Origin of the sequence: Candidatus Profftia sp. (ex Adelges kitamiensis) (assembly GCF_020342455.1) — a bacterium.
GTDB lineage: Bacteria > Pseudomonadota > Gammaproteobacteria > Enterobacterales > Enterobacteriaceae > Profftia.
This window is the reverse complement of sequence record NZ_CP080506.1, coordinates 57,672-173,014: the sequence shown is the minus strand read 5'-3', so window position 1 is coordinate 173,014 and position 115,343 is coordinate 57,672. Positions and strand designations below refer to the sequence as shown.

Annotated in this window: 43 protein-coding genes, 1 tRNA gene, 1 other RNA gene and 4 pseudogenes (1 of these 49 only partly in view); 27 read left to right on the top strand and 22 right to left on the bottom strand. The window is 22.4% G+C overall.

Annotation, left to right across the window (positions count from 1 at the left end; translation table 11 throughout):
• From trkH to rpsT, 4 genes are all read right to left on the bottom strand, one after another.
• On the bottom strand, nucleotides 1-1,277 hold the 5' portion of the coding sequence (gene trkH, locus K0T98_RS00370; protein WP_225639445.1) for a Trk system potassium transporter TrkH. It extends 175 nt beyond the left edge of the window; the window shows 1,277 of its 1,452 coding nt (coding positions 1-1,277); the start codon lies at nucleotides 1,275-1,277; its stop codon lies beyond the left edge, outside the window.
• 995 nt (nucleotides 1,278-2,272) lie between these two features.
• Nucleotides 2,273-2,602, bottom strand: a complete 330-nt coding sequence (locus tag K0T98_RS00365; protein WP_225639444.1) for a TusE/DsrC/DsvC family sulfur relay protein — start codon at nucleotides 2,600-2,602, stop codon at nucleotides 2,273-2,275.
• A 2,063-nt stretch (nucleotides 2,603-4,665) separates the two neighbouring features.
• Nucleotides 4,666-5,886, bottom strand: a complete 1,221-nt coding sequence (gene fabB / locus K0T98_RS00360) for a beta-ketoacyl-ACP synthase I (protein ID WP_225639443.1) — start codon at nucleotides 5,884-5,886, stop codon at nucleotides 4,666-4,668.
• An 831-nt stretch (nucleotides 5,887-6,717) separates the two neighbouring features.
• Nucleotides 6,718-6,978 (bottom strand): 30S ribosomal protein S20, encoded by a 261-nt coding sequence (rpsT, locus tag K0T98_RS00355; RefSeq protein WP_225639442.1) that lies wholly within the window; start codon nucleotides 6,976-6,978, stop codon nucleotides 6,718-6,720.
• A gap of 2,052 nt (nucleotides 6,979-9,030) precedes the next feature.
• On the opposite strand from rpsT, the gene tgt reads away from it, so the two are divergent.
• The 4 genes from tgt to secF all read left to right on the top strand — a co-directional run bounded on the left by tgt (nucleotide 9,031) and on the right by secF (nucleotide 14,299).
• Nucleotides 9,031-10,149, top strand: coding sequence for a tRNA guanosine(34) transglycosylase Tgt (tgt, locus tag K0T98_RS00350; protein WP_225639441.1), 1,119 nt, complete (start codon nucleotides 9,031-9,033; stop codon nucleotides 10,147-10,149).
• 172 nt (nucleotides 10,150-10,321) lie between these two features.
• Entirely contained in the window at nucleotides 10,322-10,654 is a 333-nt protein-coding gene (gene yajC / locus K0T98_RS00345; protein WP_225639440.1) for a preprotein translocase subunit YajC, read from the top strand.
• Between the two features lie 824 nt (nucleotides 10,655-11,478).
• Nucleotides 11,479-13,332, top strand: coding sequence for a protein translocase subunit SecD (gene secD / locus K0T98_RS00340; RefSeq protein WP_225639439.1), 1,854 nt, complete (start codon nucleotides 11,479-11,481; stop codon nucleotides 13,330-13,332).
• Nucleotides 13,298-14,299 carry a protein translocase subunit SecF gene (secF, locus tag K0T98_RS00335; protein WP_445082778.1) on the top strand — a complete coding sequence of 334 codons (1,002 nt, stop codon included), beginning with the start codon at nucleotides 13,298-13,300 and terminating at the stop codon, nucleotides 14,297-14,299. Before secD ends, secF begins: the two co-directional genes overlap by 35 nt.
• A 3,733-nt stretch (nucleotides 14,300-18,032) precedes the next feature.
• Here secF and rmuC read toward each other — a convergent pair.
• Nucleotides 18,033-19,481, bottom strand: coding sequence for a DNA recombination protein RmuC (rmuC, locus tag K0T98_RS00330; RefSeq protein WP_225639438.1), 1,449 nt, complete (start codon nucleotides 19,479-19,481; stop codon nucleotides 18,033-18,035).
• Between the two features lie 1,752 nt (nucleotides 19,482-21,233).
• On the opposite strand from rmuC, the gene pgi reads away from it, so the two are divergent.
• Nucleotides 21,234-22,877: a glucose-6-phosphate isomerase gene (pgi, locus tag K0T98_RS00325; protein ID WP_225639437.1), complete on the top strand. Its 1,644-nt coding sequence runs from the start codon at nucleotides 21,234-21,236 to the stop codon at nucleotides 22,875-22,877.
• Nucleotides 22,878-23,762: 885 nt separating this feature from the next.
• Here pgi and fdx read toward each other — a convergent pair.
• From fdx to iscA, 4 genes and pseudogenes are all read right to left on the bottom strand, one after another.
• Complete coding sequence (gene fdx / locus K0T98_RS00320; protein WP_225639436.1) at nucleotides 23,763-24,092, bottom strand: ISC system 2Fe-2S type ferredoxin; 330 nt, start codon at nucleotides 24,090-24,092, stop codon at nucleotides 23,763-23,765.
• A 194-nt stretch (nucleotides 24,093-24,286) separates the two neighbouring features.
• Nucleotides 24,287-25,954, bottom strand: a pseudogene (gene hscA, locus K0T98_RS00315) (Fe-S protein assembly chaperone HscA); the annotation flags it as partial.
• 81 nt (nucleotides 25,955-26,035) lie between these two features.
• Nucleotides 26,036-26,554, bottom strand: a complete 519-nt coding sequence (hscB, locus tag K0T98_RS00310) for a co-chaperone HscB (RefSeq protein WP_225639435.1) — start codon at nucleotides 26,552-26,554, stop codon at nucleotides 26,036-26,038.
• A gap of 106 nt (nucleotides 26,555-26,660) precedes the next feature.
• Nucleotides 26,661-26,984 carry an iron-sulfur cluster assembly protein IscA gene (iscA, locus tag K0T98_RS00305; RefSeq protein WP_225639434.1) on the bottom strand — a complete coding sequence of 108 codons (324 nt, stop codon included), beginning with the start codon at nucleotides 26,982-26,984 and terminating at the stop codon, nucleotides 26,661-26,663.
• Nucleotides 26,985-29,153: 2,169 nt separating this feature from the next.
• Between iscA and ygfZ the strand changes: the two genes are divergently transcribed.
• A complete protein-coding gene (ygfZ, locus tag K0T98_RS00300; protein WP_225639433.1) occupies nucleotides 29,154-30,143 on the top strand; it encodes a tRNA-modifying protein YgfZ in 990 nt (329 codons plus the stop codon).
• A 1,506-nt stretch (nucleotides 30,144-31,649) separates the two neighbouring features.
• On the opposite strand, the pseudogene cgtA reads toward ygfZ, so the two are convergent.
• Nucleotides 31,650-32,708: pseudogene (cgtA, locus tag K0T98_RS00295) on the bottom strand (Obg family GTPase CgtA); the annotation flags it as partial.
• Between the two features lie 4,361 nt (nucleotides 32,709-37,069).
• Here cgtA and K0T98_RS03090 point away from each other — a divergent pair.
• The gene (locus K0T98_RS03090; protein WP_225639432.1) at nucleotides 37,070-37,336 is read left to right on the top strand and encodes a heme biosynthesis HemY N-terminal domain-containing protein; all 267 of its coding nucleotides are present in this window, start codon (nucleotides 37,070-37,072) and stop codon (nucleotides 37,334-37,336) included.
• Between the two features lie 978 nt (nucleotides 37,337-38,314).
• Here K0T98_RS03090 and orn read toward each other — a convergent pair.
• The 3 genes from orn to lolA form a co-directional block, all read right to left on the bottom strand.
• Complete coding sequence (orn, locus tag K0T98_RS00285; protein ID WP_225639431.1) at nucleotides 38,315-38,854, bottom strand: oligoribonuclease; 540 nt, start codon at nucleotides 38,852-38,854, stop codon at nucleotides 38,315-38,317.
• 1,571 nt (nucleotides 38,855-40,425) lie between these two features.
• Nucleotides 40,426-41,718 (bottom strand): serine--tRNA ligase, encoded by a 1,293-nt coding sequence (gene serS / locus K0T98_RS00280; RefSeq protein WP_225639430.1) that lies wholly within the window; start codon nucleotides 41,716-41,718, stop codon nucleotides 40,426-40,428.
• 185 nt (nucleotides 41,719-41,903) lie between these two features.
• Nucleotides 41,904-42,515, bottom strand: a complete 612-nt coding sequence (gene lolA / locus K0T98_RS00275; protein WP_225639429.1) for an outer membrane lipoprotein chaperone LolA — start codon at nucleotides 42,513-42,515, stop codon at nucleotides 41,904-41,906.
• Between the two features lie 654 nt (nucleotides 42,516-43,169).
• On the opposite strand from lolA, the gene K0T98_RS00270 reads away from it, so the two are divergent.
• On the top strand, nucleotides 43,170-43,463 hold the full coding sequence (locus K0T98_RS00270) for a co-chaperone GroES (RefSeq protein ID WP_225639428.1): 294 nt from the start codon (nucleotides 43,170-43,172) through the stop codon (nucleotides 43,461-43,463).
• A gap of 64 nt (nucleotides 43,464-43,527) precedes the next feature.
• Nucleotides 43,528-45,183, top strand: coding sequence for a chaperonin GroEL (gene groL / locus K0T98_RS00265; RefSeq protein WP_225639427.1), 1,656 nt, complete (start codon nucleotides 43,528-43,530; stop codon nucleotides 45,181-45,183).
• 441 nt (nucleotides 45,184-45,624) lie between these two features.
• Here the strand turns inward: groL and mnmG are convergent, their stop codons facing one another.
• Both mnmG and hpt read right to left on the bottom strand, forming a co-directional pair.
• Nucleotides 45,625-47,520 (bottom strand): tRNA uridine-5-carboxymethylaminomethyl(34) synthesis enzyme MnmG, encoded by a 1,896-nt coding sequence (gene mnmG, locus K0T98_RS00260; protein WP_225639426.1) that lies wholly within the window; start codon nucleotides 47,518-47,520, stop codon nucleotides 45,625-45,627.
• 2,389 nt (nucleotides 47,521-49,909) lie between these two features.
• Nucleotides 49,910-50,446: a hypoxanthine phosphoribosyltransferase gene (gene hpt / locus K0T98_RS00255; RefSeq protein ID WP_225639425.1), complete on the bottom strand. Its 537-nt coding sequence runs from the start codon at nucleotides 50,444-50,446 to the stop codon at nucleotides 49,910-49,912.
• A gap of 1,548 nt (nucleotides 50,447-51,994) precedes the next feature.
• On the opposite strand from hpt, the gene K0T98_RS00250 reads away from it, so the two are divergent.
• Nucleotides 51,995-52,288: a co-chaperone GroES gene (locus tag K0T98_RS00250; protein WP_225639424.1), complete on the top strand. Its 294-nt coding sequence runs from the start codon at nucleotides 51,995-51,997 to the stop codon at nucleotides 52,286-52,288.
• A 609-nt stretch (nucleotides 52,289-52,897) separates the two neighbouring features.
• Here K0T98_RS00250 and trxB read toward each other — a convergent pair.
• Nucleotides 52,898-53,848 carry a thioredoxin-disulfide reductase gene (gene trxB, locus K0T98_RS00245; protein WP_225639423.1) on the bottom strand — a complete coding sequence of 317 codons (951 nt, stop codon included), beginning with the start codon at nucleotides 53,846-53,848 and terminating at the stop codon, nucleotides 52,898-52,900.
• Between the two features lie 1,161 nt (nucleotides 53,849-55,009).
• Between trxB and K0T98_RS00240 the strand changes: the two genes are divergently transcribed.
• The 6 genes and pseudogenes from K0T98_RS00240 (at nucleotide 55,010) to pssA (ending at nucleotide 73,369) form a co-directional block, all read left to right on the top strand.
• Complete coding sequence (locus K0T98_RS00240) at nucleotides 55,010-55,639, top strand: DNA translocase FtsK 4TM domain-containing protein (protein ID WP_225639422.1); 630 nt, start codon at nucleotides 55,010-55,012, stop codon at nucleotides 55,637-55,639.
• A gap of 1,554 nt (nucleotides 55,640-57,193) precedes the next feature.
• Nucleotides 57,194-58,327, top strand: a complete 1,134-nt coding sequence (locus K0T98_RS00235; RefSeq protein ID WP_225639421.1) for a 3-phenylpropionate MFS transporter — start codon at nucleotides 57,194-57,196, stop codon at nucleotides 58,325-58,327.
• Nucleotides 58,328-63,131: 4,804 nt separating this feature from the next.
• Nucleotides 63,132-64,058, top strand: a pseudogene (gene ftsY / locus K0T98_RS00230) (signal recognition particle-docking protein FtsY); the annotation flags it as partial.
• Between the two features lie 1,801 nt (nucleotides 64,059-65,859).
• Complete coding sequence (gene rpoH / locus K0T98_RS00225; RefSeq protein ID WP_225639420.1) at nucleotides 65,860-66,732, top strand: RNA polymerase sigma factor RpoH; 873 nt, start codon at nucleotides 65,860-65,862, stop codon at nucleotides 66,730-66,732.
• A 327-nt stretch (nucleotides 66,733-67,059) separates the two neighbouring features.
• Nucleotides 67,060-67,776 carry a ribonuclease PH gene (rph, locus tag K0T98_RS00220; protein ID WP_225639419.1) on the top strand — a complete coding sequence of 239 codons (717 nt, stop codon included), beginning with the start codon at nucleotides 67,060-67,062 and terminating at the stop codon, nucleotides 67,774-67,776.
• A 4,237-nt stretch (nucleotides 67,777-72,013) separates the two neighbouring features.
• Nucleotides 72,014-73,369: a CDP-diacylglycerol--serine O-phosphatidyltransferase gene (gene pssA / locus K0T98_RS00215; RefSeq protein ID WP_225639418.1), complete on the top strand. Its 1,356-nt coding sequence runs from the start codon at nucleotides 72,014-72,016 to the stop codon at nucleotides 73,367-73,369.
• A gap of 2,274 nt (nucleotides 73,370-75,643) precedes the next feature.
• Here pssA and mltA read toward each other — a convergent pair.
• Both mltA and glyA read right to left on the bottom strand, forming a co-directional pair.
• Nucleotides 75,644-76,753, bottom strand: coding sequence for a murein transglycosylase A (mltA, locus tag K0T98_RS00210; RefSeq protein WP_225639417.1), 1,110 nt, complete (start codon nucleotides 76,751-76,753; stop codon nucleotides 75,644-75,646).
• A gap of 829 nt (nucleotides 76,754-77,582) precedes the next feature.
• Nucleotides 77,583-78,839, bottom strand: coding sequence for a serine hydroxymethyltransferase (gene glyA / locus K0T98_RS00205; protein WP_225639416.1), 1,257 nt, complete (start codon nucleotides 78,837-78,839; stop codon nucleotides 77,583-77,585).
• A gap of 3,824 nt (nucleotides 78,840-82,663) precedes the next feature.
• Between glyA and lepA the strand changes: the two genes are divergently transcribed.
• From lepA to era, 4 genes are all read left to right on the top strand, one after another.
• Nucleotides 82,664-84,460 (top strand): translation elongation factor 4, encoded by a 1,797-nt coding sequence (gene lepA / locus K0T98_RS00200; RefSeq protein WP_225639415.1) that lies wholly within the window; start codon nucleotides 82,664-82,666, stop codon nucleotides 84,458-84,460.
• A 104-nt stretch (nucleotides 84,461-84,564) separates the two neighbouring features.
• Nucleotides 84,565-85,542 carry a signal peptidase I gene (lepB, locus tag K0T98_RS00195; RefSeq protein WP_225639414.1) on the top strand — a complete coding sequence of 326 codons (978 nt, stop codon included), beginning with the start codon at nucleotides 84,565-84,567 and terminating at the stop codon, nucleotides 85,540-85,542.
• A 1,107-nt stretch (nucleotides 85,543-86,649) separates the two neighbouring features.
• A complete protein-coding gene (gene rnc / locus K0T98_RS00190) occupies nucleotides 86,650-87,333 on the top strand; it encodes a ribonuclease III (RefSeq protein WP_225639413.1) in 684 nt (227 codons plus the stop codon).
• Complete coding sequence (gene era, locus K0T98_RS00185; protein WP_445082777.1) at nucleotides 87,330-88,196, top strand: GTPase Era; 867 nt, start codon at nucleotides 87,330-87,332, stop codon at nucleotides 88,194-88,196. The genes rnc and era overlap by 4 nt, the downstream gene beginning before the upstream one ends.
• Nucleotides 88,197-89,632: 1,436 nt before the next feature.
• Here the strand turns inward: era and dut are convergent.
• Nucleotides 89,633-90,079 carry a dUTP diphosphatase gene (dut, locus tag K0T98_RS00180; RefSeq protein WP_225639651.1) on the bottom strand — a complete coding sequence of 149 codons (447 nt, stop codon included), beginning with the start codon at nucleotides 90,077-90,079 and terminating at the stop codon, nucleotides 89,633-89,635.
• A 1,299-nt stretch (nucleotides 90,080-91,378) separates the two neighbouring features.
• Here dut and acpS point away from each other — a divergent pair.
• The 4 genes from acpS to K0T98_RS00160 all read left to right on the top strand — a co-directional run bounded on the left by acpS (nucleotide 91,379) and on the right by K0T98_RS00160 (nucleotide 99,864).
• A complete protein-coding gene (gene acpS / locus K0T98_RS00175) occupies nucleotides 91,379-91,768 on the top strand; it encodes a holo-ACP synthase (RefSeq protein ID WP_225639411.1) in 390 nt (129 codons plus the stop codon).
• Nucleotides 91,769-92,179: 411 nt separating this feature from the next.
• Entirely contained in the window at nucleotides 92,180-93,037 is an 858-nt protein-coding gene (rsmI, locus tag K0T98_RS00170; protein WP_225639410.1) for a 16S rRNA (cytidine(1402)-2'-O)-methyltransferase, read from the top strand.
• A 39-nt stretch (nucleotides 93,038-93,076) separates the two neighbouring features.
• Nucleotides 93,077-93,465, top strand: an RNA gene (gene rnpB, locus K0T98_RS00165) — RNase P RNA component class A.
• A 5,352-nt stretch (nucleotides 93,466-98,817) separates the two neighbouring features.
• Nucleotides 98,818-99,864 carry a 3-deoxy-7-phosphoheptulonate synthase gene (locus K0T98_RS00160; RefSeq protein WP_225639409.1) on the top strand — a complete coding sequence of 349 codons (1,047 nt, stop codon included), beginning with the start codon at nucleotides 98,818-98,820 and terminating at the stop codon, nucleotides 99,862-99,864.
• A gap of 475 nt (nucleotides 99,865-100,339) precedes the next feature.
• On the opposite strand, the gene nth is transcribed toward K0T98_RS00160, so the two are convergent.
• A complete protein-coding gene (gene nth / locus K0T98_RS00155; protein WP_225639408.1) occupies nucleotides 100,340-100,978 on the bottom strand; it encodes an endonuclease III in 639 nt (212 codons plus the stop codon).
• 1,760 nt (nucleotides 100,979-102,738) lie between these two features.
• On the opposite strand from nth, the gene fpr reads away from it, so the two are divergent.
• Nucleotides 102,739-103,488 carry a ferredoxin--NADP(+) reductase gene (gene fpr / locus K0T98_RS00150; RefSeq protein ID WP_225639407.1) on the top strand — a complete coding sequence of 250 codons (750 nt, stop codon included), beginning with the start codon at nucleotides 102,739-102,741 and terminating at the stop codon, nucleotides 103,486-103,488.
• Nucleotides 103,489-103,931: 443 nt separating this feature from the next.
• Here fpr and tpiA read toward each other — a convergent pair whose 3' ends face one another.
• Nucleotides 103,932-104,693 carry a triose-phosphate isomerase gene (tpiA, locus tag K0T98_RS00145; RefSeq protein ID WP_225639406.1) on the bottom strand — a complete coding sequence of 254 codons (762 nt, stop codon included), beginning with the start codon at nucleotides 104,691-104,693 and terminating at the stop codon, nucleotides 103,932-103,934.
• Nucleotides 104,694-106,281: 1,588 nt separating this feature from the next.
• On the opposite strand from tpiA, the gene K0T98_RS00140 reads away from it, so the two are divergent.
• Nucleotides 106,282-106,354: transfer RNA gene (locus K0T98_RS00140), tRNA-Trp, on the top strand.
• A 1,099-nt stretch (nucleotides 106,355-107,453) separates the two neighbouring features.
• Here the strand turns inward: K0T98_RS00140 and rluD are convergent.
• Nucleotides 107,454-108,409: pseudogene (gene rluD, locus K0T98_RS00135) on the bottom strand (23S rRNA pseudouridine(1911/1915/1917) synthase RluD).
• 2,087 nt (nucleotides 108,410-110,496) lie between these two features.
• On the opposite strand from rluD, the gene pheA reads away from it, so the two are divergent.
• Nucleotides 110,497-111,645 (top strand): bifunctional chorismate mutase/prephenate dehydratase, encoded by a 1,149-nt coding sequence (gene pheA, locus K0T98_RS00130; RefSeq protein ID WP_225639405.1) that lies wholly within the window; start codon nucleotides 110,497-110,499, stop codon nucleotides 111,643-111,645.
• Nucleotides 111,646-115,343 lie beyond the last annotated feature (3,698 nt).

The window sequence follows — 115,343 nt, the reverse complement described above, 5'->3', positions numbered from 1 at the left end:
AACGCGGAAAAATCGTCTACACCGGTTGCTATAATAGCTAACATACTTATTATAAACACCAGTGCATAGGCAGAAAAGAACCCCCATACTGATTCAAGAATACGTTCAGGCAGAGCACGGTTACCTAGTTTTATTGTATATACAGCATTAGGATGCACTAAACGTTTAAGTTCCCGAGAACCCTGTAGAAATAGTAATATAATTCGAATAACTTTTAAACCACCACCAGTAGACCCGGCACAACCACCAATAAATGCTGAACACAATAAAAGAATTGGTAAAAATAAAGGCCAGTGGGCAATGCTATCTGTAGTAAAACCAGCAGTAGTTGCCATTGAAACTACTTGAAAAAATGCTTGATTTAACGTTTGTAATGCTGTCTGATATACTTTGTGAGACCATAAAACTAAGGTACATATAATTACTAAGGCTATTTGAATAAAAAAAAATATACGGCATTCCAGATCACACCAATAAACCTTTAAATTACGTCCACTAAAGAGTGCAAAGTGCAAACTAAAATTACAACTAGATATTAATAAAAAAACTGCAACAATATTATTGATAGTAGTACTTTTAAAATAACCTATACTAGCATCATGAGTGGAGAATCCACCTATAGCAATAGTTGAAAAACTGTGAGATATTGCATCAAATATATTCATCCCTGCACCCCATAATGCTACGGTGCAAACAATAGTTAGTAAGACATATATAAACCAAAGTGTTTTTGCTGTTTCAGCAATTCTAGGTCGCATTTTATTCTCTTTTAGAGGTCCTGGTATTTCAGCACGATAGAGTTGCAACCCACCTACCCCTAAAATAGGTAAGATAGCTACAGCTAAAACAATAATACCCATACCACCCAACCATTGTAACATTTGACGATAAAATAAAATCGCTTTAGGTAAATGATCTAATCCTTCTAAAGTAGTTGCTCCCGTAGTAGTTAAACCAGAAAATGATTCAAAAAAAGCATTAGTCATACCAAGATTGGGGAGATTAGAAAATAAAAAGGGTAATGCTCCTACACTACCTAATACTGTCCAGAATAAAACAACGATTAAAAAACCTTCACGAGCTTTTAAAATATACCTGTGTTCACGTTGTGGCCACCATAATACAATACCAATAATTAATGCAACAAAAAAAGTTTGAGTAAATGCACGGCCTGCACCGTCATGATAAATCAAGGCAACTAATCCAGGTATAATCATAGTCCCTGAAAATAATATAACTAATAAACCAACAATACGAATAATAGCGCGAAAATGCATGAAGGCAAATTCCTTGCATAATTTAATAAGACGTTATGCGAGTCTATTATAACAACTCAATATAACAAAATGGCAAGAAACTAATATTAATGTAATACGACAATATAAAACTACTCTATTAATCAATTAATATTACGACAAAGTGACCAAATAAATTATCTCTATTTATAGAGATAGGATGTGCTATTAACTTGTAATAACAATTTTTATTTAAAAGATAATGTATTACATTTACTACTTTAAATGATTTTTATATGTTGCTGTAATATAATTTTAATATATAAAATATCCGTTTGTTGTACTATGTAGTACATTATAGTTATATAAATAACTCACCTTTACTTTTAATGCAAATATAAAAATGCAGTATATTACATTATTAATGATAGTAATTAATTAAATTTTTTATATTAAAAATACGATAATTTACATCCATTAAGTAACAATAATATTTATAATATTAGCATATAATACAACTAAAATGCATTACACTACTATTGGTAGTAATATTATTACAGTATAACGAAATGTCTTCTAAAAACAAAAAAATTAATTCATAGAATATTAAAATATTAAAATATATAAAAAATAAAAGATAAAGTACTATTTACATCTTGTAAAAGAATAAAATTCTTATGTAGAATACTTTTAAAGTAAATAATATTAGTAAATATATGATACATCATACAGATGATATTAATCATTAGTAAAAATTATCATTTTTCAATGTACTAGCATAATAAAGTTATTACAATATTTTATTGATTTATAAGACTAATCAAATAAGATATAAATCTTATTAGTACACTTTCAATATCTTAATCGTAATATTAAATTTTCTTTATTTTAAAAAATATAGTATTATTTTCTAATACTTATAAATGATATTACTTATAATAATAACATTATTACATTATCTAAATTTATTATTAAATACTATTACAAATTTATTCTCTATCCTTACGAAAAAATTAATTAATAAATTGATAATTTTATCAAATACATCGCACTGGTTTTGGTAAACCTGCTAATTTGATAGCTTGTTTAGCTGGTCCCCGAGGAAATAGAGTATATAAATAACAGCTATTTCCTTTATCCTTCCCATATCTTTTAGTGATATCTCTTATTATGATACGTATAGGAGGAGAAGTATTATACTTTAGATAAAACGAACGTACAAACCGTATTACCTCCCAGTGATCTATACTTAAATTCAGACCCTCTTGATTAGCTAATAGTGGTACTATATCTTCACTCCAATTACTACTATCAAGCAAATACCCCTGATCATCAGTTTGAATTTTATACCCAGAAAATTCTAGCATAATATAAGTCTCTTTTATAAGATTTAAATTATTTTTATTTGATAATAGAATAAATAATATAGAAAAATGAGTATTTAAGTTAATTGTTTTATCTTAACTAATTTAGCTACATTATATAAATAAATAACAATATAAAATATATTTCACATAAAATATTTATTTTTACCCTCAATTTAGTATAGTAAATATATAAGAATATATTATAAAAATTTTATAGATTATATTTATAATATATACCTATATGCAACTTTTATAGAAAAGAAACCGTAATATCGTAATAATTGATTTTGCTAGAACCTGATAACTAACTATATATTAAGATTATTAATAGATCATTATACTCTGCGTTTATTAATGTAATTGAATTATATAATTTAATTCTTTTATTAATAACTTTAAAATATCTTAAATAATTTTAAATATATACTTATAATATATTATATCTTATGTTATGAAAGTCAAATTATAAATTTTTATGCATATTAGTATTACTAAATAAAGGTATTTGTAGTAACATTATATAATAGTAATAGTATTCTTTATTATATTACATATTATGATTTAATAATAATATGCTAAACATAAATTTTTTTTCTATTTTAAAAAATAAAACAAGGACTGTTATCACTAAAAAATAAAATTCTTAATAGTAAATCAATAACTTATTTGACTTATTTTATAACTATTTATGTCCCGGATTAATAATCCCTTTAAACTTAATTATGAAATATTGATTTATATAGACAATGTAATTTATGTTCTATGTGCACTCTAGTTATTATTAATATAATTAATAAGGTAGGTATTTAACAAGATATAGTAAATAATGTGCGTATCAGGAATATTTTATTAGTAAAATTAATTTTATATTTTATAAAAGTACTATTTAATATTTTTTATTCTTAAAACTATATTTATTAATATAATATCAAATAAACCTAGTAATCCTTATAAGGAGCACTGTAATTAATTTTAATTTATTGTAATTATCATAAATTAAAATAATTTTATTATAAAAGTTAATTTTTAAAGCATGATAATAAAATTATACTTAGTCTTTTTATACTAAAATATAATATTAGTTTATCTAATATTTTTGATATAAAATAATGCTTTAAATATAAAACATAACAAAAAAACATTAAAGGTAATTTTACTACAAAATAAGATATTAAATATTATTTATTTTCTTAAATAAATAATATCAGATACTGTATAAACAGTACGATAGATTATCCAATAAGGGATTAATTTATTGTACACTTATTATTAAAATTATTTATGATTTCATTAGTTATTATTTATTATTAATCTTACTAATTCAGTATTTTTCTGCATTTAATTAAGATTTAATAGAATTATATCACATATCAAAATTTAAGTAATGATTTTTATATGAAAATCGTTGTATTTTCTAAATGCTATAGGATAATTTAACTAAGGGTAAAATAAATAATCTAATATAAATAAGATTAAAAATAAAATAAATAGTATTAGAATAATATGGTATTTATTTATTTAGAAAATATTAAAATATACAGAATGATACTAAAAAAAACTATTAAAATCATTAAATTAGAGATCATTCTAATATAAATAATTTTCATAAATATCTAAAAAATAAATATTTTCTCAAAATTTATTTATAGTAAATTTACTACTACATAATATTACGTAATTAACGTATTCTAAACAAGAATTTTTAATACAATAAATTTTAAAAATTATTGTATTAGATTAAGTACACTTAATACAGTGATATTGAATGTTATTATAATGAATAATTTATATAACTACTACATGTCTATTAAATAATTAGATATTAAATAATATTTTTTATATTTTTGGCTTATTATTTAGATTAAATCTTTACTAAAATTTATAAAATTTTATCTTACAAAATTACCTGAATATATTGTTAATAATCTTCTTATAAAATTTAATTAACTAATTACCGTTATAATATCTACCGCACAATATATATTTATATGAAAATATTAATTTTTTATTTTATAAAAAATATCTAAACTTAATATAAAAAATTATATCGTCAATTTAAAAAATTATGTACGTATTTTTTGCATAAGAAGACTAGCATTAGTACCGCCGAAGCCAAAACTGTTCGACATAACAGTGTATAGATTGCACTTAGTTGGTTTAGTAATTATATGCATATTATTAGCTTGATCATCCAACTCCTCTATATTAATACTTGGGGCTATAAAACCATGTTCTAGCATAAGTAGCGTATATATTACTTCATGCACGCCTGCAGCACCTAATGCATGGCCAGTCATTGCTTTAGTTGCAGAAATTGCTGGAGTATGTTGACCAAAAACTGAACGTATTGCACCTAGTTCTTTCACGTCACCTATAGGGGTGGAAGTTCCATGAACATTTAGATAATCAACAGTAGTAGAGTAATTCATGTTTTTCATAGCTATACGCATACAGCGCGCAGCTCCTTCACCTGAAGGTACGACCATATCGTATCCATCAGAAGTTGCACCGTAACCTACTACTTCGGCATATATATGTGCACCCCGATTAAGAGCATGTTCTAGTTCTTCAACAACTACTATACCACCACCACCTGAAATTACAAATCCATCACGTTTAGTATCATAGGTTCTTGATGCTTTTTCTGGAGTAGTATTATAGTGGGTAGAAAGAGCACCCATTGCATCAAATTCACAAGCTAGTTCCCAGCATAACTCCTCTCCACCACCTGCAAACATAACATCTTGCTTGCATAATTGTATAATTTCTACAGCATTACCTATACAATGAGCAGAAGTAGCACAAGCTGAGCTAATTGAATAATTTACTCCTCTTATTTTAAATGGTGTTGCTAAACATGCTGATACACCAGAACCCATAGCTTTTGTAACCATATAAGGACCAACACCACGAAGACCACGTGTACGCATACTATCTGCACCAGATACCTGATTACGTGGTGATCCTCCACCGGAACCAACTATCAAACCAGTACGTTCGTTAGATACTATATTATCATCTAAAGCAGCATCTTTAATAGCTTCCTGCATCGATAAATAGGCATAAATAGATGCATCACTCATAAAACGCATTATTTTGCGATCAATCATTCCTGTAGTTTCTAGCGTAATACCACCCCAGACTTGGCTACGCATACCAGCCTCTTTTAATTCAGGAGCTGATATAATACCTGAACGGCCTTTTTTTAGAGAAGCTAGAACTTCCTGCTGATTATTCCCAATACTAGAAATAACTCCTAATCCAGTAATTACTGCACGTTTCATACATTAACCTCTTATATATCTATGGTTTATTCAGGTTTTGAAACGCACTGTAACGTATACTGATAATCTGAGCAAGTTAGATTAAGATATTATAAATACAGATAAGATATTAATTTCCTTATTTAAAAAAATTCATAGAATATTAATTTATTACTAAGTGTTAGTATTTATATTATATTAATAGGATGCTTAGTATCTTTATATAAATATTATAGTAATTCAGATAGATGTAATGTGTAATAAAATAATTACTTTTTGATATTACATGGATTCCATCCTTAACGAATACAAAATATTAAAAGTGTAAATAAACTGATAAACATCATAGATTTGTCAATGAATATTTTATATAAATACTAAACCTAGAACTGTAATTTTATTGGAGAACTAAAGAATTGCAGTTTATTAAATATAAAGTCATAACTATTTTGATAATGTACTATATTTGCGGAAAAAATAACTAACCATACAAGATTACTAACTAACTGTTAGTTCTCTCATTTTATTATATAATACAATTTTATATTAATTATATTAACAAACTTAATCAGTTAATAATATATCTCTTAATATAACTTCTAAAATATATACTTACTGATATAATATCAATTATATTGCAATATATATTGCAATTACTTATTAACAATATTTAAAAAATCAAATATAAGTACATTATAATATACTCTTGTATAGTATTAATAAATTGTTCTCAAACTATACTGTATTTTTAGTGTTATTTACAATAAAATATTAAGTTTTATATTATGAATATTAAAAATATCTTTAAGTAAATTACAATTTAGTTTCTAATCTCCTTTAAAGTACCAGTTACTACATTTTGTTAATTTGCGCTACTAGGTTTGACTTATGTCGTGCAGCTTTATTTTTATGAATTAATCCCTTACAAGCTTGACGATCTATAATTGGTTGCATTTTATAAAATGCATTTTGTGCGGCTATTTTATTTCCATTAGCAATCTCTGTATATACCTTCTTAAGAAAAGTCCTTATCATAGATCGACGACTAGCATTGTGTTTACGGCGTTGTTCGGATTGAACTGCGCGTTTCTTAGCTGATTTAATATTAGCCAAGGTATAACTCCTAAATATTATATAAAACTATAAAAAGATCAATAAATACTTCATTGAGCTTTATAATTTAATGGGTTGATACAAAAAAGTTACTTATACATTATAAATATAGTATTTATTAAAAATATACACTTTATCTAACATATTTATGTTAGATAAACAAAAATTATTGTAGTAATATCTTATTATATCAGTTTTTATAATAAAGTGTATTTACAGAGATTAACTATATACAAAATATTAGTATAATCACTTATTAAACCTTATCTATAAGTAATAATATATATTACAAAATATTATGCAATCATTATATATTGCTATCCTATAAGAAATTTTAAAATAGTACGATCATAAAATCATGTTAGAATCATTATTCTATAACATATATGTATTCTAGGAAAATATATTTATATATACTTATATAAGTACTAGAAAATAATTTATTACCTCATTTATATTTCAGTAAGTATACTTTAGTAAAGAAATATTATAAATAATAACAATCAATTAAAATACCTCCTTATAAAAACAAAATACTTATTCTTTAGTTCAATTAAATAAATATTGCTTTAATATTATTATCTGTTACCTTTAAATACTATTTCTTTATTATCTACCCCAAAATCAGCATTAAGTTAGTAAATAAAAATAAAGATAGGTATGACACTGAAATAATAAATCGGTGTTTACGTAAAAATCACTCAACTATTAAAAAGTTAGTATGACTATTAATGTTTTATATGCAATAAATGTATCTTACATTTAATTTATTGTATATATTAATCTCCAATATTTTGTATTAATCTTATTCTTAGTTAAAACTTAATTATTACCCTATAAAGTAAGTAAATACAATTTAATACAATATTATAAATACAAATACATCCATTACTTACCTTAATATTAAAGTAAATTTACAATATTAATACCAAGTAGTACTAATAATCTATGTAAAAAATGATGTAACTATAACTTATGTATTTATTATGAGTATGCTTTATCTGCCAATAAATAATGATGAATTATATTATTTGACTTTAAAAGTATAAAATATAAATATCTTATATAAACAACCTCTTATTTAAAAATTAATATATAAAATAAATTATAAATATGAATAACTTTATAATTATATAAACATATATAAGAGTATAGTAACAATACTAAATTTTAAGTATTAAAAAAATAAGTGAAATTTAATAATGTAGTAGAAGTACAAATCATTTCATTTTATCTTTATATAATTAAGAAAGTAATAGTACTTAAATTATTTTATATAAATCTATAGGATTATAGTAATACCACTAAAAATATACAATTTCTATATTTATAGAGCACATAAAGTAAATCTTCTTAACTAAAGCACAAAACCATATATAATCATTTTTTATAAAAAGATATTTAGAAAACCTACACTACTACAATCATATCAAGAATACACACATCAATATAAGTATATAATAATATATTAAGCACATACATTATATTAGGATAAGAGAGTACAATATCTACAAGTAGATTATATATCAAATCTAGTTTTATAAAAGTAAAAGTAAAATTATAGCAGTTACTAAATATATTTATATTTTATAATTATAAAACTACTATAAAACATATCAGTATTTATTATTTAATAAAATACCCTTTTAGATATAAGTATCTTTATAAGATAAAATATGATTTTACTAAATTAACACTGATATTTCTAACAATATTTTTAGCAAATATTTCGTAAAATATATTAATAATATAATATTATTCATTGTATCGTATTAACTTAAATAGTTACTACATTGTATTCCAATAAACTAAGATATTTTTAACTCAAGTATTTAATTGATATATCAAAAATAGTGATAATCAATATCATTGTACTTGGTTATTATAAACAAATGTAATAATAATATTTTTGTATTAAAAAATAAAATTTTATAGTAATAGATAGTTCTAAGTATACACCTTATTAAAAGGTTTTTTTATATGTATATTATGATAATAATATATGTTATATAATATTTATTATAAATTTTAATTTTAAATATTGGAGTTTTTGTGAGATATAAATTGGATGCTACGGATGGATACGCTCGTTGTGGTCGTTTGATTTTTGAACGCGGTATAGTAGAAACACCTACTTTTATGCCTGTAGGTACTTACGGTGCTGTAAAGGGAGTGACACCTGAAGAAGTACAAAAAACTGGCGCACAAATTTTACTAAGTAATTCCTTTCATCTGTGGTTACGACCTGGTCTTCAAGTAATTAAGTTACATGGAAATCTGCATAATTTTATGCAATGGAATAGACCAATTATTACTGATTCTGGTGGTTTTCAAGTGTTTAGTTTAAATAAGATACGCAAAATTAAAGAAGAAGGAGTATATTTTCGTCATCCAATTAATGGTTCCTCTCTTTTTCTGAGTCCTGAAAAATCCATGGAAATACAGTATTATTTAGGTTCTGATATCGTGATGATTTTTGATGAATGTACTCCATACCCATCCACCTGGGATGAAGCTAAGAATTCTATGGAAATCTCACTACGATGGGCGAATCGTAGTCGCAAGAAATTTGATGCATTAGGTAATAAAAAATCATTATTTGGTATAATTCAGGGGAGTATTTATAAAGATTTACGAAGTGTATCACTTAAAAATTTATTAGAAATAGGTTTTAATGGTTACGCATTAGGTGGCTTAGCTGTAGGAGAGTCAAAAAAAGATATGTACAGTATTATTGAGCACATTTGCCCACAAATTCCAGAAACTAACCCGCGTTATCTTATGGGGGTAGGCAAACCGGCAGATTTAGTAGAAGGAGTTCGTAGAGGTATTGATATGTTCGATTGCGTTATACCAACTCGCAATGCACGTAATAATCATCTTTTTGTGACTAAAGGAATTTTAAAAATACGTAATGCTAGATATAAAAATGATGTTAATGTACTTGATTCGGAATGTAATTGCTACACTTGTCGTAATTATAGCCGTGCATACTTGCATCATCTTGATCGTTGTAACGAAATACTTGGGGTACGTTTAAAAACTATACATAACCTCCAATATTATCAACGTTTAATGATTGGGTTAAGACAAGCTATTAAAAATAGTCATCTTAATAAGTTTATTGATAATTTTTATAATCTTCAATGTCATCCTGATTTTTTAAATTAGTAAAAAACTTATATATTTATAATCAATTATAATTCCTGAAAACTAATAATTAGTAGTACAAGATATTAGTAAGAAATGATATTAACCTTCACTTACTTTATAATATAAAGTATTGTTTTATTATGAACTATGAATTATTTTATTTTTATTAATTATTATATGGAGTGTTTAAATGAGTGTATTTATTTCTGAATCTATAGCATCTACTGGTGCAGTAAATCAAGATAGTCCATACTCTTTTATTATTATGTTATTAGTATTTGGTTTAATTTTTTATTTTATGATACTTTTTCCACAACAAAAAAGAGCTAAAGAGCATAAAAAAATGATGTGTGCAATAAGCAAAGGGGATGAGGTTTTAACTAATGGTGGGTTGCTTGGGCGAGTAATCAAGGTTACTGAAACTGGTTATATTACTCTTGCTCTCAATGAAAATACTGAAGTTATCATTAAACGTGATTTCGTGACTGCTATGTTACCAAAAGGTACTTTAAAGCAATTATAATTAATTAGTTCTTGTGGAACCTTTAACATATTTACTGAATAAATAATATTTATAATTAGTATTATAATAGTTTATATTTTAGTAATGAGAATATTAATATTAACTTTTAATAGTATAAACTAGGAATTACTTTGCCCATTATAGATAAACGAATAATAGAAACTGATCAACTATACTAGGATATAGTTTATTATATATTAAAAATAATATTATATATGTTATGATTAAATAAAATAATATCTTTTATCAATATTTTATTAAAAAGTTAAAAATTATATAAAAATATTAAATTAACTATAATAATGCTTATTAAGTAATATAGTATGACTAACATGTTTTATATGTACAGAAAATAGTATTCTAGTTAACTTTCATTAATAAAAGTTAATATAAATTTAATAATTTTTCGTAAGAAGCAATAAAGAACCCATTTCCTTAATTACGATTCTTTATAGTATTATAGTTAATATAACTTTAGGTTAATTACATGTCATACTAATATAAAATTTCATAAAATTATTCTTGATATTAATATTTGCTATTTTGGTTTATATCACTATCTTATAACAACTGCACTATTTCTGTAATATTATAAATATAATAAGTTATTTAACTATAACTCCTAGAATATAACACACTACTTTGCTAAGTATGTAGAGACTAAATACTTTATATACGACTCAATCATATTCTATTATATTAAGCTATAATGCTAATATGAGAGTACACGTCCACTAAAAAACTATCAAATATTTTGTCATTCGTTACATAACTGATACTGCCTCTGTAGCTCTCTCATTTTAAACAGCTTAAGGAATGATTTTGTGTTAAACCATTATCCTTTATGGAAATATATTTTACTTATACTAATTGTAATGCTTGGTTTACTATATGCACTACCTAACTTCTATGGCGAGGATCCAGCAGTACAGATATCTGGTGCGCATAGTATAGTCACTGACTATACTACACTGGTTAAAGTTCGCGATATACTAGAAAAAACAGACTGTGAAAATAAATCAATTACATTGAACAATGGAATTATTTTAGTAAAATTTAAAAATACTGATATTCAAATGCGGGCATGTAAAATCCTAATGGATATATTAGGAGACAAATATATTATATCATTACAGCTTAAGCCAGCTACACCTAAATGGCTAGATACATGTGGTGCAAAACCAATAAAATTAGGTCTAGATTTACGCGGGGGGGTTCATTTCTTAATACAGGTTGATCTGGACACTGTTTTAAATAAACTACAAGATTTTATTATAGAATCATTACGTTATGACATGCATCAAAAAAATATTACTGATTATATAATCCATAAAATAGATAAAACTCCTGGTACTATAGAAATAAGCTTTTTAGATTTTAATACTTGCTCTCAAGCTAGTAAATACCTTCTTAATCATCACCATGATTTAGTATTTAGTAATATTAAAAAAAAATCTTTAAAAGTTGTAATAACTACTAACTGTATTAAAGAAGCGCGTAAATACGCAGTTGAGCAGAATATCAATATTTTACGAAACCGAGTTAATCAACTTGGTGTTGCTGAACCACTAATTCAGCAACTAGGTGACGATCTTATCATAGTTGAACTTCCTGGTCTTCAGGATACTACGCGTGCAAAAGATATTTTAGGAGCTACAGCAACCTTAGAATTTCGCTTAGTAAACCCAAATATTGATATATCTACTGACAGTAATAACATTATACCTAATGATTCTGAAGTAAAATATACACGTGATGGTCAACCTATAGTATTATATAAATATATTATACTTACTGGTTCTCAAATAATTGAATCAACTATAAGTCAGGATGAATTACAACGTCCTCAAATAAATATATCTCTTAATAAATCTGGTGCTAATAATATATCTAATTTTACTCAATATAATATTGGTCAGTCTATAGCAACTCTTTTTGTAGAGTACAAGAATACTGGCAAAAAAGATGCAAATGGTAAAAAAATACTAATAAAACAAGAAGAAGTAATTAACGTTGCAACAATTCAATCTCGTCTGCATAATAGATTTCGTATTACGGGTATTAATAGCCGGAACGAAGCAATAAAGCTTGCTCTATTGCTTCGTTCCGGCACATTACTTACTCCAATTTATATTGTAGAAGAACGCACTCTTGGCCCAACTTTAGGTATAGAAAACATTACTAAAGGTTTGCAAGCTTGCTTATGCAGCCTAATTGCTTCTATAGTATTTATGATAGTATGGTATCGTAAATTTGGTATTATTGCAATAATAGCGCTATTTATAAACCTACTACTTATTGTAGGTATTATGTCATTAATACCAGGTGCCACGCTAACGATGCCTGGTATTGCTGGTATTGTCTTAACTCTTGCGATTGCTATTGATGCAAATGTGCTCATAAATGAGCGTATTAAAGAGGAACTAAAAAATGGCAGATCTATACAACAGGCTATAGAAAAAGGCTATCAAAATGCTTTTAGTAGTATCGTAGATGCTAATTTTACAAATTTAATTACTACAGTTATACTATACGTAGTAGGTACCGGTTCTATGAAAGGTTTCGCTATTACTGCCGTTATAGGTATTACAACATCAATGTTTACCTCTATAATTGGTACTCGAGCTATAGTTAATCTGATTTATGGTGGCAAAAATATTACAAGACTGTCTATATAGAGGGGTGGTTGTGGAACACAAATATAATATAAAACAACCAAAATATGATTATAAAATTATAGATTTTATGCAATGGAATTTTATTGCTTTTATTATTTCAGGTATACTAATATTGACTTCTTTTGGTATTATTTTTACTAAAGGTTTTAATTTAGGTTTAGATTTTACTGGAGGTACAGTTATTGAGATGAGTTTTAAGAAAGAACCTGACTTAAATGTAATACGTAGTGTATTAGAAAAATATTGCTATATTAATCCAATTATACAACATTTAGGTAATAACCATGATATTATTATTCGTATGCCACCAATAAAAAATTTGAGTAATCGAGTCATAGAAATATTAAGACAAGTTATGTATGGAGACATTTCTATTAAGCGCTTAGAGATTATTGGTCCTAGCATTGGTACATATATGATACAGACTAGCGAAATGGCTATATTAATAGCACTAATATGTATTTTATTATATTTAGGATTACGCTTTGAATTACGCTTAGCTTTAGGAGCAGTGATATCCCTAATACATGATATAATCATTACGCTAGGAATATTATCATTAATACATTTTGAAATAAACCTTACCATTATAGCATCTTTAATGTCAGTTATTAGTTACTCTCTAAATGATAGCATCGTAATTTCTGATCGTATTCGTGAAAACTGCCAAAATATATGTTATAGTACAACTTACAATATTATCAATATTTCATTAACACAAACGTTACACCGCACTATTATAACGTCTGCTATAACATTATCAGCTGTTTTAATACTCTATATATTTGGTGGTATTATGTTGCAGGGATTTGCGTTAACTATGTTTATTGGTGTTTTTATAGGTACTATTTCTTCTATTTATATTGCATCTTCATTAGCTTTAAAATTAGGAATGAAACGCGAACATATGTACTTACCTTATGTTGATAAAGAGGGGGCAGATAACTCATCTATGTATCTATTATAAAATTTAAATCTCTAATATTATAACTTACTAAACAATTAACAGAAGATATTATAATAAAGACATCTATAAAATAGAATTCAGTATATATTAACATGTAAATATTATTATCTATAATCCATAACTATCTTAAACTTAATATTACATACCTGTATGCATTTATATTTATATAATAAAATATATATAAAAAGAGTTGATTACCGTAATAATTCATTATTATTAAATTTAATAGTTAATTTAAATAGATATCAATCCATTTGGATTCATATATACTATTAAGATTAAATCTTATAAAGATAAAATTGAAATACTATTTTTATAATATATTTATTACACTTATAATACTAAATAAAATTATTATTTTAGATTGTGTTAATTATGTTTAATGATAATTAAATATATCTTTTGAGATTATTTACGCCTTTAAAAATAATTCTTCTAAAATATCTATATATTGATGTAGTACTCTTATAATTGTAAAGATAATAGTATAATAAAATTTATTAGCTTTTTTATTAAAAAATATTTTACATTTTAAATAAAAATTATTCTAGAATTATTTAATTATAATACTAATTAAAAATTATTTTACTAGTTATTAAGAGTAGTAATAATTTTTATAATCCCGTTTTACAGAAAAAATAAAAATTATAGATATGAAACTATACTATAATTAATCTAGGTAGTAACTTTAAAAAAAAATTATTAAATAATAATTTATTATAATTCATATATTAATTGTACTAAAATATTTATAATACAATAAGTATAATAAAACATGATCATTAGATACTGTAATAATATCCCTAAATTTTAATAACAAAATTTATTAATGATTAAAATCATAATAGATGTAATCTTATTACTTAAAAATATTCTATATAAAAATTATTATTAAATTTTAATTTATATATTACTTAAATATAAAGTATATATACTATACATAAATATATAATAAATTATAACTAAGAATATTCACCTAAATTAATTAAATCATTATTTTTACTGCTAATGTATTATACAACTTAATAATATAGTAATCACTATAATTTAATAACCTAGACTATTATAACTTATTTATTTATTACTTTAATCTAGTATATCAAGACTGGTTAGTAACCTACTATGTTACTTTGTTTTACTGTATATTATATAAAATATTGTTTATTATTTCTTGTAACTATACTCCAAATCAGGTTATTTATTTTCAATAATAAAATAATAGGTATTATAAATAATTTATACTAACTAAATAATTTGATAGATAAATAATTTAATATAGATAATTAATATTATCCCATTATAAAACGTGGTACGAAGTACTTAGATATATAAAAATTTTTTATAGTATTAATATAATAAATACCTAGAAAAAGTCTGTAGAGAACTCTTATAGTTCTACTAGATTGCTATACACTGTAGATACATAAAATTTTATATTATATAATCAATAATGTTATTCAATCTTATTGAGCTTACTAATAATTTCTTAATGAATACTGATATATTTAGATATTTAGAAGTGCAAAGTTAATAAAAATAATAATATTTATATACTGTCGTATGGAAAAAATTTTCTTGTAATTCTTAAGTAAAAATACTTATTTTTATTATTTATTTAGTATTACTACATTTATATTTTGTATATATAGAAATATGTATATAATATATTTAATATTATTAATTATTTAATATTATTAAAGATTAATCACAATAATAGTTAAGATATACTTTTAGCATATATAAAAAATTAAGCTATATTAAAAATATATAATCTTAAATTATATGTAGCTTTTTTAAAGCTATTTTATTTAATCCATCAAAATTCTTTTATATTTATATGTAACTTAATATAACCTATAACAAGATAATTATCAGTAATTAATTCTTGATAATATATTTATAAGCAATATAAAAAATAATACTTCCTTTATTAAGACGTGTAGATATACATCTTAATACTCTGAACAATTATTTATCAGTAATTTTATTTTATTTTCATATAATAGACCTAATAAATAAAAGATTATACTAAAAAACATTGTTATTTTGATTATTAAAACACTAAAATAATCTCTATAATAATTGCGATTTATTGAGGTTTTAATATATTTTTAACTTAAATATCTTGTTTTTATAATAAAGCAAACTAATTAATAATTATAGGAAGTTTAATCTATATAATATAGATTTAATTTTATTAATATTATCTTAATAAGACTACTTATTGTAGAGTAAGACGTAGAAGTTTTGTAAGAACCTACAACAATGATTATTTAGAACTTAAATTGTATTTTATACTAAATATATAATGTATATAAATACTAATTATTTAGTTGAAGTATTTTATTTAAATTATAAATTATAAAATTTATAGTAATAAAATAATTTTATTATACTCCTTTCTTGTAATATAAAAACCTATTTTAATATTTCTAATTAATAAATCATTTATATTAACTTTTTATAAAATAAAGCAGTTTTATTAAATGGATAATAAAATATATTTTATAGTTATGACTTGTTTGTTTTATTTTTATTAAAATATAATATATATTAGAAATAAAATTGTTCTTTTACATGTATATATTCTAGGTTATAAGTAAGTATTATTTATATAATAAAATTCACCACTCTACATAGTATTTACTGAACTTATTATATTAATGTGATAAAAAAAATAAATTATATTATATAATTCTTAAATCATATAATATCAAAAACGGGTATGAATATAAAAAACTACAATACCTATAACATTATAATAAAATTTGTAAGACAAATCCTTATGATAAAGTTATGTTTACTCAATTAAGATTTTGAAGTATCCAAAGTAGTTATTTATAACAACTACATTAAGAGATAATAAATGAGCATAATGAACCATAAAAGTAAAAAATTTACTAGTGTAATCATGACGATATTGCTTTAATTAGATGTTAAGATATTAACATTTAGTGAATTGTTTTTCAATTGTAATTAATAAAATAATACATTTAGTATGGTAATATGTTTATTAAAAGTTATTTCTTCTATGTAAAATAATAGTATTCTGTGAAGTTACGAAGGGTTATGTAATCTTAATGGTATAATTGACTATAAATATTAGAGTTACTTTATTAAGACTCTTACTATATTTAGTATATCTAAGTAATGTTAAAAATTAATATTATATATACTAATTTTATAAAGTTGCATTACATAACACATTAATCATCACGATTAAGTAAAATAATTATTAATAGATTCAGTAAGTACTACTGACATTTTCTGTGGCATAATTAATATTATAAAACATATTTTATGTTGATATATTCTATATTTTAATCTATAATATTAAAATATTTAATATAATTTGATAATATCTACTTAGTTGTACTAAAATTAATGATAATTTACTGCTTAATAGCTATTGTGGCTTACAATATTAAGCCTACTTTACTACAAACACATATATAACTACAATTATAATAATAAAATGATTTATTGGGAAATATTTTATGAATATAGTATAAAATACTAGAATAATACTAGTTGTTTATCTTTGTTAGTCACAATAATAATATTTGATATTAAGTATATTTATTGATACTTTATTTATTTTAATATTATTTTAATGTAAGCTTATAGAATTTATAATAATTCTTTATATTTATATTTATATTAAATAAAATAATGGTAAGTTATAGTACTTATTGTAATATTATTACACTTATATTACTTTAGACTAAATGGTCTACTCCTCTTCTAATTCATTGCTTAAATGTGCTTTCTCGACAAGAGAAAAACTTATAGGTCTTTTCACTTCTACCCCTAAAACACGAAAATTTTCTACTTGTCCTATAAGATTACCACGTCCTTGCCCAAACTTTTTCATGGCCTGATTATAATTTAATTGTGCTTTATCTATACTATGCCCTAGGGATTCCATATCATCGATAAATAATCTCATTTTATCATATAACTTAGATGCGCGATCGGCAATCTTCTGTGCATTTTGGTTTTGATGTTCATAACGCCATAAATTACTAATAGTGCGCAATGCAACTAATAAAGTAGTTGGACTAACTAACATAATATTATGCTTTAAAGCTTTATTTAAAAGGTTAGAGTCACAGTTAATAGCTACTAAAAACGCTGGTTCAATAGGAATAAACATCAGAATATAGTCAAGAGACTTAATTCCAGGTAACTTCTCATAGTCTTTGCATCCAAGTTGACGTATATGATTTTTAACTGAAACCAGATGTTCTTGTAAAGCTAGTTCACGCACTACCTCATCTTCAGTATTAAAATACCTTTCGTAAGCTACTAGCGAAACCTTAGAATCTATTACTACATCTTTTCCTTGTGGAAGATGTACAATAATATCTGGTTGCATACGACTATCAGTTCCAATCTGAATATTTACTTGTGTTTGATACTCATGCCCTTCACGTAAACCAGAAGATTCTAGTACGCGATTGAGTACTATTTCCCCCCAAATTCCCTGTGTTTTATTATTCCCCTTTAAAGCTTTGGTTAAGTTAATTGCCTCATGAGTCATCTGCGAATTTAACTGCTGAAGATTACGAATTTCGTGAGTTAGAGTGTGTCTTTCTCGTGCTTCTTGTCCAAAACTATCTTGTACCTGGCGACTAAAATGTTTTAATTGCTCACGTAAAGGAATTAGTAAAATATTTAAACTCTGCGTATTTTGCTCTTCTACCCGTTTTCCCGTATGTTCGAAAATACGATGAGCTAAGTTTTCAAAATGAGTATTAAAAAGTTTTTCATTATTAATCATTAATAGCTGTTTTTCTTTCATATCTAATTGAGTATCTTCTAAACGAACAGTAACTTCTCGTATCTTTGCTTCTTGTAATATATTTACTGCACGTAATTCGCATAATTGTTTAGTTAATTGTATACACTCATCATGCCATAGGTATTTCTGATGTAATTTTTCTTGCGTTGCTTTAAGGTGGGTGTGCAACATACTTAGTATTTGATCTTTTTCACATTGTTGTAATTTTATTAAAGCTTGTTGTTCTTGCTGAAATTGCGTAACTTCTTTTTGGTATACATTTGAATTAGCTACTAATACAAGTATTTTATGCCGCATACGAAGACTAGATATTAACCAACCTAAAATTATACCTACCGTACCGCCACCTGTAATACAACAAAATGTACTAGCATCCATCTTTTTACCCCCACAAAGCTTTAATAGATATGCTGTACCTTAATAGTAATAGGATAACTTCATGAATATCTAGGTATAATAATCAAAATTTATTAATTAAAGTTAAAAACTAATGTATATAATCTATTAACATACTAACACTCAATATAATAATCTATGAAATCAATATAAAGCAAAAATATAAGACAAATAGATAGTTAATTAAAAATTAGAATTAACGGTAAATATTTTTATTAACATCACTTTATTATGATATATATACTATTAATTATTATATAGAATATAGTCTCATTTAAGAGATTTATATTATATTAGTAATGATTAAGCATTAATCAAAATTAGAAATTTAATACTAAATTTAATTTTAAGCAACACGACAATTAAAGATGTAAGTATTACTGCCTTATGACTATTACTATAGTAATCACAGTACTTTATTCTTAAAATAAAATAAAAGAATATATAATTATAATTAAAGATATATCTATTTTAGTAAAAATTTTCTCATAATTATTACATATTATGTATATATATATTTGGATAAATTATTATAGTAATATTAATTACTTTATATGATATTAAATATATAATAAAGCATGTTACTTATGGTTTGAATGTTTACTTTAAAAAATATACAAAATAATACCTATAAATCATTATTCAATAATTTATTTAATTTTTTCAATATACACCACTGTCTTATTATTAAGACAAACAATAAAAGCGAATAATATTCTTATATATTTTTATACTTAACCAGTAATGTTATATAACTAATGAAATATATTAAAGATACAAATTTTTTACCTAAAAAGTATAGAAAAAAATATACTACACTTTAATATTGTATAGTGCAGTATTTCGTTAGTTATGATATAAGTTACTATTTTTTATATAACTTAAATAAAAATAATTATATTATATATAACTTAATACTTGAGACAAGGTTGCATAAATTATAAGTATCGTTTTACTTATCATAGATAACGATCGATAGTATTTTACTAGTAAGATAATATCGATATATAAGACTTATAGGATATACAATCCTATTATAACTAGTCACTAAAAAATAATTTCTTTATAAGTACTACTATAGTATATATAATTTTAACTTAAATAACTATCCTCTTCTGATATATATTATTAATATAATATAGGTAAAAAATTTTAGATGTAAAAGAATTAATTTTATTAAAAAATTAATAAAATAATTATTATTAATTATAATTGTAGTAGTTTACTTAATAAACAAGTTACATAAAATTAGTATTTTGTTATTTTAAGATTAGTATTTATATAATATTATTTTTGACTGCTATAAGAAAATAATTATACCTCACTAACCTAGTAATATATTTTAGATTAAAGATCTACAAATAAGATTAAAATTATAGTTATTAAAATTTGAAATACATCAAAAATAATCCTACATTAGAATTTATTACAATAGAGTATAATACAAGATATTAAATACTAAAAAATAGTAATAAAAAATTATAATAAATTATTTATATATTTTATTTAAATAAGATATAATTATTTAATTTACTTTGATAATAACTAAATATTGAAATTATTTATTATTTTCTATAATATTAAAATAAAATATAACTCTTATTGAATAGTGAAATATAATATGACTTACATTAATAAAGAACCTACTACGTCATAGTAAGCTTAAAATAACTGTATTCTCTATATTTTATTTTATATATAAAACTTTTGTTATTAAGCATAAAGGTATTTGCTATGAAAAATATTAATCCTACTAAAACTGTTGCTTGGTATGAATTACAAAAACATTTTGAACAAATGAAAAATATCCAGATAGATGATCTTTTTAAAAGAGATCCTCACCGTGTTTCTAATTTTTCAACTATATTTGATGATCAAATATTAGTAGATTTTTCTAAAAATATCATAACAACAGAGACTATTACAAAGTTATTAGATTTAGCAAAAGAAACTGATTTGCAAGGAGCTATTAACTCTATGTTTGCAGGAGAAAAAATTAACCGTACAGAAAATCGTGCCGTTATGCATACAGCACTTCGTAACCCAAATAATAAACAAATAATTATAGATCAAGCAAATGAAATACCAATAGTACTAGAAAAAATAAAGAATTTTTGCCAAAAAGTAATTTACGGTGAATGGAAGGGTTTTACCGGTAAGAATATAACTGATATAGTTAATATCGGTATTGGTGGTTCTGATTTAGGTCCACATATGGTAACAGAAGCTTTAAAACCTTATAAAAATCACCTAAACATGCATTTTGTTTCTAATATTGATGGTACACATATTATTGAAACGTTAAAAACATTGAATCCAGAAACTACTTTATTTCTTATAGCATCAAAAACATTTACTACTCAAGAAACTATGACTAATGCTCATAGCGCGCGTAACTGGTTTATGCAATCTACTAGAAGCAATAAAACTAATATCACTAAACACTTTATTGCATTATCCGCAAATAGCCAAGCAGTACACAATTTTGGTATTAATACTGATAATATGTTTAAATTCTGGGATTGGGTTGGTGGCAGGTATTCTTTATGGTCTGCTGCTGGACTATCTATTGCACTCAGCTTAGGTTTTGATAACTTTAAACAAATGCTTAACGGTGCTCACACAATGGACCAACATTTTGCTAAGACACCACTGGAAAAAAACTTACCAGTCAAACTAGCACTAATTGGTATTTGGTATAATAATTTTTTTGGAGCTGAAACCGAGGCAGTTTTACCGTACGATCAATATATGCATCTTTTTCCTGCTTATCTCCAGCAAAATAATATGGAATCTAATGGTAAAAATATTGATCGTAACGGTAATCCAGTATCTTATCAAACTGGTCCAATTATTTGGGGTGAACCTGGCACTAATGGTCAGCATGCTTTCTATCAACTAATACATCAGGGTACTAAATTAATTCCTTGTGATTTTATCGCTCCTGTTATTAGCCATAATATACTAGGAGATCATCATATTAAATTAATGTCTAACTTTTTTGCTCAAACAGAAGCTCTAGCTTTTGGTAAATCTAGTAAAAAAGTAGAACAAGAGTTTGCGCAAGACGATAAAACTACAGCGGAGATAGCTCATATAGTACCATTTAAAACATTTAAGGGTAACAGACCAACTAACTCAATTTTATTACGTCAAATTACACCATATAGCTTAGGATTATTAATGGCTCTTTACGAGCATAAAATATTTGTTCAAGGTGCAATTCTTAATATATTTACATTCGATCAGTGGGGCGTAGAACTAGGAAAACAACTTGCTAATTATATTTTACCAGAATTGCATGATCAAGAAAACATTAATAATCACGATAGTTCTACTAATTCGTTAATCAATCAATTTAAAAAATGGCGTATATAAAATAAAAAAATACATATAGAAGATATTCACTATAAATGATAATATTTATAATGAATTTAAAATCAATCACCGCTTATATCTTAAATGTAAGTGGTTTTATTTTTTAAAAAATTAAATTTTTAATTAGTTACTATTCTATTATCAATGATCATTGATATCATAATTTATTGAATAATAGCATTGTTGACTAAATATTAGTAATTAATTTTTCTTTCTTAGAATATTACTACGATCATATAAAATTAATATTTTTAATAAATATTAGGATAAAATATTGAAATGTAAAAAATCTTTAACTTACTATTTAAGATGAACTCATCAGAAAACTTATGAACGAAAGTATCAGAATAATACTAACTTAATAATTACCATATACAAATTATAATGCATAAATAAATATTTTTTCTAATTTAATTTCAGTATAAATATTTTAATATAAAATAAGTCTATTTCTTAAGGGAAATAACACAATATCTTACTTATACTTATACTTATACTTATACTTATACTTATACTTATACTTATACTTATACTTATACCTATTACTATATATTAAAGAAATATGGATATTCTTTGTTATATAAAAGTGCTTTATTATCACCTTATTTTTTATATAATCTTGTTTACATTGTTTAGAGTAAATTTAATTTTATTAAAAAAATACTTGTAGATGTCTTATATTCTATATTTTTAGTCTAAACTAAAATTAGCAATAATTTTTTAATATTCTTTATATTTTGTATAATTTTTTACAATCTTAAATTGACTAGTATTTAGTAATAAAAAATATTTAATATTAAATATACAAAATACTATAAAAATATAAAATAATTATAAAAATATTCCCTAGACCATCTATATAACCTATATAAATTTTTTATAATATTAACAACAATGATTAATAGTATAAAGAGGAATCTCCACCACTAAATCTTGTTTTGCTATTTTTGCTTGACAACTAAGGCGGCTTTCTTGTTCTAACCCCCAAGCTTTATCTAATGTATCTGCTTCTAAATCACTAATTTTTTCTAAAGAGTTAAATCCTTGCCTAATAATGCAGTGACATGTTGTACAAGCACATGAATGCTCACAAGCATGTTCTATTTTTATTCCGTTACGTAAAGCAATATTAAGAATAGTTTCTCCTATCTGAGCCTCTAAAACTGCACCTATAGGACAAAAATCTTTATTTGGAAGAAATATAATTTTAGGCATTTTAAACCTCATCACTATTATAATAGTCAGTTATAACCTAGCTAATAATATATAAATTCAATCTACAAATAGTAATTTATTTTTTATACTTTAGTATGTATTAGTTTTTGATCTACTTTAAATATTTTAAACGACATTACTAGCAGTAATCTACTTTAATTTGGTTATAACTTTTCACACTTTCCTAGACCTAATTCATTAAGGGGGTTAATATCTTCTGCCAATGAACTATTAAGACTTTCTAATGCACGATCTACTATAACCTTTTGTTCTGCTAACATACGTGCTACTTTATCTTTTTTAGCATTTACTACAGAGTCTTGAAGCATAGTATTGATTTGATTAATACTTAATCCATATGATGGTTTAATGTAAATAGAAGACTGTATACCAGTGGTTGTTTCCATAGCAATAACGCTAAGTAGACCATCTACGTCTACCTGAAAAGTTACACGGATACGTGGATTTTTAGTAAGTATAGAGGAAGGCCAACGTAGTATAAACTTAGCTAGAGAACGATTATCTTTTACTAGCTCTCTCTCTCCCTGTACTACATGAATCATGACAAGATTTTGACTATTCTTAAATGTAGTAAATTCTTTTTCATAAGCGATAGGAAGAGTAGTGTTGCGCGGAATTATTTTCTCTACTAATCCACCCATAATTTCTAAACCAAGGGAAAGAGGCATAACATCTAATAATAATATTTCTGAATTAGATTTATTACCAACTAAAATATCTGCCTGAATAGCAGCTCCTATAGCTACTACACGATCAGTATCAATAGAGGTTAACGGAGTACGATTAAAAAAATTTTTTACTAATTCACGAATCAAAGGGATACGGGTAGAGCCACCTACCATAACTACTTCTATCACTTTGTTAATTGTAATACCAGCATCTCTTAATGCTTTTTGACAAATTAACAAGGTGCGTTTAACTAAAATATTAATAAGTTTATTAAACTGCTCTCTAGTCACACAGCCTTTCCAACCTACTATTTCAATATCTATTTGTTTCACATCACTGAGCGCAACTTTAGCTGCATTAGCTACATCAAGAAAATTACGTTGAATATATGTATCGTTGCAATCAGTATATCCCGATTGCTTACGTAGGAAATCAGCTAATAAATAATCAAAATCATCACCACCTAAAGTAGAATCTCCGCCAACAGCTAATACTTTAAATATACCGTGGTTAAGATGTAAAATAGAAATATCAAAAGTACCACCTCCTAAATCGTAAACTGCTATTACACCTTCTTTTCCTGATTCTAAGCCATAAGCAATTGCTGCTGCGGTTGGTTCATTAAGAAGACGTAGTACATTTAGTCCTGCCAGACAAGCTGCATCTTTAGTACTCTGACGTTGTGCATCATCAAAATACGCAGGTACAGTAATCACAACACCATTCAGATCACCTCCTAAAATATCTCGTGCTCGTTTAGCTAGAACTTTTAATATTTCAGCTGATACTTGGATAGGATTAATCATCCCACCAGCAGTAATCATTATTGGTAATCCATTTTCACTGGTAAGAAACTTATAAGGCATATAAGGGTAATATACTTGCACATCAGCCAAAGAACGTCCTATAAGACGTTTTATAGATATAATAGTATTTATCGGATCTTGAGTTAATTGCTGACGAGCTTCATAACCAACAGTAATTCCATCTTTATGATAATGTACAATAGACGGTAGCAAATTACGACCATAGTTATCAGATAATGTTTCCACCTTACCTTTAATTATTGTAGCTACCAGTGAATTTGTAGTACCCAAATCTATACCAGCAGATAACCGTAGTCGCTCTAATAGGCTGTTTATTATAGGCTTACTAATTTGTAATAAAGACATATTTAGCTTTCCGTTAAAACAAAGTTTGTTGTAATATTTTCTGTTAAAAACATACAACAGAACAATAATAACTGAAATTTTTTATAAAACTAATAATTTTTCTTCAATTTGTTCTATTTGAAGCTGTAGTTTATCTAGAAAAAATAACTTACATAAAATATCTGCTGCTTCCTCCCATTTATGCTGTTCCAAATTTACAAGCATTTGTGTACTATGTTTTTTAATTATTTGAGTAATACGCGTTGCAAAATTATTTAATAATTCTTGAGAATTAATCATATGCATAATCACATCAAGCTCTTCACGTAATACTAATTGTTCCATTAAAAATGCTTTATCATATATGATATTTTTTCTGTTTTCTAAATCTAATCCATGTAAAAATAGTATATATTCTGCTCGTTTTAAAGGGTACTTGAGAGTTTGATAGGCTTTATTAATAGTTGCAGCATATTTAACAGTTTGTATACGTTCACATTCTGTTTGATCAATATATTTATCAGGATGAAATTTAAGCTGCAATTGCTGATAACGTGAAGTAAGAAGACTATCCTTTATCAAATAACAAATTGGTAATTCAAATAATGTAAAATAATCCATACAATCCTCTAGATATTTTTATATACCTCAGGATATTGTAAATGCTTTATATAAAAATATTTTAAAAATAAACTAATATATATAAGTTAGTAAGATAACTACCTTATTAGATATTAAAGCTTTTACCACATCCACATTCACTAATTATATTGGGATTATTAAACTTAAAACTTTCTTTTAGACCTTCTTTTACGAAATCTAGCTTTGTTCCATCAAGATATTGCAAAATATTACTATTAATAATCATTTTTATTCCCTTATCCTCGAATACTACATCATATTTATTAGGTGCATCAATAAGTTCTAGTATATAGGTCATTCCAGAACAACCAGAATTTTTAATACCTAAGCGTAAACCATAACCTTTTCCACGATTTACTAAAAATATACGTATGCGCTGTGCAGCAGCGTAGCTTATACTGATAGACATACTACCCTCAATTATCAAAGAGTTTTACTATTATACATCACTTAATAGAAAACTTTATCACTAAAGTAACTTATAAAAATACAATAAACTAATATTGGAATATTATATATAATATCTTATATTAGTCACTGTAAAAATTATAAATTTTAATAAATTTTTTAGATAAAAATATCCTTAATTTTTATTTATATATAATTTAAAATATTACATATAAAGTATATTATTAATAAATAATACCTTTTATGTGAATAGTAATATTTTAAGAAACTTATAGTACATAACTACATAGTTATTTTATATATTATATAACATTATTTATTATAGCTTTAACTCTTTTTTTAATTAGATATAAAATTTTATAAATATTATTAAGAGTAATATGTCGCATAATATTACTAATCCTCAACTTTTAATAAAGAACGTATTTATATAAAATTACTTAATAAATTATAAACACAATATCGTATAGAAAAACAAAATATAACATGACTATTATATTTTTTATTATATAGTTAGAATTATATTTTTTTGGATAGTACTAAATTATAATAAATTTTTTATCAATACGCAGGGTAATAAGAATGTGAAACAATTAATATACTTAAAAAAAATGAGATATTATTGTTCAAGCTTAACGTTATAGTAATAACTACTTATCAATAAAATTATCTTAAATATATTAACGGTTATCCTAAATAATATAGAATTAATTTTACTCTTATTTTAAAGTTCAGTTTGTCTGATTTGCAATAACAATGCAGTATTTAGATACTGGAGATGCTATTTTAAATAAAACTAAATGATCATAAGAATTTACTAGGTATTGATCTTAAAATTATTTAAGAAGAAAATTTTTTATAAAATATTTAATACTTGACATTATGTTTACTTTTATGAGTAAATGATGTTAATAAGATTTATTTAAAAGATATTATTTATTATATTATAACCACTGTTAACTAGATTTTAAAATATAGATACCTTCACAATAATATTGTGAATATTACTCATTCATGTATATTATTACATAATATACGCATTTATATGGATATATAATAGAATAGATAATATTACCACCTAATGAATAATACTTATAAAATCTTTAAGATAAAAATCTTAAATATCTACATTATGTATAATACCACTTTATATTAGATTAATTACTAAAGTAGATATTACTAATATTTATAAATATAATTAGATAAAATAATAGGCAAAATAATAATTTTTTGTTATGGTAATTAACAAAGATAGCATAAAAACATCAATTATATGTTTATATGTATACTGATAATTATAAATATTATGGTCTTTTATATTACCTAGTAGTATCTTTTATATATAAATATTTTTTTCGAATAAAAACATCTCATTAAAAATAAAAAATAAAATAAGGGAATTTTACTAAAATGTATTTTAATGTTTTGTATTACTTTAATAATTATATAATTACTTAGGAAAAGTTATCATGCCTTAAAAACAAAAATTAATATACAATTTTTAATAAATAAATGATGTAAATATAATCAAGATAAGATAAAATATCTAAATAATAAAGACAGTTTAAAAAACAACTAATTATTGATGATTGTATTGACTTAAATAGTTACCTTAAATAAGAATAATTTAAAATAACTATCTTGAATATAAAATCAGTTGTATATAAGTAAACTTAATTAGTTAATCGATTATAGTAATTACTTAAAAATTTATGATATTAATGTAAAGTTTAAAAAAGATAAAATATCTTTACAATATGAAAACTTATAACCTAAAAGTACATCTATTAAATGTATAAAATAATAAGTAAGTTTTATAAAAAAATATGATTTTTTGCTTAATTCAAATTAACATTACTAGTTTAGTTAGTAACTAAACACGTTAAAGTATGTTTTATCAATTACTTATAATATTAAAATAAGTAACTCAATTTTATACATAGGAATAATATATCATAAATTTTGTACAATAAAATTATAATTAATCTTTGTAGTGACTTAAAATTAAATCAACTACAATATATATAAAAGTAAAATAAATATTTATATATCTAACATATAATAAAACTTATATGCATAAAACTAATCTAATTATAAATTACTTTCTAAAACTATGCTTTTCTATAAAGAGCTTAATTATATCACTATATAGTTATTAAGAAACTTTCTTATGTCTTTTAATTTTTTTTGTACACCGCGTCAACCTGTAGCCTCTGAAGATTTACCTCCTACTATTATGTTGCTTAATGACTTGCAAGTTATAAATGTTATTGGTCCTGATGCTAGAAAATATTTACAAGGACAATTAACAGTAGATATCATGGCATTAACCAAACAAGAACATATTTTATGTGGTCATTGTAATGCCAAAGGTAAGATATTGTGTGATTTACGATTATTTTATCAATCAAGATATTTATCTTATATAATTCGTCGTAGTGTTGCTAATAATCAGATAACTGAACTTAAGAAATATGCCGTATTTTCTAACCTTACTATTACTACTAATCATCAGGTTGTTATTCTCGGTGTGGCTGGTTTAAACGCCGCTAATATCCTAATAGATTTATTTTTTCCACAACTACCTAATATAATAGTACCAGTAATAACGCAAAAAGAAACTACAATAATTTATTTGGCCAAACCAAAAGATCGCTATTTATTAATTATGTCTATTCCTATAGCTGATAAATTTTTAAGCGTTTTAAAAGGACATGTGATACTTAATGATAATAAACAATGGATTGAACTTGAGATAGAAGCAGGTCATCCAATAATTAATCATGCAAATAGTGGTAAACTGATTCCACAGGCAATTAACCTTCAGGCATTAGGAGGAATTTGTTTTCATAAAGGATGTTATATTGGACAAGAAATGATCGCAAGAGCTCAATACCGTGGTTCAAATCACAGGTCTTTGTACTGGCTCAAAGGAACAGCAAATCATTTCCCCCAGGAAAATGATTATTTAGAGGTAAAATTAGGAGAAAAATGGCACCGCACTGGTAATATATTGGCCTCCATACGCATGGAAGATGGTAGTATAAGTATTCAGGCTATATTGAATAAAAATCTAGAAGATAACAGTATAATTCGTGTTTGTAATGATCAAAATAGTATTTTGAATATTCAAAAATTACCGTACTTATTAGTAAAGTAAACAACATTCTAGTAGGGTGTATAATTTTTTATAATTCTTAATATATAACTTTTATATTTATATAAAAATAAATATAGTAAAATTGATTAATATCAAATATAATAATTTATTAGATAATTTATTATTTATACAATTATAAATATATATAATTTAATATTTAAACAAATAAAAAAAATAGATTTTATAAGTCAATTATTCACCATATAAATAAATATTCTATTTATATGGATATATATCTTTTTATAATGATAACAATTATTAAAATTTGCTAAAAGCATTTTTTATTAATTGTTTTGTTATAAGAAATATACCATGAATATCTATATAAAAAATTATATTTTAATATAAAAGTATATTTTATTAAATATGAATAAAATAATAAAAAAGTAATAGTATTAAGGTATTTTAAGAGCAGTGTATTTTAAAAATTAATTATATTATAATTATATCTATAATGATAATATAATTAATTTTTTATTAATAATGTAGTAGTTTACAACTAACATTATTTTATATTCATATTTATATATAATAGATAATGTAATCAACATAACTATAGTAAATTACTTATAAAAGAAAGTAGATTCTCCTTATAGTAAACTACTATTATAAATAATGTAAATTACTTGCTGTATTCATTAAAGAAGATATTATTAATAGCTATATTTAATAATTTAGATAAATTTTATATAAATTATTATATCAGACCAGTCTCTTATAGAACTAAAAAACTATAAACTATAAACTTAGTATTTTCTAATAAAATTATTTTTTATAATTACAAGAGTTTTATCTTACATTATTCTCAATATATATTGAGAATAAATTTCCTCATTAATTATATTATTATTATAGTTAGTAATAATACTAACATATAAAAATAAAAAATAAATAATACAGTTAAAATTTTTATATTAATTAATAAAAGAATTTTTGTACTTTATATATATAAATATCCTTATTTTATATCAAAAAAACATTTTTAATATAAAATTATTCTTATTTAGAAATATATTAAAAATAAAGTTATACAATTACTTAATTTAATTAAAAATTAAAATACCTAAGATAATCCATGTTATTTTGATGTATTACTAAAGATAAACATATAAAGTTTTTTAGAATAAAAAATAATAACCTTATATACAATTAGTTAACTGTTTTTTGATAAAAAAACCTCATGAGATTCAATCATATTAAACAATTGAAATATAGTATCATATTATAAGTATTCAACGAATATAACCTACTATATCAATGTTTTCTACTAATAAAATTTTAATATTAATAAAAAATTAAAATTTTATATGAATAATTTTACAAAAGCAATGTTGCTTTAATAGATATCTGATTACAAATTTTAGATCTGTAAAGTACAATGTTTTATTATTTTATACATGTAAAAATATTAAAAATTAAATAAATATAATGAATACAATTATTATTTTTTATTAAGATTAATACATACAAGGATACGATGAATTCTGTTTATTTATATATACTACAGTCATCCCAAGTGAAATTAAATTGCTTACATTTTTCTATTTTAATTTTACGTGGATATTTATTTAGAAACTGCATAATATCCCAACATAATAATCTTATACCATTATAATTAATCGTAGATATTAAATAGTATTTTGATTCCCAATTAAGATCTTCTATAATAACTTGTGCAATTTTTTGTGCTTCTTTAAAATCCATTAAATCTGTTTTATTAAATACTAACCAGCGTGGTTTATGAAAAAGAGTATTACTATACTTTCGTAGTTCATTTATAATAACTCTTATATTATAAGTTAAATCCTTTTTATTTATGATAGATAAATCTATAAGATGCAATAATATATGACAACGCTCTAAATGTTTAAGAAAACGAATACCTAGACCAACTCCTTCAGAGGCTCCTTTAATAAGACCGGGTATATCTGCAACTTTAAAACTTTGATGATTATCCATCCTTACAACACCAAGACTTGGAAATAACGTGGTGAATGGATAATCAGCAACCTTTGGTTTTGCAGCAGAAACTGCACGGATAAAAGATGATTTACCCGCATTAGGTGCGCCAAGCATACCAACATCTGCTAATAATAAAAGTTCTAACTTTAAATTGCGCTGGTCACCTTGAGAGCCTAAAGTATTTTGACGTGGGGCACGGTTAGTGGATGATTTAAAGCGGCTATTACCTAATCCATGCCATCCTCCTTTACCAATCATAACTTTTTGACCATAATAATGTAAATCTCCTAATAATTCACCGGTATCTACATCCATAACACGAGTGCCTACTGGAACATTTATAATTAAATTACGACCTCTCTTACCTGTACATTTTCGGTTATGGCCATGATGTCCAGATTCTGCTTGAAATTTCTTTTTAAAACGGTAGTTAATTAAAGTACTGAGGTTTTCATCAGCAAATGCATAAATATCACCACCATCACCACCATCACCACCATCCGGGCCACCACGTGGAATATATTTTTCACGACGAAAACTAATACAACCATCACCACCATCACCAGCTTTGATATAAATCAATGCTTCGTCTACAAATTTCACTAATTATCTCCGTAAATAATTTGTGGACTAAATGTTTAGATACTAAATATTACTACATATAAAAATATTGATAAAGCTTAATAATATTAAATATATAAATTTATATTGAGTAATTTTAAATTAAATATGTACAAAGTATTAACTGAAGAATATATTAAGCATAATCACCCAAATAGAAGTAATTTTCTAAATTTATTAAATTTATATAGTAAAAATTAGAGTCAATAGAATATTATTATGCTTAGTTAAAAAAAATACTATATATTACAATAATAAATATATATCTTAAGATATTATAAAATTAGTCCTAATAAGTACATATAATAAATTACATTAAATAATAGCAAGGTATATATCTTTTAAGTTAATGTAAAAAATGAAAAATTTTATTAATTATATGATACATCAAAAAATATTATAGCATATAGAATGATAAAATATTTTTATATTTATTGTTGTAATAAGTAAAATTATTCATAATATGAGTTTATACTGTCATTTTAAACTAAAAAACTTTAACTCATATATAAATTATAATAATAATTACAATAATTACTACATTTAGTTTTAATCTTATAAAGCATATTAATGCTTTTATATTATAACAATTAATTAAAGAATACTTACTGACTACGAGTAAGGTTGTTATTGCTTTTTAAAAGAAAAAATATAAAAGACTATAAAATATAATCATCATAACTGATAAATTAAATATAGTAATTACAGTATATGATGATACTCATAATAATAACATAAAATAAACAAAACATAAGATATAATAGTTTATTACTAGACAAGAATATTAAGATATATTTTTATTAAAAATAACTAAAAATTTTAAATATACAGCAATTAATTTTATTCTATAAAATAATATTATTATAACAAGAGAAATTTCTTATTAACGTATCTAATAAAAAATTATTTATTTTATAATAAAAAGATTACTTCATTTATAAAATATATAAATATTATGAGTTATAATATTTATTAATAATAATATTGCTATAACGTAATTTGATGAACATAATTATGTTCTCAGCTTTAAAGTCATTATTAAATAAAAAATTTTTTATGGTATGATCAACACAATTAAGAACTATATAGAATGAGATGATCTATTATATTATCCTTCTAGGAAGATATACTAATAACTTCAATTAAGTTTTTTTGTAGCTATTTTTTCTTATATTATTGTATTTATGGAATCATATTATTGCCTAAATATTGTAATAAAACTAAGAAGTTTTATAAAATAATGTTTAAATAAGAAAGTTAAGATATATAAATCTATAGATCTTTTTTAGATGATCCTAGTAGGTTATATAAGAACATAATATTATTAATTGATGATATATATATCTAATATAATGGTCATATTTTGTATTTAAAACACTACCATTACCCAAATACTTTATTATCCTAAGTATAGGTATAAAATTATGTATTAATAAATTATGGAGTATTAAAATAGATAATACTTAATAAATAAGCAGTATATTTTATTTTATATAAATCTTAATTAAGTATCTTATAATTACTCTTTATGTCTATTATTTTTTGGTAAAAAAGTATTAATATCCCCCAGAATTTAGGCTACAAGTTTAATATAATTAAATAACAAGATAAATTGTAAAATAAAATAGATTATATCTATAAGAAATACTAAATTAGTCTAATTAAACATTCAATATAAAAACTAAATATAACACTAATTATTTTCTTATAGCTATTATAAGAGTAATATATCTAATTATATCTGTATATAATAGCTCTAAATATTATCATAGAAGTCACACTAATATCAACACATAATAACAAGTAAGTAGATACTTATATACAAAATAAGGTGGAAGTTATTATTTTGAGTAACATACTAGAACTTTTTGTATTAACATGTGTATGTTAATACATTTGTATATTAAATACAAGATATTAGATTTTTTCTTGCAGTCTTGGCGTAGATTATTATCTATTTAGTATAAAAATTTTATTTAATACTTGTGTTGTGCATATATATAAAATATAAAGCTTTCTAAGATCTTCATATAGTGAGCGTATATCCAGTATGTAAACCGTTAATATTAGAGCTGAGTTGTATAATATTAGACTTTATCGTACGAGATCTATATGGTTTTAAAATTTTAAATTTAAAAAATTATATTTACTGATATATATATAGTAACGGTAACTAACTATATTAGAGTAAATAGTAGCTCATATTTAATATTTATTAAATTAGAATATGAAAATCAAATATTATTAACCTTCTTTGGGATATAGATTTAATAATTTATATTAGAGTTAAATAAGTAATTAATACATGCTTTTCTATGTTAATTATCAATTATTAACCGCGTAGCTCTTTACAGTTGAATAACAATAAATATAGTTAAAAACTTTGGCGTGAAAATTTGGATATTACTATTAATACTTATAAATACTTTATGCTAATAACTCAATCAATAGAGATAATAATTATTTGTATAAGGAAATCTTTAACGATAAGTCAAATATTATTTAATATATGTAATAATTAGGACAAAGATCCTAATTATCTTGAACTAAAAAAAATCATAGTAAGTTTTTATATAATAACTAACTATATAAGTTAGCACGGCTCATCCTAATTATTTAATATAATATTATCAAGATATACAATAGATAGTACTCCAAAGAAAACGTTATACAATATAGTAAAATGCACTGTTTTGTTATAAGACACTTAAATGTGTCTAAAAACGTAAATCTTGCAAAATACTAGTAAATTACCAGTAAATTATCTCTAGTTTTTCAAAACATATAAATATTTACCTGTTCTAATATAAATAATATTATAGAAAAGTAAGCATGAATATTACATTGTAATCATAGAAAAATTTTCTAGAAAAGATACTGAATTAGTTTTGTATGCACGTCATATATTATATATGAATGCCACTAAATTTTTTCATTATAATAAGTATTAAATAAAAATCACATTGGCAAAGTAAGATTATTTCAATTATTAAAATAATAAGCAGTGACATTATACAATAAATATATATTTTATTCTCTGGTTAAAATATAAGAAAATTACTAATATGTATTACCAATAAATTATAGTTAGCTAACAATTAACTATTCTAGTTAAAAATGAGACTAGAAATATACAGGTATTTAAATATGCTAGTAATGATGTATAAATATAGGATATTTAATGACTATATATAAATCATCAACAGATAACACAGTTCAATATATTTATAAAATAAAGTAAGTAGTCAACATTACAAATAGATAAAAGATCCAAAAAATAAATACTTAAACTTAATTAAAATAATTATATTAAATATATATAAAATATTAGTAAATACATAAAGATTAACACTAAGAATATACTAAAATTTAGTTATAGCATTTAGTACTAGTCTATAATATAATTATTTACATATATTTTAATCAGAATACTATATAGTATTATTACTAATAAACTAATAAAAACTACATAACAAATATAAAAAATATTACATATTTTATCCTTATTATACTAAAAAATTAAATAATTAAGACACTTTAATTATTAAGACATTTAAATAGTTAAATATTAAGAGTATTACTATTTAAATAGTAATACGTTGCTTTAACTTTTTATAAGCACTATTAATGTAAATTACTTTAATAATTTTTATCCTTATAACAAGCAATATGTAAAATATTTAGTATAATACCTGTATATATTTTATAAAAATTTACCTAAATATAGTATGTTAGTGTTTTATCAAGGCACCCAATATTATAAAGAAAAGTATCTAATTATTAGAGATAAATAACAAGAAGGTTGAAATTAATCTTAATTATAATGTTATTAAAGATTAATTATCTGTCTTATTAAATAGATATTTAATTTTAAAAATAAAACAATTAAGAAAACAATTCCCATATATATACAAATTAAAGTATCTAATTACTATTTAGCATGGCAATATGATTTAATCAAGAGATAGTATCTTTTTATTTAATTGATGTACCTTACAAGGATTAAATAATAGCATTAAATTTAATAAATTATTACTTAACTAAAATACCTAGTAAAAATATTAGTGCCTAATTGTTTACTTTATCATAAACATGCAAGATTGTTAATCTAACACTTATAATAATTTATTATAGCATTTATAACCTGGATTAATTCTTACTTTAATATAGATAACCCTTAAATTAATTTTTCTTAAATAATTAAAAGAAATAATTTTATAATCTCTTTTAACAATAAAAATTACATATTACTAGAAAAATATTTTAAACTAGAACTGACTCATATCATGATACTTAATAATATACGAGATATGCTATACACATAGCACAGGGAAAATAATTTAATGATTAAAGTTTTATTACTCTTTATTATAATAATCTCTGGATGTTTTTTTGGACCAATACTTTCTAGCCATCAATACCATCTTTTAATTCAGACGAACACATTGAATATTAAAACTAATATTACATTAATATTAATTATGCTTATACTAATTTTTACTATATTATTAATAGTTGCATGGGTAATAAGTTTAATATTAAATATTAGAACTCATACACGTATCTTTTTTGACCGCTTTAAGCATAAAAATAAAAGGAAAAACATATAATATTAAATAAATTTACTAAACAAGACTTTAACTTGAATAAAATATTTTTCATATTTATATAAAATAACTAATGATTTTAATATAGATAATTAATAGAAAATATAGTAAAAAATTCACTAATCATTTATTACAATAATTATACGTTATATAATGTTGAGGATCTCATAAATATCTTCTAAATATACTTTATAAAAGCATATTTTAATATTAATAAATTATATTACATAATATAAGCATTTTATTATAAACTAGCCTTATTATACTAATACGCTGTTAAAGTACGGATTGAGTTATTTTATAATAAATATTATAGAGGATACACATTACTTTTATACTATTGGTAGTATAAATAATTAAAAATAAATAAAAAGATAAGTATTTTAATATTGAATATTAACTAATAGGACTAATAGATTATAGTCTATATAGTAAGTTATTTAAATATTTTTTATTGTATATTGTTTTACAAAAATAATTCATATAGATGAATGATGTTTTTTGTATTCTAAATTTAACAAGAGGGAACTATATTAAGATTGTTTATATAGCAATACATAAATATTATAATATTTGAAATATACTTTTCTAATTATAAAAATAAATATCTTAAATAAGTTTATTTATATAACTGATACCAGGCAATTTATCTAAATTTAGATCATATCGTAAGAAATTAAAATTTATTAACATTAGTTATAATTAGAAATATTTTTAGAATTATATGCTTTATACGAAATATTAATAATATATATTTTCATTGGATATATAATTAACGAAATGTTTTAGGATAGTATATTACATAATATTATCATTTTTAAGTAAAAAATGATATTTATTACTTACTTTTAGTATGTAATAAATAGTATAATACTATTTATATATTCTATAATTAAGTAGATAGAAATAATAAAAAATTTTCACACAAAGAATGATTAAAGATATAAACCTTTACCTTGTATAATTAAAAATAACTTAAAACTAGAAAAAATATTTACGATAGTAAGCAAGCTCTGCTACTGATTCACGAATATCATCTAATGCTTTATGAGTATGCTGTTTTGTAAATCCTGCTAAAATTTGCGGTTTCCAACGAATAACTAACTCTTTTATTGTACTAACATCTAGGTAACGGTAATGGAAATACTGCTCGAGTGAAGGCATATAGCGAGAAAGAAAACAGCGATCATACCCTACACTATTACCACAAATAGGAGATACACCTGCTGGAACTAAATTCTGTAAAAACTCAATATTTTTTTTCTCAGCATAACATGTATTAAAGGTACTATTTTTTACTCGATCTACCAAACCACTCATAGTATGAGTACGAACATTCCATGCATCCATAAGAGCAAGATGTTCATTAGATTGATGCACAGCAATAACTGGACCTTCAGCAATAATATTTAAATTTATATCGGTAACTAATATTGCAATTTCAATAATCCTATTCACTAAGGGATTTAACCCGGTCATTTCTAAATCAATCCAAATTAAATTAGTTGCACTTAAACTCATTTTAGCCTCAATAATAATCATATATTAGAGCATATATTATAATATTAAAATTGCTATAATCAATATTTATTAAATATAAATAAGTTTAATATATTGAAAATAATAGTTTAATACAAATTAACATTAACCTAATTTGGGTTTTTTAATCAAATAGATAAGAAGGATATTGATGATATAAGATATAAGAAAATTTAAAAACAAAGATCTTTTAAAAATTTAAACACTTTTATAAATAAGAATAATAATATATAAAGAATTTAATAACTTTTTATTCGGCAAATTAGTAATAGGATAAATAATTATTAGCTTATTTAACAAATATACTAATATAAAAATATTTACAACCTAATAAAATATCTTCAATATGAATCATATAAGTATTTTACTAATAACTGATGATAATGTTGTATTTAGTATTGTTGATATTTCATCTTAAATAAAAACCTGCAAAATATCGTATGAACTAGTAACAGTATGAACTTGCTTTAATTATAATCAAGGATTAGGATGAGTAGCAACTACTGTGAGTTAGATCGTAATAGTTCAATATTATGTTGTTTTTATGATTATTACAATAATCTACTACTATATAATAGTAGTAAAACTATAAAAATATAAATACTTATTGTATTTAATAAAATTTATAAAATAAATATTCAGGTAGGAAATTTTCATCAAAGAAACAATCGGATTATTATCCGTAATAATAGATACCTATTATCAATAATTTTTAATGAAATATAATGGGATACAGTTAAATTAATAAGAATATTACTTAGTATTTTTAGTATTTTACTAATTAAAATTGTGTAGAAATATAAGCATATATAAATAGCATTCTGCTAAAAATCAATCTATTTTTCTAGGAAAAATATTAGATAAATTTAATCTAGACCATAAAATTTTAACTTAAAATATATAGCTTTCTAGCTAAATGATTCATTTTATCTGCCTCTAGAATTCAAAAGGGGTTTATGATGTCTAAAATAACTAAATAAATTAATCTCAATTGTATCATATTTAATCAATATCTTGATATATACTAATTTATTAACTATAAAGTACTGTAATTAACTTTTAATATAAAGTTTAGGTAAAAACTATATAATATAATAAAATCAAAGATAACAATTTAAAAACCATCGTTGTTTTTATGCACACAAAGATATAAAATATATATGTATACACATACTTTAATAAAAAGTAAAAATGAATTCGGTTTAATATAAAATATACTTTGAATATATTTTATTTTTAATATAAATAGTATGTTGAAAATATAAATATTAAATAATAAAATATTTATAACATACAAGCTGAATAATTATCTAATTTTTTTATACATTATATAGTTACTTACATTAATATGTATTAAGCATTATCAATAAAACATTTTCAAATACAGTTTATTACTTCAATATAGTAAAATATAATAATATTATATTTAATAATATTAAAGATATTTATAATAATATAGGATATATCAGACATTATAAAAATTTTTTTATATTACTTACAATGCTCAAGTTTAGATTATATCACCTTTCCATAATTATATTGTAAAAATATAATTATGGAAAGGTGATATAATCTAAACCATTCATGTATGGGCGCAGTACTTCTGGAACTTTAATACATCCATCAGCTTGCTGATAGTTTTCTAAGACAGCCACTAAAGTACGTCCAACAGCTAACCCAGAGCCGTTAATTGTATGTACAAAATCTATTTTATTATTAGCATTGTTACGATAACGAGACTTCATGCGTCGAGCTTGAAAAGATGACATATTAGAACAAGAAGAAATTTCACGATAAATATTCTGAGCTGGTAACCAAACTTCTAGATCGTATGTTTTACTAGATCCAAAGCTCAACTCTCCAGCAGATAGTAACATCTTACGATAGGGAAGATTTAATAACTGCAATACCTTTTCTGCATGACCTGTTAGCTCTTCTAGTGCCTCCATAGAGTTTTCTGGGTGTACAATTTGAACTAACTCAACTTTTTCAAACTGATGCATACGAATCATTCCATTATAATCACGACCATAATTACCAGCTTCAGAACGAAAACATGGTGTATTTGCAATTAACTTAAATGGTAGAGATTCTTCAACCATAATCTCACCACGCACTAGATTTGTAAGAGGTACTTCAGCAGTAGGGATTAATGCATATGTACTAGCCTGAGACTCTTCTTCTATAGATTTAATATGGAATAGTTCACAGCTAAATTTAGGTAACTGCCCTGTACCAAATAAGGTATCATAATTAACCATATATGGTACATACGTTTCTATATACCCATGTTGCTCAGTATGCAGATCTAACATAAATTGCATTAAAGCTCGATGCATACGTGCAATAAGACCCTTCATTACAACAAAACGAGACCCTGTTAATTTAACTGCAGCAGCAAAATCTAACCCATCAGTCATTTTTCCCAAAGTAATATGATCTCTTACCTCAAAATTATAGATACGAGGTTTACCCCAAATACTCACTTGTACATTTTTATTTTTACCTACTGGCACAGCATCGTCTGGTATGTTAGGTATAGATATAAATAAATCACGTATCTCTTTTAATAAGAGAGATAGCTCTGATTTAGCTATATCTAATTTTATACTTAATTCATGAACTGCAAGACATAAAGATTTTATATCTTTACCGCATAATTTTGCTATACCAATATATTTAGAGCGTTTATTCAGCTCTTCTTGCATTTTTTCAGTGTAAATCTGCAATGATCTACGACGTGATTCCTGATAACGTATGGTGTCAATATCTAGTATATAGCCACGACGAGCTAGTTTTTTAGCTACTAATTCTGGTTGACAACGCAATAGACTTGAGTCTAACATATTAATCCTATTATTAAAGAAATTATAATAATTATCTCTTTATTACAAAACACTAAGTATATTTTTTATAAAAAATGATCTATTTAGTGATAATTTTATTCGATAGATCTTAATGTATTATACAAAATTTTAAAAATAATTAGAATTATATATAAAATTTATACTTTTAAAATAGATAATAATAATTATTCACGTTGATCATCTATCTGCACGCCTTTGGGCAGAAGAAAATGGAAAAAATTATTATTAATTAAGCAACTATGATGATTATAAAGCTTATAAAGTATACTTAGACCATTCTTATTTACTGAGGTAAAGCTATTTATAGTACCTGTTGGTGATACATTAATTACAAATTCTTTTAAGTTGTTTTTTTTGCTTTTTGGTATTAGATAAAATATATCTTTAATTTGTCTTATATAATATCGATTTAATACTGCAGTATCGTTACAACTTATTAAAGTTAGAGGTGTGTCTCTATTAGCAATATCTACTGATGTAATAGTAACTTGCTCTAGTGATGGATTATAAAACCATAAACACTTACCATCTGAAATTAAAATACTTTCATCGGGTGATGTTACATGCCAATTAAAAAGATTAGGTAATTTAAACCATATTTCTCCTATACTCTTATGGACTAATGCTCCTTTGTCAGTAGTTACTAATTGAGTAAAGTTAGAATAAAAACTACTCACTTTATTGAGACGTTTTTGTAGATTAGTATTTGGTAGGGCAATAGCAAGATGCGGGATGAGTTCAATCACTATGTATAGTATTAATAAAAACTTTTTCATAAATTATATATCTTTGAGTATAATTTACTACTAAAATAGTACCTTATTAATTTAACGATATTATTAATAAATAATGTATGGCACTAATAGTAATATATTAACTATTAATAAATCCGTAAACTTCAATTATGAAGTAATATGATACTTATGTATTTAATTAAAAATATTACTTTAATAATAGTAGAATAATTACTAGTATAACTACCTATAACTATCTATAATAGTAAAAATATCTTTTATAATAAAATGTAATTATTTTATTTAGTTTAAAATAGATTTAAAATAATGAAAAAATATATTTTTGACTTTTATTTACCTAAGGATATATATCCTTGTCGGAATAATAATAAAATAAATAAATTATATCATTCATATAATAACTTTCTAATATTATCACAAAGTATGATAAGATTATATTGACTTCAAATACATAAACTTACTAATATTATATAGCAATAGAAGGTAATATTCTATCTACTTTTTATGTTAAATAACATTAGTTTTAATTTAAAGAATTTTTTTATCATTACCCCCCTTGAGGAGTGATAAGCACGACCCCATCTAGTCTTCACTAGTACGAGAATTGGTGATCTCTTTCTCAAACTATGGTGTTTAAACCTAAATGATATAGACCTTCTCAAAGGAGAACGATCCATGAATATTCGTCCATTGCATGACCGTGTTATAATCAAGCGTAAAGAATTAGAACCAAAATCTGCTGGCGGTATTGTTTTGACTGGTTCTGCGGCTAGTGCTTCTACGCGTGGAGAGATAATCGCTGTAGGTAAAGGTCGTATTTTAGATAATGGTGAAGTGCAACCCTTGAATGTTAAAGTTGGCGAGATCGTGATTTTTAATGATGGTTACAGTGTCAAAAAGGAGAATATTGATAACGAAGAAGTATTAATTATGTCTGAAAACGATATTATGGCTGTAATTGAAGAATAATAATCATAATCTTAATTAAATTAATAATGAATTTTATTCACTAAATAATTGAAAGGAAAGACAAATGGCAGCTAAAGACGTAAAATTTGGTAGCGAAGCACGTGTAAAAATGCTGCGCGGTGTAAACGTCCTCGCAGATGCAGTAAAAGTAACTTTGGGTCCTAAAGGTCGCAATGTTGTTTTAGATAAATCATTTGGAGCCCCAACTATAACCAAAGATGGTGTATCTGTTGCCCGTGAGATAGAACTAGAAGAAAAGTTTGAGAATATGGGGGCACAAATGGTAAAAGAAGTTGCCTCTAAAGCAAGTGATGCTGCTGGTGATGGAACTACTACTGCAACAGTACTAGCTCAGTCCATAGTCAATGAAGGACTAAAAGCCGTTGCTGCAGGTATGAATCCAATGGATCTTAAGCGTGGTATCGATAAGGCAGTTATTGTTGCAGTTGAAGAACTAAAAACATTATCTATACCTTGCTCTGATTCTAAAGCTATTGCTCAGGTAGGTACTATTTCTGCTAACTCTGATGAAACAGTAGGTCAACTCATAGCTGAAGCTATGGAAAAAGTTGGTAAAGAAGGTGTAATTACAGTTGAAGAAGGTAGCGGTTTACAAGACGAGTTGGACGTAGTAGAAGGTATGCAATTTGACCGTGGATACTTATCTCCATACTTTATTAATAAGCCAGACACTGGTTCTATTGAGTTAGAAAACCCGCTTATATTATTAGTTGATAAAAAAATATCTAATATTCGTGAAATGCTTCCACTTTTAGAATCTGTAGCTAAAGCAGGTAAACCTTTATTAATCATCGCAGAAGATGTTGAAGGAGAAGCATTAGCTACTTTAGTGGTAAATACAATGCGCGCTATAGTTAAAGTAGCTGCAGTTAAAGCTCCTGGTTTTGGAGATCGTCGCAATGCAATGCTTCAAGACATTGCTACTCTTACTGGCGGTACTGTAATTTCTAAAGAAATAGGTCTAGAACTAGAAAAAGCAACTATAGAAAACCTAGGACAGGCTAAACGTATTGTTATTAATAAAGATACCACTATTATCATCGATGGTATGGGTGCTGAATCTGCAATTCAAGGAAGAGTCAATCAAATACGTCAGCAGATAAAAGACGCTACTTCTGATTATGACCGTGAAAAACTACAAGAAAGAGTAGCCAAATTAGCCGGTGGTGTTGCAGTGATTAAAGTAGGTGCTGCTACTGAAGTTGAAATGAAAGAGAAAAAAGCACGCGTTGAAGACGCTCTACACGCAACTCGCGCTGCAGTAGAAGAAGGTGTAGTTGCTGGTGGTGGCGTTGCTCTTATCCGGGTTGCTGGTAAAATATCTTCTTTAAAAGGAGCTAACGAAGACCAAAATGTAGGTATAAAGGTAGCCTTACGTGCTATGGAAGCTCCATTACGTCAAATAGTAATTAACGCTGGTGAAGAAGCTTCTGTAATCGCGAATAACGTAAGAGAGGGTGAAGGTAACTACGGTTATAATGCATACTCTGAGGAGTACGGTGACATGATTGCTATGGGAATTCTAGATCCAACCAAAGTGACTCGTTCTTCTTTACAGTATGCTGCATCTATTGCTGGTCTTATGATTACTACTGAATGTATGGTGACAGATCTGCGTGATGATAAAGCAGATACAGGAGGATCATCTTCTAGTGGTGGTATGGGTGGTATGAACGGTGGTATGGGCGGTATGATGTAATTGATTACTATAATACTGTATTTAATATCTTAAACAAAATAACAGTTATTTTAGTAAATGATGTTTTAAGCATTCACAAAAACCCTCACTAAATAGTGAGGGTTTTTGTGTTTTAATTAATATATTTTAAAAAAGAATGTACATTCTTGCTCTACAATAAAACGGCTAATAAAATATCATTATCATCAAATAGAGTAACAATACTCAAATTGTATTTAATATACATAACAAAAAACTATAATAAAAATGTATTATTTAATTTAATAAATGTATTTTAATGTATCTTTACTTCTATTATTATATTTTATATTTCACACCCAAAATATTAAAATAATTTATAATTTTACTTAAATGTAATATAAGCGTAATAAAAAAACTTTTAAAAAAATAATAATAAAAACCTAGTATATTACAATAATTATATTTTATTAAAAATATAAGTTATCGTACATTACGAAGTAATAATCCTTGCTTTTTTAACCAAATAAGCAGGATAGAAATTGCTGCGGGGGTAATACCAGCAATACGTGATGCTTGACCAAGAGATCCCGGTTTATACTGATTTAATTTTATTATAACTTCGTTAGATAATCCCACGATACATGAGTAATCTAAAGTAATTGGCAGCAAAATATTTTCATTACGTAATTGTCTATTAATTTCTTCTTTTTGACGTAATATATAACCTTCATATTTAGCTTGAATTTCAACTTGTTCAGAAGCTTGTTTATCATACATCGCTGGAGCAAACTGTACTAACTGAGTAAGTTTAATATAATCTATTTCAGGACGGCGCAGTAGATCTTCACCGTTCATTTTTCTTGATATAGGTGTCTGTAGTATTTTATTAAGAGAAGTTACTTGTTCAGAATCTGGATGCACCCAGATATCACGTAAGCGCTGACGTTCAAGTTCAATATTTTCTATTTTTTTATTAAAACGTATCCAACGGGTATCATCAACTAATCCTAATTTACGGCCAATTTCAGTTAAACGTATATCAGCATTATCTTCACGTAAAAGAAGACGGTATTCTGCACGTGATGTGAACATTCGATATGGTTCCTGAGTTCCTAGTGTACATAAATCATCTATTAAAACACCTAAATAAGCCTGGTCACGCCGAGGAGACCATCCTTCTTTTCCTCTTGCAAAAAGACTAGCATTGATACCAGATAATAAACCCTGTGCTGCTGCTTCTTCATAACCAGTAGTACCATTAATTTGTCCTGCAAAGAATAAACCGCTAACTATCTTACTTTCCAAAGTAATTTTTAAATCACGAGGGTCAAAAAAATCATATTCAATAGCATAACTAGGTCGCATAATATGAGCATTTTCCATACCTTTAATAGAACGCACTATTTGTATTTGTACATCAAATGGTAAACTAGTAGATATACCATTGGGGTATATTTCATTGCTAGTTAACCCCTCTGGTTCAAGGAATATTGGATAAGAATCACGATTAGCAAAACGTATTACTTTATCTTCGATTGAAGGACAGTAACGTGGACCTACTCCTTTAATTATTCCTAAATATATTGGACTTCTATATAGATTATTACGAATTACCTCATGAGTACGTTCATTAGTATGTGTAATGTAACACGGTATCTGTTCTGGATGCTGAGATACATGTCCAATAAATGAGAATACAGGAGATGGATTATCACTATGTTGTTGTGTTAATACTGAAAAATCAATAGTTCTTGCATCAATGCGTGGCGGTGTACCTGTTTTTAAACGGTTTACACGTAATGGTAACTCCCTTAAACGATGGGAAAGTGTAATCGCTGGAGGTTCACCAGAACGACCGCCACTATAATTTTCTAAACCTATATGTATTTTACCATCTAAAAAAGTACCTACTGTTAATACAACAGCCTTCGCACGTATCTTTAAACCCATCTGAGTTACTACACCCACAACAAATTTATTCTCTATAATAAGATCTTCTACTGCCTGTTGTATAATAATGAGATTAGGTTGATTTTCTAATGCAGTACGTATAGCTTGTCGATACAGCATTCGATCAGCCTGAGCACGAGTCGCTCTAACAGCTGGACCTTTACTGCTATTGAGTACCCTAAACTGAATACCACTATGATCAACTGCTATTGCCATAATACCACCTAAAGCATCGCACTCTTTAACTAAATGACTTTTTCCTATACCACCAATCGCTGGGTTACAAGACATTTGCCCTAATGTGTCAATATTATGTGTTAATAATAACGTATTACACCCTGTTCTGGCAGATGATAGTGCGGCTTCAGTGCCTGCATGACCACCTCCAATAATTATAACATCAAGAGTACTTGCTGAATACCACATATGACATAACCTCGTGAAGACTCGAAGTCTATAGATAATTATTTTAATCTTTATAGCTATAAGTTTACTAAAATTTATAGGTATATAAACTGGATTAATATATATTAAGTAATACAACTTAAGTAATTCTTTTAGAAAAATATTATTATTAATAACATCTCAATATATTATTAAGAATAGTTAAGTTATTATAGTAATAATGTACCTAACTACATATAATGTAATTGTATTATATAAAACAAGATAATATATTAAGGTATTTTTTATTAAAACATTAATGTACCAATAAAAAATACTTGAATTAATATTTATCAGTATATTTAAATTAATACTATAACTGTATCTATAAACAATATTTTTATACTATGTTATTATTTTATACAATGACCTACTAAAGTAGTAAATAATCTTATTAATACAGGTTATTATTCTTCGTTAAAGAAATAAATATATTTAAAGTATAATATTTTAAATGCAAATTAGAAATATAATCTTTATTTAGTAAATTACTATAAATATTCAATATAGCGGTACTAGTAATATATTCTATAGTATAAAGGATTATAAAATATTTTATATATATTTATAACTTAATAACTTAATAACTTAATAACTTAATAACTTAATAACTTAATAACTTAAGGTACTTCTTGTAATTAATTAATATTGTGAATAATATTTATATAACTTGACTTAGTTTTATAATTAAAAAAAATATTTTTTTACTAAAAATATAGAAAAATATTAATTTTAAATTCAATGAATATCTAATGTAATTTATTCTTGCACTTAATAACTAAATTACTGAATCATTAAATATAAGCTTAATCTTTTAATAAAATTATTATCTATATATAATATTATATATATCAATAAAACTAATATAGTATATAAACGTTAAATACAAAAACAACTTAAAATACTAATATTTTTTTTAATTTCCAAAATATTTATTAAAAATATTTTCAATTATATCTTATTAATACTTTTTATTAATATTCATCTTACCTTGAGTAAAATAAATATTAATATATATCTAATAATTTTATCATTAGATATATATATTATTGGATAATTAATTATTTTAACTAGAATAAACTGAGATCTAAAATATAATTTTTTTAAAAAATACAAAAGGTTATTAATTTTTATTAAAATAATAAAATAATAATTAATATATTACAAAACACTAATAAATAAAATAGATATAATCTTATTATATATCTTTATATACTGTATATATTAAGTTTTTTCAACATATAAAATAGCCAATTATTAAATATTTTTACTATTTAATTTAAAGTAAACTCTTATAATATTCTAATATTAATATTTTTATATCTTATATAATAAGGTTTGTATTACTCTAAATATAGACCTTATATAATATTCTTATTTATATATGAAAAATATTATATATAAAAAACATTAACCCAATGTAGTTAATATATAAAAAAGTGTTTATACTTTTATAAAATATAAAATATAAAATATAAAATTATCATAATAAAGATACCAATAAATAACTACTAAATAATATTTATACAAAATATATTATATCAGTCTTTAATATATAATATTAAGAGAAATTTATATTCTTATACTAATACATTCTATATTAGAAAATAACTATTAGTATTATTCTTTTACACTATAAGAAGTTTATTTATTAATATTATTAATATTATCTATCTCAATATCAGTTAAATATCAATATATTAAGAATATTATATTTAATAATCATTGTATTTAATTATATTAATAAGTATTTTATTTAGGGTTATAAATATAAAAAATATATTGCGCAGTAACTAACAAATTATTTAGTCTTAGGTTGATAATAAGATGGTAGGGGTGTGTAGTATAATTATTTTAATTTTAATAGTATTTAGTATATTGTAAATGAGGTCTTATTATTTTTTATTACAGATATAATACATATTAATCGCACTATAAATAGTGCATTATAGGAAAGATAAAGTAAAGTTTTTTTATATAAAAATTACAATTTTATTTTTATACTAAAACACTTTTTTATATTTTGTTGTTATATATTTTATATATTACATAAATATAAAAAAAATATATTTGCATATATATACATACTCTTCTATTCTGGAAAATTAATTTTAAATTATTTTAAAATTTACAATAGAGTATTTTATGAATTTAGTTTGATACTATCAATATAGATAATATAAATATAGATTGTTAGGAATAAAGAGAAATTAATATCACATATTTTATATAAATTTATACATAAAAGTATTTTAGATAAATCCTTTTAATACTTTAAGTGAACAAATTAACTAAAATATTATATTTTATTATTATATAATATTGTATTAAAATGAATTTATTTTATTCTTAATAAGATAAGATAAACATTTTATTTATTTAATATTACAAGTTTACCAATATATGGTAAATGACGATAATTTTGAGCATAATCAATTCCAAAACCAACAACAAATTCCTCTGCTATTACAAAACCAACATATCTAATAGAAATATTAATTTCACGATAACTAGGTTTATCTAGTAGTGTACATACTTCTAAAGATTCTGGCCCACGTAGAGTCAATAATTTGAGAACTTTACTGACAGTGTGACCAGAATCAATAATATCTTCAATAATTAGAACATCCTTACCGCGAATATCTTGATCTAAATCTTTTAATATTTTTATATCACGCGTACTTTTTATATCATTACCATAACTAGAAACAGTTAAAAAATCTACAGCATGTGGGATATAAATTTGACGGCAAATATCAGCCATAAATATAAAAGAACCCCGTAATAAACCAACTAAAATCATATTATTACTACTTCGGTAGTAATCTGTAGAAATCTGATGACCAAGTTCAATAATTCTATGATGTAATTCTTGTTTAGAAATAATTAATTTTACTATATGTTGCATAACGTGTTAACCTCTTTTAAAGAATTTAAAATAAATTATTTTGTATTCTTTTTGAGAAAAGTGTTACATAAACATACTTTTTATTTAAAATAATCATCGATTCATATGAAATAAGAAAGGAATATGAAGATATTACAGGCGATAGAATATACCAGATGAATAAAATATTGTCATATTTATTTCTATATATAATAGAAATAAATTATTTTACTAAAAAAATAAACATCATAAATTCACTATGCGCTAAAATACTTTAAATAAAATTACTAAGCAAAAATAGTTCTTTTATTTAAGTTATTATAACAGATACTTCCTTAATATAATAAATAATTTTATTTAAATATATAAATTATAATTAAATAAAATAAAATAAAATAAAATAAAAACAGTATATCTAAATAAATATTTATATATATATGCAATCATGACACTTTTATTTTATTACATTGACTATTACAAATATTTTATTAAAAATTATTCAAGAAAATTTATTTTTAGAAATTGTATGGTAAGATCAAATGTAAAAATACAAACTCATTTTTATTAAATAAGAAAATAAATATAAGTTCAGATAAATAGCAACTATAAAATACTCTGATCATTTAATTACTCTAGTTATAGTTAGAATACTATCATAAGAACTAAAATTCTATTATATAATAACTAACACATAAACTTTCTTAAATATACATAAAATTTATATTTAAGAAAGTTTATATAATCTATACTTTTATTAGTATAAATATAATTACTTTTATAGAAAATATATCTTTGTTTTTTTTAAGTACATAATAATATATAAAAGCATAATAAATAATTATAATTGAAGAGACTATAAAAAATAACTTCTATTTTACTTATACATAAAATACAATTAAGTGATATCTGTAATATACCATTGCAATATAAATTTTGGTTTAAATTAGTAATAATTGGATAACAATATACTATAAGATATATGTAACGCTATTCATAACTTAAGATTATATTAAAGATATGTATCTAAATATTTTTAGCTATATTAGTAATAATATAAATTTTATAAAATAATTATTTTATTTTTAATAAATAACTTGTAACATGTAAATTATTATTATACTAAAAAAATAATTATACTATCACTACAGTACTCTTTACTAGTTCTGTATAATACTATATTAGTACAATTAATTTTATTTTATTACCTAATTATTTAACTTTTAATAGAAAGATATGTAAATAAAAAAAAGATTTTTAAAAAAACCTTTTTATATAAAGTAAAATAACTAAAATTTAGTATATACTACTTATAAGACATAAATTTTACTAATTATGTATTAAATAATGTATAATTATACTTTTAGATTTAGAAAAGAATCTTTTTAAGTTATTTTAACAGCATAGAGATATATCTTCTTATATAAGATAAATTATATAAATGTAAAAACATTTATATAGCTCTTGAAGAATGAATAAGTAACCCTTACTTGATATTTATAAGTAATATTTTTAAACATATAATACATGTAACTTTATAAATAATATAAGCCTTTAAAAGGAGAATTATAAATGAATATCCGCCCTCTAAATGACCGTGTAATTATTAAACGTAAAGAAGTCGATCTCAAATCTGCTGGTGGTATAATGCTTACTAGCTCAGCAGTTAGTAAATCTACTAGAGGTACTATTGTTGCAGTAGGTAAAGGTCGTACTATGGAAAATGGCCAAATTAAACCTTTAGGTGTTAAGGTCGGTGATATTGTAATTTTTAATGATAGTTATAGCGTAAAAACAGAAAATATTGATCATGAAGAATTATTGATAATGTCTGAAAGTGATATATTGGCCATTGTAGAAGTATAATAAATTTCTTTTATACTACTGTATAAGCTAAAATATAAATTTTTAATCACACTAAGATCGTATACACAATCAATATTGTAAGTATATAAGTAGAGATATACTAATACTACATCAGGACACAAAAGTCTTCATGTAGTATTAGATAAATATGAAGCTCTTTAATTATTACTAGATATATCTAATTTATTACAAGTAAAGTGATTAATATAATTAAAGAAAATAAGTATTAACTAATCAAAAAAATTGATAGTACGCTACTATGTATTTAATAATATTTATACAAATAAATAGTTAACAAAAGTTTTTGAAATATTAACAATTTATATAATCTAGTTTAATTTAAAGTATTCTATTAATATAGAAAAGATGCAATATTTGTATATTTGCTTTACTTACAATATTATTTTTTAGGTAAATACTATATTTTAACTATTTTAATAAAACCACAAATTAAATATTATATCTAGAGTTATAAAAATTATTGATTATTATGAAAGTTTCATTATAAATAACATTAGTGATGATTAATAGTAGCAATAAAAAAGCATTTTAAAATTTAAATTTTAAAATGCTTTTTAAAATAAAATATAAATATTTATTTATGTTCTATTAAATGATTTTATCTAGATAACGCTCCGCATCTAAAGCTGCCATGCAACCCATACCTGCTGCAGTAATAGCTTGGCGATATACTTGATCTATTACATCACCAGCAGCAAATACACCAGGAATACTAGTTTGAGTATAGTGATTTGTAATATTAGACTGTACTTTGATATATCCATTTTGTAATTTTAACTGTCCTTCAAAAATAGCAGTATTTGGTTTATAGCCAATAGCTATGAATAAACCATGAACTGCAATATATTTCTTGATATTATTGTTAGTTTTTAACCGTATACTGTTGACACCCATAGAATCACCAAGTACTTTATCTAGTATACAGTTAGTATGTAGTACTATAGTCCTTTTTTTTACTTTATCTATCATACGTGAAACAAGAATCTTTTCGGCGCGAAATATATCACTGCGATGAATTACATGTACTTTAGATGCGATATTAGATAGATAAAGTGCCTCTTGAATAGCGGTATTACCACCACCTACTACAGCTACTGCCTGATTACGATAAAAAAAACCATCACAGGTAGCGCATGTAGAAACACCACGTCCTTTAAATTTTTCTTCAGAATCTAATCCTAGATACTTAGAAGTAGCACCAGTGGCAATAATTAATGCGTTACAAGTATATTCTCGTGATTTACTAAATAGATGAAAAATACTAGTATGTAAATCTACTCGTTCAATATGATCCGAAATAATATCTGTATTGAATTTACTAGAATGTAATTGCATACGCTCCATTAAAGAGGGTCCTGTTAGTCCTTCTGGATCTCCAGGCCAGTTTTCTACCGTAGTAGTCGTCATTAATTGACCACCTTTTTCACTACCCGTAATCATTAATGGCTGTATATTAGCTCGAGCTGCATAAATACTTGCAGTATATCCAGCAGGTCCTGATCCTAATATAATAAGTTTACTATGTTTTATATTATTCATCTCTTCCTTCTAATTACATTATAAAATAACATAGATGTCTAAATTTATATTTAAGTATAAAGATACAAAAATTATAATCTTATTGATTATACTTATAATATTTTACTGATAAAATCAATATCTTTACTCTTGAATTGATAGTTCATAACATTTATTATTATATTGACTATAGAATAAAATTCACTAAGAAAAAGATGTTGATCTTAAATATATTATTAATCAGTAGTCCTTACTCTTAACACATTACTAAATTATAGGTTATTAGTTAGTTATATATTTGTATAAAATTTAAAGATAAAATAATAAATTAAATAGTAAAAAGTATTTATATGTAGATAAATAATTTATTTTAAAATTTTTAATATAAAATTACTATAAGAATATTGAAGTTAAAGTAGTTGTCAATATTGTGTTATGAGATATTTATTAGTCAATTTTATTAAAATGATTTTTATAAAAGATAATTTACACTACGAAATAATAACTAAACAAAAAAATTCTCAGATAAACTTTTTAAACTATATAATAAGTAATAATGTCAATATATTATAAATTATAAAGATTAATTAAAAAATTTAAAACCTTATAAAATAGTCATTTTATTTTACTATTATTTTAATATCGTATATGTTTGTTATCGCACAATATTATTTAATGTAATTAATGTTATGCTGATATATTAATTGATTATTTATAAATATTAACTGTATTTACATAAATTTTAGTTGTCTCAGTATAATAACTTTAAGATATTATAAGTGTAACATGTATTTAATAATTTTAACTTTTTATTTAAAATAATTAATGAATTCATAAATATATTATTTGATTATATATATAAATATTTGGATTTTTTTGAAAAATTATTTTAATATATTATTTTTATTCATAAATATTTTGAAAAATATTTATGTGTATATTAATTGATAAAAAATTACTTATTGATATTGAATCAATAATTAAGTATTTAAAATAAATCAATTTTATTATTTTTAATAAGACATTCATTTTACAATTAAAATATTAAATATTTTGATTATAGATATTTTATCAATATAAAATCTTTAATTATTTTAATATAAACTTTATATATTGTTATACATATAATTTTTTAAATAAAATCTATTATTTGTTTTTTTGATAAGATATTAAATTGAAATAATGAAAGTATGGAGGGTATCATTCTTGCGCCATCAATATATAAAATATATAAATTTTATTATTAAGGTAATAGACAATAGATCTATTTTATCTTCAGGATTATTAATTATTAAAATGTTTTTTTCTATCTATCTAATGGTATCATTGCTAACTTTTACCCCCTCTGACCCTAGTTGGTTACAGACATCAAGTAACTTACCTGTTAATAATATTGGTGGTACAATAGGGGCATGGTTTGCTGATACTATATTTTTTATTTTTGGTTTAATAGGGTACACTATCCCTAGTGGAATTTTTTTATTTTGTTTATATTCCTATTATCAGTATAATATTAAAAGTTATCCCAATTATTTTTTAAAATCACTAAAAATAATTGGTATATTTTTTCTAATATTAACCTCCTGTGGATTGGTGTCTTTAATTTTTAGAGAACCTATATATTTTTCTTCAGGAGGTATTATAGGGAGCATGGTTATACATATTTTAACATTATTAAATATTAATGAAGATAGTAATACTATAAGTATAGTATATTTATGGGGTATATGGTTTTTGGGGATGATATTACTTACCGGACAGTCATTATTAAGTTTCATAAAAACAATATGTATAATTTTAAAAAGATCTTAAAATTTTATCATTAATCTTTAATATTAATGATTTTTACTAAAAATACTATAAATAAATATTATACTTATAGTTTTTTTATAAAGAATAATAATTATATTATATATATAACTTAACTAGTAGATCTAGTCATCTAAACTAATATAATTCCATATATTATAATTTCATTATATTTTATTAGAAATAATATAAACTCTTTACATAAATAATAGAAATTTTTTCTATAACAATCTACGTATTTTATTTCTATACAATGACATTAAAACTTTCATTTTTCTATATTATTAGGCATACCAATATATATCTATAAGTTTTTAAGGGGTATTAAATCTATCATATAATAACTACCATTTATTAAAATATAATATCAAATATATATAAAATATATACTTTTATTGGTTTTTTAAAATCATATATAGAATATTATTTAAAATAATATATTGAGATACTCAATATATTATTATATAAATTAATAATTATTATATATAATATTATTTTATCATTTTTATATGGTTGTAATACCAAGAAAAAATCCTAGATATATTTTAAAAATTTAAAAATTATATAATTTTAAATGTAATTTAAATAGTAGTAATATAGCAGAAAAAATACTTACTAAAAATTATTTTAGTATTTATAGATATCATCTTAATATCTGGTTAATTAGATATTAAATGACTATAATTTAAAAAGAACATTTACTCTAAACAAAATTTATTTTTAGTAAAATTATTATTAAATAAAATATAAATTAAATAATGTTAAGATAATAAATATTATGTTTTTAAAAGCTTTTCTTAAATGGATATATCTTTATGTATATTGTTAATATAAAATATAATTTATCTTATTTTGCGGATAATTATTTTTTTAAAAACAAAATAAATTACATGCAGAAAATAAATGCATGATTTTTTAGTCTAAAAAACCCATAAAATATAGAGATGAGAAAAAATATAAGATATTTATTTGTATTATTATAAATACTAAACTTAGTAAGTTAAAAATAATAATCTATAAGTTACTATAATATGTAATATAAATCTAAAAATATTATGCAGTTAATTATAATATATAAAGATACACTAGGACAATCAAGCAAATTACTTTAGTAATTATTTTAAATAAAATCATCCCTATATAGTATTATTATCTTTATAACTAGTTAGTCATATTGATAAATATGTTTTATATATTTAATTATATACTGGAACATTTAATAAAATATGTTTTACTATTTTTAGTATAATACCTTTATAATATAAAAATTGCTTTTTAAAAACTTTACTAGTTTTTAAGATATATATAAAACATCGATAATGTTATTTATGATAACTATAAATAGGATTATCTATTATACATAATAAAATAATTGATATTAGGTTTTTTATCCTAAATATACTTACAGTAATGCAGAACATTATTAATATTAATTTTTATTATTAGTTTTTAATTATTAATTTGATAGATAATAAATAAAAATATTGGTGTAATTTCTTACAAAGATCTTAAAGTAGATATGTATATAAAAATAAATTTAAAATACAAGGAAAGAAAATGTTATCGTCTGCAAGTTGGTTAGGACTTAGTTACTTTACTTATTTTTTCTCTTTTGGTATTTTTTTGCCATTTTGGAGTTTATGGCTACAAGGAGAAAATATTTCTCCAGAATCTATTGGTGTATTACTTGGATCTGGAATGATAGCTCGTTTTATAGGTAGTCTATTCATTGCCCCTGCTGTAAAAAAAACTTCTCAACTTGTTATTGCCATACGAATGCTTTCTTTTCTTACACTAACTTGCTCTATAATATTTATATTTTGCAATTATTGGGTATGGATGTTAGTCACAATGGCTATATTTAGTTTATTTTATGGACCACTTATACCATTAACTGATGCTTTAGCAGCTACATGGCAACGTCAAATTGGTTTAGATTACGGAAAAGTACGTCTATGGGGGTCAATAGCTTTTGTTATTGGATCTTCTGTAACTGGGGAGATAGCAAATTATTTTGGCCACCAGGCTATTATCTACTGTATGTGGTCAGCATTGGTAGTAATGTTTTTAGGAACATTAATACATCCCAAACATATGCCCCAAGATGCACTACAAAATTATATAGTACATAATACTAAAACATGGAAAAATCTATTGACAGAATCATCAGTATGGCGCTTTTTATTATGTACTTCCCTACAGCAAGGATCTCACGCTGGTTACTATGGATTCAGTACTATCTATTGGCAAGAAGCAGGATACACTGCATCAGTAGTAGGTTATTTATGGGCGTTAGGTGTAGTCGCAGAAATAATAATTTTTGCATTGAGTAAACGATTATTTAATCATATTTCAGTTTCTCAATTATTTTTAATTTCTTGTATTTGCGCAGTAATTCGTTGGAGTTTAATGGGATCAACAACCGCATTACCTTGGTTAATTTTGATGCAAATTTTGCATGCTGGTTCTTTCACAATCTGTCACCTTGCATCAATGCGTTTTATTGCAGATCGGCAGGGAAGTGATGTTATACGCTTACAAGCTCTCTATTCTGCTCTTGGGATGGGTGGTAGTGTTGCTATTATGACTATAATATCAGGATTTTTATTTAAAAATTATCAGGGAGGTATTTTTTATGCAATGGCGTTTGTTATTTTACCAGTTTTTTTCTTTAGAAAAAAGATAAAATAAATGTTATATATCTTACTTTAATAAAACCATAAATTATTAAAATTAATCATTTATGGTTTTATTAATACTCATTATATAAGAAATAATGTTATGTAACAAATACAAATATTTTAATAAAAATTAATATTTTAATTAGACTTATATATTTTATATTTTAATATTATAAAAAATAGAATCAAAGTAAATAAATTTTATTATAATATTTTATAAAAAGTATCTTAAGATTGTATTATTTGAATGTTAATAAAAATTAATAATAATTAAAAATATATTTATTAGAGTTATAGATGAGAATCCTAATATAGGAAATATTTAATAATATTAAATGTTAATAACATTGATAATTTTTCTATAAAAGATATACCCCACTTTACTTAATTTTTAAGATATTTGCAAAGTAAAAATATTGTTATTATATTATACCTTTAAATATATATATTAAAGATGATATTAATTATTTTTAATATTTTTTAGCTGCTAAATTTATATTAATATAATACTTGATAAATGTATGTTGTAATTTTATATACATCTATAAAAAATTTTATTTTTATTTTATAATAATAAAAAGATTTATTTTTCTTGTGATTCTAATCATAATACCTTTCTTAAATTTAATATTATTTTTATAGTTTTATTTCATCTTAATATTATAAGTTTCTTTTTTTATTTATGTGCTTATAATAAAGCTATTAAGCAATACAAATATAAAGATTATTCATTAGCATGATATCAACATAGGATATGTTTATATAAGTAAGTTTGTTACTACTATATAAATTTATATAATATAGATGATTTTTGATGTATTAAAATTAGATATATATCTAAATTTAGATATATTCTTAATTGTCCTGAAATAATGTAAATTTTAAAGATAAAGATATTTTTATTAGAATTTCTTAATATATAATTTTTATATAAAAGATAAAAATACTATGATAATAATACAAATAATCACTATTACTGCAATATAATAAGATATATTAATATCAAGTTTTTATTTATTTAGGTTATAAAGAAAATAACTGATTTATTAGCACAAATATTAGATAAAGTTAGATAAGTAAATTATTCTATTTTAGATTTATATATTTTATATATAATGAAAATATATAGCTATCTAGCTAAGATATAGTATTTTTTATGATAAATATAATCAGGGATTGATAATTTATTTAAATAATATGATTATAATATTTTTTAAAAAATATACAAATATATATTTTATATTAGTTAATACATATATCTTATATGTATTATAAAATACAGTCTTATTAAATATGTATTATTTTTATTATTCATATAATATAAAATATAATTTATTGACCACTAAAACTAAGTTATACTTGATAACATAATATATAATTTATTAAAGATTTATTTAATAAAAAATTAAATCGTGCAATTAATTACCTGTAAATTAATTTTATTAAAATAATATCCATAATGTATTTTAAAATAAGTAATAGGTTGCTAATAAATTATCACTAAATACTTTTTATAAATTATTTATATGATATAAGGTATACTTTTATAAAGTACATTTATATAACCTATAGTATAGTTATTTTATATTTTTCATTAAAAATAGTATATTTATTTAGAGAAAATTTACGTAACAATAAGTAAGTAGTGAACTCAATATATTAATTCCCTTATATTACCAAAAAATAATAAAACTTTTTATATTTTTATAATTTTATTTAAAATATTCAGTATATTGTACTTTACTTAATATTTTTTTATCAAACTCACTTATATTATCTTTCTTATGAAGAAATTACTCTTATTATTAAAAATAAAGTATGTAGAAAAGTTTGTATTTTAATAAATGAAATCATAAATAAAAATATGTTATAAGGAAATACTAATCCTAAAATTATATTTTATAAAAATTTTAGTATATTATTACTACTCAATTATTATCTATATTAGATCATTTTTTTCAAATATATTAATCGCTATCTCTTTTAGAGATATTGATATTTTAAAACTATTAAAAAAAATCAACCATTATATATAAGTTATATTAACTTAATATATTCTTATTTGTGTATAAATAAGAATATATTATTAAATGTAAATAACTATTTATATCTTATATAATATGATTTAAGGAAAATATATTAAGGGAGATTAATACTAATTATAATCTTTTTCATCTTAAAATTACTTTACTTAAAATATTTATTTAGTAGATTAATTAATCTACAATAAAATAATCATACATTTAAAATCAGTATTTATTTAAATTCATAATTTAATTATTATTTATAATAACTTATATTTAAAAAATATACTCTAATATATATTTTATATGTTTAAAGGTATAAATAACTTATTAATCTTTTCTATTGTCTTTTATTATAATTTTACTAAATTATAATAAGAATGTATTATATACAATAATAAAAATAATTGTATTTTATTGTTTTCTAGTAACCTTCTATCAAAATTTTTTAATTATGTAAATTGTTTATTAAATACGAGTACGCATTGTATAGTATTTAGTTAAATCAACTTTTTATTATATACAATTTACTATTTATATAATACTATTATTAGTAGTATATAAATCAAAAATAAAATTATAAAATATTTAAGATATGCTAATTATAATTTTTTTATATAAAATTATATTATAATATATAGTACTCACTGACTAAGATATGTACTAACATTTAGTGTTATCATGCTAGATAAGCATAATAACAATTATGTTGTGTGTAATGATATTATTAACATATAAGAATTATTATAGCATTTTCATTATAAAAAATAATACATAGGATTAAGTTTTTTTAAAATTGCAATATTATTAAATATCGTCAATATGTAATTAATATCTTTATATTTAATATTTTTGATTCTTTATTAATTATCATTTTCAATCGTAATTAATAATAAATATATTTACTATATTTATATATTTTAATAAGTTTAATTTTATTCTTATTATAAAGAATACTGATTAATGAGTAATTACTATTTATATCTTTATTTTTTTAATATATATAAAAATATATTTTTCTTAAAAAAATAATACTAAATTCTACTGTTAAATATATAAGATAATAATCTTATATTATATTCTTGATATATACTTTTTTAAAAAGTAGGAGTATTTTTTTATAAAAATATAAATTACACTAAGATATTTATTATTACGTAAAAATAAATATTACTTATAATTAATATCCATTATTCAATAGATATTAATTATTTTTAGCATTCTACTTTCACTTAAAAACTATTATTTAATAAAATAATTTAATATATTATTATACTCTTATAATATTTTAAACCAATCACACTTTTATTGACGCTCTTGATTAGAAAAATGACTTATATTTAGTAAAAACGATAGTTCATATATAAAAAACATTACAAAAATTTTTTACAACTATAACATAAAGGATGTTTTATATATATTAGTTATAAAAATAACTAAAATATTATCTTAATATGAATAAGTTAAATAAATTATTTTAATATAAAATACATAGATAAAAAATCTAAGAATATATAATTAATTTTAGCAAAATATATCTAGATCTTTAATCTAAAATAAGTAATTAAATAAGTATTTGTTTGTTTATTTATAAGTAACAATTTTTAAAAGAAATACTCATGTAGTTTATAACTACAAATAATCATCTTAAGATTAAAAAGATTATATGGTTTTAAGTACTTAAAGTTTTTTTATTTAGGTATCTATTGATATGTAAGTAAGTAAAATTAAAGAATAAAAAACTATATAATATCATTGAATTTATTAGACTAATTAAAAACAAATCTCTAGTTCTTAAAATAGCTAATATTTATTTAGTAATTTTAAGATGCAATAAGTATAATGTAATTATAGTATTTTTTATACTATCATAGAATCAATATTCTAATTATATAATTTTATATAATTACAGATTAATTATAGTAAAGTAGTAAAATAGGTAATTTTTAATTATTATTGATCTAAACCGGAATATTATATTAGTTAAACAGCTACTAAGAAAAAAATAAAGAAAATACAAATATTAACTTATATCTTACCCATAGATAAGAAATTATAGTATTAATCTTATAATTATAATTATATATTTATAATTAAGATACATAAAGATAATAATTTTTATTATGAAAGCATAAAATATATATCTAATGAATTTTTTTACTTACACACTAAAGATTAATTATTATTTTAACAATAACATCTTTGTAAGATACGATTTTATATGACTATAATTCATCCTTATATATAAATTTAATAAATAAACTCAATAAGTTATAATTATTTAATGATAAAATAATCATACTTATAAAGGAATAAGGTAGATAAGACAACCCAATAGAGAATAAAATAACTTATATACACTATAAACAATAAAATAGCAGTAATATAAAAAATAAAAGTAAAAATAATAGTAGTAAACAAACATAGTACACCGAAAATTCATAGTTTCAGTGTATTAACTAGAGTTACATAACTTAATACTGGTAATTTACTACTGAAAATAAAAATATCTAAGTAAAATTATTAAATATTTAAATATTATTATGAAGTAGATTATTAATCTTGTTACTGTGATACTAAGTAATCTTATATGCATGTATACCGAGGGCTATTAATAATAGTAATCTTTATATTAACAGTCAGCTTAAATTAATCGATTATTTTAAATATATAATACTTAAAGTTTAATTTTCGGCAATTAATATGGAAGTTTATATTATTAATAATAAATCAATAATAGCAGAGAATAAATTATTTATAATGCAAACTAATATGAATATAAAAGAACCCCTAATAAAAGAAAGATTTTTTACTAGTTTAAAACGTCAATTGTTAAAAACAAAGGAATATATAGGATATGGATTTTTAGGTTTATTTAGAGGAAAAATAATAGATGATAATCTATTTAAAAAACTAGAAGAACAGCTTTTAGTTGCGGACGTAGGTTTAGAAACAACTAATAAGATACTTCAATCTCTAATAGAGCATATTCATCGTACAGATCTTAAAGAATCAGAGTTACTTTACAGCAAATTAAAAAAAGAAATGAGTGATATTTTAACTACTGTAGAACAACATCTAGATACTAGTAGTTATATACCATTTGTTATTTTGATGGTAGGCGCAAATGGAGTAGGTAAAACTACTACTATTGGTAAATTAGCCTGTCAGTTTAAGTATGAAGGAAAAAAAGTAATGTTGGCAGCAGGAGATACCTTTCGCGCAGCAGCTGTGGAACAGTTGCAGGTATGGGGTGTATGTAATAATATTCCAGTCATTTCACAACATACTGGTGCTGACTCTGCATCTGTTGTTTTTGATGCAATAAAGGCTGCTATAGCTCGTAATATTCATGTTTTATTAGTAGATACTGCTGGTCGTTTACAAAATAAATTACATTTAATGGAAGAATTAAAAAAAATTATTCGTGTAATAAAAAAAATAGATATATGTGCACCACAAGAAATTATGTTGATTATTGATGCAAGTACAGGACAAAATAGTATTAGTCAAGTTAAGTTATTTAATGAAGCAGTAGGGTTAACTGGTATTACATTAACTAAACTAGATGGCACTGCAAAGGGAGGGGTAATTTTTAATATAGCAGATAAGTTTAATATTCCTATACGTTATATTGGAATTGGGGAAGGTATAGAAGATTTAAAGCCATTTAAAGCAAAGGAGTTTATTGAAGCACTGTTTACTCTACATAATTGATATTAATAGTCATATTTAAAAGTAGTTAAATTAATAGTTTGTAAAGATAATATTTAATATACAAAATATCATTATTATTTTAAATTATATAGTATTTCTATTTTAAAAATAAATTATTTCAATCGGTAATCAAATTAGTATCCTTAATTTTATAGCTAAAAGAACAAGAGATATATTAAGTTAATACATAAATATTTGTATTATATATGCAATACATAATATATTTATATTATAAATCATCTAAAATATATTATATATATTTTATTGCTGCTTATTAAGCAATTACTATATAAAAATATTTTTATATTCAATTTAATAATATTTTAATGTTATTAAATAATCAGTAATTGCTTTATTGAATTTTTATAGATAAAATCAGTTATTTTTCTTATTAGAATATAATAATTGTTGATAAATAATCCTTTTGTATAGATACAATAACATCAATGGCCTGTATTTATATACAGATGATATAATTTTTACTAAAATATTAATAAGTAGATTATAAAATTTTACTTATCTTAATATAGGTATATTAGGAATTGCATAAAAAATGATATTGTATGTTTACACAAACCAATTAATAAACTCCTAAGTAAAATCTTATTACTGACATAATGAGATTTAATCAGTGTATCATAGTTACTTTTGAATTTTTAAAAGTAAAAAATAAGATTTCTTTTCCGCAATTTTACTATTTAAATAAGATTTTTATCCTTTTACAGGATTTATCAAAGTTAAAATCTTAGTTTTTAATATATTAGGTATATAATTTTTTTATGTTATTAACTTTTACTCTATACTTTCATAATTTGTAAGAATTATAATTACTTCATATTTATATATTTTATTAATGTCAGTTAAGCAAACTTTATAAAATAACATTTAGAATATGTAGTTCTATACTAATTTTTATTACAACTAATAAATAGTTACTGATTATGTATTTTTTTTATTAAAAAAGTTAATATATAAACTTTAGTGAAATAAATTAATTCAATATTACTTGAATATGTACATAAAAAAAATATCATATATATACTATATAGTAAACACATAAAAAACGATATGTTATAAATAACATCCACTAATTATTTTATTGAATACATTAATTTTTAGCTAATTTATTACTATAAATAATTTAATAATAAACTATTTTTAATAAATTATTTATAGTAATAAAATATATTGTAAAATACTTTATATTCTCAATGATTTTATTATTAAAGATATATTTCTATTATATTATTATAATTTTTAAACTTTTATTTATTAAAATTATAATAAAATATATGTAATATTTTTGTATTTTATAGATTAGTTAAGATCGTTTATAGTATTTAAATGATATGGAAAGTATTGTTTTAGTAGATATTACAGTTATACAAGAAAGTATTCTATTATATAAAAGATATTTTATATAGTTTATCTCAGATAATATTAGCAGTAAAACATTCTTCTAAGATTTGTTAGTTTTATTTTTCTTAAAATATTTTAAAGATAGATATATGTTAGATAACAATCTCTGTTGTTTATTTTTATCTTTAAGATGTATATAATATTCAAATTGATATATAATCAATAATATCTATAGTACTATAAAATAGTTGTATGAGTATTACTAAATTAATTTAAGTATTTCTTTCTTTTGAAATTTTTTTATTATAAAATATAGGATTATAAATCTTTTGAGGTAATTTTACTATAAATTTAGTAATTATATAAGAACGTATAAAACATAATATTTTTAAATAATCTTTTATTTATAGTTATACTAGAGTTGTAGATTAAGAGGGTTTGAATGACCAGAGAGATGCAAACTTTTACTTTAGTTCCTCGAGGTAGTCTTGAATCTTACGTGCGTGCAGTTAGCACTTATCCAATGTTAACATTAGAAGAAGAAAAAGCACTAGGTAAACTACTGCATTATAATAGTGATTTAGATGCAGCTAAAAAATTAATTCTTTCTCATTTACGTTTTGTTGTGCACGTAGCCCGTAATTATGCAGGTTATGGACTACCGCAAGCAGATTTGATTCAAGAAGGTAGTATAGGTTTAATGAAAGCAGTACGCCGTTTTAACCCAGAAATGGGTGTACGTCTTGTATCTTTTGCAGTACATTGGATTAAAGCTGAGATTCATGAATATGTACTACGTAATTGGCGTATTGTAAAAGTAGCAACAACGAAAGCACAACGTAAGCTTTTTTTTAATCTACGTAAAACAAAACAGCGTTTAGGTTGGTTTAATCAGGATGAAGTTGAACTAGTTGCTCGTGAACTAGGAGTTTCTGAAAAAGATGTGCGAGAAATGGAATCCCGTATGTCCGCTCAGGATATGGCTTTTGATTTATCTAATGAAGATGATGACGGTATATTACCTATAGCACCTGTTTTATTCCTGAGGGATAAATTCTCTGATTTTGCTAATGATATAGAAGATGATAACTGGGATAATCATGCATCAGACAAACTAATTCTAGCTATGAATCATCTGGATGAACGTAGTAAGTATATAATACGCGCCCGTTGGCTAGAAGATAATAATAAGGCAACCCTCCAAGAATTAGCAGAAAAATACGGTGTTTCTGCAGAACGTGTACGTCAACTTGAAAAGAACGCAATGAAAAAAATGCGTATAACAATTGAAAGTAAAAGTGTAAGCGTCAATTAATTTAATAGAATTATTTATTAATATTTTTATATACTACAGCTTAATTATTTAGATACTAGTAAAGCAAACTTAGTATTTAATCACACCCTATCTGAGTAGATTGTAAAAATAAATGTATAATTATACAATATTTGATATTTATATCAATACCTTAAAAGATATTAGTTAGTCTATTATTATAAGAGAATAATATCTGTATTAGTTGTAAGCTTAATCACAAATTCTTTATGAAGAGAATTGTATATTAATATAATTAAAACATTAATAATACTATAATTTTTAAGGTATCTGAAAATTAATAATAATCAATTTTCGGAGATAATTTCTATGCGCCCAGAAGATCGAAATGTCGAACAGATCCGCCCATTTAAACTTACTCGTCATTATACGCAATATGCAGAAGGATCTGTCTTAGTAGAATGTGGTAATACAAAAGTAATATGCAATGCTTCTGTTGAAGAAGGAGTTCCACGTTTCTTAAGAGGTCAGGGACAAGGTTGGATCGCAGCAGAGTATAGCATGTTGCCTAGATCTACTCATAGTCGTATAGTACGTGAAGTAAGTCGGGGTAGACAGAATGGGCGTACAATGGAAATACAGCGTTTTATTGCTCGTTCTATACGCGCTGCGGTAGATTTGAAAAAACTAGGTGAACTTACTATTACGTTAGATTGTGATGTAATTCAAGCAGACGGTGGTACTCGTACTGCATCTATTAATGGAGCTTACGTAGCTTTGGTTGATGCAATAAATAATTTAGTAACAACAGGTAAATTAAAAGATAATCCAATAAAAAATATGGTTGGTGCGGTATCTGTTGGAATTGTTAGTGGTCAAATTGTATGTGATTTAGAATATATTGAAGATTCTATCGCAGAAACTGATATGAATATAGTTATGTTAGAAGATGGTCGTATGATTGAAGTGCAAGGTACTGCAGAAAGAAATCCGTTTAGTCATAAACAATTTTTAGAACTACTCATTGTAGCCAAAATAGGAATAAAAGCTATTATTAAGTCGCAGAAAGAAGCACTGCAAAATTAAATATTTATATTTTTATAGATTTTCTTAAAATAATTAAGATATTTTATGATATTTTATTAATATAAAATAATTACAATACTTATAATTATTATAGTAGTACAATTATTGAGTTAGTTATTAATTCAGTAAATACTTCATATTTTTGTGCTAAAGTATTTTTACTTTGAAACTAAATACAGATGATTCAATATTTAGCAATCTTCTCCCTCTTAATAATGTTGCCTTATAATTTTTATAAAACTAGAGTTATAAATAAATTATTATTAATATTTTTAATATTCTTATATAATTTATTATATTTTATTGGTTGATATACTAGGGTATTTTACATCATCTAGATTATTACTAATAATATTAACTTATTTTAAGTATTGTAATTTGAGATTACATCGCTAAAGATAAATTATACAATTAATATTAATAATATTAATTGTATTTTAAAATTATACAATAACTTTCATAGATATATACTAATAATAATTTAGTATATATATATTATGATTGATTTTAGCAGTCAATTTGTGATAGATATTGATATATTATAAGTTGTCTGTTAAAGATCAAAACTATTCTATCAAGAATTAATTTGCAAAATAAAATTAGAAAAATATTTTTCACTTCTTATCCTTAAAGGAAGGTATGATTAAAGCATTACAATAGTAATTGTAGAGAAAATTATTCTTAGTTATTAAAAAATTATATAATATATTTGTATATATATTATTTAATAAATATTTTTACTTAGTGATTAAGGTATATAAAAACCAATAAAATATATTAAAAATCATACTTTAATATTTATTATTGTTTGTAAAATTTTGATATTCAAATTAAAATAATTAGTTATTTTGATGTAATATTTATTAGAAATAAATTTATTAGGTTATAATAACTATTTCATTATAAGTAGTTAATAACTATTTTTTACTAAAAACGTATTCTATATTATGAAATATATTTTTATTATAAAAAGATGGTTTTAAATTATTTTAAACTATAAAAATAAAAGCATGAAAATATATTAGTACAATAAGTAATGCTTTATTTTTATTAAGTAAATATATAATATATTATTAGATATATTTTTTTATATCAGTATATTAGTTATGTTATTAGCCATAATAAGGAGGCTTATTTATACAATAAGCCTTAATATAACTGATGAATACTTTAATATGACGTATTAATAAGAAAATATATTACAATAATTTAGTAAATATTTAAAGTTATTTAGTGTTTAAAAGAAAAATAGCTTACTAAGCAATGCTATTGTATAGTTAACTAACTAGTATGACGGATACATATTAATATGTATTATATCTATATTGATTTGGTATAAATATTAAATTAGCTCTCAAGATTATTTTATATAATTACAAATTAGAGTACTGATATTAACACTCAGTTTAATAGAATATTAGTTAGTTAGTTAATACTTAATACTACAATATTAGTTTTTATTAAAATAAAGCGAGTTAATATAGGTCAGTTAGTTTATAATAGTATTATTATTGTTGTGTTTCTACCTACTATACATTAAAGACCAGATTCTGCAAAGAAAACTATATAATAGATATAATCTATATTACAGATAGTGATTATCACTTTATCTAAATATCCTGATAATCTATATTTTATAAAACATATTAATAATTATTATATAAGATATAAATACTTACCATTCTATTAGTGTATTAACGCATGCTCTTAACATGTAGATTATTATGTAATTTTACTTTTATACTTTCTATTTTTATACTATTATTAGCTTTAATAATACTTCAGTATTATTTCAATACCAAAATTATTAATTAGAACGTAATATTAAATACTATAGTCTTATATGTAATTCATAAGTATTAATTCTTTATAAGTAAGTTGGTTATAGTGATAATTTAATGCTTAAGTTAATTGTATATATTCAAGTATAAATAAATAAATTGATATGTTAATTTTTCATAATTTATTTTATATTAAATATCATTTTAATATTTTAATTATTAATATATAAAATTATAACATTTTATGTACTCCATACTTTATGCCTTTTTAATTTATTAATTAGTAAAAATATGTATTTATGTAAAAAATATAATTTAAAATATTAAATTATAATTATACTATATAATCTAAAATATTAGATATATGTTTGTCTTAAATAGTTTTAATTATTTACTATAAATATATAATTAGCTATAATTATTACATATTAATAATTACAGAATAGATAGTTTTTAACTATTGTATATTATAAGATAATATATCTTATTCTTTATAAGAAATATTTTCTTACTTTATTGCAAAGAATATTTATTAACTACTATATAGAATATAAAATTACTTGTATCGTATATTGAGTATTCCTAAAATACTTAACTTTATATTACTTTAAATACATATAATTTATTGCCATACTTTAGTTACCTTGTGTATATAATAATCTTATTTATATTAAGTAATTCTGTTATTATATATATCTTATTAATATCATCATATATGAAATATATTTATCATAAATTTTACTTAACAAGAATATTATTCACAATAAATATTGTGATATACTAAATTTCAGTGATTTTATTAAATATTAATTGAATTAATATTATTATATTTCTTAATTTTATTTAATATAAAATTAAGAAATATAATAAAGTATCTCCTTATCTTATTAAGATATCCATATAGTCATTACCTTAATATATTATTTTAATATGATAGTACTATTCATCTATATATATAGGATATATACTCCTCGGTTAGTATTATTAGATGTATTATTTTAAATACAAACAGTTATATAAAAACTATAAAATTTTTACAAACTTAAAAAAGTTTTTTTATTTTATATGTATAATAAGATAAATATTTATTTTTATACTTTAGATAATATATTTTAATTCATAAAATACCTGAGTAATATTAGTATATTATCGATTTTAAATATATTTTTTATATTAAAGAGTAGCAAGAATAGATCTCTATTTTATAGAGATAAGTGTTATATATTTTATATAACAGTTATGAAGATACGTTTCTATATAAATATATAGATATTATATAATTATGCTAAGTTAGTTCTTCTAGAACAAATAAATAAATAAAATTATTCATTCATATTATAAACTTATAATAATACTAAGTAATTTAATGCCTACATTATTATATAAGTTTTAGTAAAAATACTGTTTTTATATTAGTATTAATAGTTTAAAGATTAATATTGTACTATAATAGAGTATAACTCTATTATCTTACTATATAAAATTATATATTTAAGTTGATTACAAAATAAGAAATACTTATATAAGTAAGCCATATAAAAATGGATTAATGAATAGTTATATTAATTTATTAATCTTAAGTGCTATTTCTAATAGTACTCGCACATCAAATAAAGTATTCTCATTGTATATAAATATACTCTGTTACAAAAATATAGAAAAAGTATGTAGTAATTTTTATTACTGATCAATATTAATATTTATGTATAAGAGTCTTTTGGGCTTCGTAATAAGGATATATTTTAATATAAAATTAAGGTCCTATTAATAGGATTAAATATTGTATTATTATATCTATAATAACATAAATCATAAAGTTATTATAAATTCTTATTTATACATAATAAAATCTTCTTACTATATGAAAAAATCAGAACCTAATTAAGATAAGTGGTTAATATTACAAAATGATAATATCTAATTAATTACAAAATATTTTATATTCTCTGATATAATTAATTATTCCTAATTTTAATTATACTGCAATAAATTATTTAAAATGTAAAATTATGTATATTATTCAGTATATATTAGATCTGTATAAAGAAATAAACTATCATAATAGAATATTTAGGTAATATACAAATTATATTAACTTAATCACTAATTAACTGATTATAATATTTTTATGAATTATTATGAACTAATAATTCATAAATTAATTTTATATTCAGTATAGTATACGTTTACTATAGATAGATAATGGAGTGAATAAAAATATTTTTAAGAATATATTTAAAATTATTACATAATCAGCACTAAATGCAAGGTAGAAAATGCATTTTTCTATCCTATCTAAATAATATTAGATTAATATAATGTAGAATATTTAAGTATTCTACATTATAAAGATATTTATCTTATTATATTTTGCTTCTGCAAGAATATATTTTTCTTTGCTAATATAATAATAAAATATTTATTTTATTAATAATAAAATAAGAATTAAATTATAAATGTTATCTATATATAAACAAGTAAAATGCCAACAACATCTCTTACAGCTGCCAAAAATTCCCCAGACAGTTAACGATGTTCAGATATTATTTATGGCAGATTCTTTTCGTCTAGCTTTAATTGATAGTATTTCCCAAGCTTCTCGTCGTATTTATATTACAGCTTTGTATTTAGAAAATGATAAAGGAGGACAGGATGTGCTTGATGCTTTGTATATTGCAAAACAACAGCATCCAGAGTTAGAAATATATATTCTTGTGGATTGGCATCGCGCTCAACGTGGACGTATTGGAACTACTACTACGCAGACTAATACTGATTGGTATTATTTTATGACAAATCAATATCCTAATATTTTAGTACCTATTTACGGAATACCAATAAATACTAGAGAAATATTAGGTGTTTTTCACCTTAAAGGTTTTATTATTGATGATTGTGTAATCTATAGTGGGGCTAGTTTGAATAATGTTTATTTACATTGTTACGACAAATATCGCTATGATCGTTACTATTTTATTCAGAATAGCAGTCTAGCAGATACTATGTCTGATTTTATTCAAAATAAAATACTCACTCACCCTGCTGCTCAACGTTTAGACCTTAATTATCGTACTAAAAGACTATTAATATGCTATAAAACGCTCCAACTACGCCATATATTACGTTATTATAAGTACGATGTTGCATCGATTGCAAGTAATGAAGAATTATCAGTAACTCCCCTTGTTGGATTAGGTAAATATAGCTTGCTGAATCAAACAATCCAGTATCTTATATGTAGTACAGTAAGTAATATAATTTTATGTACACCTTACTTTAATATTCCAGATATATTACTACGCAATATTACTAATTTATTGTACAAAGATAAAAAAGTAGAAATTATTGTAGGAGATAAACAAGCAAACGATTTTTATATTCCAGTCAATGAGAAATTTAAAATTACTGGTATACTACCTTATCTATATGAAATAAATTTATTGAATTTTATAAGTTTTCTACAACATTTTATAGATAATGGAAAACTAACTATCCGTCTTTGGACAGATAAACAAAATACTTTCCATCTTAAAGGTATATGGATTGATAATGAATGGCAATTAATTACAGGTAGTAACTTAAATCCACGCTCATGGCTCCTTGATTTAGAGAACGCAATTCTTATACATGATCCTAAGTATCAATTAAGTCAAAAATTTCAGAAGGAGCTAGAGTGCATTCGAGGTAATACTCGTATTATTAATAGTAATCTTGAATTAGAAACTATTCAACAGTATCCAATAAAAGTACGTAAATTAATAAGACTATTTAGAATAGTTCGTATAGATTATCTTATTAACAAAGTTTTATAACTAATTATTGGATGACTATTACTTAGATGTTTATATTTTATCTATCATAATATAGAAATAAATTTATTATTTTAAAAAAACTAACAACTACAATTAGTTTTTTGATTTTATTTGTTATATACATAATAATAATACCTGTTAATTATAATATAACAATATTAACTGTAATAATTTTTATATGATCTAATTAAATATTTCTTAATTTTATGATATTTAATATCAATAAATAAGTTTATCAAATTTATTATATATTTATATAGTCAAAAATGTAATTTATTTAAAGTGGTATAACGCAATAATGCTAAACTAGTAACTGTTTGTATCAAAACTAATCTAATATTAAGTTTTTATATAAAATAATTTGTATCTTAAAATCATTATAAAAATATTCGCTAACTTTCATTATCTTATTTATAAGGTGTAATCTTAATTTCATTATCTCTCGTATAATATTATAGTTACTATGTGAGTAGTAAAACCAGACTATATAAAATGTATATGCATATAATAAATATTTTAATGTTCTAAAAAATAATTAATTATTTAAAAATATTAAATTGCGCATTATTACTAGTATGTAATACATGTATTATATACAACTGTTTATTTCCTGTATTATATATTTCTGATAATTAATAAATTAGGAGTAATTTTATATTACTAAGAATAATAATAATTAAAAATTTTAGATACATTGAATATAATGCCAATATACCATTATTTGATATAATCAGGTAGAGTCTTTATAAGAAATTATTTTTAATATATATTAATAATAATAATATTAGGATATTACTTAATACCTATTAATACAAACATTTAATACTATAAACTAGTACACTAGTTATTATAATATAGATATATCTAGTAGATTATAATAATATTTATTTGTAATAAAATATTAGAATTGATAAATATAATATATACAAAGGATCTTTTATTTATATACTACAAATTAGTAATTCACTTGAATAAGTAAAAATTTATTTATATGCCAATTTTGCTATTTTATATATAGTATTAAGATAACTTAATATAACTATTATTCTTACTTCTTCTCCATGCTTATATTATAATAAATATATAAAATATTATTAAGGGAGTTATATTGGATGATTGTTATATTATAAGTATGGTAAAAGGATAATAACGAAAATAAATATAAATAAATTTTATATTTCAGTATTACTGAAATATAATAAAAAGCAGTAAATTATTAGTTATTAATAATTAAATCTTATTAAATCTAGATTATATTTTTTTTACTGTTCTAAATATAAAGATATAATATAACTTAATATTAGTTTTTTTTATATGAAAAGTAGTGTATATTAGTAATATTTATACTATTCTAAATTTTAGAAAATAATTTCAGATAAATACTTATTTTATAAGATTATAAGCAAAAAGTACTCTATAATCTCTCAAAGAGAATATTATAAATTATAATTTTTTTATCTATCTTATAATCTACAATAAAATGTTATTTACAATATTTTATTTAAAATATAACTAAATATATAATTTACTAATAACAAAAGAAAGTATATAAAAGAAGCTAAATAAGATAGTGAATCTAATAATATATACCAGGAAATCAGGTGAAAATATTTTTATCTAATTAAAGAAAATAAAATATATATTTTATATAATTATATTAAATATAATAAAATTACTTAAAATATCCTTTATATTTCTTATCACACATTACTCATGATATTTACTGAGATATTCAGGGTTAATAATACTATTATTATTTATTTAAAAAAATAAAAAAGTTTAAATAATTATTTAATACTATTATACTTATTTAAAAATAAAATCTTGTAATAGCAAGTATTACTGTTAAACTATATCATTTTTTTCACTATTTTTACTATAAATAATTTTAATAATAATTAAATCTTTATACTTACTAACTAGTAAGATACAATCTTAGTATAAATTCACTACTATTTATATTAGTAATATTTTATATCTAAATTATCTATAATAATTAAAATATCTTTATAAGATTATATATATTGTACTATTAATTTTATGATTATAGTTATATAATAACTATCGAGGTTTAAATTATTTTATACTTCTTTAGTGAATATAATCTCTTAAAAAAAGATAATTTATATATTATACAATACCCAAATATATAATTTGTATAAAATTATATAGTAATATAAAGAATTATTATTCTTTATATCAATTATTAATTGTACTAAATATCTATAAACAATATTTTAATTATGTAAGTGTTTGTTTTTAATGTTAACCACCTCAAAATCTAGGCGAATAATAATCTTGTATTATAGGTGACTCTAATATCCATATACGACCATAATGGTTATAGAAACCAGCTTTTTCACCCGCGTCCTGACCAATACCTTGATAAATATCGCAATGTTGACCTTTAATCACACCACCTACATCTAGAGCTAGCATAAGACGTATCTCATACTTACCAGTAAATTTACCATAACAATCTAGTAATGGTACCTCTACAAGTAATGTGGATCCAGCTGGTATCAATCTACTATCACAAGCAACGGAAACCTTAGGTAATAACGGTACACCACTAGCACCTTTTACTAGAGAATTTTTTTCTGGTTTAAAAAAAACAAAAGAAGGATTTTGTTCTAATAATGCACGAACTTCATGTATAGAATGTTTATAAGCCCATTGGCGAATAGCATGCATAGACATTTCTTCATTTATAATATCACCACGTTTAATTAAAATTTTACCAATACTATAATAGCTATAACCATTATTACCACAGTATCCAAAAAAAGTAAATGGAAGTCCATCGCCATAATCCACATATCCGCTACCTTGTACTTCCATCATAAAGTTATCTATAAGAGAATTACTATAGCCAAGTACTAAATTACGGTTGTCTAATATACCGTTATATATAGAAGTTCTATTAGGTAAAAGTTGATTTTTTTCTTTTATAGGCATGCGGTAAAGTGGATACTGAAAATTACCTTGACGTGTATATCGTGCTTGAATAACTGGTGTGTAGTACCCTGTTAATTGAACATTACCGAAATGATCAATACCTGCCATTTGATAAATTATTAAATTAAACTTAGATATGACATTAATATCCCCCCCAGCCTGCAGCCATTTAATAACTATTTTGAAGGTATCATGATATTTTTTATATAAAAAAGGGGATGTATGTTTGATTTTATCAATTTGGTTATAAAAATCTTTTATATTTATAGGTTTTCCTTTGATATTAGGTGTATCTACAAGTATTAGAGGTTTATTAATTTTACCATCCTTATACTGTTGTCCTTTACTTATCGGATGAGATACACATCCAGTAAGTAATAGTAGTAATAATACATATATTATATAGTTTTTATAAAAATTATTCATCTTACGCCTTTTAAAAAAAATGATTTATTAAAAATTAAAGATATTAAAAAATTTTTTTATAAAAAATATTATTCATTTTATTATTATAAAAATTCTATCAAAAATATAAATTAACTTTTTAAAATATAATTTAATAAAAATATTTTATATTATAATTATAATAAATACTAAGATAAGGTATGGAGTATAACTTTTTTTAAAAAATTTGATAATATTTATAAAATATAATATTTAATAAATAAATTAAATTATATTTTATAAAAATGAACTCTTGGTTAATTCTATTAAATAATATCTTATATTAAAGTATATATAATATTATATAATATAAATATTATAAGACATTAAGATATACACAAAAAATGTAAGATTATATATTATTAAATAATATATATTAATAATTTTCAGGAGAAAAGGTAGTATTATTGCAAATATATTTATAAGAAAATTTGTTTTTATAAAAGTAATTAAGATAATTTCAAAATTAATAAAAAGTAATTTATATATATACTATAAAAAATATTTTATGAATTATGTAGTATGATAAGTTATTTTATTTTAAATTAGGTTACACATTATTTTAATAGATCAATAGAACTATGATAAATTTTAGTTTTATTACTTTCTAATTATTTTTAAGATCTAATTATATTTGAGTATAAATAATACAAAATAATAAAACTAAAGATAGTAATATCTTATATTAATTATAGAGTAATTACCTGTAATTAATATAAGGTACAAAACCATGCTTATTTATATAGTTATATAAATATATAAATATATAAATATATAAATATATAAATATATAAATATATAAATATATAAATTATAATACGTACACCGGCAAGCGACAACAAATATGTAAAACTTTTTTCTTAATGGATGCAAAAATTTTATTATCATTAATATTATCTAATATGTCGCATATCCATCCAGCTAGCTCGCAAGAATCATCTTCTTGAAAACCACGACGTGTAATAGCAGGAGTCCCAATACGTATACCTGAAGTTATTAATGGGCTTCTAGGATCATTAGGTACGCTATTTTTATTTACAGTAATATTTACTTTACTCAAGGCATATTCAGCATCTTTACCTGTAATATTTTTCCCAATCAGATCGATTAAAAACATATGGTTTTCAGTTCCTCCAGAAACTACTTTATAACCACGATTTAGAAATATGACAACCATTGCCTTAGCATTACTTATAATAAGTTGTTGATATTGTTTAAATTCTGGTTCCATGGCTTCTTTAAAAGCTACTGCTTTTGCTGCAATTACATGCATAAGCGGTCCTCCTTGAGCACCTGGAAATGTGGCAGCATTTAGTTTTTTATACATCTCTTCGGTTCCTCCTTTAGCTAAAATTAAACCGCCACGAGGACCAGCTAATGTTTTATGTGTAGTTGTTGTTACAACGTGAGCATAAGGAATTGGATTTGGATATAATCCTGCAGCTACCATGCCAGCAACATGAGCCATATCTACAAATAAATAAGCATTTATATTATCAGCAATCTCACGCATCCTAGCCCAATGTACAACGCCAGAATATGCAGAAAAACCACCAACAATCATTTTATATTGCTGCTTTTTAGCCTTAGTTTCCAAATATTCATAATCTATATGACCATTTTTATTAGTACCATAAGGAGTAAAATTATACATTTTTCCTGAGAAGTTAACTGGGGAACCATGAGTTAAATGGCCTCCATGTGCTAAATTCATTCCTAAAACAGAATCACCTAACTTTAAGAGAGCAGTATAAACTATAAAGTTAGCTTGAGATCCAGAATGAGGTTGTACATTGGCATAATCAGCACCGAATAATATTTTCGCACGATCGATAGCTAATTTCTCTACTATGTCTACATACTGGCAACCTCCATAGTAACGGCTCCCGGGATAACCTTCAGCATACTTATTGGTTAACTGAGATCCTTGAGCCTGCATAACTCGTGGACTAGTATAATTTTCTGATGCTATTAGTTCAATATGTTCTTCTTGACGTAACACTTCCTTTTCCATGGCTTGCCATAATTTGGTATCATAGTTAGCAATGTTGATTTTAAGTTTAAACATATTACCTCTAGTTATTGGGATATTTTTATATGAAGTGTATAACAATTTTATTAATTATCATTATAATTAATAAAATTGTTATAGATATTACTGTATATAATACATATATTAATATTATTGCATATAAGAAAATATGTAAGTATATTATATATTTTATAATATTTTAATATTAAAATTAGTTGTTTGAAAAATAAAACTGTAATGTCAAAATTACGTTAACTAATAATAGGTATTATTAGTTATAATGTATAAAAGTTTATAAAAAATATATAAAATTAAAAAATTTCAAGTTTTCGTATCTTTTTATTAAAAATACAGTTAAGTACAATAGATTTTTTAATAATTTTTTTTAAAAAAAATATATAAATTAAGTTATTTACATTAATATTTTATATTAAAACTTTAAATAAATTAGTTTATGTCAAATTTATAATTAATGAGGATAAAATCAGATATATTAATATAATTAATATGTCCAATGATTATATAAAAATTTTTATTGATTTTTTTTAAAAAAATAAATTTGTTTATTTTTTGTAGTGCCAATAAATGTTATTGATATTATCTTTCTTAAGAAAGATAAGGGTATTATAAATATAATAATGAACTTTAAGTATTTTATAAAATTTCTTTTTTATCTTCTTATTCTAGTGCATATTAGAATTTGATTCTAAAATAATAAATTTATTTTTTTAATGAGATCTTACGATAACATCCATTTTTTATTTATTTCTTAATAAGATAATGTCTATGTGTTAAGTGACTTAAAGCAATATAATATATTTTAGTGATATTATCCATATATATTCACTTACCAGACTGATAATAGTCTTGTCTTTTATAAGTTATATAGTTAATGCTATATGTATATATTTCAGAATATATTATCTAAACATATAAATATCTTTTATCTATATCTCTATAAATTTGTTTATAATTATTTGATTTATATATTGTATTAATTTTTATATATTTTATTTTTCTATGAAATACATAATATTTCATATTATTCTATATATAATATGTCTAATGAAGTTACTTTATATAAAGTACTTATTAACTGTAACAATATATTGGTAAATTTTTTATACTAAAATATTTAGTAATTTTTATAAATTAAAATAGATGCTATGTGAGCTAATAGCTATTAGCATTATATAATATATATTTCATAGTAAATATTATGTAGCTAATATAATGTTATTTCTTTTATACTATGATATATAAAATAATATCAATTTAAATAGTTTATAACGTATTAATGATTTGATCATAATAAAATTAATTATGGGTTTATTTATATACTCTATACTACAAATATCCATATAATGATTACATAAAATATACCCTCTATTAAATTAATAATATTATTAATATATTTGCACTATTTAAAATTAATCAAAAAATCATTCTTATATATTACATGTATGATATGCATCAATAATCTATCATCCTGTATTTAAAATATTTTTCATTATTTTATATTCTATATTCATATTATATCTATAAATATAATTAATTTAATTTCTTAAGTTTTTTGGAAAATTGCTAAAAATAATTTTTAATTATTAAGATACTTTTATTTTTTAAAAAAAATAATCTATATATAATATAGCTTTAATTAAAAATAACATATAGATACCTATAATATTTTATTAAAAACATAAAAATTATTATAGATAAAAATTATTAATATACTTAAAAAAGTAATATCTACATCTCTAGATAACGAAGATAAAAATTAGTAATTATATAATATAAATTAAAATTAAGTATTATTTATATAGTGTTATATGTATTGTAATTGTAATTGTAATTGTAATTGTAATTGTAATTGTAATTTTTTTACATCAATTTTTTTATTATTTAATGTATTAATAATAAAATTTATACAAATTTATTTTATAAATTTGTTGTTATAAAATACCTATTATAATTTTAATACATAAGTATGTCTAGTATTTAATGTATTATGTTTTTAATGTATAAAAAGTTACATATTATATTGAATATATATTATTCTATAGTTTAATTACAATGAACATCTTTTTATTATTTTTAGCTATTTTTTTTACAGAGTATTTATTATAAAATAAATAACAACAATTAAATAGATATTAAATATTGATATATCATAAGATTTATTTATTTTACTATTAAATTATCAATCAAATATTGATAAAATAAAAAAGTGTTAAGTGTTAAAAAGTATTTAAGAATGTCTTATAAGCTCATATAATTATTAATTATTTCTATAAGAATATTTTTTCTTGATCAATTATATTATTAATAAATTGTATAAATATACAAAAATAATTTATTAAATAAGATAAAAAAATATAGTATAATTACTATAATTATAGTAGAACTTATAATTTATTCTTAATATTATAAATTAATAATTTAAACTAATTTCATTATACTATTTTAATAAATTTTTAGTTAGCTAGGTTTTTAATATAGTTTATATATAATGTTAAATATAGCAAAATAATATAAATTTTATATAAAAAAACTATTTTTAGTTTATATTGTAAATATAAAGATAAACCGCTTGTTATAAGATAATTTATGTTTAAAAAATATTAAATTATAATTGTATTGATTCAGCAATACACTATATTTCTTTAGTTATTTTATCTAGATAGGACGTATATAAGTCATAAATAATAAGTAATACATAAACATTTTATATTTAATAACTATATAATCATAATTTTAGATAAGACACATTATTATTTAAGTGGCATAAAAGGTATAGTAATTAACATACATACAGATATATCAAATATAATACCTGCATCCCTTGTCATTAAGTATAGTTATTTTATTCAATTTATGCTTTATGTTATTTCTAGTAATAAATATGATTTATATATAAAATATTTACTATATATAATAAAATATACTTAAGTAAAAACAGTCTTATGTTTTGTATTATATTAAATTATAGGGTTATATTCATTTACTTTTATAAAAAAATCCTATCTATAAAACTATTATTTGATAATAGTAATTATGCGATATTAATAAACTTATATAATATATAAAATATATACGTTTATGATTTAAAATCACCACATAATAAACTTAACACCATCCTATATTAAATAAAACTTTAAAAATTTATAGTCTTTTTTTCTAAAAAAGATGCTTTAGAGGCGTTAAATTTGCATTATTATAAGTGATAATTTTATATTAAAGTATAAATAAAAATTATTAAAATGAAAATTAAAAATATTTATCTCTGATAGGTATGTTAAAAACAATTTTTCTAATATAGGCTATCAGATGCTAGACATACTATGTCTTATAGTTGTTTAACTAAAATAACAATAATATATATTACTAGTAATAAGTTAAACTAAATATTACTACAATAAGAAGAATACCTTCTATTTATTTTGTAATTACTGTTTATAAAACTTCTTATAAAGAATCTTAAATCTATTTGTTTTATTTAACAGTAAATAATTGTATTTTTTAATATTCTTATGATCATTAAAGATAGAAATATATATATTTTAAAAATTTTTAACTTTTTTAAAATATATAAATTAGATTACTGTTAGTTTAAATTAAGTGTATATGTCTTTTAATATGAAAATATAGTAACATGAGATGTAATTAATTAACTATATATAATATTTTAAGTTAATGTATTTTATAAAAAATAACTATATAGTCGTATTTAGGTTTTAATTATTCAATATATAAAATATTTTTTTAAACGAAATATCATCTAAAATTTATAAGTAATATTTTAATATTTTAGTTAGTAAATATTTTAAAATTTTACCAAAAAATAATCAGGCAAAATAATCATGAAGCATATAAGAAATTTTTCTATTATTGCACATATTAATCATGGTAAAACTACACTATCAGATCGTATTATTCAGATTTGTAGTGGTTTGACTGATCGTGAAATGGCATCACAAGTCTTAGATTCTATGGATCTAGAACGTGAGCGAGGTATTACTATTAAAGCACAAAGCGTAATGCTAGATTATCACTCTAAAGATAACAAAACCTATCATCTAAATTTTATCGATACTCCAGGTCATGTAGATTTTTCTTATGAAGTTTCTCGTTCACTAGCAGCATGTGAAGGTGCATTATTAGTAGTTGACTCAAGTCAAGGTGTTGAAGCTCAAACGTTAGCCAACTGCTATACTGCAATAGACATGAATCTTACTGTTATACCCGTACTAAATAAAATTGATTTACCATTTGCTAATCCAGATCGTGTAGCACAAGAAATAGAAGATATTATTGGTATTGATACTACAGATGCTATACGTTGCTCAGCAAAAACTGGTATAGGCATACCTGAAGTTATTGAGCGTTTAATACGCGATATTACCTCACCACAAGGTAGTCTAATAAATCCATTACAGGCATTAATTATAGATTCATGGTTTGATAATTATTTAGGAGTAGTTTCTCTTATATGTATTAAAAATGGCTCGCTTCATAAGGGTGAAAAAATTCAAGTAATGAGTACTGGTCAAACTTATATTGCTGAGCGTCTAGGTATTTTTAAACCCAAACAGAGTCAACGTAATATTTTAAATTGCGGGGAAGTTGGTTGGTTAGTTTGTGCAATTAAAAATATTCATGGAGCGCCAGTGGGCGATACTTTAACTTCAGTGCGTAATCCAGCAAGAGACTGTTTACCAGGTTTTAAGAAAGTTAAACCTCAGGTTTATGCAGGTATGTTTCCGGTGAATACTAATGATTATGAAGCTTTTCGTAGTGCATTAAGTAAATTACATTTAAATGATGCTTCTTTATTCTATGAATCAGAAAAATCTAATATTCTAGGTTTTGGTTTTCGTTGTGGTTTTCTTGGTTTACTACATATGGATATTATTCAGGAACGCTTGGAACGTGAATATAATTTAAATATTATAACTACAGCACCAACTGTTATTTACCAAATTAAAATGATTAGTGGTGATATTATTTTTATTGATAATCCATCTAAATTACCAACAATTCATAACATAAAAGAACTGCTTGAACCCATTGCTGAGTGTAATATTCTTTTACCTCAAAAATATCTTGGTAACGTTATGAAAATATGTATAGAAAAACGTGGTATTCAAACTAATCTTATTTATCATAATAATCAAGTTGCTCTAACGTATGAAATTCCAATGTCCGAAGTAGTTATGGACTTATTTGATTGTCTTAAATCAACTTCTCGAGGTTATGCATCATTGGATTATAGCTTTAAATATTTTAAACAGTCTAATATGGTACGTGTTGATATATTGATTAACAATCAACGTGTAGATGCTTTATCACTTTTAACGCATTTTGATAACGCACGTACTAAAAGCAAAGCAATAGTTGAAAAAATAAAAGATTTCATTCCGCGTCAGCAGTTTGATGTTGCAATTCAAGCTGCTATAGGTAATAATATTCTCGCACGTTCAACTGTAAAACAGCTACGTAAAAATGTTATAGCTAAATGCTATGGCGGTGATATAAGTCGTAAGAAAAAATTATTAAAAAAACAAAAAGATGGAAAAAAACGTATGAAGTATATAGGCAACGTAGCAATTCCACAAGAAGCTTTCTTAGCTATTTTATATACGGGAAAGATTACATAGTTACATAAATAACCATCTATATTAAGCAGGTAGTTTAGTTAAGTTATTTATATTATAAAATAATATTAATATTTTATAATAAAGATAGTACTAGGAGTATAGATATGAGTAATATTTTTTCTTTAATTTTAGTAATTACAACATTAATCACAGGTTGTATGTGGTGTATTGATCGATTTAAATCTATTTTAGCTCGTCGGACAAATATTAATAATAATAGTAATATACTAAAAACAGAGTGTTTAGAAAAAAAACACGTTAAACAAGTATTAAAGCCTTATAACTGGATGGAACCATTTGTATCTATTTTTCCAATACTAGTAATTGTTCTTATTATTCGTTCATTTATTTATGAACCATTTCAGATACCATCTGGTTCAGTCATGCCAACATTATTAGTGGGTGATTTTATTTTAGTGGAAAAATTTTCCTATGGCATTAAAGAACCATTAACACAACACACTATTATTAAAACTGGTCATCCAAAGCGTGGTGACCTTGTAGTATTTAAATATCCACCCAACCCTAGTTTAGATTATATTAAACGTGTAGTAGGTATACCAGGTGATATAGTTACTTACAATCCTTATAGTAAGGAATTAACAATTTCATATTGTATCACCACTCAAGATAAGAAGAAAAAAATCATACCAATTACTTATACGTCAATAAAACCCAGTCAATGGGTATATGGTTTTAATAATATTAAGTATGGTCAAAATAGTAATGGTTTTTTTCGTTTACCAATAGGCCAAGAAGTAGAAAATGGTTATCGCATGCATGAGCGTATAGAAATTCTAGATACTTGTATTCACCGTACTCTTATTATGCCTCAGGTTTATGATGTAATGTCACATTATTACCACCAATCTGGTCAAACTCATGGTGTCTGGATTGTTCCAGAAGGTAGTTATTTTATGATGGGTGATAACCGTGATAATAGTTCTGATAGTCGTTATTGGGGTTTTGTACCAGAAAAAAATTTAATTGGTAAAGCTATAGCAATTTGGATGAGCTTTGAAAAACAAGAGAAACAATGGCCTACAGGATTACGTCTAAACCGTATTGGTATAATTCATTGATTATTATTAATAGTTACTGAGTTATATAAATATTACTGTTAGCTGAAAATAATAAAATTATTTGTATATAAATATATAATTAATAATGTTATTACTGCATATTTAACGGTAAAGATTATAACCTTTAATTAAAGTAATTAAAAATTAATTCTCTACTATCAGTAAATTATTAGATTAGCTAGCTGTTTATCTAATTTTTTAATAAAAAAATAGTAAAAATATTTATAAATAAAAATATAAATTTAGAAAAATAATACTATTTAGTATAGCTTTAATCTTTAAAGCTTTAGCAAATGCAAATATTTTGTATGATAAAGGGTATGTATTTACTAAGAAAATTTCTACAAAAATTAGTACTAAATTTTTTATAGAGTATGTATTTAGATGATACCCACGCATTATTAGTATTAAGTATATTACTTGGTAATATAATCAAATATTTAAGATATATTACTACTAATAAATCATTCATACATAAAAAATCTTCTACTAACTTTAAAAGTTTTATTATTAACTTAGTCTTTTTATAAACATTTTTATATTTATATATTGTATTGAATATATAAAGTAAAAAACTAAGTCATAGTTTTTCTAGAAAATAGGTAAATATCAATAAAATTTACTAGCTTATTAAGTATATTATATTTGAATTTAAGTTAATATCAATACCTTGGTTATACAGATTGATAGAGTGATTTTAAATATAAAAATAAATATTTATTAACCTAATATACTGTTTATAATAAAATATATATATTACTATTATGGTATGACTGTAATTAATTCAACAGTAAATTTATAAATATAATTAATACAATAAATAATTATATAGAGAACTTTACCAAGTAATTAAAGAAATTATTAATATTATAAATATATTAATAATTATTATTATAATTTTATCTATCAAAAAATTACTTAAATTAGCATAATACATATTATCAAAGATAAAATTTAATTTTATTAATTGTCGAATAATGAATTTAATGATAACATAAAAAATGTTATTTTAAAGATACTCTAAAAGTAATATCTCTATCTTTTCAGAGAGGCAAAAATGTTCTATTTGCTATAATTATAGTTAATTATAGAGCTATTTGGTATCTCATGAACTTTATTATAACTCACAAGCTTGAGAAAAAGTTAGGCTATATTTTCCAACAGCAAGAACTGTTATTACAGGCATTAACTCATCGCAGTGCTAGTAGCCAACAGAACGAACGTCTTGAGTTTTTGGGGGACTCGATTCTCAGCTTTGTTATTGCAAATACACTATATCACCGTTTCCCATGTATTGATGAAGGAGATATGAGTCGTATGCGAGCCACTTTAGTTCGTGGTAACACACTAGCAGAAATAGCGCGTGAATTTAATTTAGGTGAATGTTTACGTCTCGGACCGGGTGAGTTAAAAAATGGTGGCTGTCGTCGTGACTCTATTTTATCAGATACCTTAGAAGCTATTATTGGGGGTATTTTTTTAGATAGTAATATAAAAACTATTGAGTTATTAATTTTAAATTGGTATAAGCCTCGGCTAGATGCAATAAAACCTGGTGAAAAGCAAAAAGATTCTAAAACTCGCCTACAAGAATTCTTGCAAGGACGCCACTTACCGCTGCCATCCTACTGGGTAGTAAAATCATATAATGAAGCATCACAAGAACAAAAATTTATTATTCACTGTCAGGTTAGTTGTCTTAGAGAGCAAGTAATCGGAATAGGTTCAAATCGTCGTCAAGCTGAGCAGAACGCTGCTGCACAAGCGTTAAAATATCTAGGTTTTGTATGATGAGTAAACAAAATTATTGTGGATGTATACCTATAATTGGTCACCCTAATGTCGGTAAATCAACATTATTAAATCAATTATTAGGTCAAAAAATTTCCATTACTTCTCGTAAACCACATACAACCCGCCAACGTATTATTGGTATTAGCACTCATGGATCGTATCAAGCTATCTATGTAGATACCCCAGGTATACAAATAACAAAAAAAAATTTTATACATAGTTTTATAAACTATATAGCAAACGGTTCCATATGTAATATAGCTTTAGTTATTTTTATTATTGATAGTACTCATTGGACTCATGATGATGAAATAGTAGTAAATAAATTGCGACATCTTAAAGATCCCGTAATTTTAGCTATAAACAAAGTGGATAAAATTAAGAATAAAACAGTACTACTACCATATATTGACTTTTTAAATAAACAAATGGACTTTATAGACATAGTACCAATTTCCGCAGAACGAGGTATTAATATAGATATAATTTCTAGAATTGTTCGTCAAAAACTACCTGAAGATATGCATTATTTTCCAGAATATTATATTACTGATCGTTCAGAAAAATTTATCGCCTCTGAAATTATTCGTGAAAAAATTATGCGTTTTCTGGGTGCAGAACTACCTTATTTTGTTACAGTTGAGATAAAGCATTTTGTATATATTAAAAATAAGAGATATAATATCCACGCAATTATTCTAGTACAACGTAAAGGACAAAAAAAAATCATTATAGGTAATACAGGTTCTAAAATTAAGATTATTAGTCTTGAAGCTCGTAAAGATATGGAAGCTATATTTAAAACTAAGGTTTATCTTGAATTATGGGTAAAAGTTAAATCAGGTTGTTCTAATAAATAAATTATTTACTACATAACTTACTTAATAAATGTAATAAAAATATTAATTATTATAGGTTATTAAATAACCTTTTGTATTTAAATGTTGACTAAGATAAAAGTAATTATCTTACTTATTAGTAAGTAATGCATTAAAGTATTATTAGTTATACATGATATAATCATGATTATAAAAAATATAATCAAATATTCTCTTAATAGAATTAATATTCTATATAATAGTATGATTATAGAGTATATAATTAACCTAATAATAATATTAAATTTTAAGTAATAGATATTTGATTATATTTCATATATTAACTATATCACTGATTAAATTAATGATCTAGTATAATTACTATATGATATCTAAATATTTATTAAAGACATACAACTAGATTTTTTTATTCTATTTGCTATAAAATAGCAAATTATATTGTATAAATAATAATTTAAATTTTTCAGGTAATGTATTGATGATTTTCTTATATATTAGTTTTGCATTTCTATGTTATAAGAGGCTAAAATTATTTATGAATTATTATATTATACTAAATAATTTATTAAAATAATACTTTTGATTATGTTTATTGATATAAATAAGTACCTTAGAATAATTTAATCTTATCTTATAGATTATAATAAATTTAAATATCATATCTTTATAAGATAATTAGATAATTTTATTAAAACTTAGATGAGTTATTTTATTCTTTAGGATTTTTTATGTTAATTTTTATGGTATTTTACCTTCTCTCGTTTATTATTATAAAAATAATTATAAAGATATTATAGAGTTTATCTATATTTTTTAAAATATATAATTAATATGTTACAGTTTAAATATAAAAATTATTTGATAAGATTTTATCTAGCATTTTAATCATTATTTAAATAGTTATATAAGGTTATTATTATCACTAAAATAAAATGCCATCTATTATATAGAATAATTTTATGAAAACAATAACAATATGTAAATGAATTATTTTATTTTGTAGCAATCAAATTCATAATTCAAAAAAATATATATAATATATCTTATAAGGATTTTACTGGCACACAGTAATACTCTTAGTATCTTTATTAGAAGATGTATTGATTTAATTATTTGATTTCTAATAATTATTTTTTGATATATATAATATATCCTGGTACTGTTAGAATTAATTTACGAAAAAACAATAGCATCATTGAATGGTATAATTGAAGTTAACGATACATGATTATTTCAAATAACTACTGTAACTATAATTTGATACAGCAATACAATTATGATTGTAATCATAATGATTATATAATATTTTTCGAGAAATTTTATAACTCTCTGTTACGGCATACTTTGTATATTTTTTATAAATTTTATTAACAAATAAAATATTTAGTGATCTATTATTATAGCATTCTCTTTAATAATAAGAGAAACATTATTTAATATGTATTATAATATTTTTATTAGCGACCAGAATGGCCAAAGCCACCTGAACCACGCTGACTGTTTTTTTCAAAATTTTCTACTATATTTAATACTGCGTGTACAATAGGTACTAAAATCATTTGGGCAATACGTTCACCTGGAGAAATTGTAAATATATCGGAGCTGCGATTCCAAATAGAAACCATTACCTGTCCTTGATAATCAGAGTCTATTAAACCTACAAGATTACCTAAGACTATACCGTGTTTATGTCCAAGACCAGAGCGAGGTAGAATTATTGCAGCTAGACGGGGATCTTTAATGTGCATTGCTATTCCTGAGGGGATTAGGGTAGTTACACCCGCACCTAAAACGATTTTTTTAAATATACAAGCATGCAGATCTAATCCTGCAGAACCAGATGTTACATATTTCGGTATTGGAAAACTTTTTCCTATGCGTTTATCTAAAATTTTTATATCTATTTTTTTTTAATCATAAAAGTAAGTTATTAATAAAAATTGAAAGTTTAATATGTATTTTATAAAAAAATTTTTAAATATCTAGTTAATAGAACAAACCTTATCACAATGAATATAAAAGTTTCATTTTGTTTTTTAAAATACCTTTTCTATATGCAAAGCCATATAAGTTTATTAAATAAAAGATCTTTTTGTATATTAAGATTTTTACCTTAATATAAATATATTTTGTTGAATATATAGAATAATTTTAATTTATTTTATATATTCAATAAAAATTTTAAACAAAATAGTACTATTTATAAATACTTAGAAATATGATTAAGAATTATTATTCTTTCAGAAATTATAAAAAATAAATCATATTTTTTTTATTTAAAAAATAATTTTAAATAAATATTTAATCTTTTAGTATTTATATAATAACAATCCATACAATATATCATGAAATATAGTGAAAAGTAAAACTAGTATTTTTTTCTCTAAAAACTAACTAATACCTACATATCCATTAAGAATGGATTTCAGTATCTTTTAACAAATATACAATCAGTAATATTTTTATTTTTGATAATTTATATCAAGAATTATTACTAAATATTATTTATACTCGCTATTTATTATTAAATGAAATACTATATATTCTCATGTTTATTCTGCGTATATATTAATTAATATTTAAGATATTATATTTAGCAGTTTTTATTATAAAATATATAATCGTATACTTTCGATATATATGATTCATATTTAGTTATGTTAATACTATTTTATAGTACTCATTATAGTTTGACTTTACTAATCTAGCAATACTTTTAATTAAATTAATAATAGATTCTTATGTCCTAGATTGGGATTAATATATTTTATATTAAAGCTTGATATATTATATACAATAAAAATTGATATTATCAATAGATATTGTATGACTTACTTGTAAAAAATAATAAAATTATAGTATATATTTGGTACTGTATTTTATATACATTATAGTAAAGTACTTTATTTAAAATAGATATTGTAATATTAACTATATATTACATTAATTTTAAAAGATACGATCTAATGCGTAGTTTAATAACCTTTTATATAAGTATTTTGCTGTAAAAATTAATTTTTTAAATTCATGCAATTAATTATCTAGTTTAGTATGCTGAAAACATCTTTAAAATTATTCTATCTAAGATAATACATAAATCTTTATATTGATATTAATCAGGGTAGGATTAGTAGATCTAGTAACGACAATGCTATTTTAAAATTGTAAATGTAATAAAATATTATTTTGGAAGTATGTATATTGTGGCTATTTTAGGTTTGGGGATTGATATAGTAGAAATATCTCGTATCGAGTCTATAGTCACTCGTGAGGGTGACCAAATGGCTCGGAGAGTTCTCTCTTTAAATGAATGGGCACAATATTGTATACATAAACAAAAAATTCGTTACCTTGCTAAACGTTTTGCTGTAAAAGAAGCAGCATCTAAAGCATTGGGTACAGGTATACGTAATGGGTTAGCCTTTCATCATTTTGAGGTTTACAGTAATATAATTGGAAAACCAATGCTACGTTTACATGGCCAAGCGGCTATTTTTGCCAAAGAAATTGGTATTACTTCTATACATATTTCTTTATCAGATGAGCGTTATTATGCATTCGCTACAGTACTAGTGGAAGGTGGAGTGGTATGATTGATAACTACTAAATTTTGTAAAATAATTTTCTTTATACTTAATAATTGATAAAATTATACTAAATAAAATCAAAGTAAAATTATTGATTTTTAATTACTTTATAAGATTTAGATAATCTATCTTTTTGATAGATATTATTTAATATGATATTATACTCTAATTTTTTGATGTATATTTAATTATATATACTTTGTCAACTTTTTTTAAACTAAAATACTCTTTATTAATTTCTCTTATCTATCAATTTAATTTATTATTTTAGTATAATTTTTAAAAATAAAATATTAAAATTTTTTAAAAAAATTAAGATAATAATGCTAAATTTAAACTAAAAATAAATTAAGGGAAATATACTGTTAGTGCCTAAATATATATAAAAATAAAATATTAATTATATTGATTAATCAGATGAATTATGAAAATCAGCAAGTAATATCTATAGCAAAATTATATATAGTACCTACTCCAATAGGTAATTATGGAGATATTACTCAACGAGCTTTAAATATTTTAAAAAAAGTCCATTGGGTAGCAGCAGAAGATACTAGACGTACAGGTGTATTGTTTAAGTATTTTGGCATTAAAGCTCGATTTTTTTCCCTACATAATTACAATGAGCAACAAAAAATAGATCAGTTAATTACAAAACTAAAATATGGTCAAAGTATTGCTTTGGTTTCTAATGCTGGTACACCACTCATTAATGATCCCGGATATCATCTAGTTAATCGTTGCCGTGAAATTGGCATCCAAGTTATCCCTCTTCCCGGGGCTTGTGCAGCTATTACAGCTTTATGTGCTTCAGGTATCTCTTCAGATCGTTTCTGTTACGAAGGTTTCTTACCAGTGAAAAAAAAATCACGTCAAAGCAAACTCACTTCGCTCTTAGAAGAACCACGTACGTTAATTTTTTACGAATCTACTCATCGTTTGGTTGATAGTTTAAGAGATATAGTAGAAGTAATGGGGAAAGATCGTTATGTAGTTTTAGCTCGAGAATTAACTAAAACATGGGAAAACATTCATGGTGCATCAGTAAAAACATTGTTAGAATGGGTATTAGAAAAAGATATTAGGCATCGTGGTGAAAGTGTATTAATTATTAAGGGGTATAAAGCTACTAATACTTCTTCTATAGTAGAGGGAATGCGTACTTTTATATTATTAAAAAAAGAGCTTCCATTTAAAAAAGCAGTAACTTTAGCAGCTAAAATTCATAGTATAAAAAAAAATATCTTATATAAATATGCACTTGAACATATATAGGATGACAAATATAATTTATTATATTATTATGTAATCTAGGAGGTTGACTAGATAGTCGCTGCTTCATTTTTGTCTTTTTATGTAAAGATAAGTGCATATGAAGGGGAGGAAAGTCCGGGCTCCATAGGGCAAGGTGCCAGGTAACTCCTGGGAGGCAAAAACCTACGACAAGTGCAACAGAGAGTAAACCGCCGGGAAATATCTTGAAAAGAAAGAATAAACGGTAAGGGTGAAATGGTGCGGTAAGAGCGCACCGCACGTCTGGTAACAGTACGTGGCAGGTAAACTCCACCTGGAGCAAGGCCAAATAAGGATTCGTATATACGGCCCGTATTGAACCCGGGTAGGCCGCTTGAACTAGTGAGTAATTACTAGTCTAGAGGAATGACTATCCAAGACAGAACCCGGCTTACAGGTCAACCTCCCCTACTCAATTAAGTGGCTTAAAAATGATACCTCTTATCAGCATAATTATTATGTTTACTTGTATAGAAAAATACTAAAAATAAAATATTTTACTCTTAAAGAGTAAATCGCTAATAAAGTTATTATTTATATAATAATAAAGTTTACAAATTTTATCAAAATATTATTTAAATATACTAATGTAATTAGTAAAGAATAAAAGTACCTACTCAATTTTATAATATGATCAAATCATGAAAATAAGTTTAGAGTGTTTATAAATAAATTATATTTACTGTATTATTTAAAATAATTATTTATCTGAGTTAGGATATTAATCTAGAGTTTATTTATAATTATAGTTAATACTAAAGAATGTATTTTTCACCTATCTTGCAGATCTTTATAGTTATTTATTGAAATACTTAGTATAAGATTGAATCTTATGAGTAAAATTATAACTAAAAAGATATTTCATAAATAATTAATTTTAAAAAAATAATAAAATTAAAAATTAGTATGAAAAACTTAATTTAATTATTAAGATACATTAATCTTCAATATTTTATTTCATATGTAATGTAAATAAAAAATATGATAGTATATATGAATATTATATTTTATCTTTATATATGAAGTCAGTGAAATAGAATAATATAGCATATATTAGAAGATGTATGCGTACACAATTTATTATTTTAATTATCTTGATAAATACAGGTTATATCGTACAAATCTACTAGGTATAATGATTCATCAAAACACTTAATATCTTATTAAATATCTTTGATGACTAAAGTTATAATATTTTTATGGATTTCTATAAGCTAATTCTATTAATTATAGACACTCATACTAGATAGTAAATATATTTTTTTAAAAAATACAAACTATTAAAAGTTAAACTTTTTATATCAATGAACTTAGGTTATAGTAATAAAAATAAATTATTTTCTATTATCATTCTTTAATAATTTATTAATGAGACCGAAATATAGTTATTGATTATTCTATTTTATAGAAGGATATTAATCCTAAGGTAGTATTAATATCTTACAGTAAAGAAAGATAGTTCTAAAAGAAATAATCTAAAATTATTTAATGATTTTAATTTTAATATTAATTAAATATACAATATTTGATTATTTTTTAGATCTTAGATATTTTAATTTTTTGTCAGATAAATATCTCGTTAAGATAGGAACATGAAGTGGTATATCTTTATTATACACATTGACATTAACTTTCTCTTAGTTGTAAAACTGTATTAATTTCTAAAATCATATAAAAATACTATAAGATATTTTATCTGAATGTTTTAAAATTTATTTAGTCTATATTTATAAAATAAATATATATAATATTTATTAATAATAATATTATAATTTTTTTATATTTTTATATATCCTAGATATTAAAAACAGTGATAATTTTTAATTAAATTATGTAAGTATACAATATATGTTAAGTATTTTAATTGAAAATTAAATTATTAAATATAGATGGTATATTATATTTTTAAAAATTTATTTTATGATTTCTCTTAATATATTGTTGTTTATTAGTGGTAAAATGTTATTTCTATTAACAATAATAATCTAAATATCTCAAGAGAATCTTTATGTAATGTTTTATTTTTTTATTTAAAAAATATTTTAGGGATAATTATATTACTGATATTTAAGATATCTTTGTTTTTAATAAAAGTAACAATAAGTAATTAAAGTTGTTAATAATTGTAATTAATATACAATTTTTATTGGTAAATATAATATTTTCTAGATACGAGCTATAGTAGAGTTATCGTTGATTAATTCACATAGTATTTTACCTGTAAACAAATTCAGTTAAAGTTACTGATATTAACTATATTTTATATATAATTACAAAAGGTTAATACACCACCTTTGTACACGAAATAAAAATATATACTATAAATACTTTATATCTAAAGGATTATCATATCCAATACTTAATTTGCGCACGAATTAGTTGGAATATTTTTCGTTTAAACCCTTGTTTTTATGCTATAAATATCTTCTATAGTAACAGTAAAAGTAATTATAATAATTAATATTCTTATATAATAGAATTTATAATTTTCATTGCAAATAATGTTCTTCGGTAATACATAAATAAACAATATATACTATTATTTAATTAATAGTGAAAGGTGTCTATTGTCTAATTACACTCTCAACTAGAAAAATGATATCCTCCTATATTTTTACTGCTTTAATTATCTAATAATTAATATACCGTATACTTTACGTAGGGCTCTAAAGATATATTTGATATTTTCTTTATTAAATACTAAAAATATGTAAGTAAAATTTTTTATTAACGATATGATCTTATTTAAAATAATCTTTCTTATTAAAAGAATAACTTTCCTTAAAGAATAACAAGTAGATACTACAGATAAATACCTTAATATAATGAGTATATAAATATATTCAAATATATTTATGTTTTTGTACTATAGTTTTTAAAATAGAATCTAAATCTAAAATTTTTTTTATTAAATTTTACTATACAATACTTTTCATTTTTATTATTTTATGTATAACTAGTACTAGTTACACATAAAATAATGACTTATGAAGATACTTATTATATTATACTTAATTAAGTAAATTATAATTAATTATTAGTTTTAAACAATAATTAATATTTTATCATTCATTTTCTATATTGATATATTTTAATAATAAATTTTATAGCCTTTATAGTGAGTATAATACTGAAATTAAATAATATAAATAATATATATATTATTTCTATTTATTATTAATAAAATTATAGTTAAAACTAATATAGAAATATTATAATATTCTGGTGCTTATATTTTATAATAAATTTTATAGTGTACTTTTGCAAGTATCTTTATAATATATAATAATTATTTTACCTTTTAAGTAAATTAAAATTAATAAACCGTTATTCACAGAATAAATAAGAAGTTATTGATTATATTGTTTCTTGTTATTATTTTTTATAAAAAAGTAGAGTAATTCTAAAAATAATTTTATAAATAAGTTAGTATCTTATACTAAATATAATACTTATTTATAACAAAACTAATAAAAAATAATAATAAAATATTATTGTTAACTAATAGCTATAAAGCTAATAATTTTAGTTGTCCAAAAGATTAATATTTTAGTTTAAGCTATTTAAGATAATATAATAATAATTATTTTTAAATATTTATAATATAATATATATATAATATCTTATACTAAGATATATATCAGAGAATATTGTTCTTTCTATTAAGAACTAACGATTTATCAAAATCATAATATCTTTGATATTTTATTATTACATAAAAAGAAGTTATATAACTATATTTTATAATATCTCATACTTAAAATAAAGTAAGATTATAAAAATAAGAGCAGCTAAAACTTTACTATATATTATAAATACAAACTTATTTTTTTATTAAACTCTTAATTCTTTAAAAAAAGTGTAATAATACTTTTTACTGTTGTTTACTAAAAGATTGAGATAATAATATATAGAATATACGTTCTATTTTTTATTATATTATTTAATATATGTAGTGCTTTAATCAATTATATATTCAATTTATTTTTAGTTTAGTATAACTAACAAACTAAAATTAGTATGTATACCATATAAAATATTTTAGCTAGCACTTTTATAATATTTTATTTAAATTTACTTTTTAATTTATTACTATACTAATTACTAAGTACTTACTATACTATTACTATGCTTATTATAATATTTTTCTAAAAAATAGATTAGTATAATAAAATTATAAATCATTCTATAATCATTTAAAATTATCAATTAATAAGATCACATCTTATATTTACTATTATTGTGCTATTTTACTATAAATCATTACATTCCATACCTTTTGTAGAAGTATACTGCAATTTTATATCAAAATAGAATGTTATATTCTATTATATAGTAATGCCTTTATAAAGAAATAATAAATATTATTATTTAGGAATGGGTATATAATTAAAAAAATTTTTTACATGATCTGTATGTATATTACTCTCTATTAAATAAATTTTAATTTTACTCCTACTCGGAGTACTAAGATAATTTTAAATTATTGCTAATATTATAAAATAAACTTAAAAATTATTTTTATATATTGTTTAAGAACGATCTAGATGTATGCTTATTATATTTCTATTATATAGAATTCATATAATATAAAATATTATAGATATTAAATCTCTTAAATATTGTATTAGTCTAGTCCGTGGGAGTAATTTACATATTATATTATCAAATTCATTATTAATAATATTTGTAATAACTACTAAATTAAAATAATAATTTATTAGTTATAGATTATTTAAAATATATTTAGTATAATAATTTTTTTAAATTATTAAGAAAAAAATAAGCAAAAAAAATATTTTATAATTAATTTTTTAATAAACAGGTATCTGGAAATATATTTTATAATTAATCTGGATAAATATTGGTTTTTATATGATCCGGTTGTAATAATGAAATAATTAAGAAGTGGATGAATCTTATATTAAACATTTATTATTTGTTTAATATGTCAGTAACAAATAGTGTAATGATTAAAAATAGTTTTTAATAATATTAATTAGTTATATCGATTTGTTCCCCCCCCTAATTTTTGCATAAATAAAAATTCATATTATTATATAATTTATATTATATAGTTACCTTTTAAAGTATATGATTCTTTTATTTTATATAAAAATATTTATATGTACAATAAATAGATTATTATATATTTTTAATATATTTGAACTGTAATAATTTTATCTATTAGATATTTTTTTAATTTTATAATTAAAATAATGCTATTAATTTATAGAATAATTAGTTTTTTAAGGTAAAAGTGATTATAATCAAACCATTCAATCAATATCTATCATTGTAAATCGTTCAGCAATAGATTTGTGTATCATAAGAAATAAACTTTATTGAATGTAGTAAAATAATTTGTAATTATATTTTATATTATGTATACTTGCTATGTTAAAAGTTTTTCATATTTTTTATTAGAATCAATATTAACATCTAATTATAGATTTTAGCAAAAGTTCTTTATATAAAAATAATTTATACCGTTTTATAGCAGTATTTTATATATATTTATTGAGAATAAAAGAGCTTATTTATAAGGATATATTATAGCCTAAAGAGATATAATCTTATATAATACTTATTTAAGTAATAACACCATTTCATACGCAAAGACAATGATATATAGATTATTTTTTAAAAATTACTTTTAATACAGAGTATATAAAACTATTTATTTTGTCTGTAGAGTACGTTTGTTATTATTGTAATTCCCTGGCACTCCTGCCGTAAAGAAGTAAGATTTAGAGATTGTTATGCATAAGAATAATGAATTAGGAACTATGCGTATAGAAACGCTTATTACGCCCGAAGAATTAGAACATACATTACCTGTGATATCGCAAGTAAAAGATAACGTAACAACTGCACGTAAAAGAATTTCACAAATACTCCGAGGTGATAGTAAACATCTACTTGTAATTATTGGCCCTTGTTCAATCCATGATATTAATGCTGCCATAGATTACGCTCAACGTCTAGCAATTATGCGAGATAGATATCAAAATTGCTTAGAAATTATTATGCGTACTTATTTTGAAAAGCCACGTACTGTAATTGGTTGGAAAGGACTTATTTCTGATCCCGATCTCAATGGATCTTATCGCATAAATCACGGTATACGATTAGCTCGTGAATTGTTGATAAAGGTAAATGAGCTAGGTGTACCAACAGGTACCGAATTTTTAGATATGGTTACCGGTCAATATATTGCTGATCTAATCAGTTGGGGTGCTATAGGTGCGCGTACAACTGAAAGCCAGATTCATCGTGAAATGGCATCTGCTCTTTCTTGTCCTGTAGGATTTAAAAATGGTACAGATGGTAATACTCGTATAGCTATTGATGCCATTCGTGCTTCACGTTCTAGTCATATATTTTTATCACCAGATAAGCATGGTCAGATGACAATTTATCAAACACGTGGTAATCCTTATGGTCATATCATTATGCGTGGTGGTAAATCTCCAAATTATCATGCTCATGATATTGCTAGTGCTTGTGATAGCCTACGTGAATTTGATTTACCAGAATATTTAGTAATTGACTTTAGTCACGGCAACTGCCAAAAAATACATCGTCGTCAGCTTGACGTTGCTGCTAATGTTGGACAACAAATTCGTGATGGTTCTCAAGCTATAGTAGGAATTATGGCTGAAAGTTTTTTGGTAGAAGGGGCGCAAAAACATACTTCAGGTTATACAATGACTTATGGTCAATCTATCACTGATCCGTGCCTTAGTTGGAAAGATACCGAAACTATGCTAGAGTTACTAGCTGATTCTGTCAGTATGCGTTTATAATTTTGAAATAAATGTGTTTATTTTATTATATTCTACATTTTATATTAATAAGATTAGTTTTTGCTAGCATTATTACTATAATAAAATGCTAGCAAACATTACTTACAGTAATTTATTAAATATACAATGTTTTTCTATTAATAATTGCAATAATTATATCATTACATATCTCTAGAATAAGATTCTAAGGATTTTATAAAGATATAAAAATTAGTATTCTTAATATATATAGAATTATATAGTATATATATTATTTTAAATAAAAAAATTAAGTTTTTGTATATAAAAAATTAATTTAATAAAAATTAATATTCTATTCTCATATAATATTTGCTAAAACAACTAAAAATTATTATATGCAAGAAATTTTATTTCAACAAACATTAGATATATTAAGATAATTAATATAAAATTTATAAAATAAATATTTATTACAAATAATTAACTTAATTATCATCACTTATTAAATATCTTATTATTTAGCATTATTCTTTTCCTTAAACTCACATAAATCTTTAATAATACATGCGTTACAATGTGGTTTGTATGCTGTACAGGTATAACGACCATGCATAACAAACCAATTATGGAAGTTTAATTTAAATTTTTTTAAAACTACTCTCATTAACTTATCTTCTACCTTTCGTACATTTCTACCTGGAGCAAATTTAGTACGATTACAGATACGGAAAATATGAGTATCTACAGCAATAATAGGCCAATTAAAGGCAGTATTAAGTATTACATGTGCTGTTTTTCTGCCTACACCTGGTAAAGACTGTAATGCTGCAATATTTTCTGGTACTTTACCATTATATTTATCAATTAGTATTTTACAGGTTTTAATTATATTTTCCGCTTTCTTATTATATAGACCAATTATTTTTATGTATTGTTTGATATCTTCTACACCTATTTTCAGCATTTTAGTTGGGGTATTAGCGACTGCATAAAGTTGTGCTGTTACTTTATTTACTCTAATATCAGTAGACTGGGCTGATAAAAGAACAGAAATGAGTAATTCAAAATTAGTATTATATACTAGTTCGGTTGTTGGGTATGGATTATTTGCTTGAAATTTTTGAAGGATTAGCATGCGTTTTTGCTTATTCATAAAATTATTTCTTTTTTAATATACTTTAATATTATTGATCAGAGTAATATTATAAATTAAAATTTATTCTGTTTTTTTAAAAAGTTTCCAGATAAATAAAAAATCATTAGATAGGTATCTTACTATCATTAGTACGGATAAATTTATTACGTTTATATGGTGTGTAATAAGATTAAATAAAGGTTTTTATTATTCTTTTGTAATTTTTTGATGATATCATTTTACTATCTAGATTTATCTATTATATTCATGATATTAATATATTTTTATAAATATAATTGTAGTTAACTATTAATTTTGAAATATATTAAACTATAAAAATATTGTATAAATTTTATTTTAATTATATATTTCATTAAGCTATATTACTTAATAGTACAATACTTATGTAATTACTAATGAATTATATATTGTATTTTTTAATATTTATTAATAATAGTACTATAATAAAATATAAAATAAATTAATAATCATGAATCTATTTTATATTTTAGCCATGTTAGTTAACTGATTTAAAGAAACAAAGTAATACTTTGTATTATAAAATTATATTATGTATTTAATATTTTAAATAAATAGTTAATAATTAATATTTAGTTATTTCTATTGGTATGTTTTTTTATAATTTAATTATTATAATGCTAATATAAATATATTAATAAAATAGTAATAAAAAACTGTATTTTAGTACATAAAAGCATAAATAATAATTTATTACTATTTATGAGTAAGAAATAAATACTTAGATATTTGAGTTTTATTTAAAATATTACACATATAATAAAGAAAAAATATTTTTTACATGAATCTTTAATAATCAAAATATTAATAATCTTGAGTATAATTCTTAAAGAGTATTAATATTTTGATTATTATGTATTTTACAATAGCTACGCTACCTATAAAATCAGTTAGTCCTATTATAAATTTATACTTTTAATTTAGATAGTCATTTTAATATTACAATACATTTTATAACCTGAAGTAAATTTTTAATTATACATATAAGTATTATTTATAATTATAACAATATTATTATTTTTTTAACTGGTATTAATTAATGCATAATATATAAAATATTTTATATTCTTGGGGTATAAATATAATAAGAATATACGCTATAATATAGCCAAAATATTATTATCTACGTTAAGTGAGTATTAATTAAAAGAGAAATGCTTTTATATACTTCTGGTAAAATATTAAATTATCTATTGTGATATCTATCATATAGAATAATCTAACATATAGGTTTATAATAGTTTATATTTTAAGCGAATAGTTCATGGGTAACAAGAATTTTATCTTTTATAATTCTCAACAAAATATATAATCACATTATCTTAATTTTTTAGACTATAATAGATATTGTTTATTACTGTATATTTTTTAAAATTTTTAAATAATGTATAAAACTATTATTAAATATTACACTATTTGTTATTGTAAATTTATAAAATATAGTTATTTGTCAGATTTCTTATAGGGTTATTATTTGAAATAAATAATAACCATCTTTGATTCAAAGATAATAATTTAGTCTTATAATTAATTATAGAAGGTAGGTCGTATATCTTTTGTATTTTTTAAACCATTTTATAATTAATGTCTTATTTTAAATAATATAATCCGTAGTAATATTAATTAGGGTTGATCTAATAATTAGACTGAGTAGTACACTTTTAAACTACCTATGTATAAGAGAGAATAATTTTCTAGGTTTATTCACTGCTTATATAACATACTTTGGAGTTACTATTATGACAGAAGTAGTAATAGGCGTTGTTAAGAAAGTCCAACATTGGACAAATAAGTTATTTAGTATTACTGTTCAAGCTCCGGTCTGTAAATTTATAGCTGGTCAGTTTGCTAAATTATCTCTAGATGTAGAAGGTGAGCGTATACAACGTGCTTATTCTTATGTAAATGCTCCTAGTAGTAGGAACTTGGAGTTTTATATAGTCAAAATACCTCATGGGAAACTTAGTCCTCGTTTATATGATTTACAAACAGGAGATATTTTAAAGATAAGTAAAGTAGCTGCTGGTTTCTTTATTTTAAAAGAAATTATCGATTGCAAAATACTTTGGATGATTGCTACTGGTACTGGTTTAGGACCATATTTATCTATACTACAGGACGATAAAGAACAGCTACAACGATTTGAAAATATTGTAGTAGTACATGCAGTACGTTTCGTAAACGATTTAAGTTATTTATCATTAATGCAGAATCTTGAATGGCAATATAAAGGAAAACTACGTATTCAAACAGTAATAAGCGGGGAGCATTCTTTAGGATCTCTTTATGGTCGTGTTACTACTGTTATTGAAAATGGTTCTTTAGAATCTGCAGTAGGATTAAACATTAATAAAAAAGAAAGCCATGTTATGTTATGTGGTAACCCACAGATGGTTCGTGATAGCCAGCAAATACTACAAAATACACGTGGAATGAAAAAGAATCTGCGCCGTAATCCAGGTCACATTACTAGTGAAAATTATTGGTAATTCTAGGTAATAGAAAGAGAAGATATTTTATTTTAAAAATAAAATAATTTTTATTCATTATTTTAATATTAATATATTTCTCATTTTATTTCTATAAAATAATCACATTGCAATTTATTATTAATATAACTTAAGTATAATTAAAGATATTCTATGTGATATATTAATGGAAGTTAATTAATAAAATTACAAAATACTATTTGTATAGTATTAAATACTATTTCTATGCTATAAACTTAATCTATAGCATATAGATGCTTATATCTAAAAATTCAATCAAGCATTATAACAATATTTTTAACAAAACTATAGTTTTGTTATAAGTTTTATGTAAAAATAAAGATAAGATAGTAGTCTGAGTAAATTACTATAATAAAATATAAAACAATTATTTTTTTTATTTACATCTTATTGATACATAAATATATATTAATAATATATGATTATTTTTTATTAGTAGCTTTAACTATAGCTGAAAATGTATTCGCTTGTAGCGATGCACCTCCAACTAATGCGCCATCGATATCTGGTTGAATAAATAATTCAGAAGCATTTACTGCATTTACAGAGCCACCATACTGAATAATAATTTTCTCTGCAGTTTTATTATTATACTTAGCAATATAATTACGGATAAATTTATGCATAGATTGAGCTTGGTTCGGAGTAGCTGATATTCCAGTACCAATTGCCCATACTGGTTCGTATGCTAGGATTATATCCTCTAACATTTTAGATGTATCTATAGTTTTTAGAATGGAATCTAATTGACGTATACAAACTTCATGAGTTTTACCTGCTACTCTTTCTTCTTTAGTTTCACCTATACATATTACAGGTATTAAGCCTATTTTTTTAATCATTAAAAATTTTTTTGCAATTACAGAGTCCTTTTCTTGATGGTATATACGCCTTTCTGAGTGACCAATAATAATGTATTTAACACCAATATCTTTCAGCATATCAACTGAAGTTTCTCCGGTAAAAGCACCAGATGTATGTATGTCTACATTTTGTGCACTTAGTTTTATATGAGAACCAGATAGTGCATGTGCAACTTGATCTAGATAAATAGTTGGTGGAGCAATAGCTATGTTACAGTAATTTACTGCTTCTAGCTCGTTACGTAATGTAATTATTAGCTCTTGTGCTATATGACGACTACCGTTAAGTTTCCAGTTTCCTATTACTAATGGTTGACGCATTATAATATCTCCAGTTAAAATAAATTAATTTAAAATATTATTTAGGTAGTAATACCTCTAAAATGTTACCATTTTATCATGATTTAGATATTTAGTAACTTATATACTATTTTATAGTAATATATAAAAATAATTACCGTGCAATTTAGTATATTAAGTTAATTTAAAGTATGGAATATCTTAATAATTAATAGTATAATATATACTAGGATTATATACCTCTAATAATTACTAACAACATATTTTACAGTTTTAGTGATATTTAGTTTTTATATATTACCTTTAATATTAAATATGTATTTTATTAATACATTAAAATTAGGGTATAAAATTATTTTATCTTTAGGATGAATCTCAGTATATAACTTAACTAATATTGTACAAGTAATTTTACAAATAGTATATAGAATAAATTTTACTAGACAAATACATTATGAGTAGGTGCTTTATTATTTAAATATTTAAACTATATATATTATTAAGTTTAATATTGAATCTTATTAAAAATAAAAAGTATAAAAAATTTATTTTTTAGTTAAAATTAAAATAATTTTAAAGAGATTAATTGTAAGTGTTTTAGTATTAAAATTTTATGCGTGTTATTTTAAAACTAAAAGTTAGTAGTATACTATAAATATTTTTAATATAAGTTAAAATAACTCCTTGTTAATTATAATACTATTCTTTATATGTAAAATTATTAGTTCTAGATATTAAAACATATAATTTAAATTACTATATTATATTTCCCCTTTTTTATTCTTAACTTGAAATAGTTATATATTAATTATAAGGTGATATTTATAATTATTTTTATTAGTGTTTATGTATTTTAATACATATAATATATAGGTTATCTTTATATAAAATAGTCTAAGACTTACTATTGTCTTAAATTTAGATATAATATATTATTTAATATAATTAATAATTAATTATATTAAATAATATAAAACATTAATCATTTTGTGTAAATTAATTATCTATTTAAGTGTATATAAGTTATTTATAATTATAAATTATATAAAATTTATTATTGACTAATAATTAGTCTAAATATATTGTATAATAAAATACATAATCGTATAAAAGTTACCTGATACTTTATAAGTCATTGAGTAAACTTAATTTATTTTATAAATACTACTGGTAGTAATAGTAGTAAAATACTGATATAAAATATTTAACCTATATAACATATTTAGCATTTTACTTCATAGTATATATAGAAAATATACGATTTATATAGTAAGTATACGAATCTTTACCTGTATAATTATATATAGGTAATGGTATTACTATTTCATATAAAAATATTTAAGATATATCTTTTAAAGATAAAATACTATATAATGTATTTTAATATAAACATATTATAACAAACTACACGGTTTATTCTTTACATAATTAAAATATAATATATTATATCTTGATATAAAAATATTTATCGGGTGGAGTATCTCCATTTAATTATTAATATTTTATTTTCTTTTATAAAAACAGAATAACATTATATATAAATTAACTTAATTTATATATAATGTTACTTAAAAGTTACTTAGATACTATAGTTTTGATTAATATATTTAGGGGTGTAGCTCAGCAGGCAGAGCACCGGTCTCCAAAACCGGGTGTCGTGAGTTCGAATCTCCCCACCCCTGTCACACTGATATATAATAATTATTATACTTAACCCGTTAACATTTTTAATTTATATTTATTTTGTAATAAATGTGTTATAATTTTTTATAGTGACTATAAAATATATTATATATTAAAATATTTTATTAGTAGTAACTATTAATTTTTATTAAATTTACTTAAAAATTTTATTAAAATTTTATTTATATATCTATAATATATAGATATAGTATATACTATATTAATAGTAATATATATAATTTATCAGGATAGTATAACCTTTTATGGTTATCTTAAGTTTTTTCGCTTATATTTTATTATATTGTTATTTTTAATTTCATTAAAAATAGTTTATTAAATATTAATCTAACAATTAGTAATACATGACTGTAAATTATTTATATTAAAAATATAAATAATTATAATTACATTTAATTTAATATTAGTTTTCTTTCAATGTAATTATTTAAAGGTAATTTATTTTATACTATCTTCTTATAAAGAAGAAATTTAAAATAAACCTAGTATAATTATTAATTAATATATTATTTATTTATAATAAGGTTATATTAGTAATTAATATATATGATATAATATCAGTTATAAATAAATATTCAGATAAATTATTTAATATATAAAAAATATTTGTATATTAATTTAATTATATTAATTAAATATTGCACTTTCTTAAGTATTCCCTGTAATATTTTTTGTTTTTAATATAAGAATTGCCATTAAAAAACTTTTGCATAAAATACTAATAAAATTATAAATGTGTTAATTTATTTGTATATAGAAATATTATTCTATTATCATTTTGGATATGTAGTTATTTAAATAGCAAATTAAAAAGTTAATTTATTTTGTGTATATAGGTTAAAAATACTAATAATACTAATTAAGTAGAACACAGGTAATATTTTATTTTATACTTTTGATATTTAAATATATACCTAAAATATAAAAGATAAATAATAATCTTTAATTATAATATTTTACATTATTTTACATGGTATTTTATTATTAGGTATAAGTTATCTTTTAAATAGAATCTTTATTCTAAACACAGAATATATAAACAATTATAAACTTATTCATCCATATATATTAAATTTTTTATTAAAGTTTATCTATATCTGCTTGTAATACATTTATTAAGTTATGCATATCATTAGGTAATGGAGTATACCACTCCATTAGGATTCTGCTAATTGGATGGTATAAGTTCAATTTAATTGCATGTAACGCTTGACGGTCGAAACTAATTAACACCTTTCTTAATTCTTCAGATATTCCTTTAGGTGGGCGTGGACGACCTATATATATAGGATCCCCGACAATTGGATAACCGAGGTGAGCCATATGCACACGTATCTGATGGGTACGCCCAGTCTCTAAACGTACACATAGACGTGTATGCATGCGAAAACGCTCAATAATACGGTAATGTGTGATTGCTGACTTTCCTGTTAAAGAAATGGCCATATGTGTACGTTTTATAGGATGACGTGCGATAGGATGTGATATTGTACCTCCTGATGTCATGTTTCCCAGTACTATCGCTTCATACTCACGTTTTATTTCATGCTTTTGGAGTGATTCTACTAATCGTGTATAAGCGAGATAAGTTTTAGCTACGATTATTAATCCAGTAGTATCTTTATCCAATCTATGTACAATACCTGCACGTGGTACATTGATGATATCAGGATAATGATATAGTAATGAATTTAGCATAGTACCATTGGGATTACCAGCGCCAGGATGGATAACTAGGTTTCTGGGTTTATTTATTACTAAAATATGATTATCTTCATAAATAATATCTAATGGAATTTCTTGTTTTTCCCACTGCTTTTCTGTTATAGTGGTATTAATATTTATCTCTTCCCATCCAAGAACTTTTTTTTTGGTTTATTAATAATCTTGCCATTAACCTTAACATTATTATTTATTATCCAATTTTTTATACTAGTTCGTGAAGTATTAGGGAATAATAAAGCTAGGGATTTATCTAAACGATAACCACATTGTGTCTTTATTATAGTAGTTTTTAGTTTTAAACTATGCGCCATAATATAATATTTTTTAATTAAAAATTAAGTTTGTTTACGTTAATCTTATAAAGATGATATCTATTTTATATACGAGATATTAAAGGAACCTTCTCATATAATATATATAATCAGTTAACATATCATAACTAATAGGGGAATGATTTTATATCTCCTTCTATAATTTATTTTTATTATAAAAGATAATTCTAGTTTAGAAGTTATAAGTATATGATAATAATCATATTAGATATTATTATTCAATAAAAACAAATAGCTTAGATTTATTTTATTGAATAACAGCAAGGATAGTAAGTTATTTTACAAAAAAATAATTTTGTATTATAGATTAATATCTAATTAATACTCTTAATTATAATACGATAACATATTATATCGACTAATTGAGTGATGTATTTAAGAAAGTCATAAATATGATCCGCATATATTCTTTATAGAAAGATACAGTATAGAAAACACTTAGTCAATATATTAATTAGTAAATAATAATGTAGATTTATTTTAATATAATGTTTAATTAATAGAAGTTTATTTATAGTTAGTACTAATACTTTAGTAATAAGAGTATTTACCGTTTTAAATAACTATATTTAATAGACTTTATAGTGATTATTTTTATTAGAGTACTTTAAAGTTTATTACGGTTATATATTTATCTCCTTTATTAATTACATATATATTGTTAGAGTATTATTTTAAAATTAAATAATAATACATTATTTTGATGTTGTAGTAACAATATAAGCTATGATATAAGAATGTTTCTTATGTTTGTAATAAATATACTACTGTATTTTATATTTATATTTATATTTATATTTAATGTTTTTATAGTCTAAGCTAACTAATTAACCCATATAACAAATTATAATTAGTAATTAGTGTACTATCAAAGTAAACTATTATATACCTTACTTTTATATTTATCACACTATAACTAATTGATGGGTTATATACAGATATTTGTAAGTTTTCTAGTAATTACTAAAAAGATATTTATCTAGTATAATATAAACTATATAAAATATATAAAATTCTTAATATTTTAATAATTAAGTAATCATATAATACTTTTATTTTGTCTTTTATCTTATTTAGTTTTTATATAAAATTTGTATTAGTCATGTTATTTAATTAATACTACTATAAGTATTAAAGGATGAATTATGAATCATCTATAATAATAGATACTTTTAATAAAACCATACTTTACTTAATGTATCTAAAGATATATAATATCACATAAAAAATAATAAAGTAATTATAAGTTTTTATAAAAACTTATCTTATTTTTAAAATTTTTAATAACACATTTTTTTGATACATACTACACATGATTAATAAAATAAAATTTAAAATATAATTTTAGGATAAAATTTATTAAAAAATAAAAATATTATAAAATTTTTAGTAAAAATATTGAATATTTATATATGAATAATTATTTTAAACTAAATAAATAATATTATTACTATTATTCAATATATTATAGATAACACAAGTAACTACTTATAATAATTTTAAAAACTTAATATATTATATTGAGTAAAGAACAAAATTGTATATGAATCTATGCCACTGGTGATATTATACAATATAAAATCTATATTCGTGCCACTAGTATTTTATACTATTTGGACTTAACTATAAAATTAGTTTTCTATATCTATTTAATATACTCTCGAACGATCTTTATATAATTGAGATAATAAAATTAAAGTGTATTATGATATTTTTAGATAACTATATTAATAATATATTATATAGATAAATTATAGTATACATATATAATTACAGATATTCATGAAATGAATATATTTTATAAAGTCATCTATTATTAATAACAGAAACAATATCCTTAGATTAATATATTAATTTAATTATTTATTATATATTTACTCTTATGTGGTATTAGGTTATTAAAATGTTATGGTTTTTATAAAAATAATTGCACTGTATATAAGCTACAGGGGTTGTATGTTATAAATAAAATATAAAAAATATAATTATTATTACCAAAATATAAGGCTTTTAATTTACAGTCCTACGTAATATAAATTAGACTAACATGCAAAAAGGGTTGTGTTATGAATACAGACAAACCATTAGTAATATTACGCCAAAAAATTAGCGCCTTAGATAGCAAATTACTTAAAATATTAAGCGAGCGTAAAACATTAGCAGAAGATGTAGCTAAAGTTAAACAAGAAAAACATCTTCCTATTAGAGATACAGAACGTGAACAGGAATTAATTATCTCATTAATAAAACAAGGTAAATCTCTGGCTCTTGATAGTTCTTATATCACTAGATTGTTTCAAATTATTATTGAAGATTCTATACTAACTCAGCAAAAGATACTGCAACATCAATATAATAATACACAAGAGTCAGCTAAAATATCTTTTCTAGGTCCTAAGGGATCTTACTCCCATCTAGCGGCTCTTCAATATGCTGCTCGTTATTTTGAAAATTTTATTGAATTAGGGTGTCATAGCTTTCAAGATATTCTAAATATTGTTGAAATAGGACAAGCAGACTTTGCTATCTTACCTATTGAAAATACAAGTTCAGGTGCTATTAATGAAGTCTATGATCTTTTACAACATACAAGCCTATCAATTGTAGGGGAGTTAACCATTCCCATTGATCACTGTGTTCTTGTATCATGTGATACACAACTAGATATAATTAACACAGTATATAGTCATTCTCAGCCATTCCAACAATGTAGTGAATTCCTTAAGGCTTTTCCAAATTGGAAAATTAAATATTGTGAAAGTACTGCAGCAGCTATGCAAAAAATAGCTATGTTTAACTCACCCTGTATTGCAGCGATTGGTAGTGAAGCTGGGGGTTTATTATATAACCTACAACCTTTAGAAAAAAACATATCTAATCAGCAGCAAAATATCACTCGCTTTCTTATTTTATCACGTCAGGCAATTAAAGTTGCATACCAGGTACCAGTGAAAACAACTTTAATTATGGCAACTGGTCAACAGTGTGGTGCTTTAGTAGAAGCACTTCTAATATTCCGTAAACATAATATAGTCATTACAAAGCTAGAGTCTCGTCCTATTAATGGTAATCCTTGGGAAGAAATGTTTTATCTAGATGTAAAAGTTAATATAACAGATATATCCATGCAAGAGGCTTTAAAAGATTTACAAGGTATTACTCGTTATCAAAAAATATTAGGATGCTATCCCACCGAAAATATAATACAGGTTTAATTAAAAATTAATACATAAAGGTACTATAAATAATATATATATTAAAAATATATATAAAATATTGTATAAGGTTAATACTTGAATTATTTATAGTTATTACCCAAGTTTTATTCATTTAAAAGCTTGAAAGGTATGGTGGTATTAGTTATAAAGTTACATAGATAAAATTTTATAATACAAGGGGTATAATATAGTTAGTTATTTATCATTAATAGTTTATGTTATAAAGTATGAGGTAGTTATCAAGACTTATTACCAGAAATAAAGTAGATCATGTAATATTATTTAAGATAAAAATTTTTTAAAATTAAGAAAAATTATTAACATAATTTGCTTGCTATACATAATATAAATTACATAATTTATATTATGTAATTAAAAATTTTGTTTATGTTATCTAGTATATTCAATGAAATATTATTTAAATTACATAGTACTGTAAATACTATTTTTATATGATATTTTTATTGAAATATTTTATTTTTAGTGTATTAAATAATTATAAATAATTTTATATTCTTTTGTTATAAAACTATACTAGGTTAACACTTGTTTTATAGTATTTATATTAAATACTATAACAAATAATATTTTTTTAAAAAAAGTATATATATTATAAATATTATAATATATTTTAATATTTATGATGGAAGATCATACTAATACTATAAACATAGTTTTTTCTTGTTAATATTTTATTAATTGCTTGTATATATAAAATATTCTAATATATAAAATATTTAATATATTTTATCAACATAAGATATTAACGATAACTTAAGAATCTTTATTATGAGTATGTTTCTTATTATATATTTTATAAGATAGATTAATTGTATTCATAAAATAAATTTTAACGGTAAGAGTAATATTTAATTAGTATTAAATATATTATTGAATATATTATTGAATATAAAAAATTATATTATAAAACTAATATATAATAAAATATAGTATTTTTTACTAAAATATTTTTTTATTTTTATTACTTGTGTGATTATTTCATAATCTGTATGAATTATTATACTTTTACTTATAATTTTCTTATATAAAATTTCAAATGAAAATAATTTATTATATGTCAACTGATTATATTTAACATCAATACTTTTATTTAAGTTATTTTATTAATCTGTATTAAATTACAAACCTAGTTATAATTTTAATAGTATAAACAAGCTTTAATTTTTTATAATTATAAATATCTTAATAGAATTAAAGAATATTACCAGTATTCTAGAGAGCACTAGAAATCCTACTTAATATTTAGTATATTAAATACAATAAAGATTTTACATATTCTATTTATAATAGAATATAATTCTATGATCTTCATAAATAAATATTATATTTATTTATAGGCTATTGTTAGTCTAGAGTAATTATACGCGGTTCTCTGCTTGAGATTCTTTAACATAAGATCTAAATTAATATGATACTTTTTAAAATTCATTAATAAAAAAGTCTTGATCGTAATTTCCTACTAAGGAGATAGCTTCTTAATCTATAATCGTAGTATTTAATACGCTCAAGGTTGTCTACTGAAGACATAAAATAATATATGTATATAGTTGTGGATTTTTTATAAATAGTTAACTATTATTAATTCAAAACGATAAATTCAAGATGATAAAGCTAGTAGCTGATATATTTGAATATTCTATTTATTTTAGTGTACACCATAAACAAAAATTGTAAAGTGACATAAAACTTAAATAAAAGACATATTTTGATCATGTTCTATTGGGCTTATATGATTCGGCTTACTTACCTACATTTTTATCTGTTTAATAAATCATGGATGAGATCCATGAATATCGACCATCACAATAAATTACTACCTACTTAATGAAACTTTACTAATATCTGGAGCAAACATTGGGTGTTGTAATCCTAATACTGGACTTCTATGGGTAGCTAACATTGTTTATAGTTCTTTGTTTTTTTAATGAGATTCCATATCTACTAGTAGATAATGATCAGGTAATTTAGGTAAGAGTTTTATTACTTTTCAGTAAGATGTATTTTTATGCTAATAATAACCATACTAATATTTGCGTATATTTCTTCTGCTTAGGGCTAATTTTCTTTTTCAAAAATACGAACTTTTATCACTAGAAATTTGAAGTATTCGCTTAAATAGACTTCCCGTTTGCCTATACCCACCAACTATAACCATAGGACATATATTTAAATTCAGGTTTTTACAGCCTCTTTGATTTTTATAAGCATAATATTCTTGCATAGTACGACATAAAATGTCTTCTATTAAATTTAGCGATATTCCTATTTTTTGAGCTTTTTTTATAACATAAAGATAATATTACTTCTTTACGTTCAGATATATAAATAGGTAATTTATATAGATTTTTTTACTTTACTTACTTTTGTTACTAATTATCGATGGTAAGCTAATAAATGTATTATTTTGACTATCCACTTCATCTATTTTGTTATATAATACGTTGAGCTCATTTCTCACAACACTATTTCTTCTTCTGTATTACGATTATTACTTTTTACCTACTGTTTAATGATTATTTTATAACTTGATTAGTTAATCATTAAATTATAACTATTGATTCATTATTTAATACTGGGTTTATTTATATTTTACTATGTATCAATCTTTAATTTGTCATTGTTTTATATATTTTAAAAATAAATATATATGGATATTATTAATAATAGCACTTACTTTTATACTAAATAAAAACTAAATTCATCTAAAATAAACTAACAGTCTACTACTTTAGATGTATATCTAATATCTATGTTATATATACTTAAAATATTTAAGTATGTTGTTTACTGTTAATGCAGCACATTATTTGTTTTAATTACCTAGTAATTTAGTTTTATTACTGTATTTTAGTAATCATTATAATAACAACTTTATTACTAATTTTTAAAGTTACTGTTATTAATAATTTATTAACACTATAACTATATTTACTAAGTAATTTAACTGAGGCTAAATACCAGTAACGTTAAATAGAGTAATAAATAGAAATATCAATAAATTAAATATATTTTTTTGAAAAAACTACATAGGTTGTTAATAAAATTTTCTCTATTACCAGGATGTATATGTTGTATCAACTAAATATAAAATAATTTTTGTGGATGTTAGTAAAAATTAATATAAGAATTAAATTTCAATATTTATGTAAAGAGTTTTAATACATTATTTATTATCTTAAGATATTTTTAAATTTATACTTCAATAGGTATACGCATCTATTTATTAGGTATTATAATAATCTTATTTATTATATTTGTAATATAAATATATATGTAATGATTAATAAGATATTATAATTATAATATATTTTATAAAGGATAATTATAATTAAAATTTGTAATTATAAAATAATTAACCCAGTAGTAATAAAAAATAAACAGTATTTTAAATAATTAAATGCTTTTATGAAAGTATTAACTTAATATAATTTCCTCCTTATTCTTTTTATACAGGACTATTCTATTAAATTTATTTTTAAATATTCTCTCAAGTAGATTATATTTTATAAGATTTATTTTATATATTAATTTTTGTTTATTAATTATGATATTATCATATTTTAATTAATATTAAAATAATCTAAAGAAAGTAAGTTGAATTTTATAATTTTACTTTCTAAATTTTATTAGCATTGAAGATAATAATAAGCATATCTTTTATTACAGACGTATTT

Excerpts from the sequence above, each read along its gene's own strand:
- pheA (WP_225639405.1), top strand. The coding sequence starts at position 110,497 with ATGAATACAGACAAACCATTAGTAATATTACGCCAAAAAATTAGCGCC.
- trxB (WP_225639423.1), bottom strand. The coding sequence starts at position 53,848 with ATGAATAATATAAAACATAGTAAACTTATTATATTAGGATCAGGACCT.
- lolA (WP_225639429.1), bottom strand. The coding sequence starts at position 42,515 with ATGAAAAAGTTTTTATTAATACTATACATAGTGATTGAACTCATCCCG.
- K0T98_RS00250 (WP_225639424.1), top strand. The coding sequence starts at position 51,995 with ATGAATATCCGCCCTCTAAATGACCGTGTAATTATTAAACGTAAAGAA.
- iscA (WP_225639434.1), bottom strand. The coding sequence starts at position 26,984 with ATGTCTATCAGTATAAGCTACGCTGCTGCACAGCGCATACGTATATTT.
- pssA (WP_225639418.1), top strand. The coding sequence starts at position 72,014 with ATGTTATCTATATATAAACAAGTAAAATGCCAACAACATCTCTTACAG.
- rph (WP_225639419.1), top strand. The coding sequence starts at position 67,060 with ATGCGCCCAGAAGATCGAAATGTCGAACAGATCCGCCCATTTAAACTT.
- K0T98_RS00160 (WP_225639409.1), top strand. The coding sequence starts at position 98,818 with ATGCATAAGAATAATGAATTAGGAACTATGCGTATAGAAACGCTTATT.
- rsmI (WP_225639410.1), top strand. The coding sequence starts at position 92,180 with ATGAATTATGAAAATCAGCAAGTAATATCTATAGCAAAATTATATATA.
- rnc (WP_225639413.1), top strand. The coding sequence starts at position 86,650 with ATGAACTTTATTATAACTCACAAGCTTGAGAAAAAGTTAGGCTATATT.
- K0T98_RS00365 (WP_225639444.1), bottom strand. The coding sequence starts at position 2,602 with ATGCTAGAATTTTCTGGGTATAAAATTCAAACTGATGATCAGGGGTAT.
- K0T98_RS00240 (WP_225639422.1), top strand. The coding sequence starts at position 55,010 with ATGAAAGTATGGAGGGTATCATTCTTGCGCCATCAATATATAAAATAT.
- orn (WP_225639431.1), bottom strand. The coding sequence starts at position 38,854 with ATGAGTTTAAGTGCAACTAATTTAATTTGGATTGATTTAGAAATGACC.
- rpoH (WP_225639420.1), top strand. The coding sequence starts at position 65,860 with ATGACCAGAGAGATGCAAACTTTTACTTTAGTTCCTCGAGGTAGTCTT.
- lepB (WP_225639414.1), top strand. The coding sequence starts at position 84,565 with ATGAGTAATATTTTTTCTTTAATTTTAGTAATTACAACATTAATCACA.
- mnmG (WP_225639426.1), bottom strand. The coding sequence starts at position 47,520 with ATGTGGTATTCAGCAAGTACTCTTGATGTTATAATTATTGGAGGTGGT.
- hscB (WP_225639435.1), bottom strand. The coding sequence starts at position 26,554 with ATGGATTATTTTACATTATTTGAATTACCAATTTGTTATTTGATAAAG.
- ygfZ (WP_225639433.1), top strand. The coding sequence starts at position 29,154 with ATGTCTTTTAATTTTTTTTGTACACCGCGTCAACCTGTAGCCTCTGAA.
- tpiA (WP_225639406.1), bottom strand. The coding sequence starts at position 104,693 with ATGCGTCAACCATTAGTAATAGGAAACTGGAAACTTAACGGTAGTCGT.
- fdx (WP_225639436.1), bottom strand. The coding sequence starts at position 24,092 with ATGCCTAAAATTATATTTCTTCCAAATAAAGATTTTTGTCCTATAGGT.
- era (WP_445082777.1), top strand. The coding sequence starts at position 87,330 with ATGATGAGTAAACAAAATTATTGTGGATGTATACCTATAATTGGTCAC.
- serS (WP_225639430.1), bottom strand. The coding sequence starts at position 41,718 with ATGTTAGACTCAAGTCTATTGCGTTGTCAACCAGAATTAGTAGCTAAA.
- lepA (WP_225639415.1), top strand. The coding sequence starts at position 82,664 with ATGAAGCATATAAGAAATTTTTCTATTATTGCACATATTAATCATGGT.
- K0T98_RS00235 (WP_225639421.1), top strand. The coding sequence starts at position 57,194 with ATGTTATCGTCTGCAAGTTGGTTAGGACTTAGTTACTTTACTTATTTT.
- glyA (WP_225639416.1), bottom strand. The coding sequence starts at position 78,839 with ATGTTTAAACTTAAAATCAACATTGCTAACTATGATACCAAATTATGG.
- nth (WP_225639408.1), bottom strand. The coding sequence starts at position 100,978 with ATGAATAAGCAAAAACGCATGCTAATCCTTCAAAAATTTCAAGCAAAT.
- hpt (WP_225639425.1), bottom strand. The coding sequence starts at position 50,446 with ATGCAACATATAGTAAAATTAATTATTTCTAAACAAGAATTACATCAT.
- mltA (WP_225639417.1), bottom strand. The coding sequence starts at position 76,753 with ATGAATAATTTTTATAAAAACTATATAATATATGTATTATTACTACTA.
- fpr (WP_225639407.1), top strand. The coding sequence starts at position 102,739 with ATGACAGAAGTAGTAATAGGCGTTGTTAAGAAAGTCCAACATTGGACA.
- K0T98_RS03090 (WP_225639432.1), top strand. The coding sequence starts at position 37,070 with ATGATTAAAGTTTTATTACTCTTTATTATAATAATCTCTGGATGTTTT.
- fabB (WP_225639443.1), bottom strand. The coding sequence starts at position 5,886 with ATGAAACGTGCAGTAATTACTGGATTAGGAGTTATTTCTAGTATTGGG.
- rmuC (WP_225639438.1), bottom strand. The coding sequence starts at position 19,481 with ATGGATGCTAGTACATTTTGTTGTATTACAGGTGGCGGTACGGTAGGT.
- K0T98_RS00270 (WP_225639428.1), top strand. The coding sequence starts at position 43,170 with ATGAATATTCGTCCATTGCATGACCGTGTTATAATCAAGCGTAAAGAA.
- secF (WP_445082778.1), top strand. The coding sequence starts at position 13,298 with ATGGTGGCAAAAATATTACAAGACTGTCTATATAGAGGGGTGGTTGTG.
- pgi (WP_225639437.1), top strand. The coding sequence starts at position 21,234 with ATGAAAAATATTAATCCTACTAAAACTGTTGCTTGGTATGAATTACAA.
- groL (WP_225639427.1), top strand. The coding sequence starts at position 43,528 with ATGGCAGCTAAAGACGTAAAATTTGGTAGCGAAGCACGTGTAAAAATG.
- yajC (WP_225639440.1), top strand. The coding sequence starts at position 10,322 with ATGAGTGTATTTATTTCTGAATCTATAGCATCTACTGGTGCAGTAAAT.